Raw genomic sequence first — 115343 nt, forward strand, 5'->3', positions numbered from 1 at the left:
CCACGGCCACCTCACCAAAACCACCAAAGGCCACTACACCCTCAACCCACCACCCATCTCGACACCACCACCAACCCTCTAACTACGCGGCATTGCAGCCCCGAGACCAGGCGATACGGACCTCTTGACACGTGTGGTTGCCTCCCGGCAGGTCGGTCGGGAGAGAGAACGCGCCCAACAATGACCCCCAAGAAACTGCCGAATGCCCCATCAAAGGGGCACCCCACTCTCTCCTGATCGATCAGCCGCCCGGCGAGGGCAGTCTTTGAACAACGAGCACTCATCAGGCAAGAGATGCGCTCGCCGCGCAGGCAGATCAACCAGGAGAGGAGGGGGACCGCGCCCTCTCTCCCGCCCGACCTGCCCGGAGGGAACCATGGGTGTCAAGGGGAGCGTATGGCCTGGTCCCGGGGCCGGGTCCCGTAGGCGCACCCCTTGACACCCATGGTTTGCAAAGCACAGGTCGGCCGGGAGAGAGGACACGAACCACAGGTCTGTTGTGCGGGGCACGACCCTGGGACAGCGGTGAGGACACGGCCGCTAGGACAGCGGTGAGCACCACCCCTCAGGGAGCCGGGTGGGACTGTGGCACGGGCACGGGCACGGGCACGGGCACCGGAGCGGAGCGGAGCGGGCCGACCTGTGGGGTGGGCTGTGATTGGGCCTTGGTGTCTTTGTCAGTATCGGTAGTGGTCTGGCTTGTACGGGCCGGCTGTGTCTACTCCGATGTATTCTGCTTGGGCTTTTGTTAGCTTTGTTAGTTTTACTCCGAGGGCTTTCAGGTGGAGGTGGGCTACTTTTTCGTCCAGGTGTTTGGGGAGGGTGTAGACTTCGCGGGCGTATTCTCCGGGCTTTGTGTACAGTTCTAGTTGGGCAATTGTTTGGTTGGTGAAGGAGTTGGACATCACGAAGCTGGGGTGGCCGGTGGCGTTGCCCAGGTTGAGGAGACGGCCTTCGGAGAGGACTATGATGGAGTGGCCGTCTGGGAAGGCCCATTCGTCGACCTGGGGTTTGATGGGGATCCTTCGGATTCCTGGGGTTGTGGTCAGGCCGGCCATGTCTATTTCGTTGTCGAAGTGGCCGACGTTTCCGACGATCGCGTTGTGCTTCATCTGGGACATGTGGTCGGCGGTGATGATGCCGAAATTGCCCGTTGTGGTGATGAACAGGTCGGCTTTGTGCACCACGTCTTCGAGGAGGACGACTTCCATGCCTTCCATGGACGCTTGGAGTGCGCAGATCGGGTCTATCTCGGTGACCACCACGCGGGCTCCTTGGCCGCGCAGGGACTCCGCGGCGCCTTTGCCGACGTCGCCGTAGCCGCACACCACCGCGAGTTTGCCGCCGAGCATCACGTCCGTCGCACGGTTGATGCCGTCCGCCAGGGAGTGGCGGATGCCGTATTTGTTGTCGAACTTGGACTTCGTCACCGAGTCGTTCACGTTGATCGCCGGGAACAACAGGGTTCCCTCCTTGGCCAGCCGGTACAGGCGGTTCACGCCGGCCGTCGTCTCCTCGGTGACGCCTCGGATCTGCTCCGCGAGACGAGTGAACCGCTGTGGGTCGGTGGCCAGGCTCTTGGACAACGTTCGCAGTGCCAGGCGGTAGTCCTCGGAGTCCTCGGCGGTCGGCTCCGGCACCACGCCGGCGGTCTCGAACTCGACCCCCATGTGCACCAACACGGTCGCGTCGCCGCCGTCGTCCACGATCGTGTTCGGCTCGAACCCGAACAGCTGGTCCGTGCACCACCAGTACTCTTCGAGAGTCTCACCTTTCCAGGCGAACACCGAGGTACCGGCCGGTGCCTCCACTGTCCCGTGTGGACCGACGACGACCGCGGCCGCCGCGTGGTCCTGGGTGGAGAAGATGTTGCACGACACCCAACGCACCTCGGCGCCCAACTCCACCAGGGTCTCGATCAGCACCGCGGTCTGGATGGTCATGTGCAACGAGCCCGCGATCCGGGCACCGCGCAACGGCTTTGACGGCCCGTACTCCGCGCGGATGGCCATCAGGCCAGGCATTTCATGCTCGGCGAGCTGGATCTCCTTACGGCCGAACGCGGCCAGCGACAGGTCCGCGACCGCGAACTGCAGGCCGTTGACCTTCTGCAGGACAGTCAAAAGAGCACCTCCTGTGACAGGAGGCGCCCTTGCGTGTCGGTGTCCGGGCCGAGCGTGGCGGGAACCCGTCCCGTCGCAGCGCCTCTCGGCCCACAGCCAGGATTCCACTCGACCGCCGACGCTGTCAACCGACGTCGAAGTTGACCATCATCCCCATGTCCTCGTGTTCGAGGTTGTGGCAGTGCAGCATGTACCGCCCCCGGTACCCGTCGAACCTGGCCAGCACCTCCACCACCTCGTACGGGCGCACCTCCACGGTGTCCTTCCAGCCGGCGTCGCTGGCCATCGGCCGTTGGTTGTCCCTGGCCACCACCTGGAAGTGCGCCAGATGCAGATGTACCGGGTGGTGGAAGTCGCTGGCAAACCGCCACCGCTCGACCGTGCCCAGCCCCGGCCGCGCCATGGTTTTGTCCGGGTCGAACATCTCCCCGTTCACCGTCCACATGCGCATGCCGTCACCCGAACCCGCGCGGAAGTCGAACGTCCTGGTGGCCACCGGACCGCCCAGTTTATCCACTGCAGACAGTCGGTCAGGGACGGTCGCGGCCGAACGGCCAGGGCGGACCACCTTGAACCGCATCACCCGGCCGGTGTCGCCGGACTCCAACGTGTTCACCAACGTCACCTCGGTGCCGACCGGGTACGCGGCGAAGTCGACCACCACGTCGAACCGTTCGGCCGGCGACACCGGGATCTCGGTATGCCGCACCGGCGCGGCCAGCAGACCCACGTCGCTGCCGACCTGGACCAGATCGCCGCCCGGGTCGAGCTTCAGCCGGTACTGGCGCGCGTTCGACGCGTTCAGGATCCGGAACCGGTACTTCGACGCGTCCACCTCCAACACCGGCCAGGGCGCGCCGTTCACCAGGATCACGTCGCCGAGCACCCCGTTGCCGAACGGCGCTTCCACGCCAGGACCGGGCCGCAACGCCGGATAGATGAACGAGCCGTCATCCGCGAAAGCGCGATCACAGATGATCAACGGGATATCGTGGTCATCCTTCGGCAACGGCAGATTGTCGTCCTCGTCGTCGGCGACGATCGCCATGCCCATCAGCCCACGCCACACCTGCGGCGCGCTGTAGTCCATCCGATGGTCGTGATACCAAAGCGTTGCCGCCCGTTGCCGCAACGGATACGTATAGTCCTTAGTCGCGTTAGGACGGACAAGGTCCGTCGGATACCCGTCCGAATCAGGCGGAGTGACACCGCCGTGCAGATGAGTCGACGTGGGCACCTCCAACCCGTTGCGAATCCGCACAACGGCTTGACGACCGCTGCGGAAACGGAACAGCGGCCCGGGGAACATGCCGTCGTAACCCCAGATCTGGGTCCGCGTCCCAGGAATGATCTCCACGTCCGCGGCCCGCTGCGTCAGCTCGTAGTAGTCCGTGTCGCCGCTTGTCCGAACGGGACGAGCGGCCGCGGCGACGGGCAACGGCACCGCGAACGGCTTCGGCAACCGAGCACTGCGCAACAGGCCGCTCGCCGACGGCCGGTCCAACACCACGAACCCGGCGGTGCCCAACACCGCGGCCCCGGCCACCAACCCCAGGAAACCCCGCCGTGTGGTCACGACCGCTCCCTGCCGTACGAGAATGCCAGGCCCAACATGCGAACCGCCAAGGCGAACATTCCAACCCCCAGCGGAATGTGCAGCCACAGGATCCGCGCGCCGCCGACAGCCATCTGTACGACCGTGATCACCAACGCGCCGACACCGATGAGGATCAGCTCCCGCGCGTTCTTGTACTTCACGGCGAGAATGATCGCCACGACGATCCACACCAGCGTCGCCACCACGACGACAGCCGCGTTGAGACCGTGCATGTCGAGCATGCCGACATCTCCGGTGACGAACAGCCCAGCGAACACCGCCTGGCCCATCACCGCCACCGCGAACAGCACGCCGGCCACCCGCAACGCCCACAAGGCGATTGGCGCGACCCGTTTGATCGTTGTTGTCACGGCTGGAATGCTCTCGGCCCGACACCAGTCGCCGCGTCACACGCGGGAGGACAATGACGCGTACGACCCAGGGGGTACTACGCACGGTGAAGTACGCCGATGGAAGTACTAGGGATTGCCGTTGCGTTCCTGGAGGCGCTTCCGTTCCACGCCGCTGAACTGCCGCAAGTCCGCGGTCGAGCCGTCCGGCCAGGTCAGCCGCGACCGCGTCAGCTCGATCCGAGGACGATCGGGTCCGCTGCTCTGCCAGAGGATCCGATCGGCACCGAGCAACGCGGCGTGCGTGTGAGACCAGGCGATCCAGATGTCCTCGCCGGCATCCTTGATCGCGTCACCGGCCGTCTCGGCCAGGCAGCCCTGGGCGCCCTGCACCTGGAACAGCCGGTCTCTGGACGCTCCGTCCAGCACCTTGCCCAGGCGGAACACCTCAAGGATCTCGTTCAGGATGAACACCAGGATCATGAAGACGAACATCGGGATGGCCACGATCACGGCGACGACGATGCCGAGGACCTTCCTGAGCCGGCCGACCTGGTCACGACCGGGCACGTCGAAGGCGACCTTCTTCATCTGGAAGTAGCTGACCGCGACCCGCTCCCGCCACTGCTCCTGGAGCATGGCGCGGACCTGTTCGCGCACATCCTCCGGCGCTACCTTGTCACGACTCATCCAGCGGCTGCCATTCGAAGCTGTCGAAGATGTCCACGGCCACAACGCACACGTGTTCCCAATCCTGCCAGCTGTTGGTCTGCACGGCGACCACGCCGACGGTCGTCCCGTCCGGGTCGGGCACCCACAGCGACACCTGCCGGCTCAGGATCGGCACGGACTCGCCCTCGTACTCCAGCGCTTGTGGGTCCTCGGTGACCAGGGTGACCGCCGGGCCGATCGGCAGCCGGTGCCGGGCCGGGACCCCCTTGGCCTGCGACTCGTGGACCTCCAGCAGGCCCTCGACCGCGGCCGGGACGGTGTGGTGTTCGGACGGCATGGTGGTGCAGGTCAACGTGATCATGATCGGCCGGGTCGGGTCGTCCGGCGACCGGTACAGGGCGACGGCCGCGTAGTCCATGCCCTGACCCGCGGTGAGGCCGATGGCCGAGTAGGCGGCAGCGGTGGCCGCCGCGTACTCGCTGTCCGGGTCCAGGCCGAACAGCGCCGCCATTTTCGCGACGAGCGTCGAGCGGACCTCGGGAATGTCGAAGTCCTCCTCGTCCACCGGGAGTTCGATGAAGCCCTCAGGGAGGGCCAGGGTGAAGCCGCGCCGGGCGACCGCGGGCGTCGTCATCGGCCCACCACCCGGTGGAACGTGTTCGCGGCGCCTTCCTTGGCGTTCTCGACGTACGGCTGGGCCTCCCACTTGCCCACGGTCACGGCACCTGTCTTGATCGTGTTGACGGTGGCGCCCGCCACGACCGCGGCCCCGCTCTGCGCGGTGTGCGCCAGCTTCGGCCCGCTGCCGAGCAGCTTCTTGCCGCCGGTCTCGAAGGTGTTCACCGCGAACTCGCCGATCTTGGGCGCGCCGAGCTTGCCGCCGACCGCGTTGATCCCCTTGACGCCCTTGTTCAGCAGGTTCGCGCCGCCGCCGATCTGCTGCGCGCCGGCCCGGGAGATCGTCTTCATGCCGGCCTGGACGCCCTTGGCGATCTTGGTGCCGTCCTCGGCGAAGGTGGCCGCGGCCTTGCCGGCCTTGAACGCCTTCGGCAGGACCTTGGCCGCGCCGATCGCGCCCTTGGCCGAACCACCGCCGGGGATCATGCCGATCGCGTCGAACCCGATCGTGCTCCAGGACACGTTCGCGCCCGCGGCCTTGGCCAGCAGGTGTGTGCCCATCGCCGCCGCGCTGACGCCGACAGCCGCCGCCGCTGTGACCGCGTTCACGCCCGGGATCCAGGACGTGGCGACGGCCACGATGCTCAGCACCGTGCCGATCGCGCTCAGCACGTCGCCGATCTTGGCGATCAGGTCGGCGTGGTCCTTGATGAACTGCCAGGCGTCCTTGGCCAGGTTCGCGATGCCGTCGACGATCCCGCCGATCCACTCGCCGATCCGGTCGAAGAAGCCCGGCTCCTCCGGGGCCTCGTCCTTGGCGTCGCGCAGGGCTTTGGCGACGTCGTCGGCCAGGCCCTGGTGCTGCTCGAACAGGCGTTTCGCGGCGTCCCGGATGTGGTCGAGATCCGCGTTGGCCTGGTCGAGCCGCTGCTTGGCCGCGTCGAACCGGCCTTGCGCCGCCTTCAGCGCGTCGTCCGAGTCGAAGGTGCGACCCGCCAGGCTCAGGTCGGGGTTGCCCTGGGCGGACTGGACGGACTTCAGCGCCGCCTCGGCCTGCGCCTCGTAGTCGGCGGCGGTCCGCTGCAGCGAGCTGAGGTCGGTCGCCCAGCCGTCGAGCACCTTGGCCGCGTCGCCCAGCGAGTTGTTGGCCTTGGCCAGGTAGCCGGGCAGTTCGCCGACCTTGCCCTGGAAGGCGTGCGCGGCCTCGCCCTCCCAGATGCTGCCGCCCTGGCCGACCTTGAGCATGGTGTCGTGCGCGTCGCCGAGGTCACGGGCGACCGAGCCGAGGTTCTCCACCAGCTGGGTGATCGAGCTGATCGTGCCGGGCGCCGGGTCGAAGCCGAGCGCGGGGAACTGGGTCGGGCTCATGCCGACCCCGCCATCCGGCGACCGATCGCCGAGTCGGTCCCCGCTGGCGTGGCCGGGGCCGCGGGTGCCGCCTCCGCCGCCGGGAAGTACTGCGCGATGTTGGTCTCGGCGTCGTTGTACTGCTTCTTCGTGGCGTCCAGCCCGTCGACCATCTTGCTCGCGGCCTTGGCGAGCTTGCCGGTCCCGTACTCCCAGCGGTCCTGGAAGGCCGCGCCGGCGTGGTCGATGTCCCTGCTGCCGAGATCGTGCACACCCGCGTTGCGCAGCGAGTCGTTCGCGCTGTTCATCCGGTCCTCGGCATGCGCGAGCTGGTCGACCAGGCGACCGAGGCCGCTCAGGTCGAGTCGGTAGCCTTCCGCCACGAACGTCATCCTTTCCCCAGTTGTTTCCCTGCCGACCATACCGACGCAAGGGAATGTCCATTGGTTCCGGTCCGGTTCGGACTGATTGACTACGCTTGGCCGCCATGGTGTTGCGGAAGGCAGCCAGTCCCCGGGCGGATGAGCCGGTCACCGTGCTCGAACTGTTCTTCGACCTGGTGTTCGCGTTCACCGTCACCCAGGTCACCGGCCGTGCCGGACGCCTTCGGTGGCGGGGCATGGGCGTTCGCCGTCGGATACGTCGTGGTCGTGGCGGTGCACGCCTTCTCGTTCGCGCGGGCCCGTGGGTTCTCGCTGCGGCCGGCGCATTTCGCCGAACGGCACCGGCTGCTGCTGATCATCGCGTTGGGGGAGACCATCATCGCCATCGGCGGCGGCGCCAGCCGGCGGTTGGCGGAGTGGCCGGTCGTCCTCGCGGTCGTGCTGGCGATGGTCCTGATCTCGGCGCTGTGGTGGATCTTCTTCGTGGGCGACCACCACGAGGACGGCGAACGGGCGCTGGCCGGGACCACCCCCGAAGCACGCGCGGAACGGGCGCGCTGGGCGTACTCCGTCGCTTACCTGGTCGTCATCGCCGGGCTGGTGGCCACCGCGGCCGGACTGCACGCGGTCGTGCACGAGCCGACACACCGGCTCGACCTCGCCGGCTCGATCACGCTGGCCGGTGGGGTGGTGGCTTTTCTCCTGGGAATCGTACTGTTCCTGCGCGTGCTACGGGTTGGGTCCTGGATGGAGCCAGCCGTGGGCGCGGCGGTGTGCTCGGTCACTGTCCTGCCTGGACTGTGGGTCAACGCGCTGGTTCAGTTGGCGGGACTGGCCGTGGTGCTGATCGCGGTGGCAGCCATCCGGGCCCGGACGCGCGAAACCCCTCACGCGGACCTTGACGCGTGAGGGGTTTCCGGCGGGTTCAGGCCAGCTCCGCGACCGCGTCGGCGACGCGCTCGGGGGCTTCCAGGGGAAGCATGTGGCCGATACCGGTGAGGCGGTCGAAGCGGGCGTTCGGCAGGGTGCCGGCGAGGACCTTGCCGAGCGAGCTGTCGATCACCTTGTCGACGTCACCGTGCAGCACGACCGCGGGCAAGGTGACGTTCGCGAGGTCGGCCCGCAGGTCCATGCCCTGTGAGCTCTTGAAGCACGCCGCGCGGACCTGACGGGCCGTGCCGGCGAACAGCACCCGGTGGGCTTCCAGGTTCTGCTTGGAGATGGTGGGGCCGACGGTGCTGCCGAGCATCTTGCGGCCCAGCGGGCCACGGCGGAACGCCCACGCGAACACCGGGTTGCCCATCAGCTTCACTTCGCTCTCCGGCGTGTCCTGGTCGTTGGCCGCGGTCGACAGCAGCACCAGGCCACGGACCCGGGACGTGCCCTTGACGACCAGCTGCAACGCGGCGAACCCACCGCCGGAGTGACCCACTACCACGGCGTCCGTGGCGTCCACTGAGGACAATACCGCGTCGAGGTCGGCGGCGAGCCGGGCGATCCCGATCGGCGTGCTGCCCAGGGTGGAGCCGGCGTGGCCGCGCTGGTCGTACGTGACGACAGTATTGCCCTGCGCGACCAACAGCGGGACCACCGAGGACCACACGTCCCGGCCGGCGGCCCAGCCGTGCGACAGAACCACTGTGGTGCCACCGGAACCGTGCACGGTCACCGCGAGCCGGGCGCCGTCGTCCGTCACGACCACGCGGTCGTTCGTCAAGGTGGGGGCGCTCATCGGTGCACTCCGTTCGAGGTGTGCCGGCCGCCGATCACGGTGTTCAGATTGGCGAACGCGAGCTGGGTGGCGTCCGAGTGCTTCTGGCCGATGTCCGCGACCTTGCTGAGCACCTTCGCCAGGCCCTGCGGCTGGGCGGTGAAGTGCAGCGAGACGCGGGTGGCCAGGCCGCCGTTCACCGGCTCCACCGTGAAGTCGGCGGTGCCGCGGAACACGCCCTCGAAGTACTCGGCGGTCAGCCGGCGGCCCGGGACCACCGACACCGTGCGGGACGTGAAGCGCAGCTTCGGGCCGCCCTTGTCCTTGCCCTTGGGGTGCACGGTCCACTTGACGGTCGTGCCCAGCTCGTCCGCCGGGCCACTGGACTCGAAGGTGTTGAACGGGAGCCAGAAGCTGGCGGCGCCACTCAGCTCGGCGACGAGCGAGTGCCAGACCAGGTCGGGCGAGGAGTCGATGTATGCCTCATCGATGATGTCGTAGCCGCTCATGCGGACGCCTCCTGGAGTTGTTGCGTCGTTGGAGCGAGAGCAGGGGCCGACCTGGGGCCCCTGCCCCCGCCCTTTGTCCCACGGCGAGTAGGACCAGGCTGGCCAGGGCGACGGTGACCTGACCGTGGGTATGGGGTCACGCTTGGACGCGGACGTGCTTCTCGGCGCCGGTCAGCGTGGCGACCTGGTACGCCTGCACGTCGAACTTCTTGGTGCTCTTGGTGAACTTGCTCGTCTTCATCGGCCACAGCGACGGGTTGCGGCCGGTGGAGTCGACGTACCAGCTGTTGCAGGTGGCCGGGTCCCACGCGGTGCCCTCGATGGCCTTCTCCACGAACTCGTTGTAGCGCTCCTGCACGTCCGACTGGACCTCAACGCTGGCAAGGCCGCGCTTGTTGATCGTGTTGACCGCGTCGATGACGTAGTTCATCTGCGCCTCGATCATCAACGTCTGCGAGGAGTGGCCGAGCGTGGTGTTCGGGCCCAGCATCAGGAACAGGTTCGGGAAGCCGGCGACCGTGGTGCCGCGGTACGCCTTCATGCCGCTGCGGTCCCACTGCTGCTCCAGCGTGATGCCGGCGCGGCCGGTGAGCTTCGCCGCGATCGGCCGCTTGGTGGCCTGGAAGCCGGTGCCGAGGATGATGGCGTCGACCGCGCGCTCCTTGCCGTCCGAGCCGACGATGCCGGTCGGCGTGACGCGGCCGACCTCGCCGTCGATGATCTCCACGTTGTCCGCCTGGATGGCCGGGTACCACTTGTTGGAGAACAGCAACCGCTTGCAGGCCACCACGAAGTTGGGGGTCAGCCGGGCGCGCAGCTCTGCGTCCGGCACGCTCTTCTTGAGGTACTTCTCCGCGTTGCCCTGCACGGTCTTCGCGGCGATGTTCGGGTTGGAGAAGATGAACGAGAGAATTTCCCGGCCGCGCTTGTTGAAACCACGGCGGAACGCGCGGTAGCCAGGGAAGTTCTTCAACGCCCAGCCGTGCAGGCCCTTGTTGGGCTTGTCCGGCTTCGGCATCACCCAGGGCGCGCTGCGCTGGTACAGGTCCAGGTGGCCGACCTCAGGCTGGATCGCGGGCACGAACTGGATCGCCGACGCGCCGGTGCCGATCACCGCGACCTTGCGGTCCTTCACGTCGTAGCTGTGGTCCCACTTCGACGAGTGCATGATCTTGCCCTGGAACTCGTTGATGCCAGGGATGTTCGGGATCACCGGGTCGGAAAGATAGCCGCTGCCGGCGACCAGGACCTGCGCGGTGTAGTCACCCTGGGAGGTCTGGATGTTCCAGCGCCGCAACCGCTCGTCCCACTGCGCGCCGACGACCTCGTGGTTGAACTTGATGTGCGGGCGGACGCCGTAGCGGTCGGCGATCCCCCGCAGATAGTCGAAGAGCTCGTCGCGGGTCCCGAACGTGCTCTTCCAGTCCGACTTCTGCGCGAACGAGTAGACGTAGAGCAACGCCATGACGTCGCAAGCGACACCCGGGTAGGTGTTGTCCCGCCACGTGCCGCCGACCTCGTCCGCCCGTTCGAGCACGACGAAGTCGGTCACCTTGTTCTCCAGCAGCTTGACTGCCACGCCCAGACCGGAGAAGCCGGTGCCGATGATGGCGACCTGTACGTGCGGGGTCGGCTTCCCGCCGGTGACGGTGCCGGCCGGGCTCTGCTTGTTGATCTCGTCGTTGACGGTGCTCGTCACGGCGTGCCTCCTTGGGGAGCGCGCGGATGTCGGTGACGAGGAAATCGCGTGGCTCGCAAGAAGTGCGCAAGACGCGTCTGGACAGCACGTCGGGAGTGATCCTAACCACGCGCGAACGGATTGGACACCGCACTTGACACGTTGCGCCGTCGTTGCGGCCGTCGCTGTTCACTCCTTGCCAGAACGGCAGCCCTGGGGCCTGGCGCGCAAGCGGGATCCCGGAGCATTCGAGAGGAGCAAGGCAAATGGAACTGCCCACTGTCGAAGATCTGGCCGAGCAGCTGAAGGCCGTGTCAGGTGCCGCCGAGGTCGGTCCGGACGACGCCATCCAGCAGATCTCGGACGTCGACTCGCTGGACCTGATGGAGTGGCTGTACGGGTTCCAGAATCAGTACCCGCACATCCCGGCTGACGAGTCCCTCTTCGCGGACATCGACGACACCACCACGCTGCGCACAGTGCATGCGAAGCTGCTGGCGCTCGTTCCGCAGGCGACTGAGGCGTAACCGCCGTGAACGGCTTCGACATCACCGGGTGGGGTATCTCCGTACCCGAGCGCGTAGTCACGTCGCCAGAGCTCGCGGAGCAGTTCGGCATCGACGAGGACTGGATCACCAGTCGGTGCGGCATCCACGAGCGCAGGCGAGTGGAACCGGGCCAGACGACCGCCACGCTCGCCATCGAGGCGGGCCGGCGGGCGCTCGAACGGGCCGGGCTGAGCGGCAGCGACATCGCCCACCTCATCGTGGCGAGTGCGACGCCGGAACAGCTTTCCCCGGCCACGTCCGCGTTCGTGCACCACGGCCTCGGCATCGAGGGCAGCGCGCACGACATCAACGCGGAGTGCTCCGGGTGGATCTACGGCCTCATCTTCAGCGCGGCCATGCTGAAGATCGACCCGCGACCGATCCTGCTGGTCGGCTCGGACACCCATTCCACGCAGCTGAACCCGGTCGACCGGGACCTGGGCATCCTGGTCGGCGACGGCGCGGGCGCGGTCGTGCTCCAGCCGGGCGACAAGGACTGGATGCTCGCCTGGAACATGGGCGCGGACGGCTCGCGGCAGGACTCCCTGCGCGTCAAGGCCGGCGGCAGCAGGATGCCGACCACCGCGACCAGCTTCCAGGAAGGTCTGCACTTCTCCGAGATCAAGGGGAACGAGATCTACCTCAACGCGGTCCGCTTCACCGTGCGTTCCGTCCGCGAAACGCTCGAGAAGGCCGGATACACCGCGGACGACGTCGATCACTTCGTTCCGCACCAGGCGAACATTCGGATCATCAACTCGATCCTCGACCACACCGGTCTCAAGCCGGAGCGGCTGGTCACCAACCTGTGGAAGTACGGCAACACGGCGTCGGCCTCCATGCCGATCGCGCTGGCCGAGGCACTCGACGAGGGCCGGTTCAAGGATGGCGACCTGGTTCTGCTCGCCGGGTTCGGTGCCGGCATGACATGGGGATCAACCCTTCTGCGATGGGGCGGTGTGTCGGCATGAGCCGTAAACAGTTGGTAGACGTTGCCCGGCCGGACTCCCCGGTCGCCCTGGTGACCGGCGCGTCCGGTGGCCTCGGTCAGGCGCTGGCGATCGAACTGGACGCGTTGGGGTGCCGGGTCGCCGTGCACTACAACAGCTCCCGGGACCGGGCCCAGGCCGTCGCGGACAAGCTGGAGAACGACTCCATCGTGGTGACCGGTGACGTCGCCTCGTGGGAGGAGGTCAACAAGATGTACAAGGACATCTCGGAAGGCCTCGGCCCGGTCGACGTGCTGGTCAACAACGGCGGCATCCGCAAGGACTCGCTGATGGCGATGCAGTCGCCGGACGACTGGAAGCAGGTCATCGAGACGAACCTGATCGGGACGTTCCACACCTGCCGGGTCGCGGTCGGCCACATGCTGCGCAAGCGCTGGGGCCGGATCGTGAACGTGGTCTCGCCGTCGGGCCTGATCGCCTCGGCCGGCCAGACCGCGTACTCGGCCTCCAAGGCGGGCGTCATCGGCTTCACCCGCACCCTGGCCGCCGAGTGTGGCCGCCGCGGTGTCACGGTGAACGCGCTGTCCCCGGGCTTCATGGTCACCACGATGACCAAGGACCTGTCGGACTCGGTGATGGAGGGCATCCGGGAGAAGTCCCCGATCCCCCGGTTCGGCACCCCGGAGGAGGTCGCCCGCTCGATGGCCCTGTTCCTGGAGTGCGACTTCACCACCGGCCAGGTCATCAGCGTCGACGGTGGGGTTTCGATCACCTGAGTGGTTCCGCAGGGCGGCCAGACAACGATCCGTCTGGCCGCCTTCGCACAGCTGGGAGTGTGAACCGTGTCCGATATGCACACACGCGTGCGTGAGCTCGCCGAGTTGCGAGAACTGGTTCGGCAGGGGCCGAGCGCCAAGGCCACCGAGGCCCAGCACGCGCGCAACAAGCTCACCGTGTACGAGCGGTTGGAGCTGTTGCTGGACAAGGGGTCCTTCAACGAGGTCGAGGGGCTGCGGCGGCACCGGGCGGTCGGGTTCGGGATGGAGAACCGCAAGCCGCCGGGCGACGGCGTGGTCACCGGGTGGGGCACGATCGAGGGCCGCACGGTCTTCGTGTACGCACACGACTTCAGGGTCTTCGGCGGCTCGCTCGGTGAGGCGCACGCGCAGAAGATCCACAAGATCATGGACATGGCCGAGTCCACCGGCGCGCCGCTGATCAGCCTGAACGACGGCGCCGGCGCGCGCATCCAGGAAGGCGTCACCGCCCTGGCCGGCTACGGCGGCATCTTCCGCCGTAACGTCCGCGCTTCCGGTGTGATCCCGCAGATCTCGGTGATGCTGGGCCCGTGCGCCGGCGGTGCCGCGTACTCGCCCGCCTTGACCGACTTCGTGTTCATGGTGCGTGACTCGGCGCAGATGTTCATCACCGGGCCGGACGTGGTGCAGGCGGTGACCGCGGAGCAGGTGACACACAACCAGCTCGGCGGCGCGGACGTGCACGCGGCCAACGGTGTCGCGTCCTTCGTCTACAACGACGAGGAGACGTGCCTGCACGACGTGCGTTATCTCGTAACGATGTTGCCGTCGAACAACCAGGAGCAGGTGCCGGTCACGGTCACGAGCGACCCGCCGGACCGCCGCTGCGACTCCCTTCTGGACGTCGTGCCCGCGGAACCCGGACGGTCGTACGACATGCACGAGGTCATCGAGGAGATCGTCGACGACGGCGAGTTCATGGAACTGCACGAGCGGTGGGCCGGTAACGTCGTCACGGCGCTCGCGCGCATCCACGGCACGACCGTCGGCATCGTGGCCAACCAGCCGCGCCAACTGGCCGGTGTGCTGGACATCTCGTCGTCCGAGAAGGCCGCCCGGTTCGTGCAGCTGTGCGACAGCTTCAACATCCCGATCGTGACCCTGGTGGACGTGCCCGGCTTCCTGCCCGGCACCGACCAGGAGTTCAACGGGATCATCCGGCACGGCGCGAAACTGCTGTACGCGTACTGCAACGCCTCGGTCCCGCGGATCCAGGTGATCCTGCGCAAGGCGTACGGCGGCGCGTACATCGTGATGGACTCACGGTCGATCGGCGCCGACCTGTCGTACGCCTGGCCCACCAACGAAATCGCTGTGATGGGCGCGGACGGTGCCGCGAACGTCATCTTCCGACGGGACATCGCGGCCGCCGAGAACCCGGACCGCACCCGCGTCGAGAAGATGAACGAGTACAAAGAACAGCTGATGCACCCGTACTACGCGGCCGAGAACGGTCTGGTCGACGATGTCATCGACCCGGCCGACACCCGGTCCGTCCTCGCCCGTGCGCTGGCCATGCTGCGCACCAAGCGCGGCACGTTCACGTACGCCAAGCACGGGAACCCGCCGGTATGACCAACGCGGACCTGATCGTCCTGCGGGGTCAGCCGGACGACGACGAACTCGCTGCGTTGGTCGCGGTCCTGGCCGCGATCGACGCTCGGGCGGCGGCCGAGTCCACCTCGGACAACGCCGCCGCCGGCCTGTGGGCCACCGGCCCGTCCCGGCCCGCCTTCCGCCCACCTCACGCATGGGGCGCGATAACTCCGCGATAACGGGGTCTGCCCGGGCAACGCAGACACGGCTTGGCCGCGCCGGTCATTTACGCGCCGCAACACGCCCGACATCGCCCCAAGCACAGCGGAGGCCAGCCATGAACGAAGATGTCGGTCGCGTGGGGCGGGGTGGAAATGGCCGGCTTGAGGCGGCCAAGCCCGCCCGAGCGGAGCGAGGGCAAATAGGCACAGATACCCCCTCACAGAGTTGCCGCTCTGTGAGGGGGCTTGGTTACGCTGACTGGGGTTGGAGGTCGAGGCTGGCGAGTGTCCAGTTCGCCTCCGCGCGCAGGGTCTCCGCTCGCCTTCGGTCACCTGCGCGTCCTCTAGCCTCCAATGCCTGTGCCAGCGCCAGTTGAGCCAGTGCCGTCCATGGCCGGGCCTGGCGGTGAGCCAGCCCGGCGAGCGCCGCTGTCAGGTGGCGCTCCGCGTCGTCCCAGTCTCCAACGATAACCGCGAGACGGCCAAGATGGAATGACGCGGGGCCCACGAAACTGCGATAGCCCACGCAGCAGTTCAGGTCCGCGTACGGTTCCAGCAGCGTACGCAGGGCTTCCGCGGTTGCCGGGTCGCCAAGTTCGACGCCGCCCAATGCCAGCAGTCCAACTATGTGCGGCCATTCGTCGCCCGACGGCAGCGGTTCCACACCGGTCGCCAGGGCGCGCACGGTCAGGTGCGGCAGTCCCCGGTCGCCGCCGACGAGCGAGATGAGCGACCGTTCGGCGGCTTCGTAGGTGCTTGGGCTGTCCGGCCACGAGCTGCGCCGCAGCCAGTTGGCGACGATCATCTGCCGGGCGGCCATACTTCCTGGGACGGGGGCGATCCTGTGGTCCGTGTCGTCCGGAACCCGGTGTACGCGTTGGGTTACCGCCGCCGCGTCGCTGAACCTGCCTTCGGTCACGGCAATCGCGACAGTGTGATCGATCCGCAGGGCGGCACCGACGTGATCTCCCTCGCCTGCGTCGATAGCGATGTCGATCGCGGTGTTGAGGTCGACCATCGCGTTGCCGGCCAGGATCACGTCGCCGGAGATCTCGGCGGCCATCGCGCGGTGGTGCGTGGCGACGATCTGGAAGTACTTGTCGCCGACGGCGGCCGCGACCGCCTGCATCTCCGCGGCCAGGTTCATCCGCCGCTTGACGTCCTGTGGGCCTTCCAGCAGCTGCAGTTCCCGCGTCATCGCGGTCAACGCGGCCGTCGACTGTTCGCCGGCCACGACCGAACCGCCCAACTGCGACTGTCGGGCCAGCAACCGTCCGACGGTCACGGTGTCCACCGCGGCCGGCCCGGACTTGAGCAGGATCTCGATCAGCGCCACCGCCTCGCTGCGCATCCGGGGCCGGCTCAGCACCACGTCCGCCAGGCCCAACGCGGCCTGCGCGGCCATGGTCAGCCGTCCGTTGTGCAGCGCCTGGATCGCGCCGTCGAGCAGGGTCTGCTCGCAGTCGGTGTGGCCGGCCGCGAGCTGCGCCAGGCCCAGGTTGGTGAGCGCTTCGGCACGCAGTTCGACGTCCGCCGCAGGCACGTGCTCCAGCGCTTGGCGGTGTAGGTGCACGGCCTCGTTCGGGGCACCGTCCTGGCTGGCTCGCGCCGCCGCCCGCCATCCCCACCGGACTGCGCGCTGGTCGCCGTGCGGGACCGCGCCGGCGTCCCGGTGGTGGGCCATGGTTCGGCTGTAGCGCGCCAGTTCCCCGGCCCTGCGCAGCTCGATCGCGTCCGCCAGGCGGGTGTGCAGCCACCGGCGGCGGGCCGCGCTGGCCTGTTGGTAGATGGCCCTGCGGACGACGTCGTGCACGAACCGGAACTCGTGCGTGAACTCGCCGTCGGTTTCGGCCACCAGGCTTTCGCACACCAACGCGTCCAACGCCTCGACCGCGTCCGCGGTGGACAGCTCCGCCGCCTGGGCCGCGATGTCGAGTTCGAACGTGGGGCCAGCGGCCGCCGCGGTCCGAAGCAGCTGCCGTGGCGCGGAATCCAGTGCGGACAGCCGTGCGCTCGCGTACTCCACGATCCCGGACGGCATCGGCGGCCGCGCAGGGTCCGGGTCGCCGTGCCACCGCAGCAGTTCCAGCAGCAGGAACGTGTTCCCGGCGGTGTCGGCGATCAGCTGGTGCGGCGGGGGAGCCTGGCCGGCGGACGTCTCCGGCAGCACGCGCCGGATCAACGCCCGCACGTCGGCCTCGGCCAGCCCGGTCACCGGTATCCGGCGCAGCCAGCCTTCCCGGTCCACGTCGTGGATCGCGGCCGCGAAGTGGTCGGGCGCGTCCGGCCGCCTGCCCGGCGCGCCGGCCGTCGCCGCGATCATCAGCGACGTCCCGAACCGGCGCCGGTACACCTGGCGCAGCATGACGAGCGTGTCGTCGTCGGCCAGGTCCAGGTCGTCCAGCACGACGAACACGGGCTGGTCCCTGGCCACCTTCACCAACAGTTCGGTGAGCGCCAACAAAAGCTCCGCACGCTTGGACGAACCCAACTCGTCCAAGTGTTCCGCCGCCAGCAACCCCGTCAACGTCTCCTGCGTGGCCTGGCTCAGGTCGGGCATGGAGTCCGTGGGCGTCGCGGCGACGTACCCGCCGAGCGCCTCCACGAACGGTTGGCACGGCACGGTCGACCCAGAGTCGCTGCGGCCGTACATGACCACGCCACCCGAGACGCTGATCCGCCGCGCGGCCTCAGTGACCAGGCGGGTCTTGCCGATGCCCGGCTCGCCGGTGACCAGGACCATGTGGCAGGCGCCGTCCTCCACCTGCGCCCAGGTTGCGGACAGCCGCGCCAGTTCCTGCCTGCGGCCGACAAAGGGCGCCGCGGAACCGCCGTTCGACCTGGACTTCGTCATCCGCGGCCGGCTCGGCGCCACAACCGGGCTGCCGAGCAGTTCCGCGTACGCCGCCTGGGTCTCCGGGGCCGGGTCGATACCCAGTTCCTCGGCCAGCATCCGGCGCAGCTCGTGGTACGACCGCAGTGCCTCGGCCCGGTTGCCGGCCGCGACATGCGCGGTCATCCGGCAGCGATGCGCGCTTTCCCGCAACGGCGCCCGGCGCACGGCTTCATCCGCGAACCGCAGACTGTTGCGTTCGTCGTTGAGTGCGGAGGCGGCCAGGCTGGCGGTCTCCAGCGCGGAGACGAGCAGCTCGCCCAGCTTCTCTCTAACACTGTTAGGCCACTCGCCGTCGTGATCAGGCATGAACGGCCGCTCAAGCACGGCCACGGCCGCCGCGGCCAACCGTTCGGCGTCCGCGAACTCGCCCGCGGTGAACGCCTCGGTGGCCTGGGCGACGTCCGTCTCGGCCTGCTCGACGTCGACGACCGCGCCGACCGGCAGCCGCAGGAGATAACGGCCGCCCTGCGCGATAATCGGCGGGCTCGCGTTGATGTCGTCGCCCGCGATGAACCCACGGACCCTGCTCACGACGCTGCGCAGCGCCGACGCCCACGTGTCCGGCAGACCCTCCGGCCAGACGGTGTCCGCCAGGTGGTCCCGGCTCGTGCCCCCGGTGCGTTCCATGACCAGGCGCGCGAAGGCGACCTGGGTCTGCGCGCTCGACAGGTGCCGCGGAGCGGCTCCGTCGCGCTCGATCGTGACCAGCCCGGTGAGTCTGATCAGCATGCTGACCTCCTCGAACGGGCCCCACTGCCCTGGTGATGACGCTTGGTCGGCGCCATGTCAGTCAACCCCTCAGGTGAAGCCTCGCCAGCCGCCCAATCGGACGTCTGTATAAAGGTTACCTACATGGCTTCACAGGTCCACCCCTGAAAAATTCATACCCGGACCCCTGAGCGCCTGTGTTGCGCCGGGCTTGCGCGAGTCCCCGTAGAACTTTGCCGTGGAGCAGGAGTTCCTGGAGGGAGCTGACCGTGAACGCATCGGGAGGGTGGGGACGCCTCGAGCACCGGCTGGACGCGATCGCCCGGCGGATGCGGTCCCTGGAATGGGGTGACGAGTACCGGCGAGCCAGCTTCGTGCCCTACGACATGGAGCCGGACCAGCCGTACGTCACCGTCGACGGCAGACGCCTGCTGATGATGTCCAGCTACAGCTACCTGGGCCTGGCCGGTGACCAGCGCGTCATCGAGGCGGCGACCACCGCCGTCGAGCACTACGGCACCGGCAACCACGGTGTCCGCGCGCTGGCCGGCACGATCCCGTTGCACGAGGAACTCGAAGCCGAGCTCGCCGCGTTCGTCGGACGCGAGAGCGCGCTCGTGTTCACTTCCGGGTACGCCGTCAACACCGGTGTCATCGCCAGCATGTTCGGCCCGGACGACACCCTGCTGGTCGACAAGACCGTGCACGCGAGCCTGATCGACGGCGCCAAGTTGGCCGGCGCGACCGTGATCCGCTGGCGCCACAACGACCCTGAGCACCTGGACCGCAAAATGCATGAGGTGCAGTCCACCGGGTTGCGGGTCGTCGTCGTGGACAGCGTGTACTCGATGGACGGCGACATCGCCCGGTTACCGGAGATCCGCGAGGTCGCCGACCGCTGGGGCGCGCTGGTCATGGCCGACGAGGCACACGCCCTCGGCGTGATCGGCAAGACCGGCCGCGGCATCGAGGAGCACTACGGCCGGGACGACCTGGTGGACGTCAAAGTGGGCACGCTGTCCAAGGGCATCCCGTCGATGGGCGGCTGGGTGGCCGGCCCGGAACGGCTGATGCTGTTCCTCAAGTACCACGCCAGACCTTTCCTCTTCTCGGCCGCACTGGGGCCCGCGCAGGCGGGAGCGGCCCTCGAAGCGCTGCGCATCCTGGACCAAGAACCCGAACGGGTGACTCACATACAGCGGGAATCGGCCAGGTTGCGCAGCACCCTCGTAGACGCCGGCATCGATGTCGGCCAGTCGGAGACCGCGGTGATCCCGATCATCTGCGGATCGGACGGCGCCGCGTACGACTACGCGATGGCCGTCAAGGGGGCCGGTGTGATCGGCCTCCCGGTGTTGACGCCGGCCGTGCCGAACAACCTGGCCCGGCTGCGGATCTCCGTGACCGCCCGGCACAGCCCGGCGGACGTCGACCTGGCGGCCAACGCCTTCCGGCTGGCCGCGTACCAAACCCACCTGATCGCGGCCTGACCTGGAGCGATGATGTCACCTTCACCTGTCGTCATAACCGGAATGGGTGTGGTCAGCCCGGCGGGCTGCACGTTGGACTCGTTCTGGTCGGCGCTGCGCTCGGGGCGGTCGACCGCGCGGCGGATCACCGATCTCGACCTGTCCGACCACAAGGTCCAGATCGGCTGCCGGGTCACCGGGTTCGACGAGATCGGCCTGCTGGGCGCCAAGGAGGCCCGCCGGCTCGACCCGTTCGCCCGCTTCGGCGTCACCGCGGCGCTGTCGGCGTACAACGACGCCGGATCGCCGCAGCCCGACCCGCAGCGCACGGCCATCGTGGTCGGCAACGCGGTCGGCGGGCGACGCACCAGCGACGACGAGACACGCAACTACTTCGCGGGCGGCCCGGTCAAGGTGAACCCGCTGATGCCGTTGATCAACATGCCGAACGCGGCCGCCGCCGTGCTGTCGATGAAGCTGGGCTGGCACGGTCCCGCGCTCACCATCGCCTCGACGTGCGCGAGTGGCGCGGACTCCATCGGCTACGGCCGGATGCTGTTGCAGTCCGGCCAGGTGGACGTGGTCATCGCCGGTGGCTGCGAGTCGATCCTGACCGAAGTGACGCTGGCGGCGTTCGGGAACCTCAACGCTGTCACCACGACCCACAACGACACCCCGGAGATCGCGTCCCGTCCGTTCGATGTGGACCGCGACGGGTTCGTGATGGGTGAAGGCGCCGCGTTCGTCGTGTTGGAACGCGCCGATGACGCCCTCGCGCGCGGCGCGCGGCAGTACGCGCAGATCTCCGGCTACGCGGCCACCGCGGACGCGTTCCACCTGTCGGCGCCGCAAGACGACGGGCTGTACGCGGTGGCGGCCATGCAGGGCGCGATCGCCAACGCGGGCCTCACACCGTCGGACATCGTGCACATCAACGCGCACGGCACATCCACCGCCGCCAACGACCGCGCCGAAGCGTTCGCCCTGCACAAGGTTTTCGGGTCGGACGGCCCGCCGGTGACCGCCTCCAAAGGTGTCATCGGGCACTTGATCGGAGCCGCCGGCTCGGTCGAGCTGGTCGCCACGGTGATGGCCATGCGCGAGTCCGTGGTGCCCCCAACCGCAAACCATGAGCGGCTGGAGCCGGGAATGCAGATCGACGTCGTGCACGGCACACCCCGCAAGGTGGCCAGTGGCCCGGCGCTGTCGAACTCCTTCGGTTTCGGCGGCCACAACGCCTGTCTGGTGGTGACGCCGGTATGACCGAGCTGACTGCGAACGTAACCCGGACCGCGACCGCGGACGAGATCGTCACGTACCGCGACGTCGTCCGGACCGGACTGACCTCCGCTGCCGGCGCCTCGCCGCTGCACGCGTTCGTGCTCGCCTCGCCGGTGCTCGACGAGTCCGTGAACCTGGTGAACGCGACCACCGCCGACGGTTCGCCGTTGGGTCGCGTGCACCTGTCCCAGGAGATCACGTTGCACCGCCCGGTCCGTGCCGACGAGCAGGTGACCGTGGCCCTTTCGATTGCCGGCGCCCGCAAGCTCGCCAAGGGCGTGCAGGTCGGCATGAAGGTCTCATTGGTCGGCGACGACGGCGTTTTCGCCGAGCTGGTCACGGGTGCGATGCTCGTCGGCGCGGTCACGCCGGAGACGTTCGGCGAGTTGCCGCCGTTTCCCGGCAAGGGCAGCACGGCCGAGGCGGTCAACGTGGCCCGGACGATCGCGCGCGAGACCGTGACACGGTACGCACACGCTTCCGGTGACCTCAACCCGATCCACTTGGACGACGTGGCCGCCAAGGAGGCCGGGTTCGCCGACGGTGTGATCTGCCACGGCATGAGCGTCCTCGGCGTCGTCGTGGAAGAGGTCGTCGACCGGTTCGCCGGCGGTGACGTCGAGCGGGTCCGCAGCCTCGGCGCCCGGTTCTCCGCCGCCGTCAACCCGGGCACGCCGTTGGACATCGTGTTGCAAAACGAAGACAACACTGTGCGCTTCAGCGTGAAGACCCCGAGTGGGGCGGCGCTGAAGAGCGGCTGGGTGGAGTTGCGATGAGCACGTTCAGGGAGTCGTTCCTGACCCAGGTGAGCCGCCGCCCCGGCGCGGCCGCGCTGGTGTGGCACGGCGAGGTCACCACGTACGGCGAGCTGTACGAGCTGGCCGACAAGGCACGGGCCCGGCTGGAGTGGCTGGACCTCGACCCGGGTGAGCCGGTCGGCCTGCTGGCCAAGAAGTCCCCGGACGCGGTCGCGCTCGTACTCGGCACTCTGTTGTCCGGTCGCCGGTTCCTGCTCCCGTCGCCGGCACTCGCCAACTCGGCGCTGACGAGCCTGTTCGCGCAGGCCAAGTGCGGCCGGGTGGTGGTGCCCGAAGGTGTGGACGAGTTCGTGCCGGACGCCAACGCCGACACCACCGCGGTTGACGCGTCCGATGTGGACGGTGTGCACTTCATGCTGACCACGTCCGGCTCGACCGGACTGCCCAAGATCGTGCCGCTGCCACAGGTCGCCGTCGACCGGTTCGTGGAGTGGGCAGGCAAGGAGTTCGACATCCGTCCGGGTAGGACGGTGCTGAATTACGCGCCGCTCAACTTCGACCTGTGTCTGCTGGACGTCTGGACGACCCTGGCGCACGGCGGCACGGTCGTGCTGGTCGACGCCGACTACGCGGCGAACGGCCGGTACCTGCTGGACCTGGTGGTCAAGCACGAGGTCAACGTGATCCAGGCGGTCCCGATGTTCTTCGGGCTGCTGCTGGATGTGGCCCGAGAAGAGGCACTGACCAGCGTCGACCGGGTGATGTTCACCGGCGACGCGATCCCGGACCGCACGCTGACCGAACTGCCGAAGCTGTTCCCGAACGCCACGCTGCACAACATCTACGGCTGCACCGAGACCAACGACAGCTTCCTGCACACCCTGGAAGCGGGCGAACAGCCGCCGGTGTCCATCGGCAAGCCGTTGCCCGGTGTGCACACCCTGGTCCTCGCCGAGGACGGAACTGTCCTGAATGGACCGGGAACGGGTGAGCTGTACGTGTCCACGCCGTTCCAGGCGAAGGGCTACCTGGACCGCGCCCGGCACACCGACAAGTTCGTGCCGCACCCGACGGGAGCGGACGCGAGGGCGTGGTTCCGGTCCGGCGACCTGGTCCGGCGCGAGACGGACGGGCGCGTGTTCCTGATCGGGCGCAGCGACTTCCAGGTGAAGGTCCGCGGGGTCGCGATCAACACCGCCGAGGTCGAGCACGTGCTGCAGGAACACCCGGCCGTGCTGGAGGCGGCCGTGGTCGCCGTGCCGGACCCGATCGCCGGCCGCAAGCTCGTCGCCGCTGTGCAGCGCGCCCCGGACAGCAAGCTCAACAGCCTCTCGTTGCGCCAGCACTGCGCACGACGTCTTCCCCAAGCGGCCATTCCGTCCACATTGCACATCGTGGACACACCGTTGCCGAAGACCTCCACCGGAAAGGTCGACCGCAACGCGGTCGAAAGTCTGAAGAAGTAAAGGAAGGGCGTCATGAGCAACGCAGACGTGATCAAGAAGTTCGTCATCGACGAGTTCCTGCCGGACGTGAGCGCCGCCGAACTGGCCGACGACTACGACCTGCTGGCCGACGGCGTGATCGACAGCCTGGGCCTGCTGAAGCTGATCGCCTGGGTCGAGGACCACTTCCAGCTGGCCGTGCACGACACCGACCTGGACCCGAACAACTTCCGTAGCGTCGGCGCGATCGACAAGTTCGTCGCCGAGCACGCGAGCACCCAGGTCTAGTCATGCACGCCGCGGTGGCAGCCCTCCTGGACCAGCGGTCCGGGATCGAGCAGGAGACCTGGCGGTCGTTCTGGGACCAGCTGGGCGCCGGCGACCTCGACCGAGGTGAGTCCGTCGCCCTGCTGACCTCGTTGGCCACCAGGCTGCCCGATCACGACTCGCTGCGTACCCTGTTGGCGTCGCTCAACGAGCGCCGCGAGCCGGTGACCGACAGCTGGCCGGGTTCGGTCAACATCGTCGGCACCGGCGGTGGGCCCAAGACCTTCAACATCTCCACGGCGTCGGCCTTCGTGGCCGCCGCCATGGGGGTCCGGGTGGTCAAGACCGGCTCACGCGCGTACACCAGCAGTGTCGGCTCGGTGGACCTGCTCGACCGGCTCGGGGTCACCCTGACCCGGTCGTACCGGCACACCGAGGACACGTTGGAACGCTACGGGATCGCCTTCGCCGGCCCGTTCGTGTACCCGGCGGAGCTGACCAAACTGGCTCGCAGCGTCATGCCGATGAGCCTGAAGCCGTTCGGCCGGTTCCTCAACGCCTTCGGGCCGTTCCTGGCGGCGTTGCCGGTCACGGCGCAGGTCACCGGGGTGTCGGTGCACGCGCCGCAGGCCGAGTTGCGGCGGCTGGTGTCGACCCTGCGGGACCGCAGGATCTGGTTGGTGACCAACGACTCCGGCGCGGACGAGCTGCTCGGCTTCGCCGACAACGTGGTGTACACCAACGACGACACCACGATGATCCGGGTGTGGGCCGGCCGGTTCACCTCGGACGCGGGCACGTTCGAGGACCTGGCCCCGGCCAAGGACCTCGACAGTGTGGTCGACCATTTCCTCGCGGTGATCTCCGGCCAGGCCGGACCCGTCGCCACGGAGACGATCTGCCTGAACGCGGCGGCGCTGGCCGTCGCGACCGGACACATCGAGGACTGGGAGACAGCGGTCGCGGCCGCGCAGGAAGCGGTACGTGACGGCGAAGCGCGTGCGCTCGTGGACAAGATGCGCGCACCCGCGCAACGGAAGCTGACTTTGGTCAAGGATGCCCGGGGGGATGTGGCCGCACATGGCTGAGTTCTTCGACCAGACGGCCGACGGCGAACCGGGCCTGGCGTTGTTCCTCAACGCCGGCGACCCGCCGCTGGACGTGCTGCGCGACCTCGTGCTCATGCTCGACGAGGACGGCGTGGACTGCCTTGAACTGGCGGTGCCGTTCCCGGGTTCGGTCACCGACGGGCCGGTCATCCGGCGGTCGCACGACCGGGCCCTGGCTCTCGGCGTCGGCTTGGCCGAAGTGCTCAGCTTCATCGCGGATGTCCGGCCGCGGCTCAAGCGCCTGCGGATCGCGTTGCTCGCGGACTGGAGCTACTCGGTCAAGAGCAGGCCGTTGCCGGAGGTGGTGGCCGAGATCGCCCAGTCGGGCGCGGACGGCCTGTTGTTGCACGCGGTCCCGCCCAGGGTGCGCACGGGATACTACGAGGTCACCAAAGCCGCTGGCCTCCCCATCGTGACCACGTGCTACCACAAGGTCTCCACCGCGCAGGTACAGGCCGAAGCGGTCGAACACGCGTCGGCGTACCTGTACCTGGTCGCGCAGTACGGCCGGAGCGGCACCGCGCCGGCCGAAGGATTCGGTGACCTGGCCGGAACGGTGTCCTCGTTGCGGAAGGGCACGAGGGCACCGATCGCGGTCGGGTTCGGTGTCAAGACGCGGGACGACGTGTCCACTGTGCACGGCCTCGGGGCGGACGCGGTGATCGTCGGATCGGCGGGAGTGGCGCGGGTCGAAGAAGCCCTCGCGCACGGCAGGGACGTGGTCGCGGAGTTCCAGGACTTCGTGAAGTCCCTTACCACAGTGGAGCAGAGGAGCTGACCATGATCATCCGTCACATTGACGATGTGAAGACCGTGGAGTGGGGCAACGGTCTGAGCCGTCGTTTCCTGTTGGAGTCCGACGGGATGGGTTACACCGTGACCGACACGTTGGTGCGGGCGGGGACGAAGTCGCATCTGGAGTACCGCAACCACCTGGAGGCGTGCTACTGCATCTCCGGTTCGGGTGAGGTCGTGGACATGGACGGCAACTCCTTCCCGATCACACCGGGTGTGATCTACGCGTTGGACAAGCACGACCCGCACTATCTCATTGCGAGCCCGGATGAGGACCTGCGGCTGGTGTGCATGTTCACCCCGGCGTTGCGCGGCGACGAGTCCCACAACCTGGACACTGACGAGTTCTCCGAATACTAGGCCAGCAAAGGACATCGCCCCTGAAGGCGGCACGACATGATCGAATGGAACGAAGACCAGATCGCGTTGCGGGAGGGCCTGGACGCGTGGCACGAGGCCCTGTCCGCCGACCACGTCGAGAACGACGAGGACGGCACCTTCTCCTGGGAGAAGTGGAAGCTGGTCAAGGAGTCGGGGATCCTGTCGCTGCCGTTCGACGAGCGCTGGGGCGGCTTGGGCCAGGACCTGCTGACCATGATGTACGTCCTCGAAGGTCTCGGTGAGGGCTGCCGCGACGGCGGGCTGTGCTTCTCGGTCACCACCAGCATCTGCAGCCTGGGCATCCCGCTGGAGAAGTTCGGATCCGCCGCGCTGAAGGACAAGTACCTGCCGAGGATCACCTCCGGCGACGCGATCGGCGCGCATGCGATCTCGGAGCCGTCCGGTGGGTCGGCGGCGTTGCAGATGAAGACCCGGGCCGACCGGGACGGCGACGAGTTCGTGTTGCACGGCAGCAAGACCTTCGTGTCCAACGGCCCGATCGCGGACCTGTTCATGGTGTATGCCCGGACCCACCCGGACGGTGGCCCGCTCGGGGTGACCGCGTTCCTGGTCGAACGCGACACGCCCGGCTTCGAGATCGGCAACCCGATCAAGAAGATGGGCCTGCGCACCTCCCCGCTCTCGGAGTTGTTCTTCGACGAGTGCCGCATCCCGGCCACCCAGGTGGTGGGCCGGGTCGGCGGCGGGTTCCTGGTGCTGGACCACGTGATGAAACGGGAGATCCTGTTCTCGTTCATCGTGAACGTCGGCGAGATGCAGCACCGGCTGGACCGGTGCATCGACTACGCCACCAAACGCACCCAGTTCGGCAAGCCGATCAGCACCTACCAGTCGATCGCCAACAAGATCGTGGACATGAAGATCCGCCTGGAAACCTCCAGGAAATGGCTCTACGACACCGCCGAGCGGCTGCTGAGAGGCCAGAACGTCACCACCGACATGGCCGTCGCCAAGCTGCTCACCTCGGAGGCGAACCTGGCCTCCAGCCTGGCCGCGGTGCAGATCTTCGGCGGCAACGGCTACATGGCCGAATACGGCCTGGAGAAGGACGTCCGCAACGCCGTCGCCGGCACCATCTACTCCGGCACCAACGAGATCCAGTACAACCGTATCGCATCCATGCTGGGGCTCTGACGCGATGACGAAGACCTTGTTGAAAGTGTGCGGCGCGAAAACCCGCCGCGACGTGGAACTGCTCGCCGACTCAGGGGCCGATCTGGTCGGCCTCTGGCACGGCGTGCCCAACGGACCGTCCGAGGTGTCGGTCGACCAGGTCAGCCTGCTGGCCGAGGCGGCCCGTGCCACTGGCCAGCTCGAACCGATGCTGGTCACCTTCCTGTCCGACGTCGACCTGCTGCGAGAGATCGTGGCGCGCACCGGGATCCGCTGGATCCAACTGCACGCCTACCAGATGCCACAGATGATCAAGGCGCTCCGCCGGACCGTGCCCGATGATGTGACGATTGTGAAGGTGCTGCACCTGCGGGCCGGCACCTGCCTGGAAAAACCCCTGATCAAAGCCTACGAGAAAGCCGGCACCGACCTGTTCCTGCTGGACGTGGTCACCGAAGACGGCCAGATCGGCTCCACCGGACAACGCCTACACCCCAAAGCCGTCGTCGAACTGGTGCCCAGCTTCACCAAACCCTTCCTCCTGGCCGGCGGCATCTCCGCACACAACAGCGCCGACTACGCCACCGTCGCCGCCCACCCCCAGTTCCTCGGCATCGACGTCGACACCGGCGCCCGCGACCACCGCGGCCACTTCGAAGGCAAGAACATCTCCGCTATCACCCGCGGTTGGCGAACCGCACGCCACGAGGAGGTGGCATGATGGCGTTCATCGACGCACTGGTCAACGCCGACCGGCCGGTCATCATGGAGCTCAAACGCCGTGACCCCAACGGTGTTGACCTGTTCGGCGACCGGACGATCCCCCAGATCGTGGCGGAGTACGAGGCGTCGGGCGCGCCCTGCATCTCGGTCGTCACCGGCAAGTGGTTCGGCGGCACGGACTCGATGCTGCACGAGGTCGCCCAGCTGACGAACCGGCCGATCCTGCAGAAGGACTTCATCACCCGCAAGGACCAGTTGGCCAAGGCCAAGCAGTTGGGCGCCTCGGCCGTGCTCTTGACAGCGGGCCTGTTGCCGAAGTCCAGTATTCACAACCTGGTGGAAGCCAGCCTGGCGATCGGGCTCACCCCGTTCGTCGAAGTCACCGAGGAAGCCGAGATCGACGCGCTGCCACGGGCGGCGGACTGCGTTGTCGCGGTGAACAACAAGGACATCAAGAACAAGGAACGCGACCCAGGAGACCTCGATCGGAGTATCCGGTTACTGCCTGCCCTGCAACGCAGCGGTACCAGGTGCCCGGTCAGCGCAAGCGGTATCGCTCAACCGGGTGACGCCGCCAAGCTGCTGGCCGAAGGGTATCGAGGTCTGCTGATCGGGACCGGCCTGCTGCGCACCGGCAGCCTGGCGGAATGGCTTGCCGGACTTGATGAACTACGAGGACCACGCGTGTCGTGAAAGTCGCACTTGGACACCTTGCAGGCCGGTCGGTACCCGCCGACCGGCCTAAAGGCGTGTTCGTAGACGCACGCGTATGGACGTGAGCCGGTTGGCTATGGCCGCGCACGACATGGAGAGGATTCACTGATCTCATGACGACACTGGTTCTGGGGGCTACCGGCAAGACCGGCCGACGGGTGGCCGCGCGGCTGCGGGACCGTGGCGTGGGCGTGCGGGCCAGTTCGCGCAGTTCGACCGCCGCGCTCCCGTCAACCGCGGCGTTCGACTGGGACGACGAGTCGACCTGGCCCGCCGCGGTCGCCGGCGTCGATGGCGTCTATCTCGTGTACTACCCTGAACTGGCCTTTCCCGGTGTCGCCGAGAAGATCGAGGCGTTCGCCGAGATGGCCGTACAGGCCGGTGTGCGTCGGCTCGTGCTGCTCGGTGGGCGCGGTGTCGAACTGCTGGCCGGCCCGAGCGAGCGGGCCGTGCAGAACAGCGGTGCCGAGTGGACGATCCTGCGGTGCAGTTGGTTCTCGCAGAACTTCAGCGAAGGTTTCCTGTTGGAGCCCACCCGCAGTGGCGAGATCGAACTGCCGGCCGGGGACACCCCCGAGCCGTTCCTGGACGCCGACGACATCGCCGCGGTGGCGGTGGCCGCCCTCACCGAGGACGGACACAACGAGCAGATCTACGAACTGTCCGGGCCGCGGGCGATGACCTTCGACGACGCCGCCGAGGAGATCGCCAAGGCCGCGAACCGGGACATCAAGTACGTGCCCATCACGTTCGTCGACTACGGGAAGCTGCTGCGCGCGCAAGGCCTGCCGCGGGCGCTGCTGGAGGTCTTCCGGACCATCCTCGACGGACGCAACGCCGAGCCGACCGACGGTGTCCAACGGGCGCTGCGCCGGGAGGCCCGGGAATTTTCCGAGTACGCCCAGAAAGCGGCAGCGACGGGGGTGTGGAACGCATGAACACGAACGAGCAAGGTCTGTCCACCAAGAACGGTGTCGAGGGCCTGCCTGAGCACATCCGTGCCTTCGCACTGATGCATGTCGCGATGCGCCGGGACTCCGCCCGGCTGGTCGCCGCGGCGCCGAAAGTGACCGGGTCGACGGCTCCGGCGGTCGGCGCGTGGTTCCGTCAGCTGTTCGACATCATCGACTGGCACCACCGGACCGAGGACGACGTCCTCTTCCCGGACATCCGCCGCCGGGTGCCGAGCTTCGCCGCCAAGGAACAGGCCCTCGCGCACGACCACACCGCGCTCGACCAGGCGATGGCCGCGGTCGCGGCGACGCTGGCCCCGGGCGGCGACCTGGCGAAGCTCCCCGTCGCGGCGGAGAAGTTCCGGACGATCCTGTTGGAACACCTGGATCTCGAGGAGACCGTGGTCTTCCCGGTGTTCGTCAACGACCTGTCGGTCAGGACGTACCTCGAGGTTGAACGACGTGTGGTCGGCACCGCCCCGATGTCACTGCGAACGATCCTGTACCCCTGGATGTTCGACGGCATCGACAGACGTACGGCCGCGCGGGTGGCGCAGGCGACCATACCGTTACCGGTGCGGCTGATCGGCGACACGGTTCTCAAGATGCGTTACCAGCGAGCCATCGCGACAGTGGTGAGCCTGGCCAGTTGATCCGCCTGTCGCATCCCCGCACCGTCCCGAGACACGAAAGAGAGCTGTTCCATGCTCGCTGAACAAGGCGCCAACCTGGACGCGCGCCCGAAGAACAACAAGGCGGCCGCGCCGCTGCTGTGGCTGAGCGTGCTGACCTCCGGCCTGATGGCCGGCTTCTTCTGGTCGTTCACCGTCATGGTCATGCCCGCACTCGCCATGTCCGACGACCGGTCGTTCGTGACCGTCTTCCAGAACACCAACCGCACCGTGGAGAGCTTCGGCTTCGGGCTCGGGTTCTACGGCGCCTTGCTGTTCTCGGCGATCGCCGCGTGGATCTTCCACCGCATCGGCCGCAAGCTCACCTCGCGGTGGCTCCTCGTCGCGTTGGCGTGCGTCGTGATCCAGCTGGTCATCACCATGGCCGGCAACATCCCGCTGAACAACGCCCTGGACAGTTTCGGCGACCCGGCCAAGATCACCGACTTCGCCGCCGCCCGGCACGCGTTCAACGAGTCGCAGTGGAACCTGCTTAACCTGTTCCGCACGATCATCAGCAGCCTCGGCGTGCTGGCGGCGGCAGGCGCGGCCGTCCAACACGGCCGCGACCAGCGCGCCCTGTTGGGCCGGTGACCTCAGCTCATCGCCACGCTCGGTGTGAGCCCGCGACCGACACTCGTTCGGTGCTCTTGCGGGCTCACACCGCGTACTCGTTTGAAGGCCGCGCTGAGTGCGAACGCGCTGCCGTAGCCCACTTTCCTCGCGACCGCGCCGAGCGTCGCGTCCGGTTCGCGCAGCAGGTCAGCGGCCAACGCCAGCCGCAGCCCGGTCAGGTAGGCCATGGGCGGCTCGCCGACCAGCGCGGTGAACCGCCGGGCGAGCGCGGCCCGCGACACCCCGGTCCTGGTCGCGAGGTTCGCCACGGTCCACTGGGTGGCCGGGTCGTCGTGCAGCAGCTTCAGGGCCGCGCCGACGACCGGGTCGTGCTGCGCGCGGTACCAGGCCGGTGCGCCGGTACCCGGGTCGCCCAGCCACGACCGCAGGATCGTCACCAGCAGCAGGTCCAGGATCCGGTCCAACACCAGCTCCTGACCCGGCTCGTCCTTGCCGATCTCCCCGGCCAGCAGGGTGATCAGGGCGTTGTCCTGGCCCGCCGGCCGGACCAGCACCGGAGGCAGCGCGCGCAGCAGCCGCTGGCCGATCTCGCCGGTCATCGTGTACGTGCCGCTCAGCATCACTGTGGAGCCCCCATCGCCCCAAGTGCGGACCCCCAGGTTTTTCGCCGCCGAGATGCCCGGCCCGCGGACGACCGTGCACCGCTGGTTCTCGTCGATGATCACGTGCGGCTGGGTTTTGGGGTCGTCCGCCACCGTGTAGGGGTCGGGGCCGCGGAGGATGGCGACTTCACCTGGACGCAGTTGTGTCGGCAACCCGACATCCGGGACGATCCAGGCGTCGCCGTGAATCATGGTCACCAGCGAGAGCGGCGCGTGGTCCTCGATCCGCAGCGACCAGGGCGGGTTCAGCACGGAACGGAGCAGAAACGCCCCGCGTGCCCGTGGACCGTCCACCAGGCCCGACAACGTGTCCACTGTCAGCGAGTCCATGCCGGGAGTCTAGACGACGGCACATGGATTCCCGTTTCACGGCCTTGAACAGTCTCATCATGGAGGAGAACATGGATGTGTTCCGAGGGGCGGTGCTGATCGCCGCGACCGCCGCGTTGGGACTGAACGCGGGTTTGTTCTACGGGTTCTCCTGCTCGGTCATGGTTTCCCTGCGCGGCGTCGACGACCGCACATTTGTGACGGTGATGCAGAAAATCAACCGCGATATCCAGAACGGCTGGTTCTTCGTCAGTTTCATCGGCTCGCTGCTGTTCACCACCCTGGCGCTGGTCCTGTTCGTCGGCCGCAGCGGTTCGATCCTCCTGCCTGTCGGTGTCGGCCTGGCGTTCTACGTGCTGTCGATGGCCATCACGATCCGGGTGAACATCCCGATGAACATCCGGCTGGACCGGGCTGACCCGGTCCAGATGGGCGAGTTGACGCTGCGCAAGGCCCGTGAGGGGTTCGAGGCGCCGTGGTTCCGGGCCAACACCGGCCGGGCGCTGGCGTCCACCGGCGGCTTCCTCGCCCTGTGCTGGGCCCTGGTCCAGTTCAGCGGGTGAGTGTCTTGCGCACCGCTTGCGCACCCGGTCGTAAAAAGGTCATGTGAGCTGCCCGACATACGCCGGGAGAAAGGTCAGACATGGACCTGAGATATTGGCTGCCGCGAGCGGTCGACGTTGTCGAACGCTGGGGTGAGCAGTTCGGTCCATACCAGCCGCATTCGTCGCATCTGGTAAGCGAGGAGGCGTTCGAGAGCGCTTACGACGAGTTCGCCAAGCGCATGGAGAACAACTATCCGTTCTTCCACCCGCGCTACATCGGCCAGATGGTGAAACCGCCGCACCCCGCCGCCGTCGTCGGATATGTCACGGCGATGCTGTACAACCCGAACAACCACGCCGAGGAAGGCGGACCGGCGACCACCGAGATGGAACGCGAGTGCGTCGCCGCGCTCGCCGGCATGTTCGGGATGCGCGACCACCTCGGCCACCTGACCACCAGCGGCACCATGGGCAACCTCGAAGCGCTGTACGTGGCCAGGGAAGCCCACCCGGGCAAGGGCATCGCGTTCAGCTCCGAATGCCACTACACGCACGAGCGGATGTGCCAGGTGCTCGGCGTCCGGGGCCACAAGCTGCCGGTCGACGCGCTGGGGCGCCTCGACCTGGACGCCCTGGACCACGTACTCGCCACCGGTTCGGTCGGCACCGTGGTGGTCACGACCGGGACGACAGGCCTGGGGGCCGTCGACCCGGTGCACGAAGTGGTGCCGCTGGCGCGCAAGTACGGCGTACGCGTGCACGTGGACGCGGCCTACGGCGGCTTCTACAGCATCCTGGCCAGGTCGGACGACCCGCAGGGACTCGACCGGCGGCCCTGGCTGGCGATCCCGGACTGCGACTCCGTGGTGGTGGACCCGCACAAGCACGGCCTGCAACCGTACGGATGCGGCGCGGTCCTGTTCTCCGACCCGCACGCCGGCCGGCACCTGATGCACGACTCGCCGTACACCTACTTCACCGACTCCGACCTGCACCTCGGAGAGATCAGCCTGGAATGCTCCCGAGCCGGCGCCGCCGCGGCCGCGCTGTGGCTCACGCTGAAACTGCTTCCGCTCACCCCGGACGGTCTCGGCGCGATCCTCGCCGCCAACAGGCGCGCCGCGACCCGGTGGGCCGACCTGATCGACACCTCGCCCAGCCTGCGCCTCTACCAACGGCCCGAACTGGACATCGTCACGTATTTCCCGACCGTGCCCGTGCAGACCCTGTCCGCCATCGACACCGCGACGGACAGGTTGCTGCGCGACAGCATGGCCGCGGCCCAGGACCCCGTCTACCTCAGCATGTTGCGTACCGACGCGGACGCCTTCGTACGCCGGCATCCGCAGACCGCACGGGACGCCGGTTCGGCGCGCGTGCTGCGCAGCGTGCTGATCAAGCCGGAGGCCGAAGGCTACCTGGACCAGCTGCACCCCCGAGTAGAAGAACTTGCCGTCGAAGCCGCCGCCCCCGTCGGGCAGACCGGTTTCTGGTGGTAACGCCACTACCACCCCGTCCGCGGAGGGAAGTCCGTTGTCCCCGATCGAAGCACACGCAGACACCGCCGTCCTGGCTACCGAAGCGGACCTGGACGCGCTCGCCACGATGCTCGCCAGGGCGTTCCACCGGGACGGCCTGACCAAGTGGATCTGTCCGGACGAACAGCGCCGGGCCGAGATCCTGCCCGACTTCTTCCAGATCTTCCTGGAGGTCTCCCTGGGGTACGACTCCGTCTACACCAACACCAGCCGGGACACGGCGCTGCTGTTCCTGCCGCCCGGCGCCTGGCACGAGGTGGAACGCGGCGGCGTCGCCCTGTCCCAGCGGTTCGCCCAGATCCTGGCCGCGGACGAGATGGAACGCATGGCGACCATCTCCGGGCTGCAGGCCGTGCACCACCCGATGGGCCGGCCGCACTACTACATCTCGTTCGGCGGCGTGGACCCCGACCACCAGCGGCACGGCGCCATCTCGGTGCTCGGCGACGCCCTGCTCAAGCGGGCCGACGACGAGGAGATGGCCACGTACACCGAGGCCAGCTCGGCCGGCGGCACGTTCGCCGCGCTGCGCTGGGGGTTCGTCGAGGTCGGCGTGCGGATCGACATCCCTGACGGGCCGAGCCTGCGGCCGATGTGGCGGGAACCGCGATGACCGGTGATGATCAAGTCCGCATTTGGACAGCAGCGGAAGTGGACGACGGCCAGGTGCCCGCCGAGCAGCTGCCGCCGGTCCGCGAGATCCTCGCGTGGGCGCGGGACTTCCTGGTCTCGGCCCACCCGGACCTCGGACGCAGTGGCCCGGTGTGCCCGTACACCCAGCCGTCCCTGCGCAAGGGACTGTTCTACCTGGCGTCCCTGGTCGACACGGGTACCGGCACCGATGTCGGCGAAGTGGTCGAGGGCCTGCGCACCTGGTACGAGGACCTGTCCCAGCCACTGTCCACATCGGACCAGGAGCTGTTGACGATCCTGCTCGTGCTGCCGCAGATGGACCACCAGGACTCCACCGAACTGGACGAGGTGCAGCGCAAGGCCAAGGCCCGGTTCGTGGCCGACGGCCTGATGATCGGCCAGTTCCACCCGGTCTGCGACGAACCCGGCCTGTGGAACCACGACTTCAAGGCGCTGCGCGCGCCCGTGCCCTTGTTGGCCATCCGCAAGCTGGTCGTGTTCGACCTGCCGTTCGTGATGGACACCGACGTGCACGCGGAGAGCTACCTCGAACGGTTCGCCCCGGACATCCCGACCCGGATCCGGGACCAGCTGGTCAAACGGGTCGCCAAGAACAACAACAACAATCTGCAGACAGCGAACGGGTGAGGCCGATGACTTCGTTGCAGATCTCAGCCGTGCGTGTCCCGCTCCCGCAGCCGAAAGTGCGGGTCGTGCCCGTGATCGTCTTCGCGCTCGCCGCCGCGGCGGTGATCGCCTGGGCGTTACGGGAGAACGCGCGGTTCCTGCCACGAAGTGTCGTCCCACTGCACAACATAATCGACCATGGCCACGGATCGAGTGGCTATGTGGAACCCGCACCCGTCACGGGTTCGGCGGTAGCGAACTACCCCGGGCTCGTGATGTTCGCGATCCACCTGATGGCCGTCGGGATCGTGGCCGTCGCGTGGCTCGTGCGCCGGCGTTACGGCCGGTCGGACCGGAGCGTCCACAGTGTATCGGCGCGGCTGGTGTTCGCCGTGTTCGCCGCGCTCGCCGCCGCACTGGTCACCCTCCCGGTCGCCACGATGTCCCTGGGAACCGCGATCCTGTTCTCCGGGACATTGACGGCGGCGATGACCGTCATGCAGTACACCTTCGTACTCGCCGTCGTTGGTGTGGCGGTCATCGGCGTTCCGTAACATGTTCGGTTTCAGAAAGGTTCACGCAGATGCTCAACCGTAGAGGGACTCTGAAACTCGGCGCTGTCGCTGGTGTGGCGCTTGCCCTGCCGGCGGAGCGTCTGGTGTCCGCGGTCGTCGGCAGTCCACCGGCGGTCCAGCCGTTCACCACCCCGCTGCCCATCCCGCCGGTGCTGTCCCCGGTGTACTCCGACCGCGGCACGGACTACTACGAGATGACGGCGAAGCCGGCCAACGTGGAGATCCTGCCGGGCACCCGGACGAACATGTTGACGTTCAACGGAAGCTTCCCCGGCCCGACCATCAAGGCCCGGCAGGGCCGGCCGGTCCAGGTGAAGATCCTCAACGGGCTCGACAACGTCACCGCGGTGCACCTGCACGGCGGGAACGTGCCGCACGAGGACGACGGGCACCCGCTGGACGTGCTCCAGCCCGGCCAGACCCGGACGTACCACTACCCGAACATCCAGCGGGCGGCCACGCTCTGGTACCACGACCACGCCCACCACCTCGAGGCCGAGCAGATCTACCGCGGCCTGGCCGGCCTGTACCTGATCGAGGACCGCACCGACAGTCCGACGTTGCCGCGCGGCCAGTTCGACATCCCCTTGATGTTCCGCGACATCGCCCTGGACGACAGCGCCCAGCTGCTGTGGAACAACAACGACTCGGCCCGGCGCAACATCGTGCTGACCAACGGCAAGGCACAGCCGAAGCTGCGGGTGCGTCGTCGCCGCTACCGGTTCCGGCTCCTCAACGCCTCGAACGACCGGGTGATGTCGTTCCGCCTGTCCAACGGCGCCGAGATGGTGCAGATCGCCAGTGACGGCGGGCTGATGGCCCGGCCGGTGCGGCGCACCGAGATCGGCCTCTACCCGGCCGAACGGGTCGACGTCGTGGTGGACTTCAGCGCCCTGCCCGGCGGGACCCAGCTCGTCCTGCAGAACACCGTCGGCGACACCCCGGCGACCAAGGACGTCCTGCAGTTCGAGGTGGCCGGCGGTGCGCGCCGGGACGACGACGACAGCTCGGTTCCGGCCAAGCTGTCCGTGCTGCCGCCGATCGGCGCGCCCGTCATGCAGACCCGCAAGGTGCTGCTGAGCTTCGACTTCAAGCAGGGCGCGTTCCTGATCAACGGCAAGCAGTACGACCCGAACCGGGTGGACTTCACGGTGAAGAAGGGCAGTACCGAGATCTGGGAGATCACCAACGCCGACCCGGACCCGTTCGCGCACTCGCTGCACGTCCACCAGATCCAGTTCCGGGTGCTCGACCGCGGCGGGAAAGCGGTGGAACCCTGGGAGGCGTACCCGAAGGACACCGTCTCGGTCCCGTCCGGACAGACCGTCCGCATCCTGATCAAGTTCGACAGCCCGTTCACCGGGCTCTACCCGTTCCACTGCCACTTCGTGGGGCACTCCTCGATGGCGATGATGGCCCAGTTCAACATCGTCCCCTGAGGATCCCGGTCTGAGTGTACGTCGTAGACTGCCGGTATGGCGAGGTACTTCGACGTACACCCGGACAACCCTCAGAAGCGCGCGCTCCAGCAGGTGGTGAACCTGCTGCGGGAGGACGGCCTGATCACGTACCCCACCGACTCCTGCTACGCCCTGGGCTGCCAGTTGGGCAACCGCGACGGCCTCGACCGGATCCGCCGCATCCGCCACCTCGACGACAAACACGACTTCACCCTGGTCTGCCAGGACTTCGCCCAACTCGGCCAGTTCGTCTACGTGGACAACGACGTCTTCCGCGCGATCAAAGCCGCCACCCCCGGCAGCTACACCTTCATCCTGCCGGCGACCAAAGAAGTCCCGCGCCGCCTGATGAACCCGAAGAAGAAGACGGTAGGCGTCCGCATCCCCGCCCACACCGTCACCCAGGCCCTGCTCGCCGAACTCGGCGAACCCATCGTCTCCAGCACCCTGCTCCTCCCCGACCAGGAAGACCCACTCACCCAGGGCTGGGAGATCAAGGAACTCCTGGACAACGTGGTCGACGCGGTAATCGACTCCGGCGAGTGCGGCACAGTCCCCACCACCGTGATCGACTTCTCCCAGGGCGACCCGGAAATCATCCGAGTCGGCGCCGGCGACCCCACCAGGTTCGAGATCTGACGGCCGGCTGCGCCCGTCAGCCGGCCAGCCAGGCGGACAGTGCGGTCGAGCGGGTGAATTCGGTTGTGTGCACGCAGCCGCGGAGCCAGGCGAGGATGAACTCGTCGTCGGTGTGGGGAACGGGTTTGCCGAAGGCGTCTCGGTGCTCGGCACGGGCGGACGCTTCCAGGGCGGCCAGTAGTTGTGCCGTGCCGGTCAGGCCGAGTTTGGTGAGGCGGGCCTGGTCGGGGGCGGTGGAGGCGATCGCGGGCATCCGGCGGCCGCCCAGGGTGACCCGGTGCAGCCAGCGTTCCAGCAGTTCGACCGGGGACGGGACGGGTGGGGGCGGCGGCTGGTCGGCCAGGTCGCCTGCTTTGTCCACATGGGACCGTTGGAGCCGGTCGAGGGTGAGGTTCACCCGGCCGCCCCAGTCCGCCGGGAGGGTCAGGTCGCCGGTGACGGCCAGGGCCACCGCGGTCGACGGACGGTCCGGGACCAGCCGGGCGACCACGAACAGGTCCTTGCCTGCCAGGCTGGCCAGCAAGCTCAGGTTCTCCCACGCGGTGTCGCACGACCCGACCAGGTCGATGGTCCGGTCGGGCAATTCGACCACCAGCGAGCCACCGGTCGACCCCGCGACCGTCCCGGACAGGAACAGCAGTGCGTTGTCGGTTGTGAACGCGCGCCGGACCTGATCCTCGACCGGTTCCCGCCACAGCGACGAGACCGGTGGATCCGACCAGTCCACGCCTCGCGAAGCGACCGCGCGGACACCGGTTCCGGCGCCCAGTCGCCGGTCCGCGGACGCCGTCGCCGAGGTCACGAGCATCCCCGAGCGGCCGAGCGTGCGGTGTGTCAGCCCGGACTCGCCGATACCGACCGGTCCGTCCAGCGCAGCCGCCACCCGTTCTGGCCCGCCCGGCATGACCCCGTTGACCGTCCACAGTCGACTGTCTGCGTCCGTGAGATGCGTGACCACGCCCGCGTACCCCGAACCGGCCACCACCCGCTCGGTGAACAACCCGTACACCTTCAACGAACCGATGGCCTTGTACTCGCGCCGCGCGATGCCGAGCAGCGACTCGACGTCGCCGACACCTGCCCGCAGTTGGTGGCACACCAACAGCAACTCCGACAAGTCCTCGGTCGTCTTCGTCCGCGAGAACGAGGAACTCCCGGTGTGGGACGCGCGGATACCCGACACGACACGTAAAGCGGCGGCGGAAGCCCGATGCAGGCCGGCGAGTCGCGCGGCATGGACGGCCCGCAGCAGTTCCGCCTGCGCCACCGCCCCACTCCCGGACACTCCCGCCCGCAGCACGACGCCGGCCGCCTGCCACAACAAGTCAGCCGCGGCGACGGCGTCCTCGGGCAAGGACACCGACAACGACGCGACCGGCTCGTCGACCTCGACGACAACAGGTTCCAAGGCGGCCACGGGCGCCAGGGACACCGCGACCGCGCGATGCAGACATCTCGGGGCCAGCAGGCAGCTACAGGTGAGATCCTCGTCCGTCGCGAGGATCCCGTCCCGCAAGGTGAACACGAGCGTGGTGTCCGGGTCGACCGTGACCGTGCACTTGTCGTCCACAGTGGACGTCGACCACGACGACGCCTTCGCCAGGGCGTTGTCGACGCGGTTGCGCAGTCGTTGCGGCAGTTGGTCCAGGACCGCGGCCACGATCTGCGGACTGACAGCGGGGAACGTCATCGGACCTGGTCACCCACCCATTTCGTCAACTGCTGCGGACTCAACGCCGCCACCGGCATGCCCGCCGCCACCAGGGCCTGGGCGACCGAGACGGAATACCGCGCGGTACCGGAGTCGTCCAGGCTCGCGCAGCCCAGGACCTTCACCCCGGCGGCCACCAACTCGCGGGTCTCGGCGAGCAGGCCGGCCAGCGGGGCGCCTTCCTCGAAGTCGCTGACCACCACGACCATCGTCCGGTCAGGCACAGTCACCAGCGTCCGGGCGTGCCGCAGCGCGCCGGCGATGTGCGTGCCGCCGCCGACCCGCACCTCCAGCAGCAGCGACAACGGGTCGCCGACCCGGTCGGTCAGGTCGACCACCTCGGTGGAGAACGTCAGGAAGTGGGTGGTCAGCATGGGGACGCCGGCCAGGATCGCCGCGGTGATCGCCGCCCAGATGGTGGACGCCTCCATCGAGGCGGACACGTCCACCACGAGCACCAGCCGCCAGTCGTTGGCCCGCCGCGCCCGCGTGCGGAACACCGGACGCTCCGGGATCACCAGGATGCTGCCGTCGTCGCGGCGCCGGGCGGAGGCGAGGTTGGCGCGGATGGTCCGGTTCATGTCCAGGCGGCCGCCTGGGCGCCGGGAGGGCCGGGGGAGCTGCAACCCGGTCAGGGCCGGTCGCGTTCGCGTCGCGAGTTCCTTCGTGAGCTCCTCGATGATCTTCGCGACGAGCGGCCGGAGCTTCGCCAACGCGCTCTCCGACATGCCACCGGCCAACGCCAGTACGTTGCGCAACAGCTCGACCGACGGTCGGACCTGGTCCGGGTCCAGATACAGCGCCGCGTCCAGCCGGCCACCGGCGACCGCCGCCGCCAGCACCTCCTCCCGGACGTCCGCGCCGAACAGGGCGGTCAGCTCGGCCGACCACTGCCGGACATCCGGGAACGGCCGGCCCTGGCCGCCGCGTCGGCCGGTCATACCACTGGACCCTTCCCCGGATTCGCCGCCGTACAGCTCGTCGAGCGCTGTCGCGTACTGGCCGCCGCACGGCGGCGGGGACCCGGCGCGGCCCAGGATCAGCTGCCACCGGACGATCGCCGGCAGCTCCCCGCCGGCTGCCTCTCTTGATATATCCACGGTGGATATATCGGCCGTTGCCGCTGTGGGCAGGCCGAGCGCCAAGGACGCCACGGCGGCCAAGCCCGCCCGGTCGGCGACCACCCACTGCGCCAGCAGCTCGGGATCGACGTCCGGCTGGTGATCCAGGCTCAGCCCGGTCCGCTCCCGCACGGTCTGCAGCACCAGGTTCCGCGCGGCCGGGCCGACCGACCGGAAGCCGCCGCGCAACGCCGGCAGCCGGTCGAGGAAGTCCTTGTCCGGCAAGGACTCCATCCGGTCCATCAGCGGGCCGAGCGCCTCGGCGGTCTCCAGCAACGCACCGGCGGCGGTGAGCACCCCGGCCAGCCGGCGGCTGAGCATGGTCCGTGCGTCGCGGGTGGTCGCGGTGTCCATCCAGGACGTGGCCCGGACGCCGAGCGTGGCGGGTTCGTCCAACCCGAGCAGGACGCGGGTGGCCGCCGCCGCGCCCTGCATCAGCGGCGAACCGTTGGCCGCCACGGTAGTCAACGCGGACGACAGGCGCAGGCCGGTGCCTCGCGACTCGTGCCGCTGGCCGAGCTGCACGATCGCACGGGCGTCCGTGGTGTCGTCCGAGCCGGCCATGCCCTCGATCTGCCGGACGGCCGCGGTCTCCAAGTCGCCCGCCAGCTCCGGATGGTCCGCCAGCAGTTCGGGGTCGACCGGCAGATGCCCGGCCCGTAGGCGGTCCAGCAGGTCGAGCCCGGCGAGCAGTTCCTGGAGCGTGCCACTGGACGGCAGCACCCCGGCCGTGTCGGTGAGCCGGACGCTGGCCATCCCGACCAGTGCGCACTCGCTCGCGTCGCGCAGCCCGGCCAGCACCTGGGCGGCGGTGCCACCACCGTCCTCGATCTCCCTGGCCCGGTTGGCCAGCAGCCGACCCGTCGCCGCCTGCGCCAACGTCACCCCCCAGATGCCGGCGACCGGCAGGGTGGCGGCCGTCGACGGCGTCCACCGCACCCGCCACTGGGTGGTCAGGCTGTCCGCCCCGCCGAGGCCATCGGTCGGCACGAACTCGCCATACGGGACACCCAGGAGATCCAGTCGCCGCACCAGCACCTGACGGTTTCTGTCCAGAGTGGACCGTCCGGGGTCGAGGCGGAGCCGGACCTCTCGGCCCTGCGTGTCCGGTCCGGGCAGCCGCAGCTCGGCGAGTTCGGCCACCACCGCGGGCGCCAGCCCGGACGTGGGCGTGCCCGGCGCCAGCACTCCGCTCCGGTTGCCGATCAGCACTTCCCGAGCCGCCGACGCCACCACCCGGCCGCGCCCGACCGGTTCGCCGTGGGTGAGGACGGTCTGCACGGACTCGATCAGCTCGCCGCGGCCGGGCGCCGGCAGGCCCCGCAACCTGGCCAGGTCGACCGCGAGCCGAAGCGCCTCCCGCGCCTCCGCCGGACCGGCCGGATGGCCTCGTTTCCGCAGTCCGGCGCAGATCCGGACGGTCATCTCGGCGGCGGCCCGCTCGATCCCCGCCGGGTCCCCGTCGGCGTGCAGCACCGCCTGTTGCCATTCCGGATCCCGAATTCCCGCCGGATACCCGGACCGCTCGTCGAGCAGGTCGAACGTGTACGGCACCAGGGACGTGACCACCTCGGCCGGTCGTTGCCGACTCTCGGCGGCCGCGGTGCCTTCGGACTCACCGCGCAGCAATGCGGCGGCGTGGAAGCTGCCGATCACCGCCGACACCCGCCTGGTCCCGGCCGCGGCGACACACTGGCGCATCCACGCCTCCCGGCGCAGGTCGTACGAGTCGACCCGGTCGGCCTCGTCCGCACGCATCGCCCACCCGACGATGAGCGCGGCCCGCCGGACCGACTCGGCCGACTGACCCGGTGCCGGCGCCTCCACCAGCCGGTCCCACAGGTCCTCCGAGTCCCGGCCGGTGACTCCGCGCCGCAGCGCGTCCGTCAACGGGGTCGGCCCGCCTGTCCCGTCGCGGTATCCCTCTCGGTAAGCCAATGGCAGATCGCACGGCACGACCTCGATCCCGTTGCGGTACGCCCACCGGATAGCCGCCAGTTCCGGCGAGAAGTCCGCGAACGGGTAGAACGCCAGACTGCCGCCGTCCCGCGCGGCACCGGACAACGCCACCGGCGCCACCGTCGCCGGATCAGCCAGCCACGGCAGCCACTCGCCCAGCTCGGCCGGCAGTTCGACGAGCAGCACCTCGGGCGCTGCCCGGTCGAGCAACTCCGGCATGGCCACGGCCAACGCGGGGGAGTGGTGCCGGATGCCGATCAGGTGCGGCCGGGTGCTGCCGGCGAGCTCGTCGACGGCGCTGTGGACGTTCCTGGTTTCACTGGCTGAGGTCGTCACGGTGATCCCAGAGAGTGCGCCAGAGGGCCGCTCCGGACTCGGCGCGGCGGCGGACCGCGCCGTCCCAGTAGCCCAGGAGACGGGCCTGGTCGGCGGGGTCGTCCTTGCGGACCACGCCAAGCAGGTGACCGGGCAGCAGGGCGGCCATGTCCCGCCCGCCGGGGAAGTAGGCGCCGCTGAGGCCGAGGGACGTGGCCACGGACACCGCCTCGGCCGTACTCATCACGGTCGCCGGGCGGTCGACGGTCCACCCCTCCTCGGAGACCCCGTTGCGCAGATCACGGAACGCCGTGACCAACGCCTCAAGCACCGCGTCGTCCACTGTGTACTCGGCGTTGACGCGGCCGAGTGCGGCCTTGGACTGGCGGCGCACCAGTTCGGTTTCGGTCGCCAGATCGGCGATCGGGCCGACCACCTCGAAGTTGAACCGGCGTTTGAGCGCCGCCGACATCTCCGACACCCCACGGTCGCGCAGGTTGGCCGTGGCGATGACGGTGAAACCCGGGACCGCGTGCACTGTGCTGTCGTCCGAACCGGACAGCTCGGGCACGGCGATCCGCCGGTCGGACAGAATGGACACCAACGCGTCCTGCACCTCGGGCAGGCACCGGGTGACCTCTTCGACCCTGGCCACCGCGCCGGTGCGCATGGCGGTCAACACGGGCGACGGCACCAACGCCCGGGGCGACGGGCCCTCGGCGAGCAGCAGCGCGTAGTTCCAGCCGTAACGCAGCTGGTCCTCGGTGGTGCCGGCGGTTCCCTGGACGACGAGCTGGCTGCTGCCGGACACCGCCGCCGACAACAGCTCGGACAGCATCGACTTGGCCGTGCCGGGCTCGCCGACCAGCAGCAGGCCGCGCTCACCGGCCAACGTGACGACCGCCCGCTCCACCATGGCCCGCTCGCCCACGAACTTCGGGCTGATCGTCATCCGCTGGCCCTTGCCCGCCGCCAGCGGCTCGCCGCTGCCCATGACGAACGTGACCACCGCCCGCGGGGTCAGCCGCCAGCCGGGCGGCCGCGGGCCGGAGTCGTAGGCGGCCAGGAAGTCGAGTTCGTCGCGGTATGCGAACTCAGGCGGGTCCACCTGCCTGGCGGTCAATGGTTCTCCTTTGGTCGTCATGCGCGGCTCGGCCGGGCCGCTTGGCCGGATCTCGCTGGTGGTCATGTCCGCAGCTCCTGGTAGGTCGGCAGGTCGCCGTGCTCGACCCGGTCCCAGGCCGCCCGGAACGTGCCTTCGATCGTGAGCACGGGCAAGGTCGGAGATGGGCCTGCGGCGTCGAGCATCAGCACTGTCTTCCACGCCTCGATCGGGAGTGCCGGGCTCTTGCGGTCGAGCCAGCCGCCGGGCAGGAACAGGGACCGGCCGGCGCGGGACCGCTTGGCCGCCAACACCAGGTCGGTTTCGGCGAGCGCGGCGCGGGCCTTCTTCAGCCGCGCCGGCTTCCACCCGGTCCAGCGGGCCACGTTGGCGTCCGTCGGGTCCGGCAGGGCCAGCAGCTGCAGATACAGGACGGCACTGTCTTCGTCCACTGTGTACTTCTCGGCCACCTTCCTGACCAGGTCCGGCACGGTCACCATCGGATCCTGCAGGTACCCGGCTGGCGCGCCCTGGCCGCATGTCTCGTCGATCTCGTTGCTCTGCAAGGCATCCAGCGCGTCCAGGTTGAGATACATGAACCACATGGTCTCGCCGACGGCGGCCAGGGTGGCGCGATGCTCCGGGCGGAACCCACTCGGTCGCAGGAACACCTCCCGGTACACGGCCCCGGGGTGATCGCGGTTCTCGCGCACCACAAGCCATCCGTCCACCTCGGTCGCCGACCCGTCGTGCTCCGCCGGCAGGCGCAGCAGCGTGGACAACCGCGCCGAGTCACGCGTGTTGCCGATCCGCAGCTGCGTCGCCGGATCGAAGGCCTTGGTCCGCGCCGTGGCCAGGGCCGCGGGCAGCCGCGCCCGCAACGGCGAGTCCGCGGGCAGCCGGTAGGCGAGCCAGCGCAGCACCTCGACGATGGACTCCAGGAAGGCCTCGGTGAACACCCCGAATCTGGTCTCCCAGGCCAGGTCCGAGGCCACCGCGGTGATCACACCGGCCGGGTCGACCATGCGGGGGAACGCTTTGACCGCGTCGGCCACCACGTCCTCGGGCACGGCCACCCGCTGGCCGACCCGGCTGTTCCACGCTTCGGCCATCGCGGCCACGTCCGGCCCGCCGGTCCACAGCAGGGCGGGGTCGGTGGGAAGACCCGCTTCGACCACCGCGTCGACCGTCTGGGCAGACAGCACCCTCAGTGACTTCCTCGCCACAGTCGCCTGAACAGGGCTGAGCCCCAGTGCCGCGCGCACTCCGGTGGCCAGGTGGTCGGTCCAGCCCTGGATGCCCGGCGCGCCGGCCAACAGAACGGACGCCTCGGCGACACTGACGCCTGTCTGGGCGGCCAGCTCGGCCGGGGCCCCGGGGCTCGCCGGGATCGGCCCGTGTTCCGTGAGAATCCTGCCCCAGCGGGTGATGTACTCGCCCGCGAACCGCAGCTCGGCGGCCGCGGACTCGGTCCACTTGGCCGGCAACGGGAACTGGCCGGGCACCGAGGTGTACTGGATCGCCGACCAGGCCACCGTCGCCCGGCCGGACCCACGGTAGCTGAACAACGCCACGAAGCCGGTGTCCGTGGTGTGCATGGTGTCTTGGCCACCCCCGGGCTTGTCCGGAACCTCCACGGTCACCGTTCGCCAGCGCGGCTCCGCCGACACCATGCCTGTCTCGGCGAGCGTGGTGAGGAACGCGACGAGCGCCTCCCGGTAGTCCGGTGGCGTCTCCGGCGTCGCCGCCCGCAGCAGCAACGTGCCGAGGCGGGTCAACGACTCCAGCCAGAAGTCCTGATCGGACACGAGTTCGACCTCGGCGGGCAGCTGGCGCGCGGCGGCCAGCTCAGCCAGCTCGGCGAGCTGGCGGATCGTGGCCAGCACGGTCGCGCGGCTCTCGTTGTGTTCCCACTCGCCCCTGAGCGCCGCCTTCAGCAACTCGTCGCCGATGTCCTCCCGCCGCACCAGGGAATCCACCGGTGTCTCGGCGGCGGCTGCCGCGACCTCCTGGTAGCGCCCGACTGCGGCGCGGAGTCCGGCGGCGAACCCGATGACCCCGGTCAGGCCCGCCACCAACGCCGGATGCGTGACCTGCGGCAGGTGTTGGTCGAGGGCCAGGTCCTCGGCGTCACGGGCGTCCAGCAACGCCGATGCCGTCTCGTCCGTGATGCCGCGCAGCGCCAGCGAACCCTGCTCGTCGCGTGGCCGCAGGCAGTGCCACCAGTCCAGCGGCGGCACCAACGGGGTGCCCGCGGCCAGCGCCAGCTGGTAGGTGGTCCAGTCGATGTCCGACACCAGCCTGTCGTCCACATCGAACAGTTCGAGGCCGCCGCCGCACTCGGCCACGGCCAGCGGCCGGTCCCGGCCGGGCAGCCGCAGCCCGGCCACCGGCACGTGCCGGCCGTCGGCCAGCCGCACCCGGGCACCGTCGACCCCCTCGCCGACCCAGGCGTCCCCGTCCTTGGTGACCCGCCAGCCGTGCACGCCGTCGGCCACCCCGAGCGGACTGTCCGAAGTGCCGGGTGCCGCCGGCCGGATCCAGCCGTACCGCGGGTCCGTCCCGGCCAGGAACGCCGGCAGCTGAGCGGGATGCCACTCCCGCACCTGCTCTCTTGTCGCGTAGTCCCAGTGGTTGACAACGCGCCACTGGGAGTCGCCGTCGCCGTGGGTGAGCCGCCGCATCGGCACCTTCGTGTCGCCCGCGTGCAGCACTCCGTCGCCGACGAACCGTCCGCCGCCGGGCAGCGCGATCGACGCGAACACCCCCTGGGGGTATGTGTCCACGCCGCTCGGCTTGACCACGCTGGTGGGGTCGTCACTCCAGTACCCCTGCCAGGTGTAGTGATCGTCCCGCCAGCAGACCATCAGGCGTTCGTCCACGAGGAAACACCGGATCGGGTTGCCCGGCGAGCGGGTCGTCCCCGGCGGCAGCCGCAGCACGTGTTCCATCAGGATCCCGTCCGGCCCCACGACAACGAGCGTCTGCGCCCGGTGCAGGACCAGTGCCGGCCAGCCCTCACCGGCCAGCTCGATCCCGAGGTCGCCCCCGCCGGGCCTGGCCGCCTGGCCGCCGAGCAGCCGGGCGACCGCCTCGTCCAACGCGGCCCAGCCGACCTCGTCGAACAGCCCGGACCGGACCACCTCCGCGGTCCTCGCGGCGACATCGGTCTGGCTGATTCGCTTCGCCGCGTCCGGGCTGTACGCGAACGCACCCGCCTTCGTGACACCTTCCAGCCGTCGCAACCGCCTGTCCAGCAACGGAAGCGTGGCGTCCACGACCATGTCCGCCTGCCCGTCCAGCCAGCGCGGCAGCATCGCCCGCAGGCCCGGGATGGCGCCGAACTTGGCCACCACCGCCTTCGCTTCCTGCGTGTTCTTGCCGAGCAGTTCGGTGCTCATGCCGGCGAGCAGCGCCGGATGGAACCGTTCGTCCGCCGCCACCGCCGTGAGGTCCCGCTCGAAGGTGCTGTGCAGCGGGAACTCGCCGGGCACGCGACCGAGCGGGATGCCCACCGCCACACACAGGTCGAACAGGTCCGGCTCGTCGTCCCGCAGGTCCACCGGCACACCCTCGGCCCGTAGCCGATCCGCCAGCGAGACGACGAGCTCACGCATGGGGACGCTGCGGTACGCGGCGGGCACGTCGTAGCGGTAGCCCTCGCGCCTGCGGAAGCGACCGACATAGTCGCCGAGCCACGCGGCCAGCCGCGTGGTCGACTCGATCACCCCGCCGTCGACGAGGATCTCCAGCCACAGCTCGGAGATGTCCAGGTCGTCCGGGACGAATCCGACCAGTCGTTCGCGCACGGCCGGGTCGCGGTTGGCCAACGACACCAGAGCGTCACGGTAGGACTCCCAGAAACCCTTGCTCGCTCGACGGACCGCTTGTGTGCCAAGCAGTTCCCGCAACACCGTGTCGTCGACGTCCCGCAGGTCGCGCCCGGCGGCCTTGGCGAGACGGCGGATGTCCTTGGGCATTCCGGCGTACGGCGACAGGCCACCCCGGATCCGCTGCAGGCACAACGTCCAGAACTGCTCGTACGCCTCGTCGGGCGGGTACCGCTCCATCAGCCAGCGCACGTACTCGGTCATGTGCTTGCCGGTCAGCGCGCCGGCCAGGCTGAACTCCAGGTACACGTCCCGCAGCTGCCCGGGGTCCACTTCGAGCGCGTGCACCCGCTCGGCCTCCCGCGCCTTGGAGAACATCACGCTGGCGTGCGTGATGTTGTCCTGCTCCAGGAACATCCGGCCGGTCTGCTCGTAGAACGACGGCAGGAAACGCGGTGCCGACCGGCCGAGCCGGTCGCCGATCGCGACCAGCTCGTCCTTGGCGTTGCCCGGTTTGCTCCTGGCCACCCGGCTCAGCCGAGCCAACTCCTTGACCAGGTTCAACGCGTGGTGGCCGTTGGTCGGGTCGTTGACCAGCGCCCACGCCGGAAAACCGAGCGCCTCCCGGCGGGTCGCGCCGACCGGCGTGACCCGCTCGGGCGGCTCGAAACCCAGGTACTCCAACGCCAGGTCCTCGGCCTGGCCGACAATGTCCGCGACGAGCCGGACAACCGGCCGCCCGGCCAGCGCCGGATGCGCGTAGCACCTGGCCGCGACGCCGTCCTGGTCCGACTCCGGCCGGCCGGGGGATATCTCGATCACGCCGCCTCCGCCACGACTCGGCCCGCGTACAGCAGGGACGCCATCCGCATGCCTTCCGACCATGCCACCGGTCCGACGTCGGCGAGCGGCAACTGCCCGCCGTCGGCCGTGGTGAAGACCAGGTCCCCGGTGTACGTGAACGACTCCGGGTGGTCCGAGCCCACCCAGTACCGGGCTTCGACCGCCCGGCCGTCCTCGAACGCCATGTACGTCGCGTATCCGCCGCGGACCGGATACCCGAGCGTCCTGCTCCGGCCGGTCACGTGGCTGAGCTGGGCGAACCGCCCGTCGGCGAAGTCGGACACCGCGTTCGCCCCAGGCTTGCGCTCGTCCTTGGCGAACGTCTGCCGGAACAGCTGCTGCACCTTCTGCTCGACCCCCAGTTCCGCGCCGAACTCACGCAGTTCGTCCAGGTCCGCGAGCAGCACCGGGTGCGGGATGCCGACAAGTTCCGGGTTGGACCAGACGGTGTCACCGTCCACCGTGACCACGCCGACCCCACGGCCCCCGACCGCGTCGCGCAGGAACCCGGATTCACCATCCACAGTGACCACGAGGTCGTGCAGGGCGTCCCGCCAGGCCGGGTCGGGCCAGACCTCGACGACCGCCGCGGTCGGCACCGGCAGCGAACGGACCATCCACCGGTCGACGGTCTCGCGGCACTCGCTTTCGTGGCGCTCCAGCCATTCCGCCAACTGGCGTAGCTGAACCACCCGCGCGTCCTCCTTGAGCGACGCGGGGACGGACGCCAGCTGTTTCCCCTTGGCGTTGCGGCAGACGACCTTGCCGTGCTCCAGCCGCAACTGGTAGCCCGCGGTCGCGTCCAGCCAGGTCATGGCCCTCCTTCGAGGATGTGATCGACTTCTGGCCGGAACGTTATCGCTTGGGTCCGACAGTTCTGTCTGTCCTCCCTCGGCCCCTCGAAAGCGAGTGCCGCCTGGCGGGGAAAGTCGGATTCGACGACGGCTGGTGGGAACTGGAGTGGGGGCGTGGCCGACTACTGTGTGGTACCTCGACTGGAAGGGCTCCCCGTCATGCTCGTCAGGCGCTTGACCATCCCTTTGCTTCTCGCCGGGACCGCGCTGTTCGCGGTTGCCGGTCCCGCGTCCGCGCACGCGGACTTGAAGAGCAGTGACCCCGCGCAGGGGGCCACGCTCCAGGCCGCCCCGCAGCAGATCAAGCTGACTTTCTCGGAAGCCGTCGACGTGCCGGCGGACGCGATCGCCGTCACCGGGCCGGACGGATCGAAGTGGACGGTCGGGCAGGTCGCCAAGGCCGGCGCCGTGCTCACCGCGCCGGTGACGCCGACCGGGCCGGCGGGCCAGTACACCGTGACCTACAAGGTCACCGCGGACGACGGCGACACCGTCACCGGCAAGATCGCGTTCACCCTGGCCACCGCCGCGTCCACCCCGACGACGACCACGTCCACGACCACGTCGAGCACTCCGCCGCCGTCGTCGTCCTCGGCCGCCCCGGCCAGCGAACAGCCGGTTCCGGCCGCGCAGTCCAACAGCGGAGATTCTGGGGGTGTCCCGGTGTGGATCTGGATCGTCGGCGCGGTTGTTCTTCTGGCCATAGGGGTTGGTGTGGGGTTGAAATTCCGGCGCACATAGTTTCATGTGTCTGGGGTCGGCATTTCAATAACAGGGGGTGAGGTTTTCATATTCGAAATCTCACTCCCTCATTCTATGTCGATGCCTGGGTCACTGGTGGCGAGGGTGTCCGACTGCGAACCTTTTCGTCGTGTGCGGGTCACGCCGTGACGACTGGAGGTCGTAGAGGTGACCAACTTCGCTGCCAGCCTCTCACGGGAAGAATTCGACTATCTCGACGGCACTGCCAGCGCGGGCCCGGTGGTGCGGGTCGCGATCAGGGCACTGCGAGTCGCCGGGTCGCCGCGGATCGCGGGCGAGAACCTGGAACACGTCCGGACGCTGGCCGACACCCCGGACGAGCTGCCCCCCATCATCGTGCACCGGCCGACCATGCGCGTGATCGACGGTGTGCACCGGCTGCGGGCCGCGAAAGTGCGTGGCCAGCTGGAGATCGCGGTCCGGTTCTTCGACGGTGACGAGGCCGACGCGTTCGTCCTCGCGGTCCGCGCCAACGTCTCACACGGCCTGCCGTTGTCGCTGGCCGAGCGCAAGGCCGCGGCGACCAGCATCGTCGCGACGCACCCGCACTGGTCGGACCGGCTGATCGCGTCGGTGACCGGCCTGTCCGCGAAGACCATCGGCGAGGTTCGGCGCACGGTCAAGACACCGCAGCCGGACCGCAGGGTCGGCCAGGACGGGCGGGTCCGGCCGATCAACAGCCTGGAGAAACGGCGGGTGGCCAGCAACCTGATGCGCGCCGACCCGAGTCTCTCGCTGCGCCAGGTCGCCAAGGCCGCGGGCATTTCGCCGGAAACCGCACGAGCGGTCCGTACCCGGCTGCAGCGCGGCGAGGACCCGGCCGTGCGGCAACCGGCCGGCGCCAAGAAGATCGAGGACAAGCGGCACATCCGGCCGGCGGCCACGCCGGCGCCGCTACCGGACCGGTCCACCGTCCTGCGGTACCTGCGGACCGATCCGACCCTGCGGTTCACCGAGACAGGCCGGACCTTGCTGCGCCTGTTGGACGTGCATTCGATGAGCAACGAGAAATGGGCGTCGATGGTACGGAATGTGCCACCGCACTGCCGGGAAACGATCGCACAGGCGGCGATGGAGTGCGCGCGGGTCTGGCGCACGGTAGCGGAACAACTGGAACGCAACAGCCACGGCCCTCTATAGGAGACGAGAACAATGGTGGGTATTCCAGCGATCGAGTCGTACCCGTTGCCGGTACCGGCCGATTTGCCGGACAACGTCGCTACCTGGACCGTCGATCCCGCGCGTGCCGTGTTACTCATCCACGACATGCAGCGCTATTTCGTGCGACCGTTCCCACCGGCCGTCGCCGAACCCCTCGTGGCCAACGTGACGCTGTTGCGTGACCGCTGCCGCGAGCTGGACATCCCGATCGGGTACACCGCGCAGACCGGTGGGATGACGCAGGAACAGCGCGGACTGCTCAAGGATTTCTGGGGCCCGGGGATGCGGGTCGACCCCGCCGACCGCGAGGTCGTCGAGCCGCTCACCCCTCGACCGGGGGACTGGATCTTCACGAAGTGGCGCTACAGCGCCTTCTTCAAGTCCGACCTGCTGTCGCGGATGCGGGAGGGCGACCGCGACCAGATCATCGTCTGTGGGGTGTACGCGCACGTCGGCGTGCTGATGTCGGCCGTCGACGCGTTCACCAACGACATCAAGCCGTTCCTGGTGGCGGACGCGATCGCCGACTTCACGTCCGCCTACCACCGGCTGGCCGTCGACTACGCGGCGCGGTGCTGCGCGGTGGTCATGACCGCCAAGGAGGTCCTGGCCTGATGGACCTCCTCGACCGGGTGCTGGCCGCCCAGCCACCACCTTTCGCACTGCTGCACCGGCCGGCCACGATCGGCCACGACCGGCTCGACGTCCTCGTCGGCGAAGTGTCCACACCGGACAGACTGGCGGACATCCCGCTGGCCGAGGACTCCGAGCCGGGCCAGGAGGTGCTGGTCATCGTGCCCTACCGGCAGCTCGCCGAACGCGGGTTCGCCTGTGTGGACGACGGTTCGCCGCTGATCGCGATGCGGGTGACCGAGCAGGCGGTGCTCCCGGTGCACGAGGTCCTCGCCCGGATCCCGGTGGTGCCGATCAAACTCGCGAACGGCCACTTCGACGTCGACGACGACACGTACGCCCGGACCGTCGGGAGGATCATCGCCGACGAGATCGGCGAGGGCCACGGCGCGAACTTCGTGATCAAGCGGACGTTTGTCGCCGACATCACCGGCTACCGCGCGGCCAGCGCGCTGACGTTCTTCCGTCGGTTGTGCGAACACGAGGCCGGCGCGTACTGGACGTTCATCGTCCACACCGGAACGCACACCTTCATCGGGGCCACTCCGGAACGGCACGTGAGCCTGCACGACGGGCTCGCCGTGATGAACCCGATCAGTGGCACCTACCGGTATCCGACCACCGGGCCGACCCTGGCCGGCCTGATGGAGTTCCTCGGCGACGGCAAGGAGAACGACGAGCTGCACATGGTCGTCGACGAGGAACTGAAGATGATGGCCAGGATCTGTGACGGCGGCGGACGCGTCGTCGGGCCGTACCTCAAGGAGATGGCGAGACTCGCACACACCGAGTACTTCATCGAGGGACGGTCCACTCGGGACCCACGGGACATCCTGTGGGAGACCATGTTCGCCCCGACGGTGACGGGCAGTCCGCTGGAGAGCGCCTGCCGCGTCATCGAACGGCACGAACCGGGCGGCCGCGGCTACTACAGCGGCGTGATGGCGTTGATCGGCCGCAACCCCGGCGGGTCGCGGTCGATGGACTCGGCCATCATGATCCGCACGGCCGACGTGGAGGCCACCGGCCGGGTGCGGATCAGCGTGGGCGCCACCCTGGTCCGGCACTCCAACCCGGTGTCCGAAGTGGACGAGACCAGGGCGAAGGCGGCCGGGCTGCTGGCCGCGCTCGGGGTCGGTCAACGCGACCGGTTCAGTGACGACCCGGACGTCCGGGCGGCGTTGGCCGGGCGGACCGACGGCCTGGCCTCGTTCTGGCTGGCCGGCACGCCGGTGGCCGGGCCGGACCCGGATCTGGCCGGCCGCAAGGTGTTGGTGGTCGACGCCGAGGACACGTTCACCGCGATGATCGCGCACCAGCTGCGGTCGCTCGGCCTGGACGTGACCGTGCGGCGGTTCGACCAGGAGTACACATGGGACGGTGTGGACCTGGTGGTGATGGGGCCTGGCCCCGGTGACCCCCGGGAGACCGACCACCCCAGGATCGCCCATCTGCACAAGGCGATCGGCACGTTGCTGGCGCAACGGCGGAAGTTCGTCGCGGTGTGCCTGAGCCACCAGGTGCTCAGCCAGCTGGTGGGCCTGCCCGTGGTGCGCTGCGAAGTCTCCAACCAGGGCACGCAGCGCGCGGTCGACCTGTTCGGCTCGCGGGAGGTGGTCGGGTTCTACAACGCGTTCGCCGCCCGCTGTGCCGACGACAAGGTCGGTGTGGTCGAGGTGAGCCGCAACGTCGAAACCGGCGAGGTCGACGCCTTGCGCGGCCCGCACTTCGCGTCCATGCAGTTCCACGCCGAGTCCGTGCTGACCCTGGACGGACCGAGAATCCTCGCCACCCGGATCAAGGAGGTGCTGGCCGGATGAAAGCGTCGATAACCTGGTGGGACCTGTCGCACTCGACGCAGACCATCGAGTCGCTGCGGGAGTACCTGCGCGACGAAGGGGTCGAGCCGTGGGCCAAGATACCCGGCCTGCGCCTCAAGTTCTGGATCGCTGATGCCGCGGGCAACCGCTGGGGCGCGGTGATGCTCTGGGAGGAGTTCCCCGACCCGGACACCCCGTTGCCGCCGCACAAGGCAATGGAGCTGATCGGCTACCCGCCGACCGAACGGATCCGGTTCGACGTGGAAGCCACCATCGAAGGCCTGTTCGCCAACCCGGTCCTGTCGGGGCTGGGCTCAGCCCTGGAGGGCGCCAAGTGACCTCGTCCCCCTTGTTGACCAGCACCGAGTTCGACGACCCGCCGGACTATCCGGTCGCCCTGGTGAAGTCGTGGTTCGCCACGGCGAAGGAAGCCGGTGTGCGCGAGCCCGGAGCGGTCGCGCTGGCCACGGTCGGCGCCGCCGGACAGGTGTCGAACCGGACCGTGCAGACCATCAGGTTCACCGACACCGGCTGGATCTTCACCAGCCACGCGGGTAGCCAGAAGGGCCGCGACCTGGACGTGAACAACTGGGCGTCGGCGGTGTTCTACTGGCGTGAGACGGGCCAGCAGATGATCATCGCTGGTCCGGTGCACCGGCTGACCGACTCGGAATGCGACGGCATGTGGTTCGCGCGGCACCCGAGCACCCACCCGATGTCGGTGGCGGCCGAGCAAAGCGCCTTGTTGACCAGCGAGGTGGAACTGCGCGCCAGGGCCGAGCAACTGGCCATGAGCGGCGAGCCACTGGACCGGCCGCAAGCCTGGCTGGGCTACGAGATGGAACTGGCGCAGGTGGAGTTCTGGCAGGCAAGCCAGGACCGCCTGCACCGCCGGCTGCGTTACGACCGCGACGGCCAAACCTGGACCTCTCGCCGCCTGCAGCCCTGAAAGACCCTCGTGAGTACTTTTGTCAGTTCTGACTGACCAAAGTACTCACGAGGAACTACAGCAGGAAGGTGCCGCGGGCGACGACGACGGCGCTGCCGGCGACCTCCACCAGGTCCACCTGGTCCGCGCTGCCCTCGGCGGTGGCGTACATGTGCGAGGTACGGCCCATCTCCACGCCTTGCTGGATCTCGATCCTCGTGCCGAACGGCACCAGACCGTGGCGTCCTAAGTGGATCGCCAGCGGTCCCGCGCCGGATCCGGTCGCCGCGTCCTCCGCCACGCCGTACGCGGGGGAGAACATCCGCATCCGCCACTGCGTGCCCGAGCCGGCGAAGCAGATCGCGGACATGTCCTCGTGGTCGGCCAGGGCGAGCAGGTCCGGGCGGACGGCCGAGAGCGCGGGAATGTCCGGCATTCCCACATAAACATGTCTCGGGCCGTTCCGATACTCCGTCACCGGCAATGTGGACGTTTCCAGGCCGAGTGCCACGAGCAGTTCCTCGGTACGTTCGTAAAGGCGGTACTGCGGAATCGGCTGGTTCATCCTGGCCCAGCGAACGACGCCGTCCACCCGGTCGAATTCGAACGGGATCGTGCCCATCTGGGTTTCCATCAACAGCCGGTCGCCGGGGAACGTCTGGCCGAGCACGAACGCCGTGCCCATCGTCGGATGGCCGGCGAAGGGCAGTTCGTTGACCGGGGTGAAGATCCGTACGTGCACGTCACCGCCGTTGCGGGGCGGTCCGACGAAGGTCGTCTCGGACAGGTTCAGCTCGCGCGCGATGCGCTGCATGCGCTCCGCCGGAATATCCTCGGCGTCGGTGAACACGGCGACCGGATTGCCGGTCAAAGGTGTATCGGTGAAGACATCGGCGACCGTGTAGTCGTGCATTTTGTTAGGCTACCGGGAAACATGCCGTCCAGGCGTGGGTTTTTCCCTGGTTGGACGACCGTTGACAGGATTTCCCAGGCCGGAGTTACATGGTACTCGCGTATTGTCGATACTTGCGAGGTAGAGACAAAGCCATGACCGTCACCACCGAGACCGAGCTGCGTCGCCGTAACCGTGCCGTGGTCGAGGACTACATGAGCAGGTACGGCGAAAACCGACTCAGCCGCTACCTCCTGTTCACCGAGGACGGTAGCGCCGGACTGTACACAGGGGACACTGAGACACCGATCGTGTCCAAGGGCCACGAGAAGCTGAAGGCGCACGGCGAGTGGTCGCTGAAGATGTTCCCGGACTGGAAGTGGTTCAACCTTGAGGTCTTCGAGACCCAGGACCCCAACAGGTTCTGGGTGGAGTGCGACGGCGAGGGCAAGATCCTCTACCCGACGTACCCGCCGGGCTTCTACCGCAACCACTTCATCCACTCCTTCGAGCTCGCCGACGGCAGGATCGTCACGCAGCGGGAGTTCATGAACCCGTACAACCAGCTCCGGGCGCTGGGCATTGAGATCCCGGTCATCAACCGAGGCGGCATCCCCACCTGAGAGGGTTCACACCGTGAACGTCGACCTGAAGGCCGCGCAGGACGCGGTCGAGCTGATCACCGGCGGCTGGCGCGCGCAGTGCCTGTACACGGCCGTCAAACTGGGGATTCCCGATCTGATCGAGGCCGGCACGACCACGAACGCCGAGCTGGCCGAGGCGACCGGCGCCAAGGAGGAGGGCGTCCACCGGCTGATGCGCCTGCTGGTGGCGATGAACGTCTTCGAGGGCAACGGTGACGGCTATCGCAACACGGCGGTGAGCAACGTCCTGCGGAACACACCCGACTCGTTGCGGGACATGTGTCTGCTGTACGGCGAGGAGTTCTACACCGCCTGGGCGCACGCCAAGGAGTCGATCACCACGGTCACCGCCGGTTTCGAGATCGCGTACGGCGAACCGCTGTACACGTACCTCAGCCACGACGAGGACGCGACCGAACGGTTCCAGCTGGCGATGAAGGCCGGGAACCTGTTCTTCGACTACGTGCCCGAGGTGGTCGACCTCGCCGGCAAGACCTTTGTGGACGTCGGCGGCGGCCCCGGCCAGCTCACCGCCGCGATCCTCAAGGGTGTGCCGACCGCGCGCGCCAAGCTGCTGGACCGCGAGCACGTCATCCCGGTCGCCCGTGAGAACCTGTCCCGCGAGGTCGGCCTCGACCGGGTCGAGCTGTACCCCGGCGACATGTTCAAGGGTGTCCCGGAGGGTGGCGACATCTACTTCCTGTGCCGGGTCCTGGCCGGCTGGAGCGACGAGGCGATCACCGGGGTGTTCGAGAACTGCCGCAAGGCCATGAAGGACTCGTCGTCGCGGCTCATCATCCTGGAACGGGTCGTGGTGGACGAGGACTCGACCGTGCTGCCGGCGTTGTGGGACCTGCACCTGCTGATGACCAACGGCGGCCGGCACCGGACCGTGGAGAAGTTCACGAAGCTGCTGGGCAATGCCGGCCTGGACGTGGAACGGGTGGCCGACCTGCCCGTGGAGACGACCGCGATCATCGCCGCCGCGAGGGCCTAGGCGATGTGCGGTATCGCGGGTTGGGTGGCATTCGATGCCGACCTCACGACCCAGCGCGACATCGCGGAGGCCATGACGGAGACCATGGCCTGCCGTGGCCCGGACGACTCAGGCACATGGGTCCGACCGCATGTCGCGCTGGGCCACCGTCGGCTGGCGATCATCGATCTGCCTGGTGGCCGTCAGCCGATGGTCGCCGGGCCGGCGGCGATGGTGTACAGCGGTGAGGCGTACAACTTCACCGAGCTGCGGCGGGAACTCGAAGGCAAGGGCCACAAGTTCCGGACCGACAGCGACACCGAGGTCGTCCTGCACGGCTACCTGGAGTGGGGCGAGTCGCTGGTCGACCGCCTCAACGGCATGTACGCGTTCGCTGTCTGGGACACCCGGTCGGAGAAGCTGGTGCTGATCCGGGACCGGCTCGGGGTCAAGCCGCTGTACTACTACCCGACCCCGGACGGTGTCCTGTTCGGGTCGGAGCCCAAGGCGATCCTGGCGAACCCGGCGGTGCGCCGGGTGGTGGACCTGGACGGGCTGCGTGAGCTGGTCGCGTTCGCACAGACGCCGAAATGGGCGCTGTGGAAGGGAATGTACGAGGTCGAGCCGGGCACGATCGTCACCGTGGACCGGTCCGGCGTGCGGTCCCGGACGTACTGGCGCCTGGAGGCACGGCCGCACACCGACTCGTTGGAGACGACGATCGACAACGTCCGTTCGCTGATGACGGACATCGTGCACCGCCAGCTCGTCGCGGACGTGCCCCGCTGTGTGCTGCTGTCCGGCGGCCTGGACTCGTCCGCGGTCACCGGCCTGGCCGCGGAACACCTTGCCGCGCAAGGCGAGCAGATCCGGACGTTCTCGGTCGACTTCGTGGGCCGCGAGGAGACGTTCAAGGCCGACGAGGCCCGGGACACCCCGGACACCCCGTTCATCCGGGACGTCGTGGACATGGTGCACCCGCAGCACAAGTTCGTCACGCTGGACGCGAGCGTGCTCACCGACCCGGAACTGCGCCGCAAGGTCATCCGGGCCCGGGACATGCCGATCGGCTTCGGCGAGATGGACACGTCGCTGTACCTTCTGTTCCAGGCGATCCGCGAAGAGTCCACTGTGGCCTTGTCGGGGGAGTCGGCGGACGAGGTGTTCGGCGGCTACCGCTGGTTCCACGACCCGGAAGTGGTGCAGACGGACAACTTCCCGTGGCTGGTGTACCAGAGCGCGATGAGCGGTGACCGGTCCGCGATCATGTGCCCGCACCTGCGTGAACCCCTGGACATCGCGACCTACATGGCCGACCAGTACGCGACTTCGGTGGCCGCGGTCGACCACCTCGATTCCGACGACAGTTTCGAACGCCGGATGCGGACCATCTCGTACCTGCACCTGACCAGGTTCGTCCGGATGATGCTGGACCGCAAGGACAGGGTGTCCATGGCGGTCGGTCTCGAAGTGCGCGTGCCGTTCTGCGACCACCGCCTGGTGGAGTACGTGTACAACGCGCCGTGGTCGATGAAGTTCTTCGACGGCAGGGAGAAGAGCCTGCTGCGGGCGGCCACCTCGCATGTCGTGCCGCAGTCCGTGCAACAGCGGCTCAAGGCGTCCTATCCGTCCACTCAGGACCCGAGTTACAACGCCGAACTGCAGCAGCAGGCCAAGGAGGTCCTCGCCGACCGGGACCACCCGGCGCTGGCGCTGATCGACTGGGACTGGCTCACCCCGGTGATCGAGCGCGACCCGGCCGACATCCCCAGCCATGTCCGCCGGGGCATCGACCGGATCCTGGACCTGTACCACTGGTTCGACATGTACCGGCCGGAAATCGAACTGCCCTAGAGCTGGATGCTCTGCCCGGCGGTGAAGACGGCGACATCCGCCCCGGACCGCTCGGCCTCGTACGCGAAGAACGACTCGACGACGTCCATGCCGATCGTCGACACGTAGGCGTCGTGGATCGAGTACGCGCGGTCCGGGGCGATCTCGCGGAGATAGTCGAGCATCTCCGCGGCCTTCAGCCACGGCGCGTCGCACGGGGTCAGCAGCGTCCGCACCCGCTGCCCGGGGACGGTGAACGAGTCCCCGGGGTGGAACACCTCGCCGTCGACCAGGAACCCGTTGTTGACCACGACCGGGATGTCCGGGTGGACCACGGCGTGCCGTTCGCCGTACACCTGGACGTCGAAGCCCGCCACGGTGAACCGGTCCTCGTGCCCGACCCGCTGGACGGTCAGGTCCGGCGCCAGGTCGGCGACCGCGCGGTTGGCGTAGATCCGCAGGCCGGGATTGTCCGCCTGGGCCCGTCGCAGCCGGTCGGCGTCGAAGTGGTCGGCGTGTTCGTGCGTGATCAGGACGGCTTCGACCCCGTCGAGCGCCTCCGGCTCCGGCGAGTACAGCCCGGGATCGATCACGATGGCCCGCTGGTCCTTGTCCAGCCGCACGCAGGCATGCCCCAGTTTGGTCACCCTCACGGACAACATCATCCCAGGCTCCCCAAACGTCCCTATGATACTCTTCACGGGGAAGGATGGGGAGCGATGCTGTACTCGGTGGAGCAGGTGGCGGACCTGCTGGGGCTGCATGTCAAGACCGTGCGCGGCTACGTGCATGACGGCCGGCTGAAGGCCGTCAAGGTCGGCAAGCAGTACCGGATCTCCGGTGACGACCTGGCCGCGTTCACCGGCCAGGACGTGTCCCGCCGGCACGTCGAGGTTTCCGGCATCGTGCAGGTCGACGACGTCGACTTCGCCGAGATGGGCCGGATCAGCGCCATGGTGATGGCCTTCGTCGCCACCCCCTACGACGACGAGCGGCTGCGCGTGGAGACCATCCACGACCAGGACCGGGCCAGCCTCAAGATCATCGTGGTCGGCGGCCTGACCCGCACGGCCGACCTGCTGAAGTTCATCAAGACCATCACGGAGTGACAGTGCTGCAGAACATCAACGGCGTGCCCGTCGACATCCTCGACCCCGACGGCCCCCGGATCCGCACCGAGCAGGACGCGGTCGACACCATCGTCAGCGAGCTGGCGGCCGACTGGACCGTGGTCCCGATCAGCAGGCTCGACCCGGACTTCTTCACCCTGAGCACCCGGGTGGCCGGCGGGATCGTCCAGAAGTTCGTGAACTACCACCGCGGCCTGGCGATCATCGGCGACGTCTCCCCGCACGTCACCGCCAGCGAGCCGTTCGCCGCGTTCGTCCGCGAGTGCAACCGTGGCAGGCACACCCTGTTCGTGTCCGATGTGGACGACCTGGCCGCCCACCTCACCCGCCTGGCCGGCCGACCCACCTACACCGGCTTCGGCTCCCGGCACGCACCTGAGTGAACTGGCCTGGATGCGCGAGCCAAGGCATCATGTAGGTGTGGGTAGCGACGGATCGACCGCCCCGCGTCCTGGCTGGCATCGGGACGCGGCGGTTCCGCACGAACTCAGCGAGCTCCATGGCCCGACAGATGGTTCGATAGGACTGCCGGCGCGACTGTTCTGGTCGGGCCCTGATCCACGATCTGTCCGATGGGACCTGACCGACCCCTCCCGACGGCGGGACTTCTACGAGATCGTCCTGGTTCAAGGCACCCTGGACGACGTGCGCGAGCTGCTGGACGGCGCCGCGCTGATCCAACTGTGGGACGTGATGTACCTGCCGAAGCGGGTGCGGTCGGCGTGGCAACCCCTGGTGGACTCGGGACGCACGGCAGCCTAGGCACATGCCGCTCGACCCCTGCAGGACCGGATCGCGCTGAACCTGCCGCAAGCCCGGACACTCGCGCTGGCCCGTGGTGGCGCGATGATCGCCCATGGTTTCGTCGACCGAGCCACCAAGGACGTCGACCTGTTCACCGAGATCGACGACCAGGAAGCCATCCGGGGCGTCGTGGCCCTGCGGCAAGCGCTTGAAGCTCAGCGGCTCACCACGCGGGATACCGAGCGGCCACCGCTCGACCATCGTTTCGTGGCGGTCGACCCCGCCAGTGGGGCCGAATGCACTGTGGAGATCTTCGCGGACGGCGGACGGCTCCGCGGCCTTGTCACACTTGACATCGGCCCGGTCCTCCACCCCGACGACCTGGCCGCGGACAAGGTGCTTGCCTTGTGGGACCGTGCGCGCCCGCGTGACTATTTCGACGTCAACGCCCTCCTTGGGCACTACGGCCCGGATCGGCTTCTTGAGCTCGCCGCGGCCAAGGACTCCGGTTTCAGCGCAGCTACCTTTGTCGACTCACTCCGCGCGATCGCCCGGCTTGGCGAGGCGGACTGGGCTGAGGACGGCGTTCCCATTGAGGACGTCCACCATCTGCGTGCCACCTTCGACGCGTGGCGGCGGAGACTCGGTGAGTCTGGCTGACGCCTCCGATCCCGGTGTTGCGGCTGTGTTGCGCACGGGGCGTGACCATATGGCTGTCCAACCGTTCAGGAGGACCTGTCATGTCCCGTTCGCTCGACATCGGCTTCGACATCGACGGAGTGCTGTACCCATTCGTCCAGGTCATCGCGGGGTACGCGACCAAGCAGCTCGGTCGTCCCTGCACCGACAAGGCCGACTCATGGGACTGGTACCAGCGGCAGTGGGGCCTCAACCACGACGAGTTCTTCGCCCTCTGTAGCCGCGGTGTACGCGACGGGGTCCTCTACACGGAGGGCACTCCGCTGCCCGGTGCGGTGCGGGCCGCCAAACGGCTCGCACGCGCCGGCCACCGGTTGCACTACATCACCGCCAGGGCCTTCGCCGGCATCCCGGCTCCGGTCGCCTGGCACCGTACCGCGGAATGGCTGCAGAAGTGGACGTTCCCGGTGCACTCGCTGACCATCGCCGGCGACAAGAACTGCCGGCCGACCGACGTGTTCCTGGACGACTCCACCGATGTGATCAAGGCGTTGGAGGCCGCCGGCCATCCGCGCGCGGTGCTGTGGCGCCATTCCGCGAATCAGACGCACACCGGTGCCGCCGTGTCCTGTTGGGACGCTTTCCTGGAGATCGTGGCGGCCGAGTCCGGCCCCTTGCCCGCTGTCGGCGCCGGCTATGCCGTTTACTGAGTGAGGGATGTCCCATGTCGCAGTGGCACGAGTTCGTCGACACTTTGGCGACGACCGAACATGAGCGCATGACGTTGATGGAACGCGTCTTCGACCCGATCAGCGTGCGCAACCTGGACCGGCTCGGGGTCGGCCCCGGGTGGCGGTGCCTGGAGGTCGGCGCGGGCGGCGGGTCCGTCGCGCGGGCCATGGCCGAGCGGGTCGGCGGCCGCAACGTGGTCGCGACCGACCTGAGCACGATCCTGCTGGGCCCGTTGACCGAGTTGGGGGTCACCGTGCTGCGGCACGATGTCCTTGTCGACGAGGCGCCGGGCACTTTCGACCTGATTCACGCCCGGTACGTGGTGGACCACCTGCCGGACCGGGAGACCGCGATCCGCCGGTTGGTGTCCTGGCTGAAGCCGAACGGGGTCCTGCTGATCGAGGCCGGGACGACGTTGCCCGAGTTGTCCTCGCGGCGGGCCACGAAGCTCGCCATGGAGGCCGGGAACGCCGCGCTGGCAACGAATCTGGGTACCGACAACAGCTGGGCCCGGACGCTGCCCGGTCCACTGTGGGCGGCCGGGCTGACCGGCTGCGCCGCTGAGGCGACCGCGCCGCCGGTGATCGGCGGTTCGCCGATGGCCACCTGGCTGCGGGCGAGCTACCAGCTGCTCGGCGACAAGATCCTGGACACCGGCCTGCTCGGCCGGGACGACCTGGACGCGGCGTACGCCAGCTACAGCGATCCGTCCTTTGTGGACTACACGTGGCTGACCGTGTCCGCGTGGGGCCGTAAGACGTCCTGACCGAGATCGAGCACGACGGGTCGAACGGCACGTCGTGCTCGTCCTTGTAGACTCCGGTGAAACGGCCGAACCGGACACCTGTTCACTGCTGTATCGTGGATCGCGTGCCTCTCGCTGTTCGGACGAGTGCACTGGGGGATGACACGCTCCGGGTCGAGGTGCTCGGTCCGGTCCGGGTGGTGGTCGCCGGCGTCGAGGCCGGGCTCGGGCCCGCCCGGCAACGCGCCGTGTTCGCCGTGCTGGCGACCAGGGCTGGCCAGACGGTGTCGCGGGCCGAGCTGGTCGAAGCGGTGTGGGGCGGGAGTGCCCCGGCCAGCGCGGACGGCAACGTCTACACGTACATCTCCGGACTGCGCCGGGCCCTGCGGAAACACGGCCACGACCTGATCGACTCGGTCGGCAACGGCTACTCCATGCGGCTGGCGGCCCGCCAACTGGACGTCGGACGGTTCGAGGAGCTCTGCGGGCAGGCCGGCGGGCTCGCCGCGCAAGGCGATCACCGCGGCGTGGCCGAGACCCTCGGCGAGGCCCTGGTGCTGTGGCGAGGCAAGGCGTTCGCTGGTGTGCCTGGCCCGTACGCCGAACAGGAACGCGGCCGGCTGGAGCACGCCAGGCTGCGGGCGGTCGAGAAGTACGCGGCGGCCCGGCTGGAACTGGGGGCGCACGTCGAGGTCGCGGCCGAGTTGTCGCCGCTGGTCCGCGAGCATCCGCTCCGGGAGTCGTTGCGTGAACTGCTGATGCTCGCGTTGAGCCGCAGCGGCAGGCACGCCGAGGCGTTGGACGTGTTCGCCGACACCCGCGAGACCCTGCTCCGTGAGCTCGGCATCGAGCCGGGCCCGGCGCTGCGGGCCGCGCACGCGCAGGTCCTGACCGGCGGTGTCCAGGCCGCGCCGCCCGTGGCCCGGCTGCTGGTCAAGCCCTGCCGGGCGGCCACAGTCGGCGACCGGCTGTTCGTCGGGCGCGTGGCCGAACGGGCGCTGCTGCGCGAGCGGGTGGCCGAGGTTCAGGCCGGCCGTGGTGGCGTTGTCTGGATCGAGGGCGAGGCCGGGATCGGCAAGTCCGAACTGCTCGCGGTCGCGTTGTCCGATGTGGACGGCCGGGGTCCGCAGCTCGGCTGGGCGGTCGCGGACCAGCTGTCCCGGCGGTTCCCGCTGCGGGTCGTGCACGAGTGCCTCGGCCTTGACCGCGGCGCCGACCAGCCGGTCCACGCGGCGGTCGAACGGATCTGTGCGGCCGGCCCCACGATTCTGGTGATCGACGACCTGCACTGCGCGGACGACGCGAGCGTCCAGCTGTGGCAGCGGCTGATCGAGATGACCAGGCGCCTGCCGCTGCTGTTGGTGACGACGGTCGAACCCGGGGAGCTGTCCGAGTTGCGGCGGCAGATCGTTGGCGACGTCGTCACCCTGCCGCCGCTCAGGCTGCCCGAGGTCGAGCTGCTGATGTCCCGGCTGGTCGGCGGCCGACCGGGACGCACCCTGCGCCGGATCGCGGCCAGAGCCGGCGGGAACCCGCTGTACCTGCGGGAAGTCCTCAACGCGATGATCGTGGACGACGCCGTCGAGGTGATCGACGGCATCGCGCACGTCGAAGAGTCGCATGCGGAGACCGCGCCACGAACGCTTGTCGCCGCCGTCGAACGGGCCTCGAAGTCGTTGCCGGAAAGCACAAAGGACATCCTGCGTTGGGTGGCTGTGCTCGGCAGCGAGGCGAGAGTCGACACGATCGCGACGGTGTCGGAACGACCGGTCTGGTACCTCGTGCGCGCGGTGGCCGTCGCGGTGGCCGCGGACGTTCTCACCGACGACGGCCCACGCCTGACCTTCCGGCTCCAACTGATGCGCGACACGGTGTACGCGGGCATCGCCGCGCCCACGCGCAGCGTGCTGCATCGGCGTGCGGCCAAGGTGCTCGCGGACGCGGGAGCGTCGGAGAGTTGTGTGGCCGAGCAGGTGGTCGCCGCGGGCATCGATGTGGAGCCCTGGGTGGCGCCTTGGCTCGTTGACAACGTTGACATGTTGTCGAGCCGTACTCCAGAAATCGCCGCTGACCTGCTTGAACTCGTCCTGGACTCGCTGGATCTCGGCGACCCGAGCCGGGAGGTCCTGTACACCGCTCAAGTCCGGGTTCTGTTCCGGCTGTCGCGTGACCCGGAGGCCCAAGCCCGGCACGCGCTCGCGATGTCGACCGACCCGGTGCGCTCGGCCGAGCTGCGCCAACTCCTCGCCGCCATCGTGCACCGGCACGGCAGACGCACGGAGGCAGTCGCGACGCTCACCGAGGCCCCACTGCCCGACGACCTGCCGGAAGCGTGGCGGCTGCGGCACAAGGCACTGCTCGCGCACCTCGGCCGGGACGTGTCCGACCTGGACATCGCCGAGATCAGCGCGAAGGCCGCGTACCACGAGGCGGTCGGCGACGGCGACGACTTCCTTGCCGCGCACGCGTTGCAGACCCGGTGGCTGGTGGACTCGGTCCGCCGCGAACACCTCGCCGCGCTGCGCCACGTCGACGAGGCCATTCACGCCCTCGGTGCCGAGAAGTCGTTCGCCGGCATGCGGTTCGACCTGCTCGACAACAAGATGTTCACGCTGCAGAACCTGGACCGGCTCGACGAGGCCGACCAGGTGCTGGCCGCCGCGACCGAACTCGGCGACCTGCCGTTCGGGATCCAGGTCGCCGCGGCCGTGCACCACTACTGGCGCGGCCGGTGGGACGAGGCGCTGCGGTGCCTGGCCGACGTCACCGAGTCCGGGCCGTCGATCACCTACGCCGGCCTACTGGACGCCGGCCCGGCCAAGCTGCTGACGCACGGCCTGTCGGCGTTGATCGGCGCCCGCCGAGGCGACGGCGCCGCGGCCGCGGCCCACTTGGAGGCGGCGGAGAAGTTCCTGGTCACGACCAGTTCGGAACGGGAGAACTTCGACTTTCTGCTGGCCGCGCGGGCGCTGGCCGCCGTTCAGGCCGGCGACCAGCGGTGGGCGCTGGACGAGATGACGCCCATGCTCCACCCCGAGTACGACGGGATGATGCTGCGGCACCAGTGGCTGCCGGTGTACGTCCGGCTCGCCATGGTCGTCGGCGACCACGAACGGGCCGAGCAGGCGCTGGCGATCGCCGAGCAGGAGGCCGCCAGGGAACAGGTGCCGGCCAGGGCGTTCAGCGGCCTGCACCGGGTGCTCGCGTTGATCGAGCGGGATCCCGAGCCGGGGCTGGTCGCGGTCGACCACTATCGACGGGTCGGCCGGCCCGCCGAGCTCGCGGCCACGCTGTCGGACGTCGCCAGGCTGTTCGCCGCCCGTGGCGACACCGAGGAGGCGCGGGCCGCGATGACGGAGTCGCGGGCGATCTTCGGCCAGCTCGGCGCCGACTGGGATCTGGAGTGGACGGCGACGCGGCGGATCAGATGACGCCGGCGCGCAGTGCGTACGCCACGGCATGGGCGCGGTTGCGAAGGTGGAGGCGGGTGGTGAGGTTGAAGATCACGTTCTTGACCGTGCGCTCCGAGTACGCCAGCTCCTTGGCGATCTCCTCGGTGCCCCAACCCTCGGCGATCAGCCGCAGCACGTCCACCTCCCGCGGCTCCAACCCGGACGCGCTCAACCCGTTGGGCACCAACACTTCCTGTTGCAGCACCTGGATCCGGCGAAGGAGCGTGCCCAGCACGTCCCGCGGCATGACGCCGTTGCCCGCGGCCGCGGCCACCACGCAGTCGACCACCTGGTCCCCGGTGGCTGAGCTCTTCGGCAGGATCGCGACGACGTGACACTCCACCAGCGTCAGCAGCGGCGCCTCGGCCAGTTCGCCGGTGATGAGCACGGTTGGCCGGGCGCCGTCGTCCGCCAGCGCGCGCAGCCGCGTCAACGCCTCTGGCCCGACCCGTTCGGTCGAGAACAACTGGACGTCGGCCTGGTCGGCCTGGTCCACCACGGTCACCTCCGGGCGGGACCGCAGGTAACTGCCGAGTCCCACATAGGTGATCGGATCGGTGGCCTGAATGACAATCCTTATCCGTTCCATCGCGCGCCTTCCCCACCTTCGCGTTCGCGGATCGGGAATGAGTCTCGGCCATCGACCTACACGAACTCTTGCCGCGCCGGGAACGAACCCGCGCGTAACCTTGACGGACATAGTGACGCATGTCATACCGTCAGTGGGATAGCCTGCCAACCGGATCAGGGGTGGCGATGGCGAACGAGCTGGTAGAGCCCTTAAGAGTGCGGGTCCTCGGCGCGGTCACGGCGTGGCGCGGCGAGGTCGAACTCGACCTCGGATCGGGTCGCCAGCGCGCGGTGTTCGCAGCTCTCGCCCTTCGGGTCAATCGCGTTATCACCCGGGAGGAACTGGTTTCGGCGGTCTGGGGCGAAAACCCGCCGAACGGGGTCAGCGGCAGCCTTTACACATACGTTTCGCGACTGCGCCGGGTCCTCGAACCGGACCGTTCCCGTTGGTCGGGCGGGCAGACTCTGATCTCCGAGGGATCCGGCTATTCATTACGTCTCGAACCGGGACAATTGGACGTTCTTGAGTTCGACCGGCTCAGGGAAATGGCCAACGAGCGGTGGAACCGGCTCGACCTGCCGGCCGCGCAGGCGGCCTTGGACGCCGCGCTCGCCCTCTGGCGCGGCGAGGCGCTGGCCGGCGTCAACGGCCCGGCCGCCGAGCTGCACCGCGAGCGGCTGACCGAGCTGCGGGTGGCCGCGTACGAGCGACGCGCGGAGATCATGCTCAACTCCGGGGACATCTCGGCCGCGGTGACCGAGCTGTACCGGCTCGCCAGTGCCCATCCGGTTCGGGAAAGCCTGCGCGAGCTGCTGATGACCGGGCTGCACCGGGCCGGCCGGGACGCCGAGGCGCTGGCGGTCTACCAGGAGACCCGCCAGGTCCTCAACGACCGGCTGGGCATCGAACCGGGCGCGGCCCTGCGCCGCGTCCACAGCGAGATCCTGGCCAGGCCGGCACCGGACAGGCAGACGCCGATCCTCGCGAAACTGACCCGCCCGGACGTGTTCGTCGGCCGGGTCGCCGAGCTCGCCGCCCTGCGTGGGCGGCTGGCCGACGTGCTGCACGGCTCGGGCGCCACGGTGTGGGTCGAAGGCGAATCGGGCATCGGCAAGTCGGCGCTGCTCGCCGCGGGGTTGGCGGACGCGGCCGAGCGCGGCGGCCAGCTGCTGTGGGCCGCGGGCGACGAGGTCGGGCGGCGGTTTCCGCTGCGTCTGTTCATGTCCGCGCTCGGGGTGGACCAGCGGTCGCCGGACCCGCGGCGCGCCGAACTGGCCGACCTGGTGCACGGCGAGCCCGCGGCCCGGCCGGCGTGGCAGCCGGACGACCCGGTGCTCGCCGCCGTCGACCAGCTGGTCGGCCTGGTCGAGCAGCTGTGCTCGGACGGGCCGGTGATCGTGGTGCTGGACGACCTGCAGTGGGCGGACGACGCGAGCCTGCTGGCCTGGCACCGGTTGGCGCGAACGACAAGGCAGCTGCCGTTGCTGCTGGTGGGGGCGTGCCGGCCGTTGCCGCGCCGGGCCGAACTGGATCAGCTCAGGTCCGTGGTGTCGCTGTGGAGCGGGGACCTGCTGCGGTTGGGGCCGTTGGCCGAGTCGGGCGCGGCCGAGCTGGCCGGCCGGCTGATCGGCGCGACCCCTGGGCCGGCGTTGCTTGGCCTGATGGACAGCGCCGCCGGGAACCCGCTGTTCGTCCGGGAGATCGTGCAGGCGTTGGTGCGGGACAACGCGGTCGTCGTCGCCGGCCAGGTGGCCGACGTGGACGAACTCGACGACACCGAGCTGTCGTCGGCGCACTCGGCGCTGGCGTCGGTGGTGACCCGACGGACCGGGCACCTGGCCACGACGACCCGGGACGGCCTGCGGTGGGCGGCGCTGCTCGGCGTCGAGTTCGATCTCGGCGACCTGGCGACGGTGCTGGGCCGGCCGGCTTCGGAGCTGGTGCCCGCGGTCGAGGAGGCCACCGCGGCCGGTGTGCTGCGGCCGGCCGGACAGCGGTTCGCCTTCCGGCACCCGTTGGTACGGCGGGCGTTGTACGAGGCGATGCCGCCGGCCGTGCGGGTCGCGCTGCACCGGCAGGCCGCGGAGACCCTGGACGCGGCCGGTGCCCCGGTGTCCCGGGTGGCCGAACAGCTGCTGGGGGTCCCGGTCGACGGCTGGGTGACGGAGTGGCTGGTGGCCAACACCAACGCGGTGGCCCGGCGGTTCCCGTCGCTCGCGGCCGACCTGCTCGCCCGTGCTCTGGACAGCGGGGGCCTGCGGGACGAGGCGCGGGAGACGTTGACGGTCCGGTTGGCTCGGCTGTCGTTCTGGCTCGGGCGTTCGCCGGAGGCGGAGATCCGGGCGGTGCTCGGGATGACGTCGGACCCGGACCGGGTCGCCGAGATGCGACTCCTGTTGGCGTACTTGAGCTACCGCGCCGGCGACAACGCGCGCGCGACAGAGGGGCTGGAGCAGGTCATCGGCGACCCGGACGTGCCGGAACAGTGGCGTGCGCGCCATCAGGCGCTGCATTGCATGGTGTCCCGCAGTGGGCTGGACGACCCGGCGACGGCGGTCGGCGCTGGGCGTGCCGCACTGGCTGAGGCCCGCGCGGCGCGGAACCCGTTCGGGATCGCGATGGCGTCCCAGTTCCTGTGGCAGACCGCGTCGATGCTGCGCCGCCATCAGGAGGCGCTCGACCACATCAACGCGGCGATCGCCGCGGTCGCCGGCCGGCCGGAGTGGGGTGACGTGCTGCTGTCCCTGGTGGACAACAAGGTGTTCACCCTGCAGAACCTGGACCGGCTGGCGGACGCCGGGCAGGCCCTGGCCGAGGCCGAGCACCTGGTGACCCGCCTCAGCCTGCCCAGCGGCCCGCACATCGCCGCCGCCGTGCACTGGTTCTGGCTGGGCCGATGGGACGACGCGTTGGTGGAGCTCGACGCCGTGGTCCGTGACGGCCGCGAGATCACGTTCTACGGCCTGCGCCAGCATGGCGTGCTCCAGCTCCTGCATGGCGTGATCGGTCTGATAGCCGCGCAGCGGGACGACTCGGTGCTGCTCGAACGGCACCTGAAACTCGGCGTGGATCCCAGGCCGACCCCGGAAACCAGGGAAAGCCACGACTTTCTGATCGTGGCCCACGCGGTGGCCCTGGAACAACGTGGCCGGCCGGCGGAAGCCCTTGCGGCCCTGAAACCGTTCCTGGACGTCGACTACTCGCCGATGATGCTCCGCCACCAGTGGCTGCCGCGAGTGGTCCGGCTGGCGTTGGACCAGGGCGACCGAACCCTGGCCGAACTCGCGATGTCCGTCTGCGCGACGGAAGCGGAGCGGGAGACCCACCCGGCGCGGGCCGCGGCCGCTCTGCAGTGGTGCCGTGGCCTCCTCGAAGCGGACGCGGGAGCCCTGCTCACGGTGGCCAAGCACTTCGCCGCCACCGGCCGTAAAGTCGAACAGGCAGCGGCCGCCGAGGACGCCGCCGCCGTGCTGGCAGCCGGGGGTCAGCTGGACGAAGCCCGTACCTCGCTGCACGACGCGTTGATCATCTATACCGAACTGGGCGCGACCTGGAACGCTCGAACGGCCGAAGCCCGCCTCGGCCTGCGCCCGCCGGCAGCGGCCCCCGGCCTGTTGTCCCGGATGGAGCGGAAAGTGGCCGAACTGGTGGCGGTGGGCTGGTCCAACGCGGACATCGCGGCGAAGCTGACCCTCTCCCGCAGCATGGTCCAGACGCACCTGACCAGGATCCTGACCAAACTGGAGGTGGACTCCCGCCTGGCGGTGACCGTCCACCTGCTGGACTGATCCATGCAACGCTCCCTGCCGCCGCGGTCAATAAGAGTCCGTGCACAGGATGAGTGATCTCGACGGATTGCCGGCTTTGGCGGAGCTGTACGACGAGTACGCGCGTCCGCTGCACGGCTACCTGTCCCGGCGTGTCGGCCCTGACATCGCCGACGACCTGGTCGCGGAGACGTTCCTGCTGCTGTGGGAGCACCGACATCGCTACGACCCGACGCGGGCTAGCCCGCGGGCGTGGCTGTACGGACTGGCCGGCAACGTGCTGCGTGGACACGTCCGCACGGAGGTTCGGCGGCTACGGGCTTGGGCGCGGCACGGCGCCCAGGAGGTGCCTGGCAGCGAGCTGAGCAGCCGTGTGGTGGACATCGCGGACGCGCAAACGCTCGCCGGCAGGCTGGCCGCGGCCGTCGCCGGGCTACGGGCCCAGGAGCGGGACGTGTTGCTGATGGTCGCCTGGGGCGACCTGACTCCCGTGGAGATCGCCGAGGTGCTCGACGTCCCCGTCGGCACCGTGCGCAGCTGGCTGCATCGGGCGCGCAGCCGGCTCCGGCGGCTGGTGGAAACCGACCAGCCCGCCCAGGAAACCACGAAGGAGGTTCCCCGTCATGCGTGACAATGACGACCAGGTAGATCTCGCTGTCCGAACCCTGGCACCCGACGTGCCGCCGATGTCCGACACCGCCTTCACCGCCGGACGTGACCGGATCTTCGCGGCCGTGTCGGACGTACCCCGCCGACGTCGCCCGGTGGGGCGGTGGATCGCCGCCGCGGCGGTGATCACGGTCGCCACAGTGGGTGTGCTGAACTTCGGCGGTCCCGGACTCACCCCCAACGCCGAAGCGGTCGCGGTGTTGACCGACGCCGCCGACGTGACCGTGCACACCACGGACATCCCGGTAGCGCCCGGACAGTTCCGGTACGTCAAGGAGAAGAGGTCGCGGTGGATGGGCGTCGTGCTCCACGGAGCCAGCTCGGCCAACTGCTGGTTCCGGTACGAACAGACGGAGGAGACGTGGATCCCCACTGACCTGAACCAGGACTGGCTGCGTCGCACCACCCACACAGATCCGTTGGAAACCAAGTCCTGCACCAAGGAGGAAGCCGAGAACGCGCCGTTCCACACCTCCACGGTCACCCCATGGGAGTCCCGCGCGAAGCGGGGAAAGTTCCGCGATCCGGACCGGGTGGCCCGGCCAGACTCCGGCGGCCATCCGCTGGAAGGCCAGCCAGCCCCGGAGATCCCCGCCAACATCTTCCACCCCACACCCGAGTTGCTCGCCGGACTGCCCCGCGACCCCAGGAAACTGTTCATCGTGCTGCGGGACTCAACCTGTCTCGCGGACGCCTGCGCCTTCGTGGGCGCCCAGGACATGTTGGGCACCGGCCAGATCCCAGGCGAACTGCGCGCCGCCGTCTACCGTGCGATGACCAGGATCGCCGGCATGAAGGTCGCCGACCGCCAGGCCAACCTGGACGGCCAAACCGGCATCGCGATCCGACTCACCGACCCCCACCGGGTCCGCGACATGATCGTCGACCCCAAAACCGGCGACTACATCGGCGCCCGGACCGTCCAGGACAGCCCAGCCGGCCCGTTGTCCGAGTCGAGTTCGGTGACCACCGGAGTGGCGAACACCCTTGGGGCGCCACCAAACCAGTGACCGGCACCGGACGGACCCGCTCGCGATCGGGGGCGAGCGGGTCGCCGTCGCTAGTGCTGTGACCGGGTAGGTTTGCCGTGTTATCGGCGGATCCAGGTTTCCACTGGGCGTGCGGCCGGAAGGTTCTCGTACCGGGTTGTACTTGGGCCTTTCGGCCGTGCGGCCAGTGGGAAGCTGGGCCGTCGAGAACCGGTGAACCTATCCGGTCACAGCACTAGTTCAGCAGGAAGATCTTGAACTCGAAGTTGTTGTGGTTTCCGTTCCAGTAGCCGAAGCCGGAGGCGGCCGCGAACACTTTCGACCGGGTGTGCAACAGCTGGAAGACGTCTTCGGCGGTGTCGTTGGCCCGTTGGACGTGGGCCTGGTCGTCGGAGGCGAAGACCAGGACGAAGCCGACCGCGCGGTGGGTCGGGTCCTTCTGGTCCAGTTGGGCGTTCACCTGGGCCAGCAGGGCGTCCGCGCCGCCGGCGCGGTAGGTGTTGGGGCTCATCGCCACGGTGAGGTCGATGTGGTTGGGGTCCAGGCCGACGGGGTGGGCTGGTGGTGGCGGGGTGGGTGGTGCGGTCGGGGTTGGCTTGCGGGTGGCGGGCTCGCCTGAGCTTTTCGCGGGCAGGGTGGTCAGGCCGGCGACGAGGAGGATCAGGAACAGGTCCGCGAAGAGCCAGCCGGCGAGCATGGTCATTCTCGAACGGTTCTGGTTTGTCATTGGTAGCCGTTGCTCGAGTCCATGTGGGTCACCACGTGCCTGAGCCGCAGGATCAGTTCGTTGAACTGTTCGGCGCGTTCGTTCAGGCCTTTCAGGGACTCGCCCAGCAGCTTGGTGGACTGGCTGACTTCGGTGGCGAGTTCGTGGTGGGCGTGCGCCTCGTGCCTGGACAGGGTACGTTCGGTTTCCAGTGCGGTGAGCAAGCGCTTGGTTTCCTCGCCGATCTGGGTGGCCATCCCGGTCAACGCGGTCTGCACGGCCCGTAACTGGTCGACGGATTCCTGGGTGCTTGCCAGGCGTGCGCCCAGTTTGGTCAGCTCCTCGGCGGCGGCTGTCCATTTCTCGAACATGTCGTGCAGCTTGCTGCCGGGGTTGGTGTTCACCGCCGCCGTGATGTCCTTGCTGCTCTTCTCGAGCGCGGTCCGCAACAGCTGGGAGCTGGTCGCGACCTGGGTTCCGATCGTGCCGAGGTCGGTCACGGAGACGTCGGTCAACGGCACCCGGGCCAGCCGAACGGACGCCTCGCCGAGCAGCACCGCGAGCTCCTGCTGTCGCTTTTGGACTCTCAAGCCGTACCGGCCACGGACCATGTGGGCGATCAGGGTCAGTCCGATGACCGCCAGCACGACCACGGCCACGACCGTGGCGGACGCCGACAGCGGCTCGGTACCGTTGTCGAAACCCTGCTGCCAGGCCAGCATGAACGGCGCGGTGCCCTGATAACTGTTGTACGCCACCAGGGCGTCGGAGATCTTGAACCAGGTGTAGATGATCGGCACGAAGATCAACAGGTCCCGGAACAGCTCCAGGCCGCCGGCCAACCGACGCAGCCACGGCGCGTCCTCCGGCAGCATGACCGCGGGGTCGTAGTTCTTGGCCAGGTCCACACCTGCCAGCTCGGCCCGGTTCGTCCGGGTCAGCGTGACGGCCAGGTCGCGCAGGGCCTTCTCGCCGGGGGAGTCGCCTCGGGCGAGTTTGTGCAGGTCCTTCGAGATGTCACTCAGTAGTCGCGTCACGTCTGCTTCCGGTGGTCGGTGGGGCGACGGAACACGAGCGACCGCAACCCGTTGCCTTTGGCGGTGGTGGCGGGCTCGTCGAGATGGTGGGCGTGGTAGTAGGCGAGCCGGATCTGGCGGTGGATCACCTCTCGCTTGACCGGATCGGTCAGGACCGCGTCAAGCGCGTGCAGCAGCACAGGATCCGCCCGCGCCGCGAGCTCCACGACGGCGTCGAGACCGAGCGTGCGCTTGGGCAGCGCCCCCAGGAGTGCCACAAGATGACCGGAGACCTGCTGTTCGGTGTCGGCGAACTGGCGTACGGCGTCGATCAGCACACCACACGCCATCAGCACCCGTACGTCCTGAATGGACACCTTGGTACGCGAACACAAAGCGCCGTATACGGTTCGCGCGTTGTCCGGGTCGGCGGCCGCCCGGTCGTCGATCCACCGGACCACGTCGGCGTACGGCTGGGCCGCCGCGATCCGTTCCAGCAGAACTCTCCCGTCGTGCATGGAAAGCAGGGCACGCGCGACGTTCGCGACCCGGTCCAGGTCCCGCGGCGCGTGCCGGGCCACTAGGTCCAGCGGCAGCGGACCGACCGCGGCGAGCCGCTTCAGCAACTCGCGGTCCGTCGGCGCGATGAACACCCTGCGAGCGGCCTCGTCGACGAGGATCGACAGGACCTGGTCAGGCAGGCGCCGATCCAACGCGTTGCCGAGATCACGCGCCGAGGCACCGCCAGCCACCGCCCGTATCCGCTCAAGTGCCTCCGGCCGAACCAGATTGGCCAACACCTCACGGCGGAGCCTAGGCAGCCGGGCCAGGTCGGCGAGAACACCAGGGGCGAACTGCGCGGCATCCGCCCAGGCCCGCGCCCCCTCAGCGGTGACCGGCGGTTCGGCTCGTTGAACGTGGGCGACGCCGTCCACGCCGTCAGCCGTGTAGGCGTCGACGGCCGCGACGGCGAAGCCCGCGACGATGGGTTCCGGGCTGCTGGCTGTGTGCACGAGCCGGCGGCGGGCCGCGGCGGTGACGGAGACCGGTGCCTGGCGTAGGAAGACCACGGTCGGCAGGTGGCGTCCGCTGTCGTCGGCCTCGTCGCTGGCGAACGTCGGGGTACGCCCGATCAGGTCGCCGAGCGCGCACGTGACCGCCAGCGGGTCGGCCTCGCCGATCACCGTGTACCCCTCCCCAGGCCCGCCCAGGACCTGGGCGAACAGGCTGGCGAGCCGCTCCGGCGGCAGGGACTGCGCCCGGCACCGCAGGTCCCGGACGCCCCGGTCGGCGGCGGGTGCCAGCGCGGACCACGACAACACGTCCGGGTCGAGCGTGTCCCAGCCGGTCCACGACGCGAGCCCCAACGCGTGCTGCGCCGACAGTTCCCGGCACAGCAGCACGTGCGCGGCCGATCCCTGCCGTCCGTCGTCGCCGACCGTGGTCACCTTCCGGACCAACGCGCCGATGCCGCTGTGCGCGACGAAGGTGAACGCCGGGTCCGGCCCGACCGCCCACACGTGGTCCCGCAGGTGCCGGTCCCAGCTCCCCAGCCCGTTCTCGGACAGGGTGGTGCGCACCGGGCCCATCCCCCGCGTACCGAGCAATGTGGACGGTGACCAGTCGTACCGGATCTGGTGGACGGCCTGGTTCATGTCGTTCCCCCGCCCAGCAGCCGGTCGTCGAGGATCCCGGTCATGGCGAACACCGACAGCAGCGGCTTGAGCACCCGGCACTGCCGGAACGCGCCCCGGAACGTGTTGTCGGTGGCGGGACCGTTGGTCGCGGAGGCGAAATGCAGGGTGCTGCGGTAGCACTCCTGCGCGGGCCGCAACCATTGCCTGGCACCGCGTCGGGTCAGATACGTGTACACGTCCTCGCTCTCGTGCTCGACCGTGCCCAGCGCGACCTCCTCCTCGCCGCTCCCTCGCGCGAGCCAGTCGCCGACCGTCGCGTCCTCGAACCGGACCAGGTCGGCCTTGGCCACCACGACGGCGGCGGCCACAGGCAGGAACGACGGTCCCGCCGGCCGCGGCCTGGAGTCCAGCCGCCGCAACGCCACGTCGAAGCTCGCGTCCCCGGGCACGTGCTGTCCCGGCCGGCTGGGCAGGGACTCCGGGTCGACGACGAACACCAACGCGTCCGCCGAGGCGTAGAACCGCACTTCGTCGTCGTTCGGCTGGACCAGCCGCTCGCCGGCGAGGTCGAAGAACGTCACCGCGAACGACTGGTTGTGCGCGTTGGTGACCTTGAGCGCGTCGCAGAACTCCACGACGGCGTTGGCGCGTGTCTGGGGGAGCCGCAACCGGTGCGTGATCAACGGCGTGACGTAGTTGGTGACGTACCGCTGGTGGATGGCCAGGTCCAGCGGACCGACCCGGAGGCCCAGCCCGGCCAGCGCGGTGTCGTTGGAGCACAGCCGGGAGATCATCGCGGCCAGCAGGTGGGTCTTGCCGGCCTTGGCGTGGCCGATCATGCCGATGGTGACCGGCGTGTAGTCGCCGTAGTCGTAGGGCAGCATGTGCTGGCCGAGCGGACCGGCCTCGCCGCACGGCCGGTAGGACGTGATCAGCCTGTCCCGCCAGGACTCCTCGCTCTCCAACGGATCACGCACGAGCAGCTCGAACACGCCGTTCTCGTCCATCCGGTACGGCTGCGTGGCCGTCCAGTTGATCCGCCGGTGGCAGATCGGGCAGTGGACGGCCGTCACAGCAGCACCGCCAGAATCACGATGAGGGCGACGATCACGCCGACCGCGCCGATCACGACGGCCGCGATCTCCCCGCTCGATCTCGAAGATGTCGGGCGGGGCAGGGAAGCCCAGGTGGTGGCTTGCCGGCCGGCGTTGCGGGGCATGTTCGCCCAGGCGGTGTAGTCGGCGCGGAAGCGGGCCTGGCGCCCGCGCAGGCCCCGGAACTCGTCGCGGACCGCTTCCTCCTTGCCGAGCAGCTGCTGCCACTGCACGCCGTGCGGCCGCCGGTCCAGCCGGTTGAGCAGGTCACGCGTGGTGGGCCGCTGTCCCGGGTCGGGCGCGAAGACGTAGTCGATGTCGGCGCCGGCCACGAGATCCCGGCGCAGCAACAGGTCTCGCAGTTCGATGTCCTGTACCTCCTCGATCTGCCGGCGTAACGCCGCGCGGTCGTCGGGCGGCGGCTGTCCCACATGGACGTGGTAGATGACGCGCCCGGCGGCCACGACGTCGTCGCCGTGGTGCGCTCGGCGGCCGTCGGGGTACTCCCCGGACAACGCGGCTTGTCCGAAGTCGACGATCTGCAGGCTGGACCCGTCCCAGTGCAGGGTGTCCATGCTGATGGCGCCGTGCACGATGCTGGAGACGCGCAGCAGCTCGACCGCCTGCAGCAGGTCGGTGATGATCTTCCGGCGGACCGGGTGGGCGAGCGGCCAGCCCGCCGGGTCCCTGGCCAGGTCCGCCAGCGGCCGGCCGCGGTAGCTGACCACGGTCGACACCGGCGAGCTGTCGAAGTTGTATCTCAGACATTTGGACAGCAGTTCGCCGCCGCGTGTCTCCAGGAATTGAGCGACTTCGAGCTCGCGCCGCAGACGTCGTTCCGCGGCTGCTTTGTCGACCGCGATCTTGTGCGCCACCGGACCGTCGGAGACATTGTGACCGAGTCGGTACCGGATACCGGAAGCCTGCCGTTGACTTCCGTTGAAGTCGATCGTATAGAGCGTCGGTGCGACCGTGTGTGCATGGTATGGCACGAGTTCGATCTTCTCTTCGGCCATCGACCATCCTCGTTCGTCGACCCGACGGTTGGTGTTTCAGGATACAAGGCTATTGAGTACGCTTGAATGGTGTCCCCATTGGATGGTGAATGTGTACCAAATCGGTGTTCAGCCTGGTCGAGAGCAACAAATAAGCCTTCGGCTGTCCACTCTCCAGCGATTGTTGACAACAACTGGACACCATCCTTTGTGGAGCGCTGACACCATGCCGGACAATGTGAACAACGAGGTCATGGACCTCATGCAGGATCTGTACTTCGACGGACCGAACGCACGGGCGCTGCTCATCGGAATCGGATACCGGCCGGCGCAGATTCCCGAGTTCCGGTCCGGCGCGACGTTCTGGCCGGACGTGGTGCTCCGGCTGAGCAGCGGTATCGTTGCGAATGGTATCGGCCGGCTGCTGGCCGCCGCCGTTCGCGACCATCCCGGAAACGCGCAGGCAGCGGAGCTGCTCGCGAAAGTGGCTGGGCCGGCCGGGCCGGTGGCGGTGCTGTGCCTGTTCGCGGATCCGCTGCGCGGCTCGAAGATCCGGATCGACCGGGAGGCCCGGCTGCTCGGCGAGATCAACGATCTGGCCGGGGTGGCGGTGACCATGCGGCACGCCGTCCGGGTCACCGACATCCTCAACGCGGTCATCCACGGCCAACCCCGGATCCTCCACTTCGGCGGGCACGGGACGGCGGACGGCCGGCTGGTGTTCGAGGACGACCGGGGCGGCGCCGCCCGGGTCGGCCTGGAGAACATGGCGCGGGCGATCAAGGCCGTCACGGCCAAGCCGCTGGACTGCGTCGTCCTGAACTCCTGTTTCACGGGCGCGAACGCGGAAGCGTTCCGTGGCGCGACCGCGGCGGTGGCCGGCTCGACCACCGCGATCAGGGACGACTGCGCGCTCGCCTTCGCGCGGGGCTTCTACACCGCGGTCAACGCCGGCCTGGCCGTGCCGAAGGCGTACGACGCCGGGCACGCCGAAGCGGGCCTCGCCGGCTGCGACACGTCCGGTCTGCATTTCGTGTCCTTCGCGGGGAGCCCGGCATGAGCGACGACGATCTGGTCCGGCGGTTCGAGCGGGGCCGCCGCCGCGGCCGTGACCCGGTCAACACCGGGGTGGACGGCATGGCGGTGACGACCACCGACTCGGTCTGGCTCGCCGACTTCTGCGAGGAGTGCGGTCACACGTTCCGGCAGGGCGACCCGGTCTTCGTCCAGTACGGCCCGCCCCTGGTGATACGCCACCACAGCACGGCGTTGCCGTGCTCGCACGCGGTGCAGAGCGACGGCGAAGCCGCTGACGACGCCCGCGCCCAGGTCTTCCACGAGGCGCTCGACCAGGCCAACCCGTCACCGACCGGGACCCACGCCGAACGCCTGCAGCCCGGCCACGAGTTGCTGGTGGATGTCCGGCCACGGCTGCACTGCGCGTTCTGCAGCAAGACCTTCCGGCCGTACGAGCTGGCCGTGTTCTGCCCGTGCAGCCCGGAGGACCCGAAGTGCCGGCTCGGTGTGCACCGCGATCCGGGCCGGGGCAACGACTGTTACGACGCCTGGATCGCCAACGGACCGTTGTCGCGCTGCCCGACCAGCTTCCAGAAGGTGCGGTGACGGGTGACCGAACGGTACGACAGGCACACCCTGATCCCCGACTGGAGCCAGCAGGCGTTGACCGACGCGTCCGCCGTGATCATCGGGGTCGGCGCGGTCGGCTCCGAGGTCGCGCGCCTGCTCGCCCAGGCCGGGGTGGGCCGGCTGCTGGTGTGCGACCCGGACTCGGTGGCGGAGTCGAACCTCAGCCGTGGCACCGGTTACGGCCCCGACGACGTCGGCCGGCCGAAGGCCACGGTGGTGGCGGACGCGTTGCAGGCCCGCGAGCCGAAGCTGGCGGTGACCGCTCGGGTCGCGGACTTCCGGCACGGGGTCGGGCTCGCCGAACTGCGGTCCGCGGATCTGGTGCTGAGCTGCCTGGACAGTGTCACCGACCGGATCGCGTTGGCCAGCAGGTGCAATCTCGTCGAGGCCGGCATGCTGGACGCCGGCACGCATCCGTGGGGCGGTGAGGTCCGCTACCACCCGACCGGCGGCACGTGTTTCGCCTGCGGAGTCCCGGCGGGCGAACGCGCCCTGTCCGCGTGGCATGTGGCGTGCGCCGATCCGCCCCGGCTGGCCGGCGCGTCCGCCCCGGTGTCCGCGCTGACCGCGGCGTGGCAGGCGACCCTGGCCGTCCGGATCCTGTTCGGCCTGCCGGTCGACGCCGGCGCGGTCCGGCTGGATCCGTTGACCGGCGAGAGCCGCCCGGTCCTCCTGCGCCGTGATCCCGAATGCCCGTGCCACCGGCGGCTGGATCCCGACCGGATCACCCGCGCCGGCCTGGACACCGGCGCCACCGTCGCGGACGTGCTCGCCCTCGTCCGACCGGAGGAGCAGCCGCTGGTCTGGCAGTCGGTCGACCCGCTCGGCTCGACCTCGCTGCGGGCCGCCAGTCCTAACGCGACACTCGCCGACCTCGGGGTGCCGCCTGGGGAGATCCTCCCGGTGGTCCGGCCACCGGCCGACGTCAGGTACCTGGAACTCGAGAAAGAAGCGCTTGGCTGATGAAGCATCCGGAAGTCGCCGAGCTGATGGCGAAGCTGTACTTCGACGAGACGACAGCGAAGGCGGTCCTGATCCGGGCCGGCTACCCGCCGCACGTGCTGCCGCCGTTCGGGGACGCGAGCTCGTTCTGGACGTCGGTCATCCAGCAGATGGAGTTGGGGCTCGGCCCGGCCGACACGCTGCCGCAGCTGATCGCCCAGACCGCCGGCACGTTCCAGGGCAACCTCGAGATGCAGGCCATGCACGCGAAGTGGACCGGGACCGAGCCGCCCGCGACCGCGGCGCCGGTGGGGGTGTCCCCGGACGGGCCGTGCCACACGCTGACGCTGGTCGGCGCCGACCTGCCGGACGAGTTCCTGCAGGTGATCCGGGACCAGTTGGGCTCCGAGACGGCCGAACTGCTGTACGTGTCCAAACAGCAGTGTTCGGTGGAGATCCCGGATCCGGGCAGCGGCGCGGGCAAGCTGCAGCAGCAGATCCAGGAGATGGTCGAGACGTTCACGGCCGGCTCGAAGATCAAGGTGAGCTACGCGAAGTACAAGTTCCGGCCGTACCTCTACAGCCAGCTCACCGTGTTCGGCCCGGACACCACGCCGTACCTGCTGCAGTCGGTGCCGGCGACCACGACCCCCGAGGACATCGCCGCGGCGATCGTGGCGCAGACGCGGGCGACGAACGAACGGTCGGGCGGTCCGATCAGCACGGTGATCGACGCGGTGACCGACGAGGGGCCGGAGCGGTTGGACCCGGAGAAGACGTTGCACGAGAACAACGTCAAGGACAAGGACAAGATGCACGTCGGCATCAAGGCGGTGGCCGGGAACATCTCGCCCGAGCTGCGGCTGGAGGCGCAGATGCGGATGCGCGCGCAGATCCGCCGGTTCGCGCTGGGCCACCCGGCGTTCGAGATCGTCGAGTACGACAACGAGGACCTGCCGGACCGGATCACGTTCGAGCTCGAGGGGCCGGGCCTGGCGCCGCCGGAGAACCTCACCGACTTCCTGGCCGGCTCCGAGAACATCAGCATCCAGGACTACCGGGCGTTGAACTGGGCGGAGCTGCGGCCGGTGGAGATCAACTTCCACCGCTTCACCATGCACCTGCGGGAGATGTTCCCAGTTGTCGCGCCGTACGTGATCTGGCGGACGCCGGTGTTCCACCCGAACATCTGGCGGCTGCCGCAGCCGGGGGTGTACCCGGGCACGGTCTGCCTCGGCCCGCTGATGGACGGCTACCGGCCCGATCTCGACTTCGGGTGGCTCTGCCAGCTGCTGATCGACATCGGCACGTACCGCAACTACGACGTGGTGGACGCGCCCACGTACCCGGACCCGCCGGCCGCGCTGTGGGCCCGGACCGAGCCCGGCCAGGAGCTGATCCAGTCGATCGGCGGGCCGCCGATGCGCCAGACCACCCAACGGGAGGACGAGAAGCCGATCGCGCCGGCGTTGTGGCTGAGCCCGTTGGCCGAGCACATGGCGCGGGGCAACCATGGAAGTTGACCTGGAGGTCTTCCGCGCCAGGGACAAGGAGCCGTACTGCCGGTACGACTTCGCCTCGGTGCTGCGCCGGGCCGCGCTGCGGACGTTCGGCGATATGGCCAGGCGGGGCAAGATCGAACTGACCCTGGAGGAGGCCGAGGCGGGCGGGACGCATCCGGGTCCGCCCGAGGTGCGCAACCTGGTGGCCCGGGACGGGAACTGTGTGCTGCGGCTGATCCAGGACGGGAAGACCGCGCAGGAGGTGCGGCTGCCGACCGTGGACCTGGTGGGCCCGGTGCTGGCCGACGAGCTGCGCCAGGTGCGGCCGGGCGAGCGGCACTGGTCGTTCCGGTTGCGGCAGCGGCGGGTGACCGCGCTCATCGTGCTGGGCGACAAGATCGCCGAGCAGCTCACCCGGCTCAGCGGCCGGCCCGAGCCGGTGATCGAGGGGTCGATGGACGTGGATCCCCGCAAGGACAGGCACCAGCCGTTCGAGGTCACCCAGATCGAGGACCAGGACGAACAGCTGGTCCAGCCGGCGGACCTGGGCCTTGACCCGGATCAGCTGGACCGGGTGAACGTGCTGATGCCGGCCAAGATCCACCAGCAGCTGCTCAAGGACATGCCGTTGGCGACCACCATGGAGGAAGGCGGTTTCCTGCTCGGCCGGGTGGCCAAGGCGGACGAGCGGACGCACCTGGTGGAGATCACCCATGTGACACCGGCCCACCGGTCCGGCGCGGGGATGATCCACTTCACGTTCACCGGCGAGTCCTTCCTGGCCGTGCACCGGCTGATCGAGGAGCGCGGCCAGGCCGAGAAACTGGTCGGCTGGTACCACACGCACCTGCTCGGGGTGGGCATCGACATGGGGTTGTCCTCCATCGACGAGGACCTGCACCTGGCGACGTTCCAACGGCCGTGGCAGGTGGCGGCGTTGATCAACATCCGAAAGCGGGACCGGCTGCTGCGGTTCTTCGGCCGGGGCGACAAGGACCTCCAGGAGTACGACCTGTGGATCTCCGATGACAGCGGCGGATACCGCCCGGCACATCCTGAGCTGGGCGGCGAGTGACATGACCGACGCGATGCCCGAAGGCGATCTGGCGGATGGCGAGGATCTGGCCGCCCCGGACGCCGAGTCGCTGCGGCTGGTCGGCCGGCTGGCCTCGGTCACCGCGGCCCGGCTGAGGCTGGAACCGCCTGTGCTGGGCGACAAGCGTCCGCCGAGTGCCGGCGCCGCAGTCGTGGCCGCTGCGGTCGGCGCGTTCCGGCATGAGCGTGCCCGAGCGCTGTTGGGCGTGCTGCGACCGCCGACGCGGGTCGCGGATCTCCTTGCGTTCCACGGAGTTGTCGCGCCCGCGGTCAAGCTGTTGCCGCATCTCGGTGATCAGCTGCGGGACCTCTCGCCGTTGACCGGTGTGCTGGACCGGCCCGGTCCACGAACAACGGCCAGCTGTGAGAGCCTGCTCGACCGGTTACGCACGGACCCGACGGCCCGAGCCATGATCGTGTTGCGGTTCGCCATGCCGTCGGACTCGCCGGAGCAGTCCCAGTGGCGCGGGGAGTGCCTCGCGTACACCCGGCACGAGGACCCGGACTTCGTGGTCGACGTCTACGAGACCGCGCTCCTGCATTACGGGCGGGAGCACGAGATCCGCGCCCGGATCGCCTGGCGGCACGTGCTCGGCGCCGGCCCGGACGACCCCGCGCTGCCCACCGCGGCGTGGTGGCGGGCACTGGCCGAGCTGGAGGCCGCCGAACCGGACCTGATCCGCGGCCGGACCGCGCTGGAGCGGCGCCGGGTCGGCACCAACCTGTTCCGGCGCGTGCAGTCACGGGAAGCGGCATGACTACTCGACTTGAGATCGTCTACCACGACGTCCAGCAGATCACCCACTACAGTGGACAGCCCGCGACCATGCCGTTCGGCACCGCGCTGGCCGAAGCCGGACTTGCCCTGACCACACCGTTGTCGGACGAGGTGGCGGCGCTGCCGATGAGCGCGGTGGACGTCGACCGGCTGGCGGCCGAGCACCTGCCGGAGGGCTCCCGGATCTACTTCGTGGACGGCACTTCTCAGGTCATCACGCACGGATCAGCGGTGCCGGAGCCGGTCGCCGAGCCGGAGCGCCCGGAGTCGATCACCGAAGGGGACGCGACCCGGATCGCGTACGACATATACGTCCAGGACGCCGCGTCGTTCCTGCGGGCGGGCCTGTCTGTGCTCGTGTCGTGCGAGAAGATCGTCGTACCGCACCTGGCCGAGCACATCGTGGTGGCCGGCGGACAGGAGGCGCGGCTGCTGGCCGTGCCCACGTCGCCGGAGGAACGGGCCGAGCCGCCGATCGACATGCGCCAGCAGGGGACCACGAGTCTTCGGCAGCGCCTGCTGGCGCAGCTGCGGGATCTGTTGCAGGACATCACCGCCGGGCAGGTCGTGGTGATCACCCAGCTCGACCTGCTCGGCGGCGGGTCGGACGCCGGGCTGGCCAACGAGACCCGGGACCTGGTCGATCTGTTGTACAGCACGGAGAACGCCGTCCTGCTGGGGTTCAGCGACCCGTCGTTGCAGCTGCCGGAGGTGCTGGCCGCGCGGTTCGCGGTCCGGATCGCGATCGAGGGCAGTCCGCGCGCGGTCCGGCACCCGCGGGACGGCAGCCGGCAGCCGATCGACCAGGCGCTGGTCACCGTGGCCGAGGCGGAGCGGTTCGCCGGGATCGACAAGATCGACCTGTACAAGTACGTCGCGGGCCTCAACCCGGTGCGGCTGCGGCAGGCGATCAGGTACGCCTACGAGGAGACCGAGGGCCGCGCCGACGTCACGGTGAAGGACCTACAGGACAACATCCGGAAGTTCAAGGCCCAGGCGTCGAGCAGTTTCGAGATCCCGACGGTCAGCTTCGACGACATCGGCGGGTACCGGGACGTCAAGGACGAGATCCTGCGGGCGCTCGACGTGATGTCGTCGGCGCGGTCGCTGCCCGAGCAGTACCGGGAGCTGCGCGGCGAGCTGATCCCGCGCGGCTTCATCTTCCACGGCGAGCCGGGGACCGGGAAGACCTTGTTCGCCAAGGCGATCGCCAACCTGATGGAGGCCACCATCCAGGTGGTGTCCGGACCTGAGGTGACCAACAAGTACGTCGGCGAGAGCGAACGCAAGATCCGGGAGCTGTTCGCGGAGGCCAGACGCAACGCGCCCGCGGTGATCGTGTTCGACGAGTTCGACTCGATCGCCGCCAGCCGCAGCTCGTCCGACGACGGCGGCAGCCGCGCCGGCAACGCGATGGTGGCGCAGATCCTGACCGAGATGGACGGGTTCCGGCCGGACGTGCAGATGCTCGTGATCGGCACCACCAACCGGCTGGAGATCATCGACCGGGCGTTGCTGCGGCCCAGCCGGTTCCAGAGCTTCCACATCGGACTGCCTGACCCGGAGGCGCGGCGCGGCATCATCCAGGTGCACGCCAGGCGGTTCGACATCGACGTGACCGGCCTGGTCGAGCCGCTGATCGACGCCACGGACAAGTGGAACGGCGACGAGATCCGCGCGCTGTTCCGGGACGCGTTCGTCGGCCGGTGGCGCCAGGGTGTCGCGGCGGACGCGGACCGGCTCGGCGAACTGGTCGGGCACTACCAGCGGGCCAGGCGAGGACAACGGCAAAGCAAGGCGGGACGCCAGTGAAGCCCAGTGATCGTCAGCTGCGAACCATCCGTGGCCTGCAGACCGTCCGGCGTGACCTGGACGCGCGGTTCGTCGGCCGGGCACAGGCGGTGGCGCTGCTCGTCCTCGCCGTGGTGGCGCGCGAGCACGTGCTGCTGATCGGGCCGCCGGGCACCGCCAAGACCGAGTTGATCACCCGGTTCGCCGGCCTGATCCAGGCCCGCCGGTTCAGCTACCTGCTGACCCGGTTCACCGAGCCGTCGGAGATCTTCGGGCCGCTGGACTTCGAGCTGTTCCAGGCGGGCAGCTACCGGGTGAAGACCGAGGACATGCTGCCGTCGGCCGAGGTGGTGTTCCTGGACGAGGTGTTCCAGGGCAGCGGCGCCATCCTGAACACGTTGCTGTCGTTGATCAACGAACGGCGGTTCCACAACGGCTCGCAGACCGAGCGCACGCCGTTGATCAGCGTGTTCGGTGCGTCGAGCGAACTGCCGGACGATCCTGGGCTGCAGGCGTTCAGCGACCGGTTCCTGTTGCGGCTGGAGGTGGAGTCGGTCGCGTCCGCCCAGCTGGCCGACCTGCTGACCCGTGGCTGGGAGCACGAACGGGCGCGCGTGCCGCCTGGCGGTGAGCCGCCTGTGCTGCTGATGGAGGACCTGCGGGCGTTGTCCGACAGCGTCCGGGAGGTGGACATCGATCCGGTCCGCGGGATCCTGGCCGACCTGGTCGGCGAACTGCTCGCCCAGGGGGTGACGCTGTCGGACCGCCGGATCGTGCGGGCACAGAAGCTGGTCGCGGCCGCCGCCCTGCTGCGTGAGGACGGCACGGCCCGGCCCCGGGACCTGTGGCCGATCGCGCATCTGTGGACCGTGCAGTCGGACGCGCCCCTGGTCCGGGACACGGTCAACGAGCGGGTGACGGCCGACGGCGGTGAGCCGCTGGCGCCTGGCCGCAGCCCGGAGCATCTGGTGGCACTGGCCGAACGCGAGGCCAGGCGAGTGCTCGACCGGCAGGGGATGGTCCCACGCGGCACGGTCGTCGCGGCCATCCGCGCGGTCAACGAACTGCTGACCGAGGCACGGACCCATCACCCGGCCGTGCACACCGCGCACAAGCTCATCCGTGAGTGGCGGGACCGGGTCTCCATGCTGCTCGACCAACACTCCTGAAAGGAGGAGTCCATGTGCAACCCCAGAAGGGTGCGGGTCCAGGCCACCCGCAAGATCGCCGAGGCGTGGCGGACGGAGATCAAGCAGGCCGCGACGGCCCGTGGTGACGTCAGCTCCGAGGCGCGGATGACCCAGTTGATCAGCGACTACCTGCCGGAGCCGGCGCGCCGGGCGTTCGAGCAGGCCATGCGGTCGTCGCCGGACTGGGAGCTGACCGACGGCGAGTACCGCCGGGAGGTCCCGGGCGGTCACGTGGCGTACCGGCCGGACACCGGCGAGCTGGAGATCGTGGTGCGGCTGAGCGTCGCGATCGAGGCGGTCGGCACGGCGAAGCTGGTCGCCGAAGGCGAGGTGGTCGACGAGGTCACCGCCGAGGGAATCGGCACGTACTACGCCGACGGCTTCGGCGGTATCACCGAGGAACACGCGAAGCGGCAGGCGGAGAAGGCGGCCGACGCCAAGCTGACCGAGCTGGCCGAGCAGCGCACCGCGAGCTTGAAGCAGAAAGCCGAGGACAAGGCCAAACACGAGCTGAAGAAACGTCAGCGCGAGGCGACCGAGCAGGCCAAACTGTCCGCCGAGCACAAGCTGACGACGCAGGCCCAGGAGCTGCAGACCGGCCTGGACGTGCGCGCCGGCGAGCAGTTGGAGCAGGTCCAGGCGGAGACGTTGAAGGGCATCTTCCAGCTGGTGGCGGCCGGCTACTCGGCGGCGTTGCAGGAGTACGCGGCCCAGTACGGCCAGAACCTGCAGGTCAGCGAGGAAGACGGCGTCATCGCGATCGAGTTCGAACTGGAGCGGTGACCATGCGCGTCAAAGTGAGGTTCCGGGTGAACGCCGAGACCGGTGAAGTGGAGCAGTTCCTGATCGAGGACATCAGTACCGCGGTGGAGCCGGAGCACGACAAGGTGCACGACCGGATCGCCCACGAGGTCGGCAAAGTGGTGGAACGACGGCCCGCACCCGAGCAGGTGACCGACGCCCTGGCCGGGGACACGCCGCCGCTCGTCTATCAGCCGGGTGACCTGCTGCCATCGGCTGGGGACCAGCACCGGGAGCGGGAGAAAGCCAACGAATGACGACGACCGCACGGCTGCACATGCTCGCCCAGGCGGCGCTTTGCTTCGAGCAGGCCGGGCGGCCGGCGGACGCCGCCAGGTGCCGGGATCGCGCGGGTGAGCCGGTCGCGGCGGCGGAGCTGTGGCGGGCCGCGGGCGAGGAGGCCAAGGCCGCTGACTGTTACCGGCGGGCCGGCCGGACCGGGGACGCGGCAGCGTGCCTGCTGGCCCTCGGCCGGCCGGAGGACGCGGCGGAGCTGTGGCGGGAGGCCGGCCGGCCCTTGGAAGCCGCGTGGATCCTCGCGGTCGACGCCCGCCAGCCGCAGCGGACGCACCGGCTGGTGACCCGGATCAAGCCGGCCGGCCGAGGTGAGGAACTGCGGCTCCGCTTGACGGTCGCGCTCTGTGCGGCGCTGGAGCGGCGGCCGGAATCGCTGGTCACCGCGCTGCGGGCGGTCGAGCGGGAGTTGGCCGAGGTCACCCCGGCCAGCGAGCAGGACAAGCTGGTGCGGTGGGCGGTGCAGGCCGCCGACCATCTCGGCCGGCCGGACCTGGCGGCGCAGGTCTTCGCGGCGGCGTACCGGTGTCGCGTGCGAGGTGTCACGGCTCGGTGGCGCGAGTGGGCCCGGTCGGCGTTGGGCGGCACCGCCGGCGTGCCGGAACGGGATCTGTGATGGCACTGTTCCGCAACAGGAACCGGCCGGAGGAACCACCGCCCGGCAACCCGTTCCACATCACCCCGCTGGACGAGTCCACGGCGCCGCCCCCGCCGCAGGAGGCCACGCCGACACCGGCCCCGAAGACCGCGTTCGCGGTCCGGTTCGACAGCCCCGCGGACGCGCTGACGTTCCTCGCCGCGGTCCGGGAGGACGGCGCCCGCCGGCATCCGCAGGCGTTGCGTGCCCCGGACCGGGGGATCTGGGTGGTCGTACCCGGGTACCGGCCGGCGGACGTCCAGCTGAGCTGGGCGCTCGGCGGCTTGGTGAACCTGCCGGACGGCCCCAACCTGGTGTCCCCGCGCGGGTTCCGGCACAGCTGGGACATGGTGCAGGCGTGGCCGCCGGTGTCCTGGGTGGAGCTGGCCGCCGGGGTGGTGCCCGGCGCCGGCGTGCCGGAGCAGCCGGAGGTCGTGGTGGTGACGACCGGTTCGCTGGCCCGCTGGATCATCGACCGGTTCCAGTCGTCCGATTTGGACATCCGGGTGGCGACCGTGCGGCTCAACGCGTTGTTCGTGCCGCACCCGCAGCACTGGCACGCGGTCCTGCTCCGGGTGACCGGCCGGGGCCGGGCCGTGCCCAAGGCGTTCACGTCGGCGCTGACCGGACTGCCGAACACGGTCGTGTGCCGGCTCAGTGGTGGGCAGCTGCTGATCGACCAGCGTCTGACGTTGCCGTTGCTCGACACGGAACTTGCCCGCTGGGTGCCTGACGGCCAGGAGTGGCTGCTGGCCGGGGATCTCGGCGCGTGGCAGGTCACCGAGCGCAGCACCGAGTACGTGCCGCCGCTGCGGGCGAGCAGCGCGCTGCGGCCGCCGCCGGCCCCGCCGCCCGGCCGGTTGCCCGCCGACCTGGGGATCGAGGTGTCGCTGGTCCGGGACGACCAGCCGCACCCGGCCGACGCGCTGCTGCTCAGGGATGAGGATCTGGCGCCACTGCGGCGTTTCCTCACCGGGCATCCCGCGGCCGAGCGTGCCTTCCTCGTGCTGGGCCCGGACCGGCACCTGTACGCCGAACCGGGGCGAGCCGTGTCGGACATCCCGTTCGGCGTGCCGTTGCACCGGCTGGGGCCGGGCGCGCTGTACCAGGAGGCGGGTTACCGGCTCAAGCCGGCGTTGCCCGCGCCGGCCAGGGCTCGGCTGTTCGCCGTGGACGACCAGTCGGTCGTGGTCCTGCAGGCCGGTGAGGCGCACCGGCTGTCGTTGCGGAGCACTGTTCCGGTTTGGGCGCTGTGGCTGGGCCCCACGGTCGACGCCGATCCCGCGGCGGAACCGCTGTCGGCCGCCGCCAAGGCCGTGCTGGTGCACGTCGACGCGGCGGACGCCCGGACCGAGCCGCCGGACATCTCTGGCGACGTCCCGTCCACCGAGCAGGAGGGCCTGTACACCGAGGGGTTCCAGCTGGAACAGCAGGGCAAGCTGGCGGAGGCGGCCCGGAAGTACTGGGAGGCGGGCCAGCCGGCACTCGCCGCACGACTGTACGAACTGGCCGCGGACGCCGAACGATGACCGCGCTGACGCGGATCGCCTCATTGCCGGTGCCGCAGTGCCGCTGTGTCCGCGTCTCCCCGGACGGCACCAGCGTGTTGACCGTCGGTGCCGGCGCGGTCCAGATGTGGGACGCGGCGAGCGGGCAGCTCGGCTGGTCGCGGCCGTGGGCGGCGATGGCCGAGTTCCCGGTCGAGGCGGTGTGGAGCGGCGGTGGCGACACGGTCACCCTGGTGGCCGACGCCCGTCTCGGCCTGCTTGACGCGTTCAGCGGGGCGGACCGGCCACTGCCCGACGAGCTGGCGGGGCGCACTGACATCACCGCGACCGCGCTGTCGACGATCGAGCCGACCCTGGCCGTGGGCACCCAGGAAGGCATCGTGCTGCTCTGGCAACAGGATACCGGACGGGTGCTCCGGTTGCGCGGCGGCGGGGATCCGGTGACCGCGCTGGCCTGGCGGCCGACCACGAACGAGCTGTGCGTGGCCAAGCCCCGGTCGTTGCAGCTGTGGGAGCCGGCGAACGAGGTGATGATCTCGTCGATGCACGTCGGGGACATCCACCCGCTGCGGCTGGTGTGGACCCCGGACGGCGACCTGATCATGGTGATGGGGCTGGCCGAGGTCCGGGCGCTGAGCGCGGCGACCCGCGCGGACAGCGCGCCGCCGCTGGCCACCCGCGGCCGGCCGACCGGACTGGGGGTCAGCCGGACCGGGGCGACCCTGCTGGTGGGCATGCCGGACGGCTCGGTCGAGTTGCTCGACCGGCGGCTGCACCGGCCGGACGTGACAGCCGGTGCCCAGGCCGCCGCGGTCATCGAAGCCGCGTGCCTGCACGTGAACGACACCGGCCTGGTCGCGGTCCGGGCCGGGCCCGATTCGGTCGGGCTGTACACGTTGCCAGACACCCAACGTCCCGCCCGGGACCAGCACCGGACCGTCACGCTTCGCCGCTGGGCGGCCGGGGTCGCGCGGTCGGCCGGCGGGACACCGGAGGAGCCGCCACCCGCGCCCGTGCCCACCACGGTCGCCCGGAAGTCGGGCTTCGCCTGGGCCGACGACGGCTGGTACCGGCATGCCACGAACAGCGGCCGGGTCCACCGGTTCACCGGGGACGGCGGCAAGCTGTGGAAGGCGGAGGTCGGGACCGGGCCGATGGCCACCGGAGCGGGATACGTCGCGGTGGGTACGGCAGGCGACGAGATCGTCGTGTTGGACGGCACGACCGGCACACAGGTCATCACCGTCCGGGGGACTGGTGCGGCTTCCTTGTCGTCGTGCGGGATGGCGGTGGCTGTACCGAACCGGCGCGACCTGGCCGTCGTCGATCTGCTGGGGGAGCGTAGAGCGCGAAACGTCCCGGTGCCGGACCGGACAGGCGACCCGTGCTGGTCACCGGACGGGACACTGCTGGCCGCGCCGACCGCGAACGGCGTGCTGGTGTGGGACGGCGAAAGCCTTGAGCGGCTTCGACGGCTGGACGTCGGCGCGTCCCGCCGCAGCGGTGTGCTGGCCTTCTCGCCGGACGGCGGGTATCTCGCGTTGGCCCGCTCGGACGGACCTGTCGCAATGTGGAACACCGCCACCTGGCGGGCCGAGCAGCCGACGATCCCGTCCGGGCCGTGGAGCGGCGAGGTGCTGGCCTGGTCGCCGGACTCGCGTCTGCTCGCCGTTCCCGCCCCACGGCCGATCGGCGCCGTGGACTTGTGGGACGTCCAACGCGGTCAGACCGTGATGACCATTCCGCCGGCGCCGGACGGCCGTAAGCCGGTGGTCGGCGTGTGCTGGGCTGCCGACGGGCGGTTCGCCGTCGTCCACGACGAAGGCACGGTGGTCAGCTGGACCATCACGCTCCCAGCGCGAGCCACTGGCGAGCGTGTGCCTCCTCAACAGCTGCCCGCGCTCGTGGCCGCCACCGCCGCTGTGGGCACGATGGTCAGTGTCCCTGTCCTCGTCGACCTGTTTTCGTTGCTGCTCGGCCAAGACGCGGGACGTCTCGACGAACTCTCCCGGCATCCCGGTGTGACGATGCTGCGCGGGTTGCGTTGGCCCGCCGACGCCGTCGTCGGTCTCGCCGTGCTCGTCGCCGCCGGACTGCCCGCGGCCGAGGACACGCTGCCGCCCGACCAGGCCACCCAGGAGGAGCTGCACGCCGCGGTCGAGCAGGCGATGGAAGGCGTGTCAACGGTTTCGCAGGCGTACGAACCGCCGATGGCCGCGCTGTTGGTCGAACTCGACCGGATCGACGACTCCGTGATCGTCCTCGCGACACTGCTCGGTCCGGACGCGGTGGCGGCCGCGCCGGACGTGCTCGCCCGGGTGCGCAGTCAGAGCTTCGGCGGCTGGTCGTTGGCGCCGCGCCAACAACGTCTGCTTGGCCTGCGATCCATGCTCCGCGCCGACGGCAGGTCCCAGGGCCACGGCGTGGGCGACACCCGGGCCGGCATCGCCCGGCACGGGGAACTGCCGTCGCTGCTGCCTTCCCAGCTCGCGTCGCCGCGCGAAGTGTTGGCCGCCAAGATGTCCCGCGACGAACTGCTCTTCCGGACCCGGCAGGGCGGACTCGCCGTGGAGGCACAGCCGGTGGTGCTGGTCGTCGACGACACCGCGGCCGCGTTCGGCACGGTCGGCGTGACCTTGCGGATCGTCGCCAATCTCCTCGCCGGCATGGCGATCCGGCAACGTCGCCGGTGCGCGTTGGTGTTGCTCGGATCCGCGGATGTCACGTTCCTGGCCGAGATGGCGGATCTCGTCCATTTGTGGGCCGGCGGCAGTGTGGAACGCCCGAACCTGCCGGCGGCCCTGGCCGCCGCCGGGACAGCCGCCGCGCAGCTCAGCGACGTCCTCGGTGGACTGCCCCGGCTGGTGGTGTTGACCCACCCGTACCTGGACTGCCCCACCCGCCCCGGCCTGCACGTCATCCGGGTGCACTATCCGGGGCTGCCGACCGGCGACCCCGCGCCGCGAACCCATGTGCTGGCGCCGGCGGCGGGCCCGGCGGAGATCCACGAGGTGATCGGCGCGGTCCTCACCGACCGCACGTAGTTTCGGTCAGCCGCAGAGCATCTGCTCGATGTCGTCGTCCGGGCCGAGCCGGTTGAGGATCTCTTCGAGGACCTCGGGCCGGAAGGCGTCACCGAGGATCTCCACGCCGTCCTTGCCGACCGAGATGCGCATCCGGACCAGCCGTCCGTCCGGGTGGTTCGGGTAGTCCTCCGGCTGGATGAGGTCGGGCAGGTGCTCGACGAACCGGAACTCGCTCACGCCTTACCAACGCCCTTCGATCGCGGTACCGCAGTCCGGGCACCGTCCGGCGACGATCCTGTTCTCCCGCAACGACCATACTCCCCGGCTCAGCACTGTGGAACCGCACTTCGGGCACCGGGTGGCCCGGCCGTCGTCGCCGAGGGCCCGTTCGACGTAGACGTACTTCAACCCGGCCGCCCGACCTGCGGCGACCGCGTCGGCGATGTCGTCGGGCGACGTCGGATCCTCGTCGCGCATCCGGTACGCGGGGGTGAATCGCACCAAATGCCAAGGGATTTCGGTGCTGATACCGGCGAGTACGTCGGCAACGCGCGCAGGCTCGGTCACGCCGGGGATGATCGGCGTCGACACCTCCACCCACGTGCCGTGCTCCCGGAAAAGCCCGATGGTCTCGATGACGGGCCGCACGGATCCCCCGGTGAGCCGCCGGTGGGACTGCTCGTCCACGCCCTTGAGGTCGATGTTCACCGCGGCGACCGCGGGCGCTGTCAGGGCCACCGCTTCAGGAGTGAGAAAACCGTTGCTCTTCCAGACAATCTCGACACCCACGTCCCGACCGAGGCGCGCCAGTTCGAGCGTCAGTTCAGGCGCCAACGAAGGCTCGGTGTAGGACAACGCCACGTTCCCGCCCATCGCCGCGGCTTGGCCGACGATGTCCGCGGGGTCGACCGCGTTCGCGTTCCACACCGACTCGTCGTCCCGACCGTACTGCGAGATCCGGAAGTTGACGCAGTAGTCACACCGGAACGAACACCCCGGAGCGGCCAGGGTGACCGTGGAAGTCCCTGGGCGGTAGTGAAAGAAAGGCTTGCGCTCCACGGTGTCCACATGCGCGACGGACGACGCGAACGTCGCCGTCTCCAACCCGCCGTCCGCCGAACCGCGCCGCACCTTGCACGCGCCGACCTGCCCATGGCCGAGTACACAGTGATGGGGACAGAGACGACACCGCACGCCTCGTTCAGTGACCTCGCCGAGCACCGCCGGCACCCATTCCACCGCGCGGATTCTACCCGCTGAGCCGTTCCCGCCGGCGATATTGCGTTGTCGAATCCGTCGTGGATCGGGATCATCTTCGGTGTGTCACAGCAGTTGCATGTTCTGCGGAACGTCATTCAGCCAGACCCGGCCTCGGTGCTGCCGGTCCGGCTGCAGTTCGACGACGCCGACTCACCGATCGACGTGCTCGACGCGTTGCTGATCGCGCGGTTCGCCGCCGGCGAGCACAAGGCCGCGCACACCAAGTCCCTGAAGCGGGTGCGGGCGGAGGCTTCGTTGCTGCCCGTCGGGGCCACGGTGATCCGGACCGTCCAGGACGAGAACCGCAACGCTGTCCTCGCCGTCGGCGAAGGGTGGGTGGCGCTCACCTTGCTGTGGCGGGAGAACCGGAACGGCTCGGTGACGGTCACCGCCGTCGACGACGAGTTGGCGGCGCGGGTGCTCGCCCAGGCGACCGACGGGGTCGAAGAGCCGCCCACCGAGGAGCAGGGCCAGGTCACCATGGGCTTCTGGCACCTCGGCGACCACGGCCCCCGCCGGCGCACCCGCGAGATCGACGCGCCGACATGGCCGGAGATCAGCCGCAACTACCCGTCGAACGCCGCCGGCGCGATCGAGCAGCTGATGGCGATGCGGCCGGGCAAGCTGGCCGGTCGCCTGATGCTCCTGCACGGCCCGCCTGGCACGGGTAAGACGACTGTGCTGCGTGCGCTCGCGCAGGCGTGGCGCGAATGGTGCGAAGTGGACTGTGTGCTCGATCCGGAACGGCTGTTCGGGAGTCCGACGTACCTGATGGACGTGGCTGTCAGCGACAACTCCGACGACAAGAAGGAGTGGCGGCTGCTGATCCTGGAAGACTGCGACGAACTGATCAGCGGGGACGCCAAGCAGTCCACCGGGCAGGCGTTGTCGCGGCTGCTGAACCTCACCGACGGGTTGCTCGGCCAGGGCTGCCGGACGCTCGTCGCGATCACCACCAACGAGGACCTGTCCCGGCTGCACCCGGCGGTCACCCGCCCGGGACGCTGCCTGGCGCAGATCGAGGTCGGCGCCATGCCGCGGCACGAGGCCGAGGCGTGGCTGGGCCGGCCCGGGGTCGGCCCGGAAGGGGCGACGCTGGCGGAGTTGTTCGCACTGCGCAACAACTTGGCGCCGGTGGTGGCCGAGGTGGACGACATGCCCACGGGGATGTACCTCTAGTGGCCCGTCTACCAAGGTTCGCCGGGTTTCTCGACGGCCCAGCTTCCCGCTGACCGCACGGCCGAACCGGGCGAGTACGCCCGGTACGAGCCCGGTCCGGCCGCACGCCCAGCGGAAACCTGGATCCGCCGAATAAACCCAGCAACCTTGGTAGACGAGCCACTAGGAACGTGCTCCCGGCCGGCGACAGCCGCCGGCCGGGAGTCGCGGCGTCATTTTGTCGCTGGAGTCGCCGCGTCCCACATCGCCAGCATCTCCGCGCGGTGGAGTTGGAGCCACTGGTTCCCGATGCCCTGATGGAAGAACTTCGGCTTGAGCGCGCCTCCCTGCACCCGGAACGTGTAGCGCTGGACGTACGCGGTGGCTTCGCCGGTGCTCCAGTCGAACAGGAAACCGCCGTACGGCAGGAGGAACGGGATCACCCTGATCTCCACCAGCCGCGGATAGCGCTCCTGGATCGCGAGGTACTTCGCCAGCGCCGACTCGACCCTCGACTGTTCCTGCTGGTCCAACGCCCCGCCGGGAAAGCGCATCGCGGTCATGTGGATCGCGGCGTCGCATTTCGGGTCGAGGAGGAGGACGCGGATGTGTTCGCCTTTGCGCAGTTTTTCCTGGATGACGTCGTAGTAGCGGATCAGGATGTGGCTTTGGTGGATTCCGATCAGCAGCGTTTCGGTGGCGTTCCGGAAATCCTCGTCCAGGCTCGCCGGGAACGCGGCGGTGATCTTTCCAGCGGTCACCGGGTCCGTTTCGTCGGTGGCCTGGACCGCTGGTCTCAGGTCACCCGTGACAAGCGCGCGTTGTTCGCCCAGGGTGATCGACTTGTACGCGGTGACCAAACAGGAGATGAGTGCGATGACGAACACGACCGCGCTGGTCACGCTGATGACCGGCGCCGAGTTGGTGAGTCCCGCGGTGAAGCCCGCGCCGGAGCCGGTGGCGAACAGGAAGGACACCCCGAAAATGAGCAGGTAGGCTGGTTTCGCCGCCAGCCCCTTGGCCACGGTCGACAATTCGTTTCCGGCGTCAGCTGAAGTCACACCGCACCCCTTTCGACTCAGCCCTCCTCGGCACCCGGAACACGTCGGACACGGTGATACCCGACTTCTCCAGAAAAGCCCGTTTCAACGGGTTGTTCGTGAGCAGGGCCACCGAGACGACCTTGAAGTGCCGCAGAATCTCCACCACGTCCGTGTAGCCGCGCGCGTCTGCCTGGAATCCGACGGCTTCGTACGCGGCGCCCTGCGGGAGCCCCCGGCGCTTGACCGGCTCCGCGAGCATCTTCGCCAGGTGCCCGTTGCCGCGCCCTTCCTGTTCCAGCCACACGATGATGCCGCGCCCGGCCCGGACCACCTCGGCCTGGGCGTGGTCCATCTGGGCGGAACAGTCACACGATATCGAACCGAATCCGTGGGCCGACAGACACGACGAGTGGATACGGCATAACAGGCGGCTCGCCCCGGCGATTTCACCGACCGTGAGGGCGACCGACTGGGACAGTCCGTTGTAGAAAAGACTCTCCCGAAACGTGCCGTGCCGGGTCGAGATGCTATCTTGTGCTAACAAAATCACTCCGCATCTCCAAGTCAGAGAAAAGGCTCACTCCGTCGCTCGTCTCCGTCGGCCCGACTTCTTCCCATAGTTCCTCGTACATGCTCTTGACCGGCGCGACGAACAGCCCTTCGTCGCCGGTCCCGAGGACCTCGTGCTCGAACAGGTCGATCACGTCCGGAAACCGGTCCCCCCGAACGCGGAACACCAGGTCGCGCGTGTCCTGGACCTGCCCGGTCCGCTTCACCCTGAGGTCAAGGTCACCGATGACATCGTCAAAGGCGGGATGGAACTTGAGGTGCCCGCCCACCGCCTTGTAGAAGATCGAGCCGGTTTTGCGGAGGTTCTTCACCGCCAGTTGGAACAGGTAACCCGGCCCGCCCGGCAGTTCGCATCGCAACCTGGCCAACACCCCCGGGCTGAAGAGCACCTCGTCACGCGGCCCGATGCGCTGACGAAGACCCGCGTCGACGTCACCGGTGGCCGACGGCGACAGCCCGCCCACGCTGTCGCCGTACGTGACCCGCCCGTCCGTGACGAGTCGCGTACCCATCGACGCGAGCCTGGACGCCGGCACCACCGCCAGCCTTGGCGGCAGTTCCGGGAGTTCGGTGGTGAGCGAACTGTAGTCAGTCGCGGCGAGTCGCAGGCGTTCCGGCGTCACCTGGTTGTCGCGGAAGCGAAGTTTCTCCGTCGTGAGGAACGCGGACAGCTTGTCGAGTGCGCGGCCGGTGATCTCCCAACTGAAGATGAACCAGGTCTTGTACTCGACGAAGCCGTCACGCTGCACCCAGATGTGGCGAACTTCCGGGACGACACCGGGCCCGCGAGGCGGGTCGACCGGGCCCCGGCACGTCCTACCGCCCATGGTGTTCTGCTGCTGTTGTATCACGTTCCCGCTTCCATTGTGTGACGACCGACTCGTACTCGAATCCGGAAATCGCGCTTCCGGATGGATAGCCACCGGATCTGATCTCCGGCCCGGAATCGGTACCCCACGATTGTCCTTCGGAGGAGAAGTTGATCGAGTGTTCGATGTTGAGCGCCCCGAACCGGATCACCACCCAGTGACGCTGGGCCAGGTGCGGCCGCAGCCTGCGATACAGGCGCTCCGCCTCGGCCCTGGTGCCACTCGGCTGCGAATACGCGCCGAACATCTGCGCCAGGGTGTCCAGTTCGACCGTGACCAGATTCGCTTCGGCGAGAAGGCGTACCACTTCGTTCCGGTCCACGTAGTCGAGCAGATTGTGGGGGACGACATCGACCGCGAAGAGGCAGTTCGAAAGCCTCGCCGCCTGAGCGATCGAATGTGCGACCGTGATCGACTCCGGCGCGGTGAGCAGGAGGCAGTCCATCGTGAGGATATCGGAGTCGAGCGCGGGTGTCAGGTTGTGGTGTACCCAGTCCCGATCGAGTGACAGATACGGTGATCTCGGACTGGCCATCGAGTACCGACTCTTGGGAACCAGACCTGCGGAATCGCGGAAAAGCGCCACGGTCAGCCCGTTCGGCGAGTCGACCTCCCTGATGGTGGTGTCCGTGGCGACCTCGTGCACAGCGGACCGTAGCGACTCGGAATAACTGTCGGTCCCCACGGCCGAAACCACGTGCCTGCTGTCGAAGTGCGGCGCGAACGCGCGGCACATCACCAGAGCGGTGCCTCCCGGGGTGACCAGCATGTCCCGGTAAGAGGTGTACCGCGCACACTCCGGTCCGAAATCGTAACTGCCCAATTGGACACTGATGTCCATCCGTAGATCACCGACTATGGTGACCGAGTGCGTCATGTCCGGTGGTACGGGCAATGCCAACGCCGCCATGTGACCATCCTGGTGGGCAGCCGACTACCTGATTGGTCACGACTATATCGCGCGTACTCCCACCGATGTTGCGCTTACCCCAAGTGCTGCAGGACCGTTCGTACGGTTGTAGGATCCTTGGCGAACGGCCAATAACTGTGAGTCTTCGGTGATGACGAAGTCGATCAGGTAACGAATATCATCTTTATCGAATCCGTGTCACGAAATTGTCCGTTATTAACCCCGAAATCGGGTCGGATGTCACCCGGCCGGCATCGGCGACCATCGCTGTCCGTGACTACGGCGCGCTCTGGTCGTGGGCCAGCAGCCGGGTCCGCAGGTCGGCGGCGCGGGGGTCGGCGAGATCCTGGTACAGCTCCAGAGCTGTCCGCCACGAGTCGCGGGCTTCCGGGACGCGGTCCAGGTCGCGCAGGATGTCGCCCTGGCGGGTCAGCGAGTCGGCCTGGCCCCACTGGTCGCCGGCCCGCCGCCGGACGGCCAGTGACCGGTCGACGTAGGACAGCGCTTCGGTCGGGTGTCCCAAGGCGGCGTGCACATCCGCGACCTTGACCAGTTTGCGGCCCTGCCCGTACAGGTCGGCCATGTCCTCGCACATCCGCAGCGCCTCCTCGGCGGCGGTGAGGGCGGGGTCGAGGTCCGCGCTCGACAGGTGCACCTCGCTGAGGGCGACCAGTGCGGCGGCCTGACCTTCCCGGTCGCCGAGCGCGGCGAAGATCTCCAGACCGCGTTCGGCGTGGTCACGGGCCTGCTCGACCTGGCCGCGGTCCATCGCCAGGGCCGCCAGCCCCTCCAGGACCCACGCTTGGCCGTGCAGGTCGCCGATGTCCACCCGGACGGCCATGGCTTCGGCGTACAGCCGCTCGGACCGTTCGAAGTCGCGCAGCCACCGGCACGCGACCGCGAGATTGGTCTGGACCCACGCGGCCGCGTGACTGTCCCCAAGGGACACCGCGGCGCTGTGGCCGAGCTCGTGGGTCGTCACCCAGACACCCCATGGCTTGCGCAGCAACAGGTAGTCGAACAGGGCGATCGGCAGGCGCCACACCGTCGCCGGCAGCGAGTGCGCCGCGGCCAGTCGGCTGATCGGCACGAAGTTCAACAGTTCCGTGTCACACCACCGCATCGCCGCCATCGAGTCCTGGAAGGACTGGGGTTGGACAGACAGCTGGACCGATGGCTCCTCCAGCTTGAGAACGTGTACGCGGAACGGGGTCATGCTCTCGTTCGCGGCCGCCGCGGTGTGCAGGTACCAGTCGGTCAGGCGGCGGATCGCTTCCGCGCGGTCCGCGTCCTCGTGCTGAGCGCGTTCCGACCCGTAGAACCGCAGCAGGTCGTGCACCCGGTAGCGGTCACGTGCGATCGGCTCGATCAGGTGCGCACGGACCAACGCGTCCACGAGGGGGCGGGCCTTGCCGACGGTGAGGCCGGTGAGCGCGGCGGCCGCTGGCACACTGATCGTCGGTCCGGGATGCAGGCTGATCAGCCGGAACATCCGGGCCGTCGGCGCGTCCAGGGTCCGGTACGACCACGAGAAGACCTTGCGTACGGCCGTTGCCTCGTCGGCGGACAGCACCTCCAAGTGGCCGTCGGTCGCGAGGTCTTCGATGAGGTCGCTGACCGACCTGTCCGGATGCGTGATGACGTGGTCCGCGGCGATCCGCAACGCCAACGGCAGGTACGCACACCGCCGCGCCAGGTCGGCCAACGCTGTCGCCTCAGCCGTCGCCCGGTCCGTGCCGATGACCGTGTGCAACAGGTCCGTCGACTCACAGCTGGTCAACGGGCCGAGCACGACCCGCGCCGCGTCCGTGCGGATGGACAGGCCGGACAGGCGGTTGCGGCTGGTCACCACGACCGCGCAGCCGGACGCGCCGGGCAGGAGGTGCTCGATCTGCCGGAAGCTCGCCGCGTTGTCGAGCACCACGAGCACGTGCCGCTCGGACAGCACCGACCGGAACAACGCGGCGCGGTGCGCCAAGCCGACCGGGATTTCCCCGGCCGGCACACCGAGGGCGCGCAGGAACTCCTCCAGCGCCTGCCCGGGTTCCACCGGCACACCGCTGGAATGGCCGTGCAGGTCGACGTACAGGTGGCCGTCGGCGAACCGGGTGGCGACATCCCGCGCCGCCCGCAGCGCCAGCGCGGTCTTGCCGACCCCTGGCGGCCCTTCGACCGTGACGGCCCGCAACGTCCCTGGCTCGCCGGAAACGACCAGGGCCTGGGCGATCCGGGCCAGTTCCGCCCGCCGTCCGACGAAACTCGCGGTCGACGCCGGCATCTGCGCCGGCCGAACCGCGCGTACCGAGGCCAACGCGACCAACTGGCCGCCGGCCTCAAGGACCTCGTCGCACCGGCGCGCCAGGTCCGCGGACGGCGGCACGCCGTTCTTGATCTTGCTCAGCCAGCCCGGGGTGTATCCGACCAGCACGGACAGTTTGCGCCAGGACAGCCCACGAACGGCGAGCAGCCGTTCGAGTTCTTTGCTGAACGCCGAACTGGGCACGTCTCGAATCTACGTTACGCCGGGTTCGCCAGCGGGGTGAGCGCCTGCTTGACCACATCGCGGGCGAACGCCACCCCGGCCGGTGCCGAGCCTTCCCGGCCACGGGCGGCGCCGCTGGCGTTCAGGCCGTCGATGATCAGCATGATCCGGTCCGCGAGCGTGCGCGGATCGGCGGCGCCGGTGCGCTTCGCCAGGTCGATCAGGCTGGCGAGGACGTGGTCGTAGTACGCGACGGAGACCGCGTGCGCGGGGTGGTCCTCGTCCGGGAACTCGGCGTGCGTGTTGCGGACCGGGCACCCCCGGAAACCGGGGACGGTCACCAACTCGGCGACCATGCTCACGATCGCGACCAGTTGGCCCGCCGGGTCGTCCGGGCACTGCTCGTCCGCGAACGAGCGGACCCGTTCCCAGTTCTTGGTGAACCGCTGCAGGTACGCCACGATCAGGTCGTCCTTGTTCGCGAACTCCCGGTACAGCAACGCCTTGCCGCAGCCGAACTCGTCGATGATCTGCTGCATCCCGACCGCGCGCACGCCGTTCCCGTCGAACAGGTGCGAGGCGACGTCCAGGATGTGCTCCCGGACTTCGGGACCGCGCTTGCGTGGGGCCATACGCGCGGACCTTATCAGACCGGTCGGTCCGTTTCCAGTCGTTGACACGTGTCCAGCATCAGCGCCAATATTCGGACCGAACGGTCTGAGACCGATCGGTCCAACAAAGGAGAAACTTTCGTGGATCTGCAACTGGCCGGGAAGACCGCGGTCGTCACCGGCGGTAGCAAGGGCATCGGGTTGGCTACGGTGCGCCTGCTGCTTGCGGAGGGCATGCGGGTGGTCACCGGCTCGCGCACCATCACGCCGGAGCTGAAGGAGACCGCGGCCGTGCCCGTGGTCGTCGATCTGTCCACACCGGACGGTCCGGGCCGGCTGATCGACACCGCGCTGGCCGAGCTGGGCGGTATCGACCTGCTGGTGAACAACGTCGGTGTCGGTGACAGCGAGGACTTGGTCAGGGGCGCGCTGCAAAGCCTGACCGAGCTGCCCGACAAGGACTGGGAGACTTCGTTCGACCTGCACTTCTACAGCGCCTTACGGGCCAGCCGGGCGGCCCTGCCGAGCCTGACCGAACGTGGTGGCGTGATCGTGAACGTCTCCTCGATCGGCGCCCGCCAGGTCGGCGTCGGCCCGGCCAACTACAACGTCACCAAGGCCGCGTTGAACGCGCTCACCAAGGTGATCGCCGAGCAGTACGGCGGCCAGGGCGTCCGCGCGATCACCATCTCCCCCGGGCCGGTGAGCACCGGTGTCTGGACTGACTCGGACGGCTTCCTCGGCCGGATCGCGCAGGCCCGTGGCGTGTCGCACCAGGATCTGACCGACGAGTTCACGAAGTCCCTCAACATCGCCACCGGGCGGGTGTCGACGCCGGACGAGGTGGCTCGGCTGATCGTGTTCGCCGCGTCGCCCAACAACATCACCGGCACCGACTACCTGATTGACGGCGGGGTGCTGAAGTCCGCCTGAACCCCCTGGAAACGCGTGGATATTCGGTCGCGCTTCAGGCACCCTGGAACTACTTGACCAGGGGGGTGCCGTGGCGCTTGTCGGGGTGGACGAGGTCGACCTTCCGCAGTGGACAGCCGTGGACCAGCGGGTGGCTGACGCTGGCCTGTGGCGGACTGTCCAGGCCCTGCCGGCGAACGCCAGGGTGGTGATCGGGCTCGCGATGCGCGCGTCCCGGAAGTTGAGCCTGGTGACGGGCCTGCTGAAGATCGTGACGGGCTGCGTGACCGCGTTCGGCCTGCTCGCCACGGCGGACGTGTTGAACGTGCTGCTCGCGCCGGGTTCGTTGTCGGTGAACGTGGTCGACAGTTTGCCGGCGGTCGGTGTCGTCGTGGCGGCGTACGCGGCGAGGGCGTTGCTGGAGGCGGCGAGCGCGGCGGCGGAGGCGGTGTTGAAGCCTCGGGTGGAGCAGTCCGTGCACGAGAACATCCACGCCGCGGTCGCCCGGGTGGACCTGATCGCGTTCGAGGACAGCGACTACGCGGACCTGCTGCGGCAGTGCATGAAAGACGGTGTGCGGAGCATCGAGTACAGCATCGACGCGATCGCCGACATCTGCGGTTCGGCTGTTCAGCTCGTGGCGGCGATCGTGACGGTCGGGCTCTTGCACCCGTTGTTGGCGCCGGTCGTGTTGCTCGCGGTCGTCCCGACCGTGTGGGCGTCGGCGCGGGCGGCGAAGCTGTCGTACAAGTCTTATCTGCGGATGGTGACGCGGAACCGACGGCAGTCCATCGCCAGCGGCCTGGTGACCGAACGGGCGACGGCGGCGGAGATGCGGGCCTGCACGGCCGGTCCGGCACTGGTGGAGGAGTACCAGCGGATCGGCCGGCAGCTCACCGCGGAGACCCAACGCCTGGAGTTGGCCAGGACCCGGGTGCGGCTGGCCGGCCGGGCGGCGGCCGGGGTGGGCACCGGGGCGAGCTTCCTGATCCTGGGCCTGTTGTTGCACGCCAACAGCCTGCCGCTGGCGTTGGCCGGCGCGGCGGTGGTCGCGATGCGGATGGCGTCGACATCGTTGAACGCCACCATGTTCAACGTCAACTTCTTCTACGAGCACACCCTCTACCTGGAGCTGTACACGACGCTGCTGGAGCAGACCGCGGCCCGGACGCGGCCGACCTCCACGATCACGGCGCCGGCCGCCCCGGCCCGGATCGAGCTGGCCAACGTGTCGTTCACCTACCCCGGCCAACCCGAACCAGCGCTGCACGAGATCTCCCTGACCATCCACTCAGGACAGATAGTGGCCCTGGTCGGCGAGAACGGATCGGGAAAGACCACCCTGGCCAAGATGATCACCGGCCTGTACCTGCCGTCCGAGGGAACCGTCCGGTGGGACGACACGGACCTGACCGAAGCGGACGAGTACTCGGTGTACGACCGGATAGCGATGGTGATGCAGGAACCGGCCCGCTGGCCCATGACGGTCCACGACAACATCAGAATGGGCCGCCTGTCCCGCGACGACGAAGAAGCCGTCAAAGCCGCCGCGACCCAGGCCGGAGCCGCGGACCTCCTGGCGGAGAACAAGGTGCTCTCCAAACAGTTCACCGGCGGCCGCGACCTCTCCGGCGGCCAATGGCAACGAATCTCGGTAGCCCGAGGAATCTACCGCCAAGCCCCCATCCTGGTCGCGGACGAACCCACAGCCGCCCTGGACGCCCACGCGGAGGACGCGGTGTTCCGTTCACTGCGCGCCCTCGCCACCGAACCCGACCGAACCACCGTCCTGATCACCCACCGCCTGGCCAACATCCGACACGCCGACCAGATCGTCGTCCTGGACAAAGGCCGAATAGTGGAGCAAGGAACCCACCTGGACCTGATGGCGGCCAACGGCCCCTACGCCGCCCTGTACTCGGTCCAGGCCTCTGCCTACCAACCGGCCTAGCCGGGTCGGTCCGTGACGGCAGCAGGCCTCGGCGGCCGTGGCCGCCGAGGCCTGGGTCTGACCATGCGTTACTTGGCTTTCGTCGACGGCAGCAGCCGCACGACGGTGACGTGGATCGCCTTGGCCGGCTGTTCGACGTTCCCGGCCGGGTCGGTCGACGAGACGGTTACCCGGTAGCGGCCGATGCCAGTGGGCGGGGCCACCTTCCAGGTGCACGAGTGCCGGGTGGCGTCGGTGCACGAGACGGTCGCGTCGACGGTCGACGGGCTGCCCAGCAGTTCCGGCGTGTACGTGACCTTCACCTTGTCCACGCCGGATGTCGGGTCGCTCGCGGTGCCTTCGACGAACTGCCCTGACGGGTCGCTGCCGGGCGGGGTGCCGACCGCGACCGCGACGAAGATCGCTTCGTTGGCCGTGGTGAACGTCGAGGTCGGTGCGGTCTTGTCGACCCGGATGGTCAGCGTGTGCGCGGACTCGACGTTGCCTGCCCGGTCGGTGGCGTAGTACGTGAGCGTTGTCTCGCCCTCGCCGGTGATCACGGGGTCGGCGGTCGCACCGGGCACCGTGGTGGCGGCGATGGGATTGGCGCCAGTGGCGGAGTAGGTGACGCTGTCCACTCCGGACCCACCCGATTCGTCCGCCGCCTTGAGGTGCACGGTGGTGTTCGACGCGCCCCATCCCGCCGCGTTCGGCGGCGGATCGAGCGTGGCCGTGGTGACCGGCGGGTGCTTGTCGATCTTCACGGTCAGCGTCCTGGGCTGCTCGACGTTCTGCGCGTGGTCGACCGACCGGTACTGGACGGTGTGCACGCCTTCCCCGGTGACCGGGACCGGGCCGGTGTAGCCGACCCACCCACTACCGTCCACAGTGTACTCAGTGCGGGCCACCCGGGAGATGTCGTCGGTCGCCGACAGTGCCACGTGGACGTCCGAGTTGTTGTATCCGTTGGTGTTCGCCGGTGGATCCACCGACGCCGTGGTGACTGGCGCGGTCGTGTCGACGGGCAGTACCTGAGCCGTGTCACCCTCGTCGACCAGGGGTTGCTCGATGAACGCGGAGGCGCTGTTGTGGCCGATCCCGCCGCCCCGGAAGTACAAGTGCTCCCAGTCGTTGAAGCTCCGCAACGACGTCTGCTGCTTGTCGTCGTTGACGTCGTACCCGATCTTGTTGACGTGCTGGGGGTCGTACGGGTTGATGACTCCGTCGCAGTTCCAGTCGATCGGACCGTCGCCGCGCACCTGGACCCAGCCGGTGCCGCCCGCGCAGAAATGCACCACGTAATCCGTGCTGGCGTACGAGCCGAGGCCGGCGGGTTCGTTGAGGTCGGTCTCGTCGAGCGTCGGTCCGGTGGCCCGCGAGTAGTCCAACGTCCAGTCCTGCCCGTTCCGGGTGATCGCGCGGTCACCGTGGTAGGCCATGTTCATGATGCTGATGTAGTTCGGCTTCCCGTCGAGTCCCTCGAAGCCGCCGTGGCCCAGCCCGAGATCGTGGCCCAGTTCGTGCATCAGCACCATCGCCTGCTCGTCCACGGACGCGCCGTTGGTGAAGATGCCCCACGGGCCCAACGCGATCTTGCTGCCCGGAATGGTCTGGCTGTACCCGCCGAGGTTGGCGATGTTGGCCAGCCGGTGCGCGGAGATGACGTAGTGGAACAGCTTCTGCCGGCCGGTGCTGACGAACCCGCCGGGCTGCTTCATGACGTTGTCGAAGTCCGTGAAGTCGGGCCGGCCGGTCGTGCCGACCTCGGTCATGAAGTGTTCCGACCACGGCAGCACTCTCGCCCGGCTCAGGTTGCCCCAGGTGCGACCGGTGGCGTAGTCCAGAACGCTGTCCGGGCCCTGGTCGATGTGCAGGTTGACGCCGTGCGTGCCGTTCCGGTTGGGCGCCGGGTCGTTCGCGAACGCCTGCACGATCTTCCTGAGCGCGGCCGGGTCGATCTTCTCGCTGTGCTTGTCGTCGGCCATCCAGTCCAGCTGGAGGAACACGTCCGGCCGGCTGACGTCCGCGCCCATCGCGGGCAGGTCGATGAACTTCGCCCCGCTGCCGTCGCCTGGATCCAACGTGGTCCCGTGCTGCTTCCAGTCGTCGGGAATGCCGTCGCAGGTCTGTGAGCTGCAGTCGAACGTGAACGTCGTGGTCGCGTTGCGGTTGCCCTCTTCGCTCCCGCCGTGGGTGACCTTGTAGAACACCGAGGTGTTGCCGTCGAAGCTGTTGTCACCGGACCACGGAATGTCCCAGTGCACATGCAGCTGGTCGCCGTCCTTGCTGTTGACGCCGTAGTCGACGTCGCCCTCGGTTCCGGTCATGAAGCCACAGGAGACGGTCTTCCACAGAACTGTCTGGTGTGGACCGATGGTGGCCGGCGGCTCCGTCTCCCAACAGCCGTGGTCGAGATTCTTGTGGATGCCGACCAGCGTCGCGTCCGTGGTGTTGTTGATGATGACCGCGGCGCTGCGCGCGTCCCCCGCGTTGGCCGGACTGACCGAGCCAAGGACGGCCAGGATGATCACCCCCAGGATCACCGGGAGCCTGGACAGAAAAGATCTCACAACGTCCCCCTCAGAATCGCTTCGGCCCATGACGGGCCAGTCTGCGATGTTGCCCGCGATCACCCGGGCGGGCGACGGTCGAAAGGGCAGCCGCCCGTTCCCACTGGCGGTGCTCATCGGATGACCGGTTCGATAACGGGTGCCCGACAACCCTGTTTTCGGCGTAACGGGACATCTGTGCTGCTCGATGTCTCGGATTGCCATGGCGGGAGAGACCGGAGACGACGATGAACTCACGAGGAGACCTGGACCCGTTCCGGCTCGGTGCCGACGATGGCACGCCTGTCTCAGCGCTGCAGGCGTACGAGCAGTTGCGCGCGCACTTCACCGAGACGATCTCGTGGTACCTGCTGGAGAAGGTCCGGAAAGGCCTTTACTCCAAGGTGCTGCGGTTGGTGTCCTTGGTGCTCGCTGTCGTGGGTGGTGCGGTTCCGCTCGTCGCCAACGCCGGGCTGATCGGCGGGGTCAACAGTTCCGTCGGTTACTTGTTGCTCGCGTTGGCCGGCGGTTTGCAGCTCATTGACAGGTACTTCGGATATTCCAGCGCGTGGACCCGTTACGTCAACGCGGCGATGCGGCTCAACGCGCAGCTTCTCGTGCTGCAGTTGGAGTTCGCCAGCCTGCGCAGCCGCGGCGCCGACGACAGCGAGCAGTGGGGGCTGCTCAAGCAGTACGGCAGGCTGCTCGCCGGGATGATCGAGACGGAGACCTCGCAGTGGTCCGCCGAGTTCCACGAGACGATCCGGGCCGCCGAGGTACGGCAGCCCACCGGCCGGCAGCGATAGGAGACCACAGTGCCAGACCTCGCCGGTACCCGGTTGTGGGCCAGGTTCGTGAAGATCTCGTCCGACGAGCAACGGATGCTGGTGAAGACCCTGGTGGGCCATGTGCGACCGCTGCTCGGGCGGATCGTGGAGACGTTCCCCACCTACACGCTGCACGACGAGAGCCACGCGATCAACGTCGTGGACCGGATGGGCGACCTGCTCGGGTCCGAGCTGGACAAGGTCCGGCCGTTGGAGGCCGCGATGCTGATCCTGTCCGCGTACTACCACGACGTGGGCATGGTGTTCGACGAGAAGGAGCTGGAGACCCTCCGGTGGGAGCCGTGGTTCGCGCAGTTCCTGAACCAGCATCCCGAGGCGTACATCGAGTTCCATGAGAACGACCAGGTGCTGTCCACCGGGCTGGCCGAATGGTACTGCCGGTGGCGGCACGCCGAACGGGTCTTCGTGCACCTCAACACGTTGGCCGAGGAGAACTTCCTGTGGGGCGTGGTGTCCATCCGCGAGGCGCTCGGCCAGGTGTGCCGGTCGCACAACCTGGACACCGGCGTGCTCAAACAGGACGAACTGTTCCGCACCGACTTCCTGGCCTCGTGTGACCTGCGCATGTGCGCCATCCTGCTCCGGCTGGCCGACATCCTGGACTTCGACCGGTCCCGCAGTCCCAAGTCCGTGTTCACGCACCTCCGGCTCGACTCGTCGGACTCCGACCGGATGCGCGCCAGCCGGTTGGCGTGGACCAAGCACCTCGCGTCCGACGGGTTCCTGTTCCCCACCAGCCGTCCCGGCGACTACCAGGTCACGTTCATCGCCGCGCCGGACGACCCGGCGGTCGAGCACGACATCCGGGAGTTCCTCGATGTGATCGACCGCGAGTTCAAGGAGTGCGCCGCCGTCCGGCGGTCGTGCTCCGAGCTGTGGCGCGACCTGCCGTTGCCCGAACTGGTGAACCGGAGCCAGATCCAGGCCCGCGGCTACCGGTACGGCAACTACCGGTTCGAACTCGCCCGCGAACAGGTTCTCCGGCTCTTCATGGGGGACAACCTCTATGAGAGCAGCTACGCCTTCATCCGCGAGCTCGTGCAGAACTCCATCGACACCAGCAGGCACCGTGAACACCACGAGCGGGCCTGCGGCCGTGGCCAGTTCACCGTGCAGCCCATCCGACTGCGGGACTGGCGGGACCACGAAGGCCGCCGCTGGATCCGGATCGACGACTTCGGCATGGGCATGGACGAGTCCGTTGTGGAGCAGTACTTCCTCGCGGTCGGCAACTCGTACTACCGGTCCGCCACGTTCAAGGCCGACCAGCTGCGGTACAGCCAGTCCGGGCAGGACCAGTTCCAGCCGATCAGCCGGTTCGGCATCGGCCTGCTGTCCTGCTTCCTGATGGCCGACCGGGTGGAGGTCTCCACCCGCCGCGTGCCCGACAACACCGACATAGCACCGGCCCTGCGGCTGTCCCTTGACGGCATCGACTCGTACTACACCCTGCAGACCGAACCGCTGCGGCCACGCCCGATGCCGACACCGGGCGGCGACGAGAACGGCTACCGGATCGAACCGGGCACCTCCATCGCGATCCGGATCGACGGCGCCAAGGAGGAGTCCTTCAGCCTCGCCACGATCGTGAACCGTTACGTCCTGACGCCACCGGTGCCGATCACCGTCAACGGCGAGGACGCGGGCGGTGACGCGGAGAAACTCATGGGCACGCCGTGGCGGAGTGGCACCGTCTACCTGCCGCTGCTTCCCGATGGCGGCGTCTGCGAGGCGGAGATCAGCGACCGCGATCCGGGCGGCCCGGTCCTGAAGATCGTGCCGCTCGACCTGACCGCGGTGAGCCCGGATCCGCGGTTCCGCGGCCAGATGGTCCTGCTGTTCCTCCGTGGCGTGCAGACACCGGGCCCGCAGTACCTCTACGACATCAGGTTCACTCGCGGACGCCTGTCGTTCCCCGAGGCGATGCTCCAACCGGACAATCGTCCGCTCGACCAGCGGGAACCCAAGCGGCACCTCTCGATCGACGTGTCCAGGTGGATAGCCGACCCCGACACCCTCCCTCGACTGGCCGACAGTTTGAACATGTCGCACAACGGGATCCGGGTGCCGCTGTCCGTCGTCATCGAGGGCGAGGAGGACGGACAGACCATCGTGGCCCAGGTGGGACTCCAGGCCGCGACGTACTTCGACGAGGTGGACAAGTGGGCCATCCGAACGGACGAACCGTACCTGACGGTCGGCCAGGACGGGCTGGCCGTGTCCCCGGTGGGACAGTCCCTTGCCGCCGGGCGGTGGCGACAAGAGCGGGGGATCCTGGTCAACCTTCCCTCGACGCTAACGGACAATGCGACGATACCGTCGACGTTGTGTTGGTCCGCGGCTGTGCGGCTCGGCGCGTTCGAGTTGCGCGACGAGATACAACCGCAGTTCTCGGTCTCCCGGGACACGATCTCAAGTTGGCCGTGGTACGTGATGTCCTGTGTCCATCTGGCGTACTGCCGCGCTTTGGCTGAATCCGGCGACAGCCAGGCCGCGCTGCTGCTGATGCTGCGGGCGGACTTGTTCGGCACGTTCGGCGGCTTCGGTCGGCTCGTGGACCGGACCTGGGGAACAGTCATGTCGGATCCGCTGGTCTCGGCTCCGGACGGATGGCGGGCCGAGCCGATCATTCCCCTCTACCAGGATCCGCCGTTCATCGCGGTGGAGCACGGCAGTACCTCGAATCCGATCGTCGCGGATCTCGTCAGCCACAACTCACTGGTCGAGTCGCTCGCGGATCCGGCCGTGTCCGGTCACCGGTTCGTGCGAGTGCCTTCGCTGGCCACCGTTCAGGGTTTCGAGCTGGTGGACCGCTCGTTCGTCGAACTCCTGGTGGGCGGCTTGACGCAGCTCGGGGTGCGGGTCGCCTTCGACGACGCGGTGCCGCAGACGCGGAACCGGTTGGGCGGCCAAGGCATGATCACGTACCGCGTGATGGGCCGCGACGACACCGAAGTGCCTGAGGGGTTGCGCCACTACCCGCCCATGGTGTTCGTGGAGCATCTGCGCGGCCGATACCTCAGGGTGCGCAACGCCGCCCTGAACATCAACCACCCGTTGAGCAAGTGGCTGATCCGGGCGACGTCGGCGCTTCGGGCGACGAGGCGGGGAGTGTGGTCCTCGCTGTGGCAGGAGCTGACCAGGAACCACGAGGAGCTTGCCGGGCCGGCCCTGGCGGAGTCGGTGGCGCTGGTCAACCGGCTCCTGGAGTCGTTGCGGTTTCAGGGTTTCGAGATGCCTCCGCCGGATGACCTGGTCCTGTCCGTGGACGACTACCTGGTTTCCTGAACGGCAGGTACCAGTTGGCTTTGCCCAGCACGGCCATGGCGGCGGGGACCAGCAGGAGGCGGACCAGGGTGACGTCGACGAGGATGGCCACGGCCATGCCCACGCCGATGATCTTCACCATGACGCTGGTGTCGAAGGCGAATCCGGCGGCGACCGAGATCATGATCGCGGCGGCGTAGCCGATGATCTTGGCGCTGGCGCCGAGGCCGTGCACCACACTGTCCCGGTCGGACATTCCCTGGTCGTGGTTTTCCTTGACGGTGCTCAACATGAACACCTCGTAGTCCATGGACAGGCCGAACAGGATGGCGAACAGCACCATCGGCACCCAGCCCGCGATCGGCACCGGGCCGGCGAGGCCGATCAGGGCGGCGCCGACCTTGGTCTGAAACGCCAGGGTGAGCACGCCGTAGGAGGCGGCGACGGACATCAGGTTGGCCAGTACCGCCTTGGCGGGCAGCACGAGCGACCGGAACACCACCAGCAACAGCGCGAACGTGGCCGCCAGGACGGCCGCGATGACGATCCATAACCTGGCCGTGAGCGTTGCGGTCATGTCGACCATGGCCGCGGTGGGGCCGGTGATGTCGGCGCCGGGTGGCAGGCGGCGGTTCAGGGTCGCCAGGAGGTCACGGGTCGCCGCGGTTTGTGGGCCGGTGGTCGGGATGACCTGGAAGACCGAGGTGTGCGGATCCGGTGAGTCGACGGTTGGGGTCACCGAACGCACGCCAGGCACGGTCGCGAAGGAGTCGTGGAGAGATCGCGCCTGGTCGCGGCCCGCCACGACAGTGAGTGGGCCGTTCGCGCCGGCACCGAACCCTTCGGCGACCAGGTCGTACGCCTGGCGGGTGGGTTTGTCGGCGGACTCGCTGCCTGGGTCGTTCTCGCCGAGTCGCATGCCCAACGCGGGCAGGGCCAGCGCGAGCAGTGCGGTCGCGCTGATCACCAGCCACAGCACCGGCCGGTGGGTCACCCGCCTGGCCAGCCGCTCGGCCCAGCCGGAGTGGAACGAGTCGCTCGGCAGCGTGGCGGCCTTGCGCGCTTTACGGCTGAACACCCGAGGCCCGAGCGCGCCCAACAACGCGGGCAGCAGGGTGATCGCGGCCCCGACGCACGCGAAGATCACCAACGCGGCGGCCAGCCCCATCGTGGCGAATCCCGGCATGCCGCTGAACACCAGGCCGGTGATCCCGATCAGCACGCTCAGCCCGGCGAAGACCACGGACTTGCCCGCGGTGGCCGTCGCGTGCGCGGCCGCTTCCACCGGGCTGAGCCGCGCGGCCATGCCCTGGCGGTGCCGGGCGACCACGAACAGCCCGTAGTCGATGCCGACCCCCAGGCCGAGCATGCTGCCCAGGGTGGGGCTGACCGAGTTGACGTCCACCACCGCGGCGAGCAGGCCGATCAACCCCAGCCCGACCCCCAGGCCGGCGACCGCGACCATCAACGGCAGACCAGCGGCCAGCGCCGACCCGAACGCGAGCAGCAGCACGAGAAGCGCGACGACGGCGCCCACCGCCTCAGCGACTCCGTTGGGTCCCTGAACGCTCTGCGGGATCTCGCCGCCGACCGCCACGCGGACCCCGGGCCCGGCGAGCGACTGGGCGACGGTGTCGAGTTGGTCGACGGTCGCCTGAGCGTCCAGATCGGGCAGTTCCGCGGCGTACTGCACGGTCAGCAGGACGATCCGGTCGTTTCGCTGGACGGTGACCGACCGCACGCCCGGCAACGCTCTGAGTGAGTTCGCCGTCCGCGTGACCGTGTCCTGGTCGACCGGTGTGGCGACGATGTGCGCCTCCGCGCCGGTGGCGTCCGGGAAACTGGCCCTGAGCTGCTGGGCTGCCCGGTCGCTTGACGTCCCAGGGGCCGTCATCGCGTCCCGGAAGCCGCCGCCGATCACGTTCGCCAACGCGGTGACGGCCGCGATCGCCACCACCCACGCCGCCACCACCCGCCAGGGATGCCGGGCGCAGACGGTGCCCAGCCGATGCAATGTCATGGTTCGAGTGGACGTCCGGGGCGGTGCCGCGGTCCAACAGCGCTCGGGTCCGGATTGACAACGGGCGGTTGTGAGTGACGATGGCGTCATGGATCTGGACACCGCGCTGTTGCGGGCGTTCGTGGTGACCGCCGAGGAGCTGCACTTCGGCCGGGCCGCGAGCCGTCTTGTGCTGAGCCAGCAGGCGTTGTCGAAACGGATCGCCCGGCTGGAGGTGCTGCTCGGGGTCGAACTGTTCGAACGCACCAACAGGCGGGTGACGTTGTCGCCGGCGGGGGAGCGGCTGGTGGGACCGGCCACCGCCGCGCTGTCCACATTGGACATCGCGCTCGGGTCCGCCGGCGCGTGGCCGGGACCGCTGACTGTGGACGTGCTCAACGAGCACCTGCCGCCGCTGCGGATGGTGCACCAGGCCATCGACCGCGACCCGTCGCTGCGCCTTCAGGTGACGATGCGCAAGGGCGACCGGGACGTGGTGAGCGACCTGCGGCGTGGGGACTTCGACCTCGCGTTCGGCCGGGCCGGCGCGATCACACCGTGGCCGGCCGATCTCAGCAGGACAGTCCTGATGCTCGAACCCGTCGGGCTGCTCGTGTCGGCGGACGACCCGTTGTGCGCCCGGGACGAGGTGACCTTGGCGGAGCTGCGGGCGATATCCCTGTGGTTCCCCGCGGTCGCGACGCCGGGTGAGTGGGTGGCGTACATGGACGAACTGGGCGACCGCTTCCAGTTGGCGATCGACTACACCGGATCGACCATGGGGTTCGAGTTCTTCGTCAGCCGGATCGCCTCGGGCGTACGACGGGCGACGTTCATCGGCACGGCCATGGCGCTCCCGCCCGACACCGGACTGCGTGTGCTGCGGATCGCCGACCCGGTGCCGGTCTTCCCGTGGTGGGCGATCTGGCCGGGACGGGTGCCCGACACCCTGGTGGGCCGGCTGCTCACCGGCATGGTCGGCGGTCCCGTCCCACCGCCAGCGGTGCCGGACCCCGCACGGATCTGGCTGCCCGCCAACGACTACGACTATCTCGTCGAGGATGCAACCTCGGTGCGGGGCGGTTCCGTCCATCGGGCGTGACCAAATCCCTAGCCGTGTTCGCGGCCGTGGTGTTCGTCGTGGTAGTCACGGTCGCGTTGATGCTGAAGGACAATGAGCAGCCCAGGACGACGGGGACGTGTGGTCTCCCGTTCTCCCAAGGGGAATGGGCGACGGACGTGGTCGCCACGGCAAGCATGTCGCACGCGCCCCACCTGGGCGAGACGGTCTCGCTGGTCGTCGACACGTGTGCCAAAGTCGACGGTCCGGTCGCCTTGGCGATCATCCTGCCGGACGGCTTCAGCTGGCAGCGCGCACCCGAAGCGATGAGCACGGACCGGCGGGTGTCGCGAGATCCAGCGAACCGCGGCTGCCTCACCACGGCGACAGGCCAGTGGCAGCTGACCGCGATGCGACCGATGACCCTGACCGGCACCGTGACGG

101 protein-coding genes and 1 riboswitch (1 of these 102 running past the window's edge) are annotated in these 115343 nt (G+C 68.9%); of the genes, 66 read left to right on the plus strand and 35 right to left on the minus strand.

Going from position 1 to position 115343, the window contains the following annotated elements; all coding sequences use genetic code 11:
- Window positions 1-677 precede the first annotated feature (677 nt).
- The 7 genes from ahcY to EV192_RS39500 all read right to left on the minus strand — a co-directional run bounded on the left by ahcY (window position 678) and on the right by EV192_RS39500 (window position 7090).
- Window positions 678-2123, minus strand: coding sequence for an adenosylhomocysteinase (gene ahcY / locus EV192_RS39470; protein WP_132123781.1), 1446 nt, complete (start codon window positions 2121-2123; stop codon window positions 678-680).
- 14 nt (window positions 2124-2137) lie between these two features.
- Window positions 2138-2216: riboswitch (S-adenosyl-L-homocysteine riboswitch) on the minus strand.
- Window positions 2217-2247: 31 nt separating this feature from the next.
- Window positions 2248-3699 carry a multicopper oxidase family protein gene (locus EV192_RS39475; protein ID WP_132123782.1) on the minus strand — a complete coding sequence of 484 codons (1452 nt, stop codon included), beginning with the start codon at window positions 3697-3699 and terminating at the stop codon, window positions 2248-2250.
- On the minus strand, window positions 3696-4091 hold the full coding sequence (locus EV192_RS39480) for a hypothetical protein (RefSeq protein ID WP_132123783.1): 396 nt from the start codon (window positions 4089-4091) through the stop codon (window positions 3696-3698). The genes EV192_RS39475 and EV192_RS39480 overlap by 4 nt, the downstream gene beginning before the upstream one ends.
- A gap of 108 nt (window positions 4092-4199) precedes the next feature.
- The gene (locus EV192_RS39485) at window positions 4200-4760 is read right to left on the minus strand and encodes a hypothetical protein (RefSeq protein WP_132123784.1); all 561 of its coding nucleotides are present in this window, start codon (window positions 4758-4760) and stop codon (window positions 4200-4202) included.
- Complete coding sequence (locus EV192_RS39490; RefSeq protein ID WP_132123785.1) at window positions 4750-5376, minus strand: hypothetical protein; 627 nt, start codon at window positions 5374-5376, stop codon at window positions 4750-4752. The genes EV192_RS39485 and EV192_RS39490 overlap by 11 nt, the downstream gene beginning before the upstream one ends.
- The gene (locus EV192_RS39495) at window positions 5373-6728 is read right to left on the minus strand and encodes a putative T7SS-secreted protein (RefSeq protein ID WP_132123786.1); all 1356 of its coding nucleotides are present in this window, start codon (window positions 6726-6728) and stop codon (window positions 5373-5375) included. Before EV192_RS39495 ends, EV192_RS39490 begins: the two co-directional genes overlap by 4 nt.
- Window positions 6725-7090: a hypothetical protein gene (locus EV192_RS39500; protein ID WP_165960867.1), complete on the minus strand. Its 366-nt coding sequence runs from the start codon at window positions 7088-7090 to the stop codon at window positions 6725-6727. Before EV192_RS39500 ends, EV192_RS39495 begins: the two co-directional genes overlap by 4 nt.
- A gap of 210 nt (window positions 7091-7300) precedes the next feature.
- On the opposite strand from EV192_RS39500, the gene EV192_RS39505 reads away from it, so the two are divergent.
- A complete protein-coding gene (locus EV192_RS39505) occupies window positions 7301-7999 on the plus strand; it encodes a low temperature requirement protein A (protein WP_165960868.1) in 699 nt (232 codons plus the stop codon).
- 16 nt (window positions 8000-8015) lie between these two features.
- Here the strand turns inward: EV192_RS39505 and EV192_RS39510 are convergent, their stop codons facing one another.
- From EV192_RS39510 to EV192_RS39520, 3 genes are all read right to left on the minus strand, one after another.
- Entirely contained in the window at window positions 8016-8822 is an 807-nt protein-coding gene (locus tag EV192_RS39510; RefSeq protein ID WP_132123789.1) for an alpha/beta fold hydrolase, read from the minus strand.
- On the minus strand, window positions 8819-9310 hold the full coding sequence (locus tag EV192_RS39515; protein ID WP_132123790.1) for an SRPBCC family protein: 492 nt from the start codon (window positions 9308-9310) through the stop codon (window positions 8819-8821). Before EV192_RS39515 ends, EV192_RS39510 begins: the two co-directional genes overlap by 4 nt.
- A gap of 136 nt (window positions 9311-9446) precedes the next feature.
- Window positions 9447-11009: a flavin-containing monooxygenase gene (locus EV192_RS39520; protein ID WP_132123791.1), complete on the minus strand. Its 1563-nt coding sequence runs from the start codon at window positions 11007-11009 to the stop codon at window positions 9447-9449.
- 245 nt (window positions 11010-11254) lie between these two features.
- Here EV192_RS39520 and EV192_RS39525 point away from each other — a divergent pair, with 245 nt between their 5' ends.
- The 5 genes from EV192_RS39525 (at window position 11255) to EV192_RS39545 (ending at window position 15079) form a co-directional block, all read left to right on the plus strand.
- Complete coding sequence (locus EV192_RS39525; protein ID WP_132123792.1) at window positions 11255-11515, plus strand: hypothetical protein; 261 nt, start codon at window positions 11255-11257, stop codon at window positions 11513-11515.
- A gap of 5 nt (window positions 11516-11520) precedes the next feature.
- Window positions 11521-12507, plus strand: coding sequence for a 3-oxoacyl-ACP synthase III family protein (locus tag EV192_RS39530; RefSeq protein ID WP_132123793.1), 987 nt, complete (start codon window positions 11521-11523; stop codon window positions 12505-12507).
- Entirely contained in the window at window positions 12504-13262 is a 759-nt protein-coding gene (locus EV192_RS39535; protein ID WP_132123794.1) for a 3-oxoacyl-ACP reductase family protein, read from the plus strand. Before EV192_RS39530 ends, EV192_RS39535 begins: the two co-directional genes overlap by 4 nt.
- Before the next feature lie 75 nt (window positions 13263-13337).
- Window positions 13338-14879 (plus strand): acyl-CoA carboxylase subunit beta, encoded by a 1542-nt coding sequence (locus EV192_RS39540; protein WP_132123795.1) that lies wholly within the window; start codon window positions 13338-13340, stop codon window positions 14877-14879.
- Window positions 14876-15079 (plus strand): acyl-CoA carboxylase epsilon subunit, encoded by a 204-nt coding sequence (locus EV192_RS39545; protein WP_132123796.1) that lies wholly within the window; start codon window positions 14876-14878, stop codon window positions 15077-15079. The genes EV192_RS39540 and EV192_RS39545 overlap by 4 nt, the downstream gene beginning before the upstream one ends.
- A gap of 232 nt (window positions 15080-15311) precedes the next feature.
- Here EV192_RS39545 and EV192_RS39550 read toward each other — a convergent pair whose 3' ends face one another.
- On the minus strand, window positions 15312-18686 hold the full coding sequence (locus EV192_RS39550; protein WP_132123797.1) for an ATP-binding protein: 3375 nt from the start codon (window positions 18684-18686) through the stop codon (window positions 15312-15314).
- 248 nt (window positions 18687-18934) lie between these two features.
- On the opposite strand from EV192_RS39550, the gene EV192_RS39555 reads away from it, so the two are divergent.
- From EV192_RS39555 to EV192_RS39620, 14 genes are all read left to right on the plus strand, one after another.
- A complete protein-coding gene (locus EV192_RS39555; protein WP_132123798.1) occupies window positions 18935-20155 on the plus strand; it encodes an aminotransferase class I/II-fold pyridoxal phosphate-dependent enzyme in 1221 nt (406 codons plus the stop codon).
- A gap of 12 nt (window positions 20156-20167) precedes the next feature.
- Complete coding sequence (locus EV192_RS39560; RefSeq protein ID WP_279495224.1) at window positions 20168-21397, plus strand: beta-ketoacyl-[acyl-carrier-protein] synthase family protein; 1230 nt, start codon at window positions 20168-20170, stop codon at window positions 21395-21397.
- Complete coding sequence (locus tag EV192_RS39565; protein ID WP_132123800.1) at window positions 21394-22191, plus strand: MaoC/PaaZ C-terminal domain-containing protein; 798 nt, start codon at window positions 21394-21396, stop codon at window positions 22189-22191. Before EV192_RS39560 ends, EV192_RS39565 begins: the two co-directional genes overlap by 4 nt.
- Entirely contained in the window at window positions 22188-23639 is a 1452-nt protein-coding gene (locus EV192_RS39570) for an AMP-binding protein (protein WP_132123801.1), read from the plus strand. Before EV192_RS39565 ends, EV192_RS39570 begins: the two co-directional genes overlap by 4 nt.
- Window positions 23640-23651: 12 nt before the next feature.
- Window positions 23652-23906, plus strand: coding sequence for a phosphopantetheine-binding protein (locus tag EV192_RS39575; RefSeq protein WP_132123802.1), 255 nt, complete (start codon window positions 23652-23654; stop codon window positions 23904-23906).
- 2 nt (window positions 23907-23908) lie between these two features.
- Window positions 23909-24973, plus strand: coding sequence for an anthranilate phosphoribosyltransferase (locus tag EV192_RS39580; protein ID WP_132123803.1), 1065 nt, complete (start codon window positions 23909-23911; stop codon window positions 24971-24973).
- The gene (gene trpA / locus EV192_RS39585; protein ID WP_132123804.1) at window positions 24966-25772 is read left to right on the plus strand and encodes a tryptophan synthase subunit alpha; all 807 of its coding nucleotides are present in this window, start codon (window positions 24966-24968) and stop codon (window positions 25770-25772) included. The genes EV192_RS39580 and trpA overlap by 8 nt, the downstream gene beginning before the upstream one ends.
- A 2-nt stretch (window positions 25773-25774) precedes the next feature.
- On the plus strand, window positions 25775-26149 hold the full coding sequence (locus EV192_RS39590) for an ectoine synthase (protein WP_132123805.1): 375 nt from the start codon (window positions 25775-25777) through the stop codon (window positions 26147-26149).
- A 36-nt stretch (window positions 26150-26185) separates the two neighbouring features.
- Entirely contained in the window at window positions 26186-27325 is a 1140-nt protein-coding gene (locus EV192_RS39595) for an acyl-CoA dehydrogenase family protein (protein WP_132123806.1), read from the plus strand.
- Between the two features lie 4 nt (window positions 27326-27329).
- Window positions 27330-28025, plus strand: coding sequence for a phosphoribosylanthranilate isomerase (locus EV192_RS39600; RefSeq protein ID WP_132123807.1), 696 nt, complete (start codon window positions 27330-27332; stop codon window positions 28023-28025).
- Window positions 28022-28720 (plus strand): beta/alpha barrel domain-containing protein, encoded by a 699-nt coding sequence (locus EV192_RS39605; protein ID WP_132123808.1) that lies wholly within the window; start codon window positions 28022-28024, stop codon window positions 28718-28720. The genes EV192_RS39600 and EV192_RS39605 overlap by 4 nt, the downstream gene beginning before the upstream one ends.
- Window positions 28721-28854: 134 nt before the next feature.
- Window positions 28855-29679, plus strand: a complete 825-nt coding sequence (locus EV192_RS39610) for an NAD(P)H-binding protein (RefSeq protein ID WP_132123809.1) — start codon at window positions 28855-28857, stop codon at window positions 29677-29679.
- Window positions 29676-30347, plus strand: coding sequence for a hemerythrin domain-containing protein (locus EV192_RS39615; RefSeq protein ID WP_132123810.1), 672 nt, complete (start codon window positions 29676-29678; stop codon window positions 30345-30347). The genes EV192_RS39610 and EV192_RS39615 overlap by 4 nt, the downstream gene beginning before the upstream one ends.
- A gap of 51 nt (window positions 30348-30398) precedes the next feature.
- Window positions 30399-30959, plus strand: a complete 561-nt coding sequence (locus tag EV192_RS39620) for an anthrone oxygenase family protein (RefSeq protein ID WP_132123811.1) — start codon at window positions 30399-30401, stop codon at window positions 30957-30959.
- Window positions 30960-30961: 2 nt separating this feature from the next.
- Here EV192_RS39620 and EV192_RS39625 read toward each other — a convergent pair whose 3' ends face one another.
- Window positions 30962-31918 (minus strand): AraC family transcriptional regulator, encoded by a 957-nt coding sequence (locus EV192_RS39625; RefSeq protein ID WP_132124191.1) that lies wholly within the window; start codon window positions 31916-31918, stop codon window positions 30962-30964.
- Between the two features lie 86 nt (window positions 31919-32004).
- On the opposite strand from EV192_RS39625, the gene EV192_RS39630 reads away from it, so the two are divergent.
- From EV192_RS39630 to EV192_RS39660, 7 genes are all read left to right on the plus strand, one after another.
- Window positions 32005-32496: an anthrone oxygenase family protein gene (locus EV192_RS39630; protein WP_165960869.1), complete on the plus strand. Its 492-nt coding sequence runs from the start codon at window positions 32005-32007 to the stop codon at window positions 32494-32496.
- Between the two features lie 80 nt (window positions 32497-32576).
- Window positions 32577-33977, plus strand: a complete 1401-nt coding sequence (locus EV192_RS39635; protein WP_132123813.1) for a pyridoxal phosphate-dependent decarboxylase family protein — start codon at window positions 32577-32579, stop codon at window positions 33975-33977.
- A 34-nt stretch (window positions 33978-34011) separates the two neighbouring features.
- Window positions 34012-34629 (plus strand): N-acetyltransferase, encoded by a 618-nt coding sequence (locus EV192_RS39640; protein ID WP_132123814.1) that lies wholly within the window; start codon window positions 34012-34014, stop codon window positions 34627-34629.
- Window positions 34626-35297, plus strand: coding sequence for a DUF6875 domain-containing protein (locus EV192_RS39645; RefSeq protein ID WP_132123815.1), 672 nt, complete (start codon window positions 34626-34628; stop codon window positions 35295-35297). The genes EV192_RS39640 and EV192_RS39645 overlap by 4 nt, the downstream gene beginning before the upstream one ends.
- A 5-nt stretch (window positions 35298-35302) precedes the next feature.
- Window positions 35303-35830 (plus strand): hypothetical protein, encoded by a 528-nt coding sequence (locus tag EV192_RS39650; protein ID WP_132123816.1) that lies wholly within the window; start codon window positions 35303-35305, stop codon window positions 35828-35830.
- Between the two features lie 29 nt (window positions 35831-35859).
- Window positions 35860-37290, plus strand: coding sequence for a multicopper oxidase family protein (locus EV192_RS39655; protein ID WP_132123817.1), 1431 nt, complete (start codon window positions 35860-35862; stop codon window positions 37288-37290).
- A gap of 36 nt (window positions 37291-37326) precedes the next feature.
- The gene (locus EV192_RS39660) at window positions 37327-37950 is read left to right on the plus strand and encodes an L-threonylcarbamoyladenylate synthase (protein WP_132123818.1); all 624 of its coding nucleotides are present in this window, start codon (window positions 37327-37329) and stop codon (window positions 37948-37950) included.
- Window positions 37951-37966: 16 nt separating this feature from the next.
- On the opposite strand, the gene EV192_RS39665 is transcribed toward EV192_RS39660, so the two are convergent.
- The 5 genes from EV192_RS39665 to EV192_RS39685 are packed head-to-tail and all read right to left on the minus strand — an operon-like array spanning window position 37967 to window position 49646.
- Window positions 37967-39640, minus strand: a complete 1674-nt coding sequence (locus EV192_RS39665; RefSeq protein ID WP_132123819.1) for a hypothetical protein — start codon at window positions 39638-39640, stop codon at window positions 37967-37969.
- Complete coding sequence (locus EV192_RS39670) at window positions 39637-43077, minus strand: vWA domain-containing protein (protein WP_243727367.1); 3441 nt, start codon at window positions 43075-43077, stop codon at window positions 39637-39639. Before EV192_RS39670 ends, EV192_RS39665 begins: the two co-directional genes overlap by 4 nt.
- Complete coding sequence (locus EV192_RS39675; protein WP_132124193.1) at window positions 43058-44200, minus strand: ATP-binding protein; 1143 nt, start codon at window positions 44198-44200, stop codon at window positions 43058-43060. Before EV192_RS39675 ends, EV192_RS39670 begins: the two co-directional genes overlap by 20 nt.
- Window positions 44201-44241: 41 nt before the next feature.
- The gene (locus EV192_RS39680; RefSeq protein ID WP_132123820.1) at window positions 44242-48810 is read right to left on the minus strand and encodes a hypothetical protein; all 4569 of its coding nucleotides are present in this window, start codon (window positions 48808-48810) and stop codon (window positions 44242-44244) included.
- Window positions 48807-49646, minus strand: a complete 840-nt coding sequence (locus tag EV192_RS39685) for a DUF4132 domain-containing protein (protein WP_132123821.1) — start codon at window positions 49644-49646, stop codon at window positions 48807-48809. Before EV192_RS39685 ends, EV192_RS39680 begins: the two co-directional genes overlap by 4 nt.
- A gap of 198 nt (window positions 49647-49844) precedes the next feature.
- Between EV192_RS39685 and EV192_RS39690 the strand changes: the two genes are divergently transcribed.
- From EV192_RS39690 to phzG, 6 genes are all read left to right on the plus strand, one after another.
- Window positions 49845-50426 (plus strand): copper resistance CopC family protein, encoded by a 582-nt coding sequence (locus EV192_RS39690; RefSeq protein WP_132123822.1) that lies wholly within the window; start codon window positions 49845-49847, stop codon window positions 50424-50426.
- Window positions 50427-50594: 168 nt separating this feature from the next.
- Entirely contained in the window at window positions 50595-51587 is a 993-nt protein-coding gene (locus EV192_RS39695) for a ParB/RepB/Spo0J family partition protein (protein ID WP_132123823.1), read from the plus strand.
- A gap of 15 nt (window positions 51588-51602) precedes the next feature.
- Window positions 51603-52223 (plus strand): isochorismatase family protein, encoded by a 621-nt coding sequence (locus EV192_RS39700; RefSeq protein WP_279495238.1) that lies wholly within the window; start codon window positions 51603-51605, stop codon window positions 52221-52223.
- Window positions 52223-54061, plus strand: coding sequence for an anthranilate synthase family protein (locus EV192_RS39705; protein ID WP_132123825.1), 1839 nt, complete (start codon window positions 52223-52225; stop codon window positions 54059-54061). Before EV192_RS39700 ends, EV192_RS39705 begins: the two co-directional genes overlap by 1 nt.
- Window positions 54058-54399: a hypothetical protein gene (locus tag EV192_RS39710; protein ID WP_132123826.1), complete on the plus strand. Its 342-nt coding sequence runs from the start codon at window positions 54058-54060 to the stop codon at window positions 54397-54399. Before EV192_RS39705 ends, EV192_RS39710 begins: the two co-directional genes overlap by 4 nt.
- Entirely contained in the window at window positions 54396-55010 is a 615-nt protein-coding gene (gene phzG / locus EV192_RS39715) for a phenazine biosynthesis FMN-dependent oxidase PhzG (RefSeq protein WP_132123827.1), read from the plus strand. Before EV192_RS39710 ends, phzG begins: the two co-directional genes overlap by 4 nt.
- A gap of 55 nt (window positions 55011-55065) precedes the next feature.
- Here phzG and EV192_RS39720 read toward each other — a convergent pair whose 3' ends face one another.
- Window positions 55066-55902 (minus strand): PhzF family phenazine biosynthesis protein, encoded by an 837-nt coding sequence (locus tag EV192_RS39720; RefSeq protein WP_132123828.1) that lies wholly within the window; start codon window positions 55900-55902, stop codon window positions 55066-55068.
- A gap of 134 nt (window positions 55903-56036) precedes the next feature.
- On the opposite strand from EV192_RS39720, the gene EV192_RS39725 reads away from it, so the two are divergent.
- From EV192_RS39725 to asnB, 3 genes are read left to right on the plus strand one after another with little or no spacing between them, the layout of a single operon-like run.
- Window positions 56037-56504 carry a PhzA/PhzB family protein gene (locus tag EV192_RS39725; RefSeq protein ID WP_132123829.1) on the plus strand — a complete coding sequence of 156 codons (468 nt, stop codon included), beginning with the start codon at window positions 56037-56039 and terminating at the stop codon, window positions 56502-56504.
- Window positions 56505-56517: 13 nt separating this feature from the next.
- Window positions 56518-57522, plus strand: a complete 1005-nt coding sequence (locus EV192_RS39730; protein WP_132123830.1) for a methyltransferase — start codon at window positions 56518-56520, stop codon at window positions 57520-57522.
- A 3-nt stretch (window positions 57523-57525) separates the two neighbouring features.
- Window positions 57526-59355, plus strand: a complete 1830-nt coding sequence (gene asnB / locus EV192_RS39735) for an asparagine synthase (glutamine-hydrolyzing) (protein WP_132123831.1) — start codon at window positions 57526-57528, stop codon at window positions 59353-59355.
- Here asnB and EV192_RS39740 read toward each other — a convergent pair.
- Entirely contained in the window at window positions 59352-59987 is a 636-nt protein-coding gene (locus EV192_RS39740) for an MBL fold metallo-hydrolase (RefSeq protein WP_132123832.1), read from the minus strand. The genes asnB and EV192_RS39740 overlap by 4 nt on opposite strands.
- Window positions 59988-60053: 66 nt before the next feature.
- On the opposite strand from EV192_RS39740, the gene EV192_RS39745 reads away from it, so the two are divergent.
- From EV192_RS39745 to EV192_RS39775, 7 genes are all read left to right on the plus strand, one after another.
- Window positions 60054-60443: a helix-turn-helix domain-containing protein gene (locus tag EV192_RS39745; RefSeq protein WP_132123833.1), complete on the plus strand. Its 390-nt coding sequence runs from the start codon at window positions 60054-60056 to the stop codon at window positions 60441-60443.
- The gene (locus EV192_RS39750) at window positions 60440-60847 is read left to right on the plus strand and encodes a DUF4180 domain-containing protein (protein ID WP_132123834.1); all 408 of its coding nucleotides are present in this window, start codon (window positions 60440-60442) and stop codon (window positions 60845-60847) included. Before EV192_RS39745 ends, EV192_RS39750 begins: the two co-directional genes overlap by 4 nt.
- A gap of 37 nt (window positions 60848-60884) precedes the next feature.
- Window positions 60885-61226: a hypothetical protein gene (locus tag EV192_RS39755; protein ID WP_132123835.1), complete on the plus strand. Its 342-nt coding sequence runs from the start codon at window positions 60885-60887 to the stop codon at window positions 61224-61226.
- A gap of 84 nt (window positions 61227-61310) precedes the next feature.
- Window positions 61311-61868: a nucleotidyl transferase AbiEii/AbiGii toxin family protein gene (locus tag EV192_RS39760; RefSeq protein ID WP_132123836.1), complete on the plus strand. Its 558-nt coding sequence runs from the start codon at window positions 61311-61313 to the stop codon at window positions 61866-61868.
- A gap of 80 nt (window positions 61869-61948) precedes the next feature.
- Window positions 61949-62557 (plus strand): 5' nucleotidase, NT5C type, encoded by a 609-nt coding sequence (locus EV192_RS39765; protein ID WP_132123837.1) that lies wholly within the window; start codon window positions 61949-61951, stop codon window positions 62555-62557.
- A gap of 14 nt (window positions 62558-62571) precedes the next feature.
- On the plus strand, window positions 62572-63345 hold the full coding sequence (locus EV192_RS39770) for a methyltransferase domain-containing protein (RefSeq protein WP_132123838.1): 774 nt from the start codon (window positions 62572-62574) through the stop codon (window positions 63343-63345).
- 104 nt (window positions 63346-63449) lie between these two features.
- Window positions 63450-66755, plus strand: a complete 3306-nt coding sequence (locus EV192_RS39775) for an ATP-binding protein (protein ID WP_165960870.1) — start codon at window positions 63450-63452, stop codon at window positions 66753-66755.
- Here EV192_RS39775 and EV192_RS39780 read toward each other — a convergent pair.
- Entirely contained in the window at window positions 66748-67365 is a 618-nt protein-coding gene (locus EV192_RS39780) for a helix-turn-helix transcriptional regulator (protein WP_132123840.1), read from the minus strand. The genes EV192_RS39775 and EV192_RS39780 overlap by 8 nt on opposite strands.
- Before the next feature lie 167 nt (window positions 67366-67532).
- Between EV192_RS39780 and EV192_RS39785 the strand changes: the two genes are divergently transcribed.
- The 3 genes from EV192_RS39785 to EV192_RS39795 are packed head-to-tail and all read left to right on the plus strand — an operon-like array spanning window position 67533 to window position 72793.
- On the plus strand, window positions 67533-71135 hold the full coding sequence (locus EV192_RS39785) for a BTAD domain-containing putative transcriptional regulator (RefSeq protein WP_165960871.1): 3603 nt from the start codon (window positions 67533-67535) through the stop codon (window positions 71133-71135).
- A 49-nt stretch (window positions 71136-71184) separates the two neighbouring features.
- Window positions 71185-71745 (plus strand): RNA polymerase sigma factor, encoded by a 561-nt coding sequence (locus EV192_RS39790; RefSeq protein WP_132123842.1) that lies wholly within the window; start codon window positions 71185-71187, stop codon window positions 71743-71745.
- A complete protein-coding gene (locus EV192_RS39795) occupies window positions 71738-72793 on the plus strand; it encodes a CU044_5270 family protein (RefSeq protein ID WP_132123843.1) in 1056 nt (351 codons plus the stop codon). The genes EV192_RS39790 and EV192_RS39795 overlap by 8 nt, the downstream gene beginning before the upstream one ends.
- A gap of 214 nt (window positions 72794-73007) precedes the next feature.
- On the opposite strand, the gene EV192_RS39800 is transcribed toward EV192_RS39795, so the two are convergent.
- Genes EV192_RS39800 through EV192_RS39820 form a run of 5 tightly spaced genes read right to left on the minus strand, consistent with a single transcriptional unit; the run spans window position 73008 to window position 78241 of the window.
- Entirely contained in the window at window positions 73008-73475 is a 468-nt protein-coding gene (locus EV192_RS39800; protein WP_132123844.1) for a hypothetical protein, read from the minus strand.
- A 20-nt stretch (window positions 73476-73495) separates the two neighbouring features.
- Window positions 73496-74515: a hypothetical protein gene (locus EV192_RS39805; RefSeq protein WP_132123845.1), complete on the minus strand. Its 1020-nt coding sequence runs from the start codon at window positions 74513-74515 to the stop codon at window positions 73496-73498.
- Entirely contained in the window at window positions 74512-76149 is a 1638-nt protein-coding gene (locus EV192_RS39810) for a hypothetical protein (protein WP_132123846.1), read from the minus strand. Before EV192_RS39810 ends, EV192_RS39805 begins: the two co-directional genes overlap by 4 nt.
- Window positions 76146-77204 (minus strand): hypothetical protein, encoded by a 1059-nt coding sequence (locus tag EV192_RS39815; protein ID WP_132123847.1) that lies wholly within the window; start codon window positions 77202-77204, stop codon window positions 76146-76148. Before EV192_RS39815 ends, EV192_RS39810 begins: the two co-directional genes overlap by 4 nt.
- A complete protein-coding gene (locus tag EV192_RS39820) occupies window positions 77201-78241 on the minus strand; it encodes a protein kinase family protein (RefSeq protein WP_132123848.1) in 1041 nt (346 codons plus the stop codon). Before EV192_RS39820 ends, EV192_RS39815 begins: the two co-directional genes overlap by 4 nt.
- Window positions 78242-78446: 205 nt before the next feature.
- On the opposite strand from EV192_RS39820, the gene EV192_RS39825 reads away from it, so the two are divergent.
- Genes EV192_RS39825 through EV192_RS39885 form a run of 13 tightly spaced genes read left to right on the plus strand, consistent with a single transcriptional unit; the run spans window position 78447 to window position 93449 of the window.
- Window positions 78447-79280, plus strand: a complete 834-nt coding sequence (locus EV192_RS39825; RefSeq protein WP_165960872.1) for an effector-associated domain EAD1-containing protein — start codon at window positions 78447-78449, stop codon at window positions 79278-79280.
- On the plus strand, window positions 79277-79843 hold the full coding sequence (locus EV192_RS39830) for a hypothetical protein (protein ID WP_132123850.1): 567 nt from the start codon (window positions 79277-79279) through the stop codon (window positions 79841-79843). The genes EV192_RS39825 and EV192_RS39830 overlap by 4 nt, the downstream gene beginning before the upstream one ends.
- A 3-nt stretch (window positions 79844-79846) precedes the next feature.
- Window positions 79847-80830: a HesA/MoeB/ThiF family protein gene (locus tag EV192_RS39835; protein WP_132123851.1), complete on the plus strand. Its 984-nt coding sequence runs from the start codon at window positions 79847-79849 to the stop codon at window positions 80828-80830.
- A complete protein-coding gene (locus EV192_RS39840) occupies window positions 80830-82332 on the plus strand; it encodes an effector-associated domain EAD1-containing protein (protein WP_132123852.1) in 1503 nt (500 codons plus the stop codon). The genes EV192_RS39835 and EV192_RS39840 overlap by 1 nt, the downstream gene beginning before the upstream one ends.
- Window positions 82322-83386: a JAB N-terminal domain-containing protein gene (locus tag EV192_RS39845; RefSeq protein ID WP_132123853.1), complete on the plus strand. Its 1065-nt coding sequence runs from the start codon at window positions 82322-82324 to the stop codon at window positions 83384-83386. The genes EV192_RS39840 and EV192_RS39845 overlap by 11 nt, the downstream gene beginning before the upstream one ends.
- On the plus strand, window positions 83337-84164 hold the full coding sequence (locus EV192_RS39850) for a hypothetical protein (RefSeq protein WP_132123854.1): 828 nt from the start codon (window positions 83337-83339) through the stop codon (window positions 84162-84164). Before EV192_RS39845 ends, EV192_RS39850 begins: the two co-directional genes overlap by 50 nt.
- Window positions 84161-85996, plus strand: a complete 1836-nt coding sequence (locus EV192_RS39855) for an ATP-binding protein (protein ID WP_243727369.1) — start codon at window positions 84161-84163, stop codon at window positions 85994-85996. Before EV192_RS39850 ends, EV192_RS39855 begins: the two co-directional genes overlap by 4 nt.
- Window positions 85993-87144, plus strand: a complete 1152-nt coding sequence (locus EV192_RS39860; protein ID WP_165960873.1) for an AAA family ATPase — start codon at window positions 85993-85995, stop codon at window positions 87142-87144. The genes EV192_RS39855 and EV192_RS39860 overlap by 4 nt, the downstream gene beginning before the upstream one ends.
- A gap of 12 nt (window positions 87145-87156) precedes the next feature.
- Window positions 87157-87948: a hypothetical protein gene (locus EV192_RS39865; RefSeq protein ID WP_132123856.1), complete on the plus strand. Its 792-nt coding sequence runs from the start codon at window positions 87157-87159 to the stop codon at window positions 87946-87948.
- Between the two features lie 2 nt (window positions 87949-87950).
- Window positions 87951-88223 carry a hypothetical protein gene (locus tag EV192_RS39870; protein WP_132123857.1) on the plus strand — a complete coding sequence of 91 codons (273 nt, stop codon included), beginning with the start codon at window positions 87951-87953 and terminating at the stop codon, window positions 88221-88223.
- A complete protein-coding gene (locus EV192_RS39875) occupies window positions 88220-88876 on the plus strand; it encodes a hypothetical protein (RefSeq protein ID WP_132123858.1) in 657 nt (218 codons plus the stop codon). The genes EV192_RS39870 and EV192_RS39875 overlap by 4 nt, the downstream gene beginning before the upstream one ends.
- Window positions 88876-90426: a hypothetical protein gene (locus EV192_RS39880; protein ID WP_132123859.1), complete on the plus strand. Its 1551-nt coding sequence runs from the start codon at window positions 88876-88878 to the stop codon at window positions 90424-90426. The genes EV192_RS39875 and EV192_RS39880 overlap by 1 nt, the downstream gene beginning before the upstream one ends.
- Window positions 90423-93449, plus strand: coding sequence for a WD40 repeat domain-containing protein (locus EV192_RS39885; protein ID WP_132123860.1), 3027 nt, complete (start codon window positions 90423-90425; stop codon window positions 93447-93449). The genes EV192_RS39880 and EV192_RS39885 overlap by 4 nt, the downstream gene beginning before the upstream one ends.
- A 6-nt stretch (window positions 93450-93455) precedes the next feature.
- Here the strand turns inward: EV192_RS39885 and EV192_RS39890 are convergent, their stop codons facing one another.
- Both EV192_RS39890 and EV192_RS39895 read right to left on the minus strand, forming a co-directional pair.
- Entirely contained in the window at window positions 93456-93668 is a 213-nt protein-coding gene (locus EV192_RS39890; protein ID WP_132123861.1) for a radical SAM-modified peptide, FtsH ternary system-associated, read from the minus strand.
- A 3-nt stretch (window positions 93669-93671) separates the two neighbouring features.
- Window positions 93672-94670, minus strand: coding sequence for a radical SAM protein (locus tag EV192_RS39895; RefSeq protein WP_132123862.1), 999 nt, complete (start codon window positions 94668-94670; stop codon window positions 93672-93674).
- 81 nt (window positions 94671-94751) lie between these two features.
- Here EV192_RS39895 and EV192_RS39900 point away from each other — a divergent pair, with 81 nt between their 5' ends.
- Entirely contained in the window at window positions 94752-95870 is a 1119-nt protein-coding gene (locus EV192_RS39900) for a DUF5925 domain-containing protein (RefSeq protein WP_207926573.1), read from the plus strand.
- Window positions 95871-96082: 212 nt separating this feature from the next.
- On the opposite strand, the gene EV192_RS39905 is transcribed toward EV192_RS39900, so the two are convergent.
- The 6 genes from EV192_RS39905 to EV192_RS39930 form a co-directional block, all read right to left on the minus strand.
- Window positions 96083-96910: a hypothetical protein gene (locus tag EV192_RS39905; protein ID WP_132123863.1), complete on the minus strand. Its 828-nt coding sequence runs from the start codon at window positions 96908-96910 to the stop codon at window positions 96083-96085.
- Window positions 96897-97442 carry a GTP cyclohydrolase II gene (locus EV192_RS39910; protein ID WP_132123864.1) on the minus strand — a complete coding sequence of 182 codons (546 nt, stop codon included), beginning with the start codon at window positions 97440-97442 and terminating at the stop codon, window positions 96897-96899. The genes EV192_RS39905 and EV192_RS39910 overlap by 14 nt, the downstream gene beginning before the upstream one ends.
- A complete protein-coding gene (locus EV192_RS39915; RefSeq protein WP_132123865.1) occupies window positions 97420-98289 on the minus strand; it encodes a hypothetical protein in 870 nt (289 codons plus the stop codon). The genes EV192_RS39910 and EV192_RS39915 overlap by 23 nt, the downstream gene beginning before the upstream one ends.
- Complete coding sequence (locus EV192_RS39920; RefSeq protein WP_341770970.1) at window positions 98279-98917, minus strand: hypothetical protein; 639 nt, start codon at window positions 98915-98917, stop codon at window positions 98279-98281. The genes EV192_RS39915 and EV192_RS39920 overlap by 11 nt, the downstream gene beginning before the upstream one ends.
- Window positions 98918-99518: 601 nt before the next feature.
- The gene (locus tag EV192_RS39925) at window positions 99519-101744 is read right to left on the minus strand and encodes an ATP-binding protein (protein WP_132123867.1); all 2226 of its coding nucleotides are present in this window, start codon (window positions 101742-101744) and stop codon (window positions 99519-99521) included.
- Window positions 101745-101758: 14 nt separating this feature from the next.
- Window positions 101759-102355, minus strand: coding sequence for a TetR/AcrR family transcriptional regulator (locus EV192_RS39930; RefSeq protein WP_132123868.1), 597 nt, complete (start codon window positions 102353-102355; stop codon window positions 101759-101761).
- 120 nt (window positions 102356-102475) lie between these two features.
- Between EV192_RS39930 and EV192_RS39935 the strand changes: the two genes are divergently transcribed.
- The gene (locus EV192_RS39935; RefSeq protein ID WP_132123869.1) at window positions 102476-103267 is read left to right on the plus strand and encodes an SDR family NAD(P)-dependent oxidoreductase; all 792 of its coding nucleotides are present in this window, start codon (window positions 102476-102478) and stop codon (window positions 103265-103267) included.
- Window positions 103268-103337: 70 nt separating this feature from the next.
- Complete coding sequence (locus EV192_RS39940; protein ID WP_132123870.1) at window positions 103338-105197, plus strand: ABC transporter ATP-binding protein; 1860 nt, start codon at window positions 103338-103340, stop codon at window positions 105195-105197.
- 68 nt (window positions 105198-105265) lie between these two features.
- Here the strand turns inward: EV192_RS39940 and EV192_RS39945 are convergent, their stop codons facing one another.
- Window positions 105266-107746 carry an aegerolysin family protein gene (locus EV192_RS39945; RefSeq protein ID WP_165960874.1) on the minus strand — a complete coding sequence of 827 codons (2481 nt, stop codon included), beginning with the start codon at window positions 107744-107746 and terminating at the stop codon, window positions 105266-105268.
- A 227-nt stretch (window positions 107747-107973) separates the two neighbouring features.
- On the opposite strand from EV192_RS39945, the gene EV192_RS39950 reads away from it, so the two are divergent.
- Together EV192_RS39950 and EV192_RS39955 are read left to right on the plus strand one after the other, a co-directional pair.
- The gene (locus EV192_RS39950) at window positions 107974-108531 is read left to right on the plus strand and encodes an SLATT domain-containing protein (protein WP_132123872.1); all 558 of its coding nucleotides are present in this window, start codon (window positions 107974-107976) and stop codon (window positions 108529-108531) included.
- A gap of 9 nt (window positions 108532-108540) precedes the next feature.
- A complete protein-coding gene (locus EV192_RS39955; RefSeq protein WP_132123873.1) occupies window positions 108541-111861 on the plus strand; it encodes an HD domain-containing protein in 3321 nt (1106 codons plus the stop codon).
- Here EV192_RS39955 and EV192_RS39960 read toward each other — a convergent pair.
- Window positions 111767-113860 (minus strand): MMPL family transporter, encoded by a 2094-nt coding sequence (locus tag EV192_RS39960; RefSeq protein ID WP_165960875.1) that lies wholly within the window; start codon window positions 113858-113860, stop codon window positions 111767-111769. The two genes, EV192_RS39955 and EV192_RS39960, sit on opposite strands and share 95 nt — an antisense overlap.
- An 88-nt stretch (window positions 113861-113948) precedes the next feature.
- On the opposite strand from EV192_RS39960, the gene EV192_RS39965 reads away from it, so the two are divergent.
- Window positions 113949-114941, plus strand: a complete 993-nt coding sequence (locus tag EV192_RS39965) for a LysR family transcriptional regulator (protein WP_132123875.1) — start codon at window positions 113949-113951, stop codon at window positions 114939-114941.
- Window positions 114938-115343: the 5' portion of a hypothetical protein gene (locus tag EV192_RS39970; protein ID WP_132123876.1), read on the plus strand. 164 nt of this gene lie beyond the right edge of the window; 406 of the gene's 570 nt are visible here — the first part of the coding sequence; its start codon is at window positions 114938-114940; its stop codon lies off the right edge, out of view. Before EV192_RS39965 ends, EV192_RS39970 begins: the two co-directional genes overlap by 4 nt.

It is taken from the genome of Actinocrispum wychmicini, assembly GCF_004345645.1.
Lineage (GTDB): Bacteria > Actinomycetota > Actinomycetes > Mycobacteriales > Pseudonocardiaceae > Kibdelosporangium > Kibdelosporangium wychmicini.

Coding starts and splice junctions, on each gene's coding strand:
- EV192_RS39485 (WP_132123784.1), bottom strand. CDS start 4,760: ATGAGTCGTGACAAGGTAGCGCCGGAGGATGTGCGCGAACAGGTCCGC.
- EV192_RS39490 (WP_132123785.1), bottom strand. CDS start 5,376: ATGACGACGCCCGCGGTCGCCCGGCGCGGCTTCACCCTGGCCCTCCCT.
- EV192_RS39495 (WP_132123786.1), bottom strand. CDS start 6,728: ATGAGCCCGACCCAGTTCCCCGCGCTCGGCTTCGACCCGGCGCCCGGC.
- EV192_RS39510 (WP_132123789.1), bottom strand. CDS start 8,822: ATGAGCGCCCCCACCTTGACGAACGACCGCGTGGTCGTGACGGACGAC.
- EV192_RS39515 (WP_132123790.1), bottom strand. CDS start 9,310: ATGAGCGGCTACGACATCATCGATGAGGCATACATCGACTCCTCGCCC.
- EV192_RS39525 (WP_132123792.1), top strand. CDS start 11,255: ATGGAACTGCCCACTGTCGAAGATCTGGCCGAGCAGCTGAAGGCCGTG.
- EV192_RS39535 (WP_132123794.1), top strand. CDS start 12,504: ATGAGCCGTAAACAGTTGGTAGACGTTGCCCGGCCGGACTCCCCGGTC.
- EV192_RS39540 (WP_132123795.1), top strand. CDS start 13,338: ATGCACACACGCGTGCGTGAGCTCGCCGAGTTGCGAGAACTGGTTCGG.
- EV192_RS39545 (WP_132123796.1), top strand. CDS start 14,876: ATGACCAACGCGGACCTGATCGTCCTGCGGGGTCAGCCGGACGACGAC.
- EV192_RS39550 (WP_132123797.1), bottom strand. CDS start 18,686: ATGCTGATCAGACTCACCGGGCTGGTCACGATCGAGCGCGACGGAGCC.
- EV192_RS39560 (WP_279495224.1), top strand. CDS start 20,168: ATGTCACCTTCACCTGTCGTCATAACCGGAATGGGTGTGGTCAGCCCG.
- EV192_RS39565 (WP_132123800.1), top strand. CDS start 21,394: ATGACCGAGCTGACTGCGAACGTAACCCGGACCGCGACCGCGGACGAG.
- EV192_RS39570 (WP_132123801.1), top strand. CDS start 22,188: ATGAGCACGTTCAGGGAGTCGTTCCTGACCCAGGTGAGCCGCCGCCCC.
- EV192_RS39575 (WP_132123802.1), top strand. CDS start 23,652: ATGAGCAACGCAGACGTGATCAAGAAGTTCGTCATCGACGAGTTCCTG.
- EV192_RS39580 (WP_132123803.1), top strand. CDS start 23,909: ATGCACGCCGCGGTGGCAGCCCTCCTGGACCAGCGGTCCGGGATCGAG.
- trpA (WP_132123804.1), top strand. CDS start 24,966: ATGGCTGAGTTCTTCGACCAGACGGCCGACGGCGAACCGGGCCTGGCG.
- EV192_RS39590 (WP_132123805.1), top strand. CDS start 25,775: ATGATCATCCGTCACATTGACGATGTGAAGACCGTGGAGTGGGGCAAC.
- EV192_RS39595 (WP_132123806.1), top strand. CDS start 26,186: ATGATCGAATGGAACGAAGACCAGATCGCGTTGCGGGAGGGCCTGGAC.
- EV192_RS39600 (WP_132123807.1), top strand. CDS start 27,330: ATGACGAAGACCTTGTTGAAAGTGTGCGGCGCGAAAACCCGCCGCGAC.
- EV192_RS39605 (WP_132123808.1), top strand. CDS start 28,022: ATGATGGCGTTCATCGACGCACTGGTCAACGCCGACCGGCCGGTCATC.
- EV192_RS39610 (WP_132123809.1), top strand. CDS start 28,855: ATGACGACACTGGTTCTGGGGGCTACCGGCAAGACCGGCCGACGGGTG.
- EV192_RS39615 (WP_132123810.1), top strand. CDS start 29,676: ATGAACACGAACGAGCAAGGTCTGTCCACCAAGAACGGTGTCGAGGGC.
- EV192_RS39620 (WP_132123811.1), top strand. CDS start 30,399: ATGCTCGCTGAACAAGGCGCCAACCTGGACGCGCGCCCGAAGAACAAC.
- EV192_RS39630 (WP_165960869.1), top strand. CDS start 32,005: ATGGATGTGTTCCGAGGGGCGGTGCTGATCGCCGCGACCGCCGCGTTG.
- EV192_RS39635 (WP_132123813.1), top strand. CDS start 32,577: ATGGACCTGAGATATTGGCTGCCGCGAGCGGTCGACGTTGTCGAACGC.
- EV192_RS39645 (WP_132123815.1), top strand. CDS start 34,626: ATGACCGGTGATGATCAAGTCCGCATTTGGACAGCAGCGGAAGTGGAC.
- EV192_RS39650 (WP_132123816.1), top strand. CDS start 35,303: ATGACTTCGTTGCAGATCTCAGCCGTGCGTGTCCCGCTCCCGCAGCCG.
- EV192_RS39655 (WP_132123817.1), top strand. CDS start 35,860: ATGCTCAACCGTAGAGGGACTCTGAAACTCGGCGCTGTCGCTGGTGTG.
- EV192_RS39660 (WP_132123818.1), top strand. CDS start 37,327: ATGGCGAGGTACTTCGACGTACACCCGGACAACCCTCAGAAGCGCGCG.
- EV192_RS39665 (WP_132123819.1), bottom strand. CDS start 39,640: ATGACGTTCCCCGCTGTCAGTCCGCAGATCGTGGCCGCGGTCCTGGAC.
- EV192_RS39675 (WP_132124193.1), bottom strand. CDS start 44,200: ATGACGACCAAAGGAGAACCATTGACCGCCAGGCAGGTGGACCCGCCT.
- EV192_RS39685 (WP_132123821.1), bottom strand. CDS start 49,646: ATGACCTGGCTGGACGCGACCGCGGGCTACCAGTTGCGGCTGGAGCAC.
- EV192_RS39690 (WP_132123822.1), top strand. CDS start 49,845: ATGCTCGTCAGGCGCTTGACCATCCCTTTGCTTCTCGCCGGGACCGCG.
- EV192_RS39705 (WP_132123825.1), top strand. CDS start 52,223: ATGGACCTCCTCGACCGGGTGCTGGCCGCCCAGCCACCACCTTTCGCA.
- EV192_RS39710 (WP_132123826.1), top strand. CDS start 54,058: ATGAAAGCGTCGATAACCTGGTGGGACCTGTCGCACTCGACGCAGACC.
- EV192_RS39720 (WP_132123828.1), bottom strand. CDS start 55,902: ATGCACGACTACACGGTCGCCGATGTCTTCACCGATACACCTTTGACC.
- EV192_RS39725 (WP_132123829.1), top strand. CDS start 56,037: ATGACCGTCACCACCGAGACCGAGCTGCGTCGCCGTAACCGTGCCGTG.
- asnB (WP_132123831.1), top strand. CDS start 57,526: ATGTGCGGTATCGCGGGTTGGGTGGCATTCGATGCCGACCTCACGACC.
- EV192_RS39745 (WP_132123833.1), top strand. CDS start 60,054: ATGCTGTACTCGGTGGAGCAGGTGGCGGACCTGCTGGGGCTGCATGTC.
- EV192_RS39760 (WP_132123836.1), top strand. CDS start 61,311: ATGATCGCCCATGGTTTCGTCGACCGAGCCACCAAGGACGTCGACCTG.
- EV192_RS39765 (WP_132123837.1), top strand. CDS start 61,949: ATGTCCCGTTCGCTCGACATCGGCTTCGACATCGACGGAGTGCTGTAC.
- EV192_RS39770 (WP_132123838.1), top strand. CDS start 62,572: ATGTCGCAGTGGCACGAGTTCGTCGACACTTTGGCGACGACCGAACAT.
- EV192_RS39780 (WP_132123840.1), bottom strand. CDS start 67,365: ATGGAACGGATAAGGATTGTCATTCAGGCCACCGATCCGATCACCTAT.
- EV192_RS39785 (WP_165960871.1), top strand. CDS start 67,533: ATGGCGAACGAGCTGGTAGAGCCCTTAAGAGTGCGGGTCCTCGGCGCG.
- EV192_RS39790 (WP_132123842.1), top strand. CDS start 71,185: ATGAGTGATCTCGACGGATTGCCGGCTTTGGCGGAGCTGTACGACGAG.
- EV192_RS39795 (WP_132123843.1), top strand. CDS start 71,738: ATGCGTGACAATGACGACCAGGTAGATCTCGCTGTCCGAACCCTGGCA.
- EV192_RS39800 (WP_132123844.1), bottom strand. CDS start 73,475: ATGACCATGCTCGCCGGCTGGCTCTTCGCGGACCTGTTCCTGATCCTC.
- EV192_RS39810 (WP_132123846.1), bottom strand. CDS start 76,149: ATGAACCAGGCCGTCCACCAGATCCGGTACGACTGGTCACCGTCCACA.
- EV192_RS39820 (WP_132123848.1), bottom strand. CDS start 78,241: ATGGCCGAAGAGAAGATCGAACTCGTGCCATACCATGCACACACGGTC.
- EV192_RS39825 (WP_165960872.1), top strand. CDS start 78,447: ATGCCGGACAATGTGAACAACGAGGTCATGGACCTCATGCAGGATCTG.
- EV192_RS39830 (WP_132123850.1), top strand. CDS start 79,277: ATGAGCGACGACGATCTGGTCCGGCGGTTCGAGCGGGGCCGCCGCCGC.
- EV192_RS39840 (WP_132123852.1), top strand. CDS start 80,830: ATGAAGCATCCGGAAGTCGCCGAGCTGATGGCGAAGCTGTACTTCGAC.
- EV192_RS39845 (WP_132123853.1), top strand. CDS start 82,322: ATGGAAGTTGACCTGGAGGTCTTCCGCGCCAGGGACAAGGAGCCGTAC.
- EV192_RS39850 (WP_132123854.1), top strand. CDS start 83,337: ATGACAGCGGCGGATACCGCCCGGCACATCCTGAGCTGGGCGGCGAGT.
- EV192_RS39855 (WP_243727369.1), top strand. CDS start 84,161: ATGACTACTCGACTTGAGATCGTCTACCACGACGTCCAGCAGATCACC.
- EV192_RS39865 (WP_132123856.1), top strand. CDS start 87,157: ATGTGCAACCCCAGAAGGGTGCGGGTCCAGGCCACCCGCAAGATCGCC.
- EV192_RS39870 (WP_132123857.1), top strand. CDS start 87,951: ATGCGCGTCAAAGTGAGGTTCCGGGTGAACGCCGAGACCGGTGAAGTG.
- EV192_RS39875 (WP_132123858.1), top strand. CDS start 88,220: ATGACGACGACCGCACGGCTGCACATGCTCGCCCAGGCGGCGCTTTGC.
- EV192_RS39880 (WP_132123859.1), top strand. CDS start 88,876: ATGGCACTGTTCCGCAACAGGAACCGGCCGGAGGAACCACCGCCCGGC.
- EV192_RS39885 (WP_132123860.1), top strand. CDS start 90,423: ATGACCGCGCTGACGCGGATCGCCTCATTGCCGGTGCCGCAGTGCCGC.
- EV192_RS39915 (WP_132123865.1), bottom strand. CDS start 98,289: ATGGGCGGTAGGACGTGCCGGGGCCCGGTCGACCCGCCTCGCGGGCCC.
- EV192_RS39930 (WP_132123868.1), bottom strand. CDS start 102,355: ATGGCCCCACGCAAGCGCGGTCCCGAAGTCCGGGAGCACATCCTGGAC.
- EV192_RS39950 (WP_132123872.1), top strand. CDS start 107,974: ATGAACTCACGAGGAGACCTGGACCCGTTCCGGCTCGGTGCCGACGAT.
- EV192_RS39960 (WP_165960875.1), bottom strand. CDS start 113,860: ATGACATTGCATCGGCTGGGCACCGTCTGCGCCCGGCATCCCTGGCGG.
- EV192_RS39965 (WP_132123875.1), top strand. CDS start 113,949: ATGGATCTGGACACCGCGCTGTTGCGGGCGTTCGTGGTGACCGCCGAG.